General features: G+C 64.3%; 95 protein-coding genes and 1 pseudogene (1 of these 96 cut by a window edge). 40 read left to right on the top strand and 56 right to left on the bottom strand.

Going from position 1 to position 113,716, the window contains the following annotated elements; genetic code table 11:
• A protein-coding gene (locus GWQ44_RS16050) for a 3-deoxy-7-phosphoheptulonate synthase class II (protein ID WP_275927762.1) crosses the window boundary here: on the bottom strand, positions 1–257 show its start. The gene continues 1,090 nt to the left of window position 1, outside the view; only the first 257 of its 1,347 coding nucleotides appear in the window; the start codon lies at positions 255–257; its stop codon lies beyond the left edge, outside the window.
• A gap of 160 nt (positions 258–417) precedes the next feature.
• Between GWQ44_RS16050 and GWQ44_RS16045 the strand changes: the two genes are divergently transcribed.
• On the top strand, positions 418–1,173 hold the full coding sequence (locus tag GWQ44_RS16045; protein ID WP_047305530.1) for a spermidine synthase: 756 nt from the start codon (positions 418–420) through the stop codon (positions 1,171–1,173).
• A 51-nt stretch (positions 1,174–1,224) separates the two neighbouring features.
• On the opposite strand, the gene GWQ44_RS16040 is transcribed toward GWQ44_RS16045, so the two are convergent.
• Together GWQ44_RS16040 and GWQ44_RS16035 are read right to left on the bottom strand one after the other, a co-directional pair.
• The gene (locus tag GWQ44_RS16040; RefSeq protein WP_047305528.1) at positions 1,225–2,016 is read right to left on the bottom strand and encodes a crotonase/enoyl-CoA hydratase family protein; all 792 of its coding nucleotides are present in this window, start codon (positions 2,014–2,016) and stop codon (positions 1,225–1,227) included.
• A gap of 11 nt (positions 2,017–2,027) precedes the next feature.
• Positions 2,028–2,327, bottom strand: coding sequence for a hypothetical protein (locus GWQ44_RS16035; RefSeq protein ID WP_199010187.1), 300 nt, complete (start codon positions 2,325–2,327; stop codon positions 2,028–2,030).
• Positions 2,328–2,403: 76 nt separating this feature from the next.
• Between GWQ44_RS16035 and GWQ44_RS16030 the strand changes: the two are divergent.
• Positions 2,404–4,111 (top strand): annotated as a pseudogene (locus tag GWQ44_RS16030) (DEAD/DEAH box helicase).
• Positions 4,112–4,248: 137 nt separating this feature from the next.
• Here the strand turns inward: GWQ44_RS16030 and GWQ44_RS16025 are convergent.
• Positions 4,249–5,016, bottom strand: a complete 768-nt coding sequence (locus tag GWQ44_RS16025; RefSeq protein ID WP_047305527.1) for a class III extradiol ring-cleavage dioxygenase — start codon at positions 5,014–5,016, stop codon at positions 4,249–4,251.
• Positions 5,017–5,118: 102 nt separating this feature from the next.
• Between GWQ44_RS16025 and GWQ44_RS16020 the strand changes: the two genes are divergently transcribed.
• A complete protein-coding gene (locus GWQ44_RS16020; RefSeq protein WP_179600415.1) occupies positions 5,119–5,787 on the top strand; it encodes a thiopurine S-methyltransferase in 669 nt (222 codons plus the stop codon).
• Between the two features lie 63 nt (positions 5,788–5,850).
• Here GWQ44_RS16020 and htpX read toward each other — a convergent pair whose 3' ends face one another.
• A complete protein-coding gene (htpX, locus tag GWQ44_RS16015) occupies positions 5,851–6,738 on the bottom strand; it encodes a protease HtpX (RefSeq protein ID WP_016965069.1) in 888 nt (295 codons plus the stop codon).
• Positions 6,739–7,042: 304 nt separating this feature from the next.
• Positions 7,043–8,254, bottom strand: coding sequence for a pyridoxal phosphate-dependent aminotransferase (locus GWQ44_RS16010; protein ID WP_016965070.1), 1,212 nt, complete (start codon positions 8,252–8,254; stop codon positions 7,043–7,045).
• A gap of 224 nt (positions 8,255–8,478) precedes the next feature.
• On the opposite strand from GWQ44_RS16010, the gene msrB reads away from it, so the two are divergent.
• From msrB to GWQ44_RS15995, 3 genes are all read left to right on the top strand, one after another.
• Positions 8,479–8,871 carry a peptide-methionine (R)-S-oxide reductase MsrB gene (gene msrB / locus GWQ44_RS16005; RefSeq protein WP_047305526.1) on the top strand — a complete coding sequence of 131 codons (393 nt, stop codon included), beginning with the start codon at positions 8,479–8,481 and terminating at the stop codon, positions 8,869–8,871.
• A gap of 102 nt (positions 8,872–8,973) precedes the next feature.
• Positions 8,974–9,459, top strand: a complete 486-nt coding sequence (locus GWQ44_RS16000) for a glutathione peroxidase (RefSeq protein ID WP_016965072.1) — start codon at positions 8,974–8,976, stop codon at positions 9,457–9,459.
• Positions 9,456–9,920 (top strand): MarR family winged helix-turn-helix transcriptional regulator, encoded by a 465-nt coding sequence (locus GWQ44_RS15995; RefSeq protein ID WP_103739954.1) that lies wholly within the window; start codon positions 9,456–9,458, stop codon positions 9,918–9,920. Before GWQ44_RS16000 ends, GWQ44_RS15995 begins: the two co-directional genes overlap by 4 nt.
• On the opposite strand, the gene GWQ44_RS15990 is transcribed toward GWQ44_RS15995, so the two are convergent.
• The gene (locus GWQ44_RS15990; RefSeq protein ID WP_275927761.1) at positions 9,904–12,225 is read right to left on the bottom strand and encodes a response regulator; all 2,322 of its coding nucleotides are present in this window, start codon (positions 12,223–12,225) and stop codon (positions 9,904–9,906) included. The genes GWQ44_RS15995 and GWQ44_RS15990 overlap by 17 nt on opposite strands.
• Positions 12,226–12,389: 164 nt before the next feature.
• On the opposite strand from GWQ44_RS15990, the gene GWQ44_RS15985 reads away from it, so the two are divergent.
• Together GWQ44_RS15985 and GWQ44_RS15980 are read left to right on the top strand one after the other, a co-directional pair.
• Positions 12,390–13,280, top strand: a complete 891-nt coding sequence (locus GWQ44_RS15985; protein ID WP_016965075.1) for an ATP-binding protein — start codon at positions 12,390–12,392, stop codon at positions 13,278–13,280.
• Positions 13,277–13,759 (top strand): GAF domain-containing protein, encoded by a 483-nt coding sequence (locus GWQ44_RS15980; RefSeq protein WP_016965076.1) that lies wholly within the window; start codon positions 13,277–13,279, stop codon positions 13,757–13,759. Before GWQ44_RS15985 ends, GWQ44_RS15980 begins: the two co-directional genes overlap by 4 nt.
• Positions 13,760–13,765: 6 nt before the next feature.
• Here GWQ44_RS15980 and GWQ44_RS15975 read toward each other — a convergent pair whose 3' ends face one another.
• The 10 genes from GWQ44_RS15975 to GWQ44_RS15930 all read right to left on the bottom strand — a co-directional run bounded on the left by GWQ44_RS15975 (position 13,766) and on the right by GWQ44_RS15930 (position 31,020).
• On the bottom strand, positions 13,766–16,714 hold the full coding sequence (locus GWQ44_RS15975; protein WP_275927760.1) for an HD domain-containing phosphohydrolase: 2,949 nt from the start codon (positions 16,712–16,714) through the stop codon (positions 13,766–13,768).
• A 165-nt stretch (positions 16,715–16,879) separates the two neighbouring features.
• The gene (locus tag GWQ44_RS15970) at positions 16,880–18,610 is read right to left on the bottom strand and encodes a response regulator (protein WP_275927759.1); all 1,731 of its coding nucleotides are present in this window, start codon (positions 18,608–18,610) and stop codon (positions 16,880–16,882) included.
• A 43-nt stretch (positions 18,611–18,653) separates the two neighbouring features.
• The gene (locus GWQ44_RS15965; RefSeq protein WP_016965304.1) at positions 18,654–19,280 is read right to left on the bottom strand and encodes a response regulator transcription factor; all 627 of its coding nucleotides are present in this window, start codon (positions 19,278–19,280) and stop codon (positions 18,654–18,656) included.
• Positions 19,281–19,529: 249 nt separating this feature from the next.
• On the bottom strand, positions 19,530–24,488 hold the full coding sequence (locus tag GWQ44_RS15960) for a hemagglutinin repeat-containing protein (protein WP_275927758.1): 4,959 nt from the start codon (positions 24,486–24,488) through the stop codon (positions 19,530–19,532).
• A gap of 102 nt (positions 24,489–24,590) precedes the next feature.
• Positions 24,591–26,318, bottom strand: a complete 1,728-nt coding sequence (locus GWQ44_RS15955) for a ShlB/FhaC/HecB family hemolysin secretion/activation protein (RefSeq protein ID WP_275927757.1) — start codon at positions 26,316–26,318, stop codon at positions 24,591–24,593.
• A gap of 767 nt (positions 26,319–27,085) precedes the next feature.
• Positions 27,086–28,417, bottom strand: coding sequence for a deoxyguanosinetriphosphate triphosphohydrolase (locus tag GWQ44_RS15950; protein ID WP_016965306.1), 1,332 nt, complete (start codon positions 28,415–28,417; stop codon positions 27,086–27,088).
• 240 nt (positions 28,418–28,657) lie between these two features.
• Positions 28,658–29,821, bottom strand: coding sequence for an EAL domain-containing protein (locus GWQ44_RS15945; RefSeq protein WP_275927756.1), 1,164 nt, complete (start codon positions 29,819–29,821; stop codon positions 28,658–28,660).
• 155 nt (positions 29,822–29,976) lie between these two features.
• On the bottom strand, positions 29,977–30,318 hold the full coding sequence (locus GWQ44_RS15940) for a hypothetical protein (protein WP_103739962.1): 342 nt from the start codon (positions 30,316–30,318) through the stop codon (positions 29,977–29,979).
• Positions 30,315–30,704, bottom strand: coding sequence for a phage holin family protein (locus tag GWQ44_RS15935; protein ID WP_016965309.1), 390 nt, complete (start codon positions 30,702–30,704; stop codon positions 30,315–30,317). Before GWQ44_RS15935 ends, GWQ44_RS15940 begins: the two co-directional genes overlap by 4 nt.
• A 1-nt stretch (position 30,705) precedes the next feature.
• Positions 30,706–31,020 (bottom strand): YqjD family protein, encoded by a 315-nt coding sequence (locus GWQ44_RS15930; RefSeq protein ID WP_047305516.1) that lies wholly within the window; start codon positions 31,018–31,020, stop codon positions 30,706–30,708.
• Positions 31,021–31,353: 333 nt separating this feature from the next.
• On the opposite strand from GWQ44_RS15930, the gene GWQ44_RS15925 reads away from it, so the two are divergent.
• Complete coding sequence (locus tag GWQ44_RS15925) at positions 31,354–32,562, top strand: ammonium transporter (protein ID WP_047305529.1); 1,209 nt, start codon at positions 31,354–31,356, stop codon at positions 32,560–32,562.
• 50 nt (positions 32,563–32,612) lie between these two features.
• On the opposite strand, the gene GWQ44_RS15920 is transcribed toward GWQ44_RS15925, so the two are convergent.
• Positions 32,613–34,568, bottom strand: coding sequence for a monovalent cation:proton antiporter family protein (locus tag GWQ44_RS15920; protein WP_275927755.1), 1,956 nt, complete (start codon positions 34,566–34,568; stop codon positions 32,613–32,615).
• 289 nt (positions 34,569–34,857) lie between these two features.
• Here GWQ44_RS15920 and GWQ44_RS15915 point away from each other — a divergent pair, with 289 nt between their 5' ends.
• From GWQ44_RS15915 to GWQ44_RS15900, 4 genes are all read left to right on the top strand, one after another.
• Positions 34,858–35,094 (top strand): glutaredoxin family protein, encoded by a 237-nt coding sequence (locus tag GWQ44_RS15915; protein WP_016964707.1) that lies wholly within the window; start codon positions 34,858–34,860, stop codon positions 35,092–35,094.
• Positions 35,095–35,205: 111 nt separating this feature from the next.
• Positions 35,206–35,652 (top strand): S24 family peptidase, encoded by a 447-nt coding sequence (locus GWQ44_RS15910; protein WP_199010177.1) that lies wholly within the window; start codon positions 35,206–35,208, stop codon positions 35,650–35,652.
• Between the two features lie 40 nt (positions 35,653–35,692).
• Complete coding sequence (locus GWQ44_RS15905; protein WP_016964709.1) at positions 35,693–36,013, top strand: hypothetical protein; 321 nt, start codon at positions 35,693–35,695, stop codon at positions 36,011–36,013.
• Between the two features lie 79 nt (positions 36,014–36,092).
• On the top strand, positions 36,093–36,983 hold the full coding sequence (locus GWQ44_RS15900; RefSeq protein ID WP_016964710.1) for a pseudouridine synthase: 891 nt from the start codon (positions 36,093–36,095) through the stop codon (positions 36,981–36,983).
• A gap of 72 nt (positions 36,984–37,055) precedes the next feature.
• On the opposite strand, the gene GWQ44_RS15895 is transcribed toward GWQ44_RS15900, so the two are convergent.
• The gene (locus tag GWQ44_RS15895) at positions 37,056–37,277 is read right to left on the bottom strand and encodes a YgdI/YgdR family lipoprotein (protein WP_016964711.1); all 222 of its coding nucleotides are present in this window, start codon (positions 37,275–37,277) and stop codon (positions 37,056–37,058) included.
• Between the two features lie 277 nt (positions 37,278–37,554).
• Here GWQ44_RS15895 and moaB point away from each other — a divergent pair, with 277 nt between their 5' ends.
• Positions 37,555–38,094, top strand: coding sequence for a molybdenum cofactor biosynthesis protein B (gene moaB / locus GWQ44_RS15890; RefSeq protein WP_016964712.1), 540 nt, complete (start codon positions 37,555–37,557; stop codon positions 38,092–38,094).
• A gap of 22 nt (positions 38,095–38,116) precedes the next feature.
• Complete coding sequence (glp, locus tag GWQ44_RS15885; protein ID WP_275927867.1) at positions 38,117–39,304, top strand: gephyrin-like molybdotransferase Glp; 1,188 nt, start codon at positions 38,117–38,119, stop codon at positions 39,302–39,304.
• Positions 39,305–39,347: 43 nt separating this feature from the next.
• Here the strand turns inward: glp and GWQ44_RS15880 are convergent, their stop codons facing one another.
• Together GWQ44_RS15880 and GWQ44_RS15875 are read right to left on the bottom strand one after the other, a co-directional pair.
• Entirely contained in the window at positions 39,348–39,602 is a 255-nt protein-coding gene (locus tag GWQ44_RS15880) for a hypothetical protein (protein ID WP_016964714.1), read from the bottom strand.
• Positions 39,603–39,786: 184 nt separating this feature from the next.
• Positions 39,787–41,244: a mannose-1-phosphate guanylyltransferase/mannose-6-phosphate isomerase gene (locus GWQ44_RS15875; RefSeq protein WP_275927754.1), complete on the bottom strand. Its 1,458-nt coding sequence runs from the start codon at positions 41,242–41,244 to the stop codon at positions 39,787–39,789.
• Positions 41,245–41,580: 336 nt separating this feature from the next.
• Between GWQ44_RS15875 and yegS the strand changes: the two genes are divergently transcribed.
• A complete protein-coding gene (yegS, locus tag GWQ44_RS15870) occupies positions 41,581–42,498 on the top strand; it encodes a lipid kinase YegS (RefSeq protein WP_275927753.1) in 918 nt (305 codons plus the stop codon).
• On the opposite strand, the gene GWQ44_RS15865 is transcribed toward yegS, so the two are convergent.
• The 3 genes from GWQ44_RS15865 to GWQ44_RS15855 form a co-directional block, all read right to left on the bottom strand.
• Positions 42,482–43,141, bottom strand: a complete 660-nt coding sequence (locus GWQ44_RS15865; RefSeq protein ID WP_016964718.1) for a response regulator transcription factor — start codon at positions 43,139–43,141, stop codon at positions 42,482–42,484. The two genes, yegS and GWQ44_RS15865, sit on opposite strands and share 17 nt — an antisense overlap.
• A complete protein-coding gene (locus tag GWQ44_RS15860) occupies positions 43,138–44,031 on the bottom strand; it encodes a sensor histidine kinase (protein ID WP_199010189.1) in 894 nt (297 codons plus the stop codon). Before GWQ44_RS15860 ends, GWQ44_RS15865 begins: the two co-directional genes overlap by 4 nt.
• Before the next feature lie 536 nt (positions 44,032–44,567).
• Positions 44,568–45,005, bottom strand: a complete 438-nt coding sequence (locus GWQ44_RS15855) for a hypothetical protein (protein WP_275927752.1) — start codon at positions 45,003–45,005, stop codon at positions 44,568–44,570.
• A gap of 564 nt (positions 45,006–45,569) precedes the next feature.
• Here GWQ44_RS15855 and GWQ44_RS15850 point away from each other — a divergent pair.
• Positions 45,570–46,505 (top strand): chemotaxis protein CheV, encoded by a 936-nt coding sequence (locus GWQ44_RS15850; RefSeq protein WP_016964720.1) that lies wholly within the window; start codon positions 45,570–45,572, stop codon positions 46,503–46,505.
• Positions 46,506–46,599: 94 nt separating this feature from the next.
• The gene (locus GWQ44_RS15845; protein ID WP_016964721.1) at positions 46,600–47,403 is read left to right on the top strand and encodes an MOSC domain-containing protein; all 804 of its coding nucleotides are present in this window, start codon (positions 46,600–46,602) and stop codon (positions 47,401–47,403) included.
• Positions 47,404–47,485: 82 nt separating this feature from the next.
• Here the strand turns inward: GWQ44_RS15845 and GWQ44_RS15840 are convergent, their stop codons facing one another.
• From GWQ44_RS15840 to GWQ44_RS15805, 8 genes are all read right to left on the bottom strand, one after another.
• A complete protein-coding gene (locus tag GWQ44_RS15840; protein WP_011062476.1) occupies positions 47,486–47,770 on the bottom strand; it encodes a pyrimidine/purine nucleoside phosphorylase in 285 nt (94 codons plus the stop codon).
• Between the two features lie 74 nt (positions 47,771–47,844).
• Positions 47,845–48,384 (bottom strand): exonuclease domain-containing protein, encoded by a 540-nt coding sequence (locus tag GWQ44_RS15835; RefSeq protein WP_047305507.1) that lies wholly within the window; start codon positions 48,382–48,384, stop codon positions 47,845–47,847.
• 62 nt (positions 48,385–48,446) lie between these two features.
• Positions 48,447–50,432 (bottom strand): acetyl/propionyl/methylcrotonyl-CoA carboxylase subunit alpha, encoded by a 1,986-nt coding sequence (locus GWQ44_RS15830; RefSeq protein ID WP_275927751.1) that lies wholly within the window; start codon positions 50,430–50,432, stop codon positions 48,447–48,449.
• Positions 50,433–50,489: 57 nt separating this feature from the next.
• Entirely contained in the window at positions 50,490–51,287 is a 798-nt protein-coding gene (locus tag GWQ44_RS15825; RefSeq protein WP_275927750.1) for an enoyl-CoA hydratase-related protein, read from the bottom strand.
• Positions 51,284–52,441, bottom strand: coding sequence for a citronellyl-CoA dehydrogenase (atuD, locus tag GWQ44_RS15820; RefSeq protein WP_275927749.1), 1,158 nt, complete (start codon positions 52,439–52,441; stop codon positions 51,284–51,286). The genes GWQ44_RS15825 and atuD overlap by 4 nt, the downstream gene beginning before the upstream one ends.
• Positions 52,442–52,482: 41 nt before the next feature.
• The gene (atuC, locus tag GWQ44_RS15815) at positions 52,483–54,099 is read right to left on the bottom strand and encodes a geranyl-CoA carboxylase subunit beta (protein ID WP_275927748.1); all 1,617 of its coding nucleotides are present in this window, start codon (positions 54,097–54,099) and stop codon (positions 52,483–52,485) included.
• A gap of 3 nt (positions 54,100–54,102) precedes the next feature.
• The gene (locus tag GWQ44_RS15810; RefSeq protein ID WP_275927747.1) at positions 54,103–54,972 is read right to left on the bottom strand and encodes an SDR family oxidoreductase; all 870 of its coding nucleotides are present in this window, start codon (positions 54,970–54,972) and stop codon (positions 54,103–54,105) included.
• Between the two features lie 10 nt (positions 54,973–54,982).
• Positions 54,983–56,773 (bottom strand): acyclic terpene utilization AtuA family protein, encoded by a 1,791-nt coding sequence (locus tag GWQ44_RS15805; RefSeq protein ID WP_275927746.1) that lies wholly within the window; start codon positions 56,771–56,773, stop codon positions 54,983–54,985.
• Between the two features lie 178 nt (positions 56,774–56,951).
• Here GWQ44_RS15805 and GWQ44_RS15800 point away from each other — a divergent pair, with 178 nt between their 5' ends.
• The 3 genes from GWQ44_RS15800 to GWQ44_RS15790 all read left to right on the top strand — a co-directional run bounded on the left by GWQ44_RS15800 (position 56,952) and on the right by GWQ44_RS15790 (position 58,911).
• The gene (locus GWQ44_RS15800; RefSeq protein WP_275927745.1) at positions 56,952–57,587 is read left to right on the top strand and encodes a TetR/AcrR family transcriptional regulator; all 636 of its coding nucleotides are present in this window, start codon (positions 56,952–56,954) and stop codon (positions 57,585–57,587) included.
• Between the two features lie 84 nt (positions 57,588–57,671).
• The gene (locus tag GWQ44_RS15795) at positions 57,672–58,466 is read left to right on the top strand and encodes an ABC transporter substrate-binding protein (RefSeq protein ID WP_275927866.1); all 795 of its coding nucleotides are present in this window, start codon (positions 57,672–57,674) and stop codon (positions 58,464–58,466) included.
• Between the two features lie 97 nt (positions 58,467–58,563).
• The gene (locus GWQ44_RS15790; protein ID WP_103739975.1) at positions 58,564–58,911 is read left to right on the top strand and encodes a pyoverdine biosynthesis protein; all 348 of its coding nucleotides are present in this window, start codon (positions 58,564–58,566) and stop codon (positions 58,909–58,911) included.
• Positions 58,912–58,918: 7 nt separating this feature from the next.
• Here GWQ44_RS15790 and GWQ44_RS15785 read toward each other — a convergent pair whose 3' ends face one another.
• Entirely contained in the window at positions 58,919–59,467 is a 549-nt protein-coding gene (locus GWQ44_RS15785; RefSeq protein WP_016966439.1) for an RNA polymerase factor sigma-70, read from the bottom strand.
• A 374-nt stretch (positions 59,468–59,841) separates the two neighbouring features.
• On the opposite strand from GWQ44_RS15785, the gene GWQ44_RS15780 reads away from it, so the two are divergent.
• From GWQ44_RS15780 to GWQ44_RS15755, 6 genes are all read left to right on the top strand, one after another.
• Positions 59,842–72,858, top strand: a complete 13,017-nt coding sequence (locus GWQ44_RS15780; RefSeq protein ID WP_275927744.1) for a non-ribosomal peptide synthetase — start codon at positions 59,842–59,844, stop codon at positions 72,856–72,858.
• 233 nt (positions 72,859–73,091) lie between these two features.
• On the top strand, positions 73,092–73,430 hold the full coding sequence (locus GWQ44_RS15775; protein WP_047305496.1) for a GRAM domain-containing protein: 339 nt from the start codon (positions 73,092–73,094) through the stop codon (positions 73,428–73,430).
• A gap of 90 nt (positions 73,431–73,520) precedes the next feature.
• The gene (locus tag GWQ44_RS15770) at positions 73,521–74,558 is read left to right on the top strand and encodes a hypothetical protein (protein WP_275927743.1); all 1,038 of its coding nucleotides are present in this window, start codon (positions 73,521–73,523) and stop codon (positions 74,556–74,558) included.
• A 119-nt stretch (positions 74,559–74,677) separates the two neighbouring features.
• A complete protein-coding gene (locus GWQ44_RS15765; protein ID WP_275927742.1) occupies positions 74,678–75,727 on the top strand; it encodes a hypothetical protein in 1,050 nt (349 codons plus the stop codon).
• Positions 75,728–76,167: 440 nt separating this feature from the next.
• Positions 76,168–76,524, top strand: coding sequence for a DUF3077 domain-containing protein (locus GWQ44_RS15760; RefSeq protein WP_275927741.1), 357 nt, complete (start codon positions 76,168–76,170; stop codon positions 76,522–76,524).
• Between the two features lie 108 nt (positions 76,525–76,632).
• Positions 76,633–77,445, top strand: a complete 813-nt coding sequence (locus tag GWQ44_RS15755) for an alpha/beta fold hydrolase (RefSeq protein ID WP_275927740.1) — start codon at positions 76,633–76,635, stop codon at positions 77,443–77,445.
• Positions 77,446–77,561: 116 nt separating this feature from the next.
• Here GWQ44_RS15755 and GWQ44_RS15750 read toward each other — a convergent pair whose 3' ends face one another.
• The 4 genes from GWQ44_RS15750 to dsbD form a co-directional block, all read right to left on the bottom strand.
• Complete coding sequence (locus GWQ44_RS15750; RefSeq protein ID WP_275927739.1) at positions 77,562–80,915, bottom strand: AAA domain-containing protein; 3,354 nt, start codon at positions 80,913–80,915, stop codon at positions 77,562–77,564.
• A gap of 94 nt (positions 80,916–81,009) precedes the next feature.
• A complete protein-coding gene (dsbG, locus tag GWQ44_RS15745) occupies positions 81,010–81,777 on the bottom strand; it encodes a thiol:disulfide interchange protein DsbG (protein ID WP_275927738.1) in 768 nt (255 codons plus the stop codon).
• A complete protein-coding gene (locus GWQ44_RS15740; protein ID WP_016964932.1) occupies positions 81,753–82,616 on the bottom strand; it encodes a TlpA disulfide reductase family protein in 864 nt (287 codons plus the stop codon). Before GWQ44_RS15740 ends, dsbG begins: the two co-directional genes overlap by 25 nt.
• A complete protein-coding gene (gene dsbD / locus GWQ44_RS15735) occupies positions 82,616–84,355 on the bottom strand; it encodes a protein-disulfide reductase DsbD (RefSeq protein WP_275927737.1) in 1,740 nt (579 codons plus the stop codon). The genes GWQ44_RS15740 and dsbD overlap by 1 nt, the downstream gene beginning before the upstream one ends.
• A 154-nt stretch (positions 84,356–84,509) precedes the next feature.
• Between dsbD and GWQ44_RS15730 the strand changes: the two genes are divergently transcribed.
• The 4 genes from GWQ44_RS15730 (at position 84,510) to GWQ44_RS15715 (ending at position 88,467) form a co-directional block, all read left to right on the top strand.
• A complete protein-coding gene (locus GWQ44_RS15730) occupies positions 84,510–85,187 on the top strand; it encodes a response regulator (RefSeq protein ID WP_016965114.1) in 678 nt (225 codons plus the stop codon).
• A complete protein-coding gene (locus tag GWQ44_RS15725) occupies positions 85,188–86,513 on the top strand; it encodes an ATP-binding protein (protein WP_275927736.1) in 1,326 nt (441 codons plus the stop codon). It abuts the gene before it with no gap.
• Positions 86,514–86,747: 234 nt separating this feature from the next.
• Positions 86,748–88,160: an aspartate aminotransferase family protein gene (locus GWQ44_RS15720; protein ID WP_275927735.1), complete on the top strand. Its 1,413-nt coding sequence runs from the start codon at positions 86,748–86,750 to the stop codon at positions 88,158–88,160.
• An 82-nt stretch (positions 88,161–88,242) separates the two neighbouring features.
• Positions 88,243–88,467 carry an MbtH family protein gene (locus GWQ44_RS15715; protein WP_016965112.1) on the top strand — a complete coding sequence of 75 codons (225 nt, stop codon included), beginning with the start codon at positions 88,243–88,245 and terminating at the stop codon, positions 88,465–88,467.
• 430 nt (positions 88,468–88,897) lie between these two features.
• Here GWQ44_RS15715 and GWQ44_RS15710 read toward each other — a convergent pair whose 3' ends face one another.
• The 10 genes from GWQ44_RS15710 to GWQ44_RS15665 all read right to left on the bottom strand — a co-directional run bounded on the left by GWQ44_RS15710 (position 88,898) and on the right by GWQ44_RS15665 (position 96,938).
• Positions 88,898–89,725: a class I SAM-dependent methyltransferase gene (locus GWQ44_RS15710; protein ID WP_275927734.1), complete on the bottom strand. Its 828-nt coding sequence runs from the start codon at positions 89,723–89,725 to the stop codon at positions 88,898–88,900.
• A 213-nt stretch (positions 89,726–89,938) separates the two neighbouring features.
• Positions 89,939–90,922 (bottom strand): zinc ABC transporter substrate-binding protein, encoded by a 984-nt coding sequence (locus tag GWQ44_RS15705; protein ID WP_275927733.1) that lies wholly within the window; start codon positions 90,920–90,922, stop codon positions 89,939–89,941.
• Entirely contained in the window at positions 90,923–91,822 is a 900-nt protein-coding gene (locus GWQ44_RS15700) for a metal ABC transporter permease (RefSeq protein WP_011062450.1), read from the bottom strand.
• Positions 91,822–92,565 (bottom strand): metal ABC transporter ATP-binding protein, encoded by a 744-nt coding sequence (locus GWQ44_RS15695; RefSeq protein WP_275927732.1) that lies wholly within the window; start codon positions 92,563–92,565, stop codon positions 91,822–91,824. The genes GWQ44_RS15700 and GWQ44_RS15695 overlap by 1 nt, the downstream gene beginning before the upstream one ends.
• Positions 92,562–93,491, bottom strand: coding sequence for a metal ABC transporter substrate-binding protein (locus GWQ44_RS15690; protein WP_275927731.1), 930 nt, complete (start codon positions 93,489–93,491; stop codon positions 92,562–92,564). Before GWQ44_RS15690 ends, GWQ44_RS15695 begins: the two co-directional genes overlap by 4 nt.
• Positions 93,492–93,519: 28 nt before the next feature.
• Positions 93,520–94,092 (bottom strand): DUF6162 family protein, encoded by a 573-nt coding sequence (locus GWQ44_RS15685; RefSeq protein ID WP_275927730.1) that lies wholly within the window; start codon positions 94,090–94,092, stop codon positions 93,520–93,522.
• Positions 94,089–94,427: a hypothetical protein gene (locus tag GWQ44_RS15680; protein WP_275927729.1), complete on the bottom strand. Its 339-nt coding sequence runs from the start codon at positions 94,425–94,427 to the stop codon at positions 94,089–94,091. The genes GWQ44_RS15685 and GWQ44_RS15680 overlap by 4 nt, the downstream gene beginning before the upstream one ends.
• Positions 94,427–94,972: a thiamine pyrophosphate-binding protein gene (locus GWQ44_RS15675; protein WP_275927728.1), complete on the bottom strand. Its 546-nt coding sequence runs from the start codon at positions 94,970–94,972 to the stop codon at positions 94,427–94,429. The genes GWQ44_RS15680 and GWQ44_RS15675 overlap by 1 nt, the downstream gene beginning before the upstream one ends.
• Entirely contained in the window at positions 94,969–96,180 is a 1,212-nt protein-coding gene (locus tag GWQ44_RS15670; RefSeq protein WP_275927727.1) for a PepSY domain-containing protein, read from the bottom strand. The genes GWQ44_RS15675 and GWQ44_RS15670 overlap by 4 nt, the downstream gene beginning before the upstream one ends.
• Positions 96,181–96,470: 290 nt before the next feature.
• Positions 96,471–96,938: a VOC family protein gene (locus GWQ44_RS15665; protein WP_047305477.1), complete on the bottom strand. Its 468-nt coding sequence runs from the start codon at positions 96,936–96,938 to the stop codon at positions 96,471–96,473.
• 283 nt (positions 96,939–97,221) lie between these two features.
• On the opposite strand from GWQ44_RS15665, the gene GWQ44_RS15660 reads away from it, so the two are divergent.
• The 3 genes from GWQ44_RS15660 to GWQ44_RS15650 all read left to right on the top strand — a co-directional run bounded on the left by GWQ44_RS15660 (position 97,222) and on the right by GWQ44_RS15650 (position 99,970).
• A complete protein-coding gene (locus GWQ44_RS15660; RefSeq protein ID WP_275927726.1) occupies positions 97,222–98,445 on the top strand; it encodes an SfnB family sulfur acquisition oxidoreductase in 1,224 nt (407 codons plus the stop codon).
• Positions 98,446–98,449: 4 nt separating this feature from the next.
• Positions 98,450–99,115 carry a methionine ABC transporter permease gene (locus GWQ44_RS15655; protein ID WP_275927725.1) on the top strand — a complete coding sequence of 222 codons (666 nt, stop codon included), beginning with the start codon at positions 98,450–98,452 and terminating at the stop codon, positions 99,113–99,115.
• 84 nt (positions 99,116–99,199) lie between these two features.
• Positions 99,200–99,970 (top strand): MetQ/NlpA family ABC transporter substrate-binding protein, encoded by a 771-nt coding sequence (locus tag GWQ44_RS15650; RefSeq protein ID WP_275927724.1) that lies wholly within the window; start codon positions 99,200–99,202, stop codon positions 99,968–99,970.
• Between the two features lie 175 nt (positions 99,971–100,145).
• Here the strand turns inward: GWQ44_RS15650 and soxR are convergent, their stop codons facing one another.
• On the bottom strand, positions 100,146–100,607 hold the full coding sequence (gene soxR / locus GWQ44_RS15645) for a redox-sensitive transcriptional activator SoxR (protein ID WP_253128240.1): 462 nt from the start codon (positions 100,605–100,607) through the stop codon (positions 100,146–100,148).
• Positions 100,608–100,715: 108 nt separating this feature from the next.
• Here soxR and GWQ44_RS15640 point away from each other — a divergent pair, with 108 nt between their 5' ends.
• Entirely contained in the window at positions 100,716–101,081 is a 366-nt protein-coding gene (locus GWQ44_RS15640; RefSeq protein WP_047305473.1) for an antibiotic biosynthesis monooxygenase, read from the top strand.
• On the opposite strand, the gene GWQ44_RS15635 is transcribed toward GWQ44_RS15640, so the two are convergent.
• From GWQ44_RS15635 to msuE, 4 genes are all read right to left on the bottom strand, one after another.
• A complete protein-coding gene (locus tag GWQ44_RS15635; RefSeq protein WP_047305472.1) occupies positions 101,078–102,178 on the bottom strand; it encodes a sigma-54 dependent transcriptional regulator in 1,101 nt (366 codons plus the stop codon). The genes GWQ44_RS15640 and GWQ44_RS15635 overlap by 4 nt on opposite strands.
• A 23-nt stretch (positions 102,179–102,201) precedes the next feature.
• Positions 102,202–103,389 carry an acyl-CoA dehydrogenase family protein gene (locus GWQ44_RS15630; protein ID WP_275927723.1) on the bottom strand — a complete coding sequence of 396 codons (1,188 nt, stop codon included), beginning with the start codon at positions 103,387–103,389 and terminating at the stop codon, positions 102,202–102,204.
• 135 nt (positions 103,390–103,524) lie between these two features.
• Positions 103,525–104,664, bottom strand: a complete 1,140-nt coding sequence (gene ssuD / locus GWQ44_RS15625) for an FMNH2-dependent alkanesulfonate monooxygenase (RefSeq protein ID WP_275927722.1) — start codon at positions 104,662–104,664, stop codon at positions 103,525–103,527.
• 9 nt (positions 104,665–104,673) lie between these two features.
• A complete protein-coding gene (msuE, locus tag GWQ44_RS15620; protein ID WP_016963759.1) occupies positions 104,674–105,237 on the bottom strand; it encodes an FMN reductase in 564 nt (187 codons plus the stop codon).
• Between the two features lie 396 nt (positions 105,238–105,633).
• Between msuE and GWQ44_RS15615 the strand changes: the two genes are divergently transcribed.
• The 4 genes from GWQ44_RS15615 (at position 105,634) to GWQ44_RS15600 (ending at position 109,857) form a co-directional block, all read left to right on the top strand.
• The gene (locus tag GWQ44_RS15615) at positions 105,634–105,894 is read left to right on the top strand and encodes a hypothetical protein (protein WP_016963760.1); all 261 of its coding nucleotides are present in this window, start codon (positions 105,634–105,636) and stop codon (positions 105,892–105,894) included.
• A 103-nt stretch (positions 105,895–105,997) separates the two neighbouring features.
• Positions 105,998–106,612 (top strand): LysE family translocator, encoded by a 615-nt coding sequence (locus tag GWQ44_RS15610; protein WP_275927721.1) that lies wholly within the window; start codon positions 105,998–106,000, stop codon positions 106,610–106,612.
• Positions 106,613–106,823: 211 nt separating this feature from the next.
• Positions 106,824–107,993, top strand: a complete 1,170-nt coding sequence (locus tag GWQ44_RS15605) for an aminotransferase class V-fold PLP-dependent enzyme (protein ID WP_199010992.1) — start codon at positions 106,824–106,826, stop codon at positions 107,991–107,993.
• Between the two features lie 55 nt (positions 107,994–108,048).
• Positions 108,049–109,857, top strand: coding sequence for an aminopeptidase P family protein (locus GWQ44_RS15600; protein ID WP_275927720.1), 1,809 nt, complete (start codon positions 108,049–108,051; stop codon positions 109,855–109,857).
• A gap of 79 nt (positions 109,858–109,936) precedes the next feature.
• On the opposite strand, the gene GWQ44_RS15595 is transcribed toward GWQ44_RS15600, so the two are convergent.
• Together GWQ44_RS15595 and GWQ44_RS15590 are read right to left on the bottom strand one after the other, a co-directional pair.
• Positions 109,937–110,533, bottom strand: a complete 597-nt coding sequence (locus tag GWQ44_RS15595; protein WP_275927719.1) for a 2-hydroxychromene-2-carboxylate isomerase — start codon at positions 110,531–110,533, stop codon at positions 109,937–109,939.
• Between the two features lie 36 nt (positions 110,534–110,569).
• Positions 110,570–111,310 carry an SDR family oxidoreductase gene (locus GWQ44_RS15590; protein WP_016968563.1) on the bottom strand — a complete coding sequence of 247 codons (741 nt, stop codon included), beginning with the start codon at positions 111,308–111,310 and terminating at the stop codon, positions 110,570–110,572.
• A gap of 92 nt (positions 111,311–111,402) precedes the next feature.
• Here GWQ44_RS15590 and GWQ44_RS15585 point away from each other — a divergent pair, with 92 nt between their 5' ends.
• Positions 111,403–111,972 (top strand): TetR/AcrR family transcriptional regulator, encoded by a 570-nt coding sequence (locus GWQ44_RS15585; RefSeq protein WP_103740068.1) that lies wholly within the window; start codon positions 111,403–111,405, stop codon positions 111,970–111,972.
• A gap of 9 nt (positions 111,973–111,981) precedes the next feature.
• Here GWQ44_RS15585 and GWQ44_RS15580 read toward each other — a convergent pair whose 3' ends face one another.
• Together GWQ44_RS15580 and rhtA are read right to left on the bottom strand one after the other, a co-directional pair.
• Positions 111,982–112,263: a hypothetical protein gene (locus GWQ44_RS15580; protein ID WP_016968561.1), complete on the bottom strand. Its 282-nt coding sequence runs from the start codon at positions 112,261–112,263 to the stop codon at positions 111,982–111,984.
• 158 nt (positions 112,264–112,421) lie between these two features.
• On the bottom strand, positions 112,422–113,309 hold the full coding sequence (gene rhtA / locus GWQ44_RS15575) for a threonine/homoserine exporter RhtA (RefSeq protein ID WP_275927718.1): 888 nt from the start codon (positions 113,307–113,309) through the stop codon (positions 112,422–112,424).
• Positions 113,310–113,716: the final 407 nt, after the last annotated feature.

Below are 113,716 nucleotides of genomic sequence, written 5' to 3'. Positions count from 1 at the left end.
TTGAAGGTGTCGCGGATCTTCGCCCCGGAGAATTCGGCAAAGCTTTCGGCGCAATCGCCGCCCTGCAGCAGGAAGGCCCGACCCTGGGTGACTTCGGCGAACTGGCGGCGCAACTCCCGGGCTTCACCGGCAAACACCAGCGGTGGATAACTGGCCAGGGTCTGCTCGACCTGCAGCAGATGCGCGGCGTCGGGGTACTGGGGTTGTTGCTGGATCGGCAGGGCGCGCCAGCTGTCGGGGCTCCAGGGTTGGCTCATCGCGGACTCGAGTGCTTTACGGTGGGAGGGGCATGTTAGCAGCAAATTAGTGCGTGACCTGCTCCTCTCGCTTGGCCGACAATCGCGCCTTTCCCGCTCGCTGCCGAGCGGTTGGTTTCTCGCGCCGGCCTGATTGCGGGCCCCGCGACTAGGAGATGAAATGACTGAGGAGCGCGTCGAGCGTGTGCTCGCCGAGGTTCATGACCAGTTCGGCATGATTCGGGTATTGGAAGTGGCGGACTACCGCTTCCTCGAATTTGGCGACGCCATCGAGCAAAGCTGCGTGTTCACCGCCGACCCCAGCTGGCTGGAGTACGACTACACCCGAGCCATGCTGATCGGTGCCCTGTGTCATGAGGCGCCGGAGAGCGCGCTGTTTCTCGGCCTGGGCGCCGGGACCCTGACCCAGGCCTGCCTGAAGTTCCTGCCGCTGGAAGACGTCGAGGCCATCGAACTGCGTCCGGATGTGCCGCGCCTGGCCATCGAGTACCTGGGGCTGGACGACGATCCGCGTCTATATATAAGAATCGGCGATGCCCTGGAGCTGCTGGACAGCGCAGAATCCGCCGACCTGATCTTCGTCGACCTGTATACCGATGTTGGCCCCGGCGTCGGCCATCTGGCCTGGGGCTTTCTGGAAAACTGTCAGAAGCGCCTCAACCCCGGTGGCTGGCTGGTGATCAACCAATGGGCCACCGATGATGGCAAGCCCCTGGGTGCCGCTTTGTTGCGCGGGCTCTATCACCGGCATTACTGGGAACTGCCGGTGAAGGAGGGCAACGTGATTTTGATCGTGCCTGCCGATCTCGATCAGCAGCTCGACCTGCCAGCTCTGAACGCCCGGGCCGAAGCCCTGGCCCCGCGCCTGGGCTACTCCCTGCAACCGCTGATCAAGGCCATTCGCCCCGCCACGTAAGCCCTTGGCAGGAAACCGCTGGCCGGCGAAGACAATCGCCGGCCGGCCTGTTCAACAGCCCTTGAACACCCCGGGGCGTTTCTCGATCATCGCTCGCACCCCTTCCTTGGCGTCCTCGCTGTTCATCAGCTTGTGCACCAGCGGTGGCAGGCCTTGAGCGGCCAGGGTTTCGCCCTCAAGCCGGGCCTGACGCGCCGACATCAGCGTCGCCTGCACTCCCAGCGGTGCCTGCCGGGCGATGCGCTCGGCCAGCTCGACGGCCCGGGGCAGCAGGTCTTCACTGGCCATCACCTCCTGCACCAATCCCAGACGCAGGGCTTCGTGGGCATCGAACTCGTCACCGGTGAGCAACCAGCGCATGGCATTGCCCCAGCCGGCCAGTTGGTGCAGGCGCAGGGTCGCGCCGCCGAAGGGAAATATCCCGCGCTGTACTTCCATCTGGGCAAAGCGGGTATTGCTGGCGCACAGATTGATGTCCGCCGCCAACATCAGCTCGATGCCGATGGTCAGGCAGTAACCCTGCACGGCGACGATCACCGGCTTGCTCACCCGCGGTCCGGCGAATACGCCCCAAGGGTCGCAGCCGCCGGGTGGTGCCTGCCAGCCCTGGGCCAGGGTGGCACCGACATTGGCCAGGTCCAGCCCCGCGGTAAAGTGTTCGCCGTGGCCGAACACCACGGCGATCCGCGCTTGGCTGCTGGCTTCGAACTCGCCGTAGGCCAGGCTCAGCTGGTTGAGCAGCTCCAGGTCGAAGGCATTGCGCTTGGCGACCCGATCCAGGCCGATCAGGAAGAGATGACCGCGCAGTTCGCGGCTGACACGGCTGGCACTGGGCTGATTCATGGGCGCGATCCTCAAGGGGGGAAGAGGGAATGGGCGAGACGGCTTTCAAGCACCAGGGTGAATCGTTTTAGCGGCGGCGACCAACAGCGGCGGGCCCAAGCAAAATAGCGCGCCCTTCGAGTCTGCGCAAAGCCCGTGACCATCGGGCGTTCAGCGGATTTTTCCGATAAAAAAAACTCCCTTTTTTGAGTAATTCCGGTATAGTGCGCGCCGGCCTTTAGCCGGGCCACGTTTAGGTAATGCAATTCCCCGAAGTCAGCTTCGGCTGCTTGTCCGCTGCGCGGACTATCCTTGACGATCCATTCATCCAATCGTTTTCGCAAATCCCCGCCGACAAAGCTGCCAGGGTGACTCTTGAGTCTTACACGGCATGCGCAGCTTTGGAGCATGGGTCTTTGCGGATGCACTTAGAGGCAGACCCATGACCCAGGAAATCGGCGGCTTCGCCGCTCTTGAACTTCATCCCAATATTGTTGCTGCAGTAGTCGCTACCGGCTATGAAGAGCCTTCGGCTATTCAGCAGCAGTCGATCCCGATCATCCTTGCCGGGCACGATATGATTGGCCAGGCGCAAACCGGTACCGGTAAAACCGCTGCCTTTGCCCTGCCTATCCTGCACCGCATTGATCCGTCCAAGCGCGAGCCGCAAGCTCTGATCCTGGCCCCAACCCGTGAGTTGGCGCTACAAGTTGCAACCGCTTTCGAAACCTACGCCAAGCAAATGCCGGGCGTGACTGTTGTGGCCGTCTACGGCGGTGCGCCGATGGGCCCACAACTGAAAGCAATCCGGAATGGCGCACAGATCGTTGTCGCCACGCCGGGCCGTCTGTGCGACCACCTGCGTCGCGACGAAAAAGTGTTGGCCACCGTGAACCACCTGGTTCTCGACGAAGCCGACGAAATGCTCAAGCTAGGCTTCATGGATGACCTGGAAGTCATCTTCAAGGCCATGCCTGAGTCCCGCCAGACCGTACTGTTCTCGGCCACCCTGCCGCAGTCGATCCGGGCCATTGCCGAGCGTCACCTGAAAGACCCGAAACACGTCAAGATCCAGAGCAAGACCCAGACCGTCACCGCGATCGAGCAGGCGCACCTGCTGGTTCACGCTGACCAGAAGACCTCTGCCGTTCTGAGCCTGCTGGAAGTTGAAGATTTCGACGCCCTGATCATGTTCGTGCGCACCAAGCAAGCGACCCTGGATCTGGCCAGTGCCCTGGAAGCCAAAGGCTACAAAGCCGCTGCGCTGAACGGTGACATCGCCCAGAACCAGCGTGAGCGCGTGATCGACTCCCTCAAGGATGGCCGTCTGGACATCGTTGTGGCCACCGACGTCGCCGCTCGTGGTCTGGACGTTCCGCGCATCACCCACGTTTTCAACGTGGACATGCCATACGATCCGGAATCCTACGTGCACCGTATCGGCCGTACCGGCCGTGCCGGTCGCGAAGGCCGCGCGCTGCTGCTGGTGACTCCGCGTGAGCGCCGCATGCTGCAAGTGATCGAGCGTGTGACCGGGCAGAAGGTTGCCGAGGTTCGCCTGCCGGACGCCCAGGCTGTTCTCGATGCGCGCATCAAGAAGCTGACCAACAGCCTGTCGCCGCTGGTGGCTGACGCTGAAGCCACCCACGGTGAACTGCTGGATCGCCTGACTGCCGACATCGGTTGCAGCCCGCGCGCCCTGGCCGCGGCCCTGCTGCGCAAGGCCACCAACGGCCAAGCACTGAACCTGGCAGCCATCGAGAAAGAGCGTCCACTGGTGCCTAACAGCGCGCCACGTGGTGATCGTCCTGAGCGTTCCGGCGATCGTCCTGATCGTGGTGACCGTGAGCGTCGTGCGCCAATGCCTCTGGGCGAAGGCCGTGCTCGCTGCCGTACTGCGTTGGGTGCCCGTGACGGTATCGCTGCCAAGAACCTCTTGGGCGCGATCCTCAACGAAGGCGGCCTGGCCCGTGAAGCCATCGGTCGCATCCAGGTGCGTGACAGCTTCAGTCTGGTCGAGCTGCCAGAAGACGGTCTTGATCGTCTGCTGACCAAGCTCAAGGACACTCGCGTTGCCGGCAAGCAGCTGAAGCTGCGTCGCTACCGCGAAGATTGATCCGCCCTCGGGCTGATTGATCAGGCATAAAAAATCCCCGACTGGTTCGGGGATTTTTTTTACCTGGAGTTTGGGCTGGGACTGTTCGCCGGCAAGCCGGCTCCTGCAGGGTTTTGTAGCTGCCTGCCGGTCAGGCATCAGCCAAAGCGGTAGATGTCCATGCCCAGGGCGCCCAGGGTGAAGCCCTGGTGGGCCACGCTGAATTCGCCACCGGCGCCGCGGGCGAAGTACAGCGGCAGCAGGTGCTCATCGCTGGGATGGCTGCGCACGGCATTCGGTGCCTGCTGCCGGTAATCATGCAGGGCCGCTTCATCATTGGCCGCCAGCTTCTCGATCATCCAGTCACGAAAGGCCTTGGCCCAGGGCTCGACGCTTTCTGGACCTGCATGCCAGTCCAGCTCCCGCAGGTTGTGGGTGATGCTGCCGGAGCCGATCAGCAACACGCCCTGTTGCCGCAGGATCGCCAGGGCGTGGCCGATGCGAGTCTGCAACGCCGGGCCCAGGCGGCTGGGCAGCGAGAGCTGGACCACCGGGATATCCGCCTGCGGATACATCAGTGACAGCGGTACCCAGGCGCCATGGTCGAAGGGGCGCTGGCTGTCCAGTTGTGCCGACAGGCCATCGGCCTGGAGCAGTTGCACCACCTGGGCGGCCAGTTCCGGGCTGCCGGGGGCCGGGTATTGCACAGCGAACAGCGCTGCGGGAAAACCGCCGAAATCGTGCCAGGTTTCCGGGTGCGGGCTGGCGCTGACCCGCAGGTCCTGGCTTTCCCAGTGAGCCGAAACCACCAGGATCGCCTTGGGTCTTGGCAGTTCGGCGGCCAGGCGAGCCAGGGCAGGGCCACTGGCGCCGGGTTCCAGGGCCAGCATGGGAGAACCATGGGAGATGAACAGGCTGGGGAGCATGAGGAAGGTCCTGAAGGTTAAGATGCGCCATCTTCAATCAGATCATTGATCTAAATCTAATATAAGTTTTAGCGCTTTTTGATCGAATTTTAAGGACTTCTCATGCAAGCGGACTTTTGGCAAAAACGCTGGGAGCGGGATCAGATTGGCTTTCACCTGGCAGAGGTCAACCCTTACCTGCAGCAGTATTGGCCGGCCCTGGGCCTGGCGCCGCAAACCCGAGTGCTGGTGCCGTTGTGCGGCAAGAGCCTGGACCTGATCTGGCTCGCCGACCAAGGGTTCGAGGTGCTGGGCATTGAGCTTGCGGAAAAGGCGGTGGAGGATTTCTTTCGTGAGCATCAGCTGCAGCCGCAGATCAGCCAGCATGGGGAGTTCAAGGTCTACGCCAGCGGGCCCATTCAGCTCTGGTGCGGCGATTTCTTTGCCCTGACTGCCGAGGACGCGGCGGGTTGCACAGCCCTGTACGACCGTGCGGCCATGATCGCCTTGCCGCCGCCGATGCGGCAGCGCTACAGCGCCCACCTCAATGGCCTGTTGCCGGAGGGCAGCAAGGGGTTGCTGATAACCATGGACTACGCCCAGGAGCAACTGGACGGGCCGCCATTCGCGGTGCTCGACGATGAAGTTCGCCAGCGCCTGGGGGATGCCTGGCAACTGCAGGTGGAAACGGAGCGCGACATTCTGGGAGAGAGCTGGAAGTTTCTTCAGGGCGGTGTGACCCGGCTGGTGGAGCGGGTCTATCGCCTGAGCAAGCAGGGCGCGGCGGGATAGGTTTTTAGCGGCCAAGCAAAAGGGCGACTCGCGTCGCCCTTTTGGGTAGTGCCTTGCAGTGGATCAGCCGCGACGACGCAGGGCGTCGATACGCTCTTCCAGCGGCGGGTGGCTCATGAACATGCGAGCCAGACCCTGTTTGATGCCGCCATTGATGCCGAAGGCGTTCAGGGTGTCGGGCATATGCACCGGCAGGCCTTGTTCCGAACGCAGGCGCTGCAGGGCGCCGATCATGGCGTTGGTGCCGGCCAGGCGGGCACCGGCTTCGTCGGCACGGTATTCACGCTTGCGCGAGAACCACATGACGATGGCGCTGGCCAGGAAACCCAGGACCAGCTCGGCGAAGATGGTCGCCACGTAGTAGGCAATGCCCTGGCCTTCTTCGTTCTTGAAGATCACCTTGTCGACGAAGTTGCCGATGATCCGCGCGAAGAACATCACGAAGGTGTTCACCACGCCCTGGATCAGCGCCAGGGTCACCATGTCGCCGTTGGCAACGTGACCGATCTCGTGGGCCAGTACGGCTTTCACTTCATCGGGCGAGAAACGTTCCAGCAGGCCCTGGCTGACCGCCACCAGAGCGTCGTTCTTGTTCCAGCCGGTGGCGAAGGCGTTGGCCTCGTAGGCCGGGAAAATACCGACTTCGGGCATCTTGATCCCGGCTTCGCGGGACAGTTGCTCAACGGTTTGCAACAACCATTGCTCATGGCGGGTGCGCGGTTGAGTGATGATCTGTGTGCTGGTGCTCATCTTCGCCATCCACTTGGAGATGAACAGCGAGAACAGCGAACCGGCAAAACCAAAGACGGCACAGAAAATCAGCAGCTGATTGAGGTTGAGATCAACCCCATTGGCCGCCATGAACCCGTTGAAGCCGAAAAGGCTCAGGGTGATGCTGGCAATCAGCACGACCGCAAGGTTAGTGGCCAAAAACAGCAGGATTCGCATCATGGTTGTAGAAATCTCCTCAAGCTAAAGATGTAGCGTACTGCGGGGTATATAAGGTGCGGCAACGGCCTATTCAATACGGCTTCTATTTCAAACTGTGTCGTCTAGCCCCGGGGCTAGACGCATGCATTGGCGCTGCGCGGGCGATTGTCGGACGGGGCAAGCAACCGGCTGCGGTGCAGACTTTGTGACAATAGGCCAGGCGGAAAGTGCAAGCTTATAGAAGGGGCGTGGTGCAGGGCAGCGAAGATGTGTTGCTGAATTAATCGCAGTGCGACCGGGTAAGGATCGCACTGCGTGATTCGGATTATTGGCGGTAGGACTTGAGGAAACTTCCGATCCGACCAATGGCCTGTTCCAGGTCGTCGACCCGCGGCAGGGTGACCACGCGGAAGTGATCCGGCCAAGGCCAGTTGAACGCGGTGCCCTGGACCACCAGGAGTTTTTCCGAAAGCAGCAGGTCGAGAACGAACTTCTCGTCGTTATGGATCGGGCAGACTTTCGGGTCGATCCGTGGGAAGGCATACAGCGCGCCCATGGGTTTCACGCAGCTGACCCCGGGAATGTCGTTGAGCAGCTCCCAGGTGCGGTTGCGCTGCTCCAGCAGGCGGCCGGGCGGCAGCACCAGGTCGTTGATGCTCTGGTAGCCGCCCAGGGCCGTCTGGATCGCGTGCTGGCTGGGCACGTTGGCGCACAGGCGCATGTTGGCCAGCATGTCGATGCCTTCGATATAGCTCAGGGCATGCTGCTTGGGACCGGAAATGGCCACCCAGCCGGAACGGAAACCGGCCACGCGGTAGGACTTGGACAGACCGTTGAAGGTCAGGCACAGCAGGTCCGGTGCCAGGGAGGCGGTGCAGATGTGCACGGCGTCATCGTAGAGGATCTTGTCGTAGATCTCGTCCGAGAACACCACCAGGTTGTGCTGGCGGGCCAGTTCCAGCATGCCCAGCAGCACTTCCTTGGGGTACACGGCGCCGGTGGGGTTGTTCGGGTTGATGATCACCAGGGCCTTGGTGTTCGGGGTGATCTTGGCCTTGATGTCGGCCAGGTCCGGCCACCAGTTGGCCTGCTCGTCGCACAGGTAGTGCACCGGGTTGCCGCCGGCCAGGCTCACCGCGGCGGTCCACAGCGGATAGTCCGGGGCCGGTACCAGCACTTCGTCGCCGTTGTTGAGCAGGGCCTGCATGGCCATCACGATCAGTTCGGAAACACCGTTGCCCAGGTAGATGTCTTCAATGCCGATGCCTTCCACCTGCTTTTGCTGGTAGTACTGCATCACCGCCTTGCGCGCACTGAACAGGCCCTTGGAGTCGCTGTAGCCCTGGGCAGTGGGCAGGTTGCGGATCACGTCCTGGAGAATCTCGTCCGGCGCCTCGAAACCAAAGGGCGCCGGGTTGCCGATGTTCAGCTTGAGGATGCGATGGCCTTCCTCTTCCAGGCGTTTGGCGTGCTTGAGCACTGGGCCGCGAATGTCATAACAGACGTTGGCGAGCTTGTTCGATTTGCTGACCTGCATGGCGATGTGTTCCCGAAAATGAACGATCCAGGCGGAGGGTGAACTACCGTACTGGGAATCCTGCCGTGTCACACCGGCCTGTAGCCCGTACCGGTTGCGGCAAAATCCGTTTGAATGGGTGTAACGCGGCTGCCAGACTGGCGTCTGACGAGGCGCAATCATACGTGCCGCCCGATCCGTGGAAAAGACACAGATCGGGCTTTTTCCGTTGCAGAGGAAGGACCATGGAAAAGCTGGAAAAAACCCTGGAAGAATGGCGGGCGATGCTCGATCCGGAGCAGTACAACGTCTGCCGGCTCAAAGGCACCGAACGCCCGTTCTCGGGCAAGTACAACGCCACCAAAACCGATGGGGTCTATCACTGCATCTGCTGCAATGAGCCTTTGTTCGACTCCCGGGCCAAATTCGACTCCGGTTGTGGCTGGCCCAGTTTCTACGAGCCGATTGCCGACAGCGCCATGGTCGAGATCCGTGACATGAGCCACGGCATGATCCGCACCGAAGTGGTCTGTGCCAAATGCGATGCCCACCTGGGTCATGTCTTTCCGGACGGTCCGCCACCCACCGGCCTGCGTTACTGCATCAACTCGGTGTGCCTGGATCTGCTGCCGCGCTAGGCAGCAAGGCGACTCGTGCAGTCGCCTTTTCATCAATTAAATTGCACGCAATTTAATTGGGCGCTATTTTTATCGGCTCTTATCTTGAGTGGAATTGCTGCCATGACCGACTCGCTGCTGACTATTCCCTGCACCACCATCAAAGGCGAACACAAGACCCTGGCGGACTTCGCCGGCAAGGCCGTGCTGGTGGTCAATACCGCCAGCAAGTGTGGCTTCACCCCGCAGTACAAGGGGCTTGAGGAGCTGTGGCAGACCTACAAGGACCAGGGCCTGGTAGTGCTGGGTTTTCCCTGCAACCAGTTCGGCAAGCAGGAACCGGGCGACGAAGGGGCTATTTCCGAGTTCTGCGAGCTGAACTACGGCGTCAGCTTCCCGCTGTTCAAGAAGATCGATGTCAATGGCGCTGCGGCCCACCCGCTGTTCGTCCAGTTGAAGCAGCGCGCGCCCGGTGTCCTCGGTTCCCAGGGCATCAAGTGGAACTTCACCAAGTTCCTGATTGGTCGGGACGGCAAGCTGGTCAAGCGCTTCGCTCCGGCGACCAAGCCCCAGGACCTTAGCCGCGAGATCGAAGCCCTGCTCAAATGAACGATTTGCCCGTGGATTCTTCCCTCCAGCTCGACCGCCAGCTGTGCTTCAAGCTGTACGCCGCTTCGCGGGCGGTGGTGCGTGGCTACAAGCCGATGCTCGACCGCCTGGGCCTGACCTACCCGCAGTATCTGGTGATGCTGGTGCTGTGGGAGTGGCAGGCGACGCCGGTGCCGCAGCCGACCGTCAAAGCGCTGGGGGAGCGCCTGTTGCTGGACTCCGGAACCCTGACCCCGCTGCTCAAGCGTTTGCAGCAATTGCAATTGGTGCAGCGTCAACGTTCCGGGCGTGATGAGCGCGAAGTGCACCTGAGCCTGAGCGAAGCCGGACTGGCGCTGCGTGATCAGGTGCCGCCGCTCAAGGCGGCGCTGTTGTGCGACAGCGGCGTCAACCTCGACAACCTGGATCCCTTGCGCGACGGCCTCGATCACCTGTTGCGGCAGATCAGAGCCGTGTCGTAGTCGGCACCCACTGGTCCAGCAGGGCGATCAGTTCCTCGCGGCGAAACGGCTTGGCCAGGTAGTCGCTCATGCCCGCGGCCCGGCAGCGTTCACGCTCCTCGGGCATGGCGTTGGCGGTCAGGGCAATGATCGGCAGGTCCGGCCAGCGTCCGCTGCGACGGATCTGCCGGCTGGCCTCGTAACCGTCCATGACCGGCATGTTGCAATCCATCAGCACCAGATCGAAGCGGTTGTGCTCCAGCTGGTTGAGGGCTTCGGCACCGTGGGCGGCCACGGTCACCGCACAGCCGAGCTTGCTCAGCATGCCCTTGGCCACCAGCTGGTTCACCGGGTTGTCTTCCACCAGCAGAATCTCGGCCCGGCGGATCTGCGTCGGCATGTCCAACTGGGCGTCATTGAGGGTGATGGTTTCCGCCTGCAACGAGCGGCGCAGGGTCTGATACAAGGCATTGCGCGCCAGGGGGCGGGCCTGTTGCTGCAGTGGCGCCAGGGCGCTGGCCTCTTCGCTGGGCAGGAAGCTGCCATAGGCGGTCACCAGCAGGATCGGCGCGGTAATGGCCGGGCGCAGGCCAAACAGGCATTCCGGGCAATCGGTGATCAACAGATCGGGATTGACCCCGGCCAGGGAGGTTTCGATGTCGTAGCGCCGGTAGTCCAGGCCCCAGGTCGGCAGCAGCGAATCGAGCAATTCGGCCAGGCCGCTTCCGGCCTCGGTAATGCCCACGACCTTTCCGGACAAGGCCGGCGGGGGGGCTGAAGGGGTATGGCAAGGCAGCGGCAAGTCGGCGCAGAACTGACTGCCAAAACCGACCTCCGAACTGATGCTCAGGCGCCCGTTCATGGCCTCGCACAGGTTGTTGGTCAGCGCCAGCCCCAGGCCGGTGCCTCCGTACTGACGGGTAATGCCGGCGCCCGCCTGGGTATAGGGTTGGAAAATCTTCACCTGGGCTTCCTGGGCGATGCCGATGCCGGTGTCGCAGATCTCGATGCGCACCCCGTCACCCAGGGTGCTCAGGCGCACATCGACCCGGCCGAAGCGCGTGAACTTGAGGGCGTTGGACAGCAGGTTGCTGACGATCTGCCGCACCCGCATCGGATCTCCCAGCACCAGCGCTGGAAAGTCCGGAGCGATCAGGCAGGCCAGTTCCACGCCGGCCGCCGCGTTCTGCGACAACAGGTTGGCGGTGTCCTCCACCAGCACCCCGAGGTCGAAGGGAATGCGCTCCAGCTCCAGCTGCCCGGCGTCGAACTTGGACATGTCGAGAATATCGTTGAGCAGTTCCACCAGCACCTTGCCGGAGTCGTGGGCGATGGACAGCTGCTGGCGCTGTTCGGGGTTCAGAGGACTGTCCAGGGCCAGGGCGATCATCCCCAGCAAGCCATTGAGCGGGGTGCGGATCTCGTGGCTCATGTTGGCCAGGAACGCGGCGCGGGCCTGGGCCATGTCCAGGGCGGTGCGTCGGGCAAGTTCCAGTTCCTCGTTGGATTGGCTGAGCCGGGCGTTGCTCGCCTTGAGCTCGGTGGTGCGCGCCGAGACGATGTTTTCCAGCTGCCCCAGGTACTCGGTCAGGCGGTTCTCGGCAATGCGGCGCTGCTGGATTTCCGTGGCCATGATCTCGAACTGCTGGTTGGCGACCTTGACCAGCACCCCGACTTCATCGTTCTCATGTCCCGGGGGAAACTCCAGCGGCGCCTGTTGCGGGCTGCGCGGGTCGCGGCTGCTGAGCTCGCGGATCACCCCCACCAACGGCTTGGTCAGCATCACGTAGAACAAGGCCAGGAGAATCCCGGTGAGGATCAGGCTGCGGGCAAAACCGTTGATCAGGGTGACTTCGGCGCGGCGCAGGAAGCGACTGCCGAAGGCATAGGTGTCCACGTCCAGATGCAGGGTGCCCAGGGATTCGTCCGGCAGGTGGCTCAGGTACAGGCGGTCCTCGAACTGACGGTCGGCGCCGAACAGGAAGTCGCTCAGGGCCCGGTAGCCGCTCTGTTGCGGCGGGCGCTCGACGTTGGCCAGCAGGGTGTTGTTGTTGTCGATCAATTGCGCGCGAATGATCGCCGGTGAGCGCAACAGACCCAGGGTCAGCTCCTGAGCCAGTTCGGCGTCGATGTTGTAGGCAATGCGCGAGGCCGGGTTGTGACTGATTTCCAGCAATGACTGGATTTCGCGATTGATGGAGGCGTCTTCACTGGCATAATCGATGCCGATTTGCAGCAGACTGAGCGCGGTCCCCAGAATGAAACCCACCAGCACGGTGAGCCGGGCCTGTTTATAGGACAGGCGGTTGGTGAACTTGATATCCATGGGGGGCTGAACCACTTTCGTTTCCCTTCGCTGCGCAAGCATAGCTGATCATCTTTGGTTGCCGGTCGGTTCGGCAGCAGCTGACAAGGCGATAGACCCTTTGATCAGGACGGCGTTTGGTCTGTGTGCCGCATCATTACCTTGAACGTGCCTGAGGAAAAGCCGTGGATGCCCGATTGAATGCATTTCTTGAACGTGCCGACGCCGTGCTGGCCCGGATCGAACCGCTGTTGCCGACCCTGCGCCAGAGCATCGACTGGAACCAGTGCCTGGCCGCGCGCTGGCAGCGCGAAGGCCGCAGCGGCTTCCTGCTGCCGCTGGAGGTCAGCCTGGACATGCGCTTGAGCGATCTGATCGGGGTCGACAAGCAGCGCGAGCAACTGGCGCGCAACACCCGGCAGTTCCTCGATGGCCTGCCGGCCAACCATGCGCTGCTTTGGGGTTCGCGTGGCACCGGTAAATCCTCCCTGGTGCGCGCCTTGCTGGCCGAACATGCCAAGGGCGGCCTGCGCTTGATCGAGATCGAACGTGATCACCTGGCGGACCTGCCGCGGGTGGTGGAGCAACTGGTCAAGCTGCCCCAGCGTTTCGTGCTGTTCTGCGATGACCTGTCGTTCGAGGCCGGCGAGGGCGATTACCGAGTGCTCAAGAGCGTGCTCGACGGCTCCCTGGAACAGGCCCCGGAAAACGTGCTGTTGTACGCCACCTCGAACCGTCGGCACCTGGTGCCGGAAAAAGAAAGCGACAACGAGAACTGGAAGCGCGTCGATGGCGAGCTGCACCCCAGCGAAGCGGTGGAAGACAAGATCGCCCTGTCGGACCGCTTCGGCCTGTGGCTGTCGTTCTATCCCTTCACTCAGGAACACTTTCTCAATGTGGTGGAACACTGGATCGGCGAGCTGGCGCGCAAGGCCGGCTTGAGCTGGCAGCGCACCGAGGAGCTGGACATTCTGGCGGTACGCTGGGCCACCGGGCGGGGCAACCGCAACGGCCGGTGTGCCTATCAATTTGCCCGCTATTGGGTGGGCTTGCAGTTGTTGGAGCAAAAAGCATGATCGATTTGCAAAGTGCCGGCCAAGGTCTGGACGGCTATGGGCTGCTGTGTGCCCAGTTGGAGTCGCTGCTGGCCGATGAGCGCGACTTCATCGCCAATGCGGCGCAGTTCTCGGCGTTCCTGTTCAGCCAGCTCGACGACCTGAACTGGGCCGGCTTCTACCTCAACCGCAACCAGGAACTGGTGCTGGGCCCGTTCCAGGGTCAGATCGCCTGCGTGCGGATTCCCTTCGGTCGTGGCGTCTGCGGCACGGCCGCGGCCACCCTGCAGACTCAGCGGGTCGAGGATGTGCATGCCTTTGCCGGACACATCGCCTGTGACAGCGCGTCCAACAGCGAGCTGGTGGTGCCCCTGGTCAAGGACGGCCGGCTGATCGGCGTGCTCGACCTGGACAGCCCGAAGCTGGCCCGCTTCAGCCCGGCGGACCAGGCCGGTATCGAACAACTGGCGGCGATCTTCCTGCGCCTGAGTGACTGCTGACCGCCATCAGGCGGTCAACCCTGCCTTTTTCAACAGCGCTTCCCGATCCACGGCATCGATCTGCTCCGGCACCAGGAAGCGCTCGGCGTAGCGCTGATAGATCTGCTGCTGGAGAAACAGCTCGAACAATTCGGGATCGATGTGGGCGTCGCGGCACATCATGGCCATGATGTTCAGCGCTTCGCTGAGGGTCTTGCCCTTCTTGTAGGGGCGGTCCGCGGCGGTCAGGGCTTCGAAGATATCGGCAATGGCCATCATCCGCGCCGGCAGGCTCATCTGTTCGCGCTTGAGCTGCTTGGGGTAGCCGCTGCCGTCCATTTTCTCGTGATGGCCGCCGGCGATCTCCGCCACGTTCTGCAGGTGGCTGGGGAAGGGCAGGTGGTTGAGCATGATGATGGTCTGCACGATGTGGTGATTGATCACATAGCGCTCCTCGGCGGTCAGCGTGCCCCGGGGCACGCTCAGGTTGTACAGCTCGCCCCGGTTGTACTTGTGGGCCGGCACCTGGAGCTTGAACCCCCAGGGATTGTCCGCGGTCATGACCTCCACGGCGCTGCGCTCCAGCAGGTGTTCGGGCTTGTCCGCCAGCAGCCGTTCCTGCACCGGCAGGCTGGGCGCCGGGGTGCGCTCCTGGCGCTTCAGCTCTTCCCAGGAAACCCCCAGGCGATCATCCAGGGTCCGGCTCCAGGTGCGCTGGGCGATATCCCGCAGGCGCTGCTGGTCGGCGTCGGCCATGAACTCGGCCCCCAGGTTGCAGCGCGCGACGAAGGCGAAGTCGTCGTCCAGGGCGCGCAGGCGCTCGTCGCGCTCGGCGGCCCGGGCGCTGGCTTCGGCCCCTTCGGCCACGGCCCGCCAGTAATCGATCCAGGCATCGCGCTTGAGCACTTCGAAGCGGGTGCGGATTTCATGGATCCGATCGTTCAGGGTTTCCAGCTTGGTGGCCTTGTCCACCACGTATTCCGGGGTCGTGACCTTGCCGCAATCGTGCAGCCAGGCCGCAATATGCAGGGCTTCCCACTCGTCGTCGGTGGGCTGGTAGGCGGCGAACCGCGGGTCGTCGCTGGCGGCCGCAGCCTCGGCCAGCATCAGGGTCAGGGCCGGCACTCGCTGGCAGTGGCCGCCGGTGTATGGGCTCTTGGCGTCGATGGCCCCGGCCAGTAGTTGAATGAAGGCGTCCAGCAACTGCTTCTGCTTGTTCTGCAGGCGCTGGCTCTCGATGCACAGCGCGGCGGTGGCGGACACCGCCTGGATAAAGGCGATCCGATCCGGACTGAGTCTGTCCAGGTCCGCCTCGGCACCGCTGTCTTCCAGAAACAGCAGGAGCATGCCCACCATTTCGTGATGGCGATTGCGCAAGCGCAGGCCCAGCAAGTGGGCGCTGGGACTGTCCAGGGCCAGCAGCACGCTTTGCAGGCTGCCGGCCTGTTCAAAGCCCAGGGTGGTGACCACGGTGTCAGTGTCGGTGAGTTGGCGCAGCCAGTCCGGAAGCCTGTGGTCGGTCAGGTCCTTGGTGGCGATATTGAATCGCGGTAGATCCTGATGTTCGCCGTCGATGATCAGGCCATGGGGCTCCAGGCGCGCGCCCTTGCTTTCAGAGAGGTAGATCAGGCCGGCCTTGGCCTGGGCCAGCTTGACGGTTTCCGACAGCACTCGTTGCAGCAGCGGGTCGAAGCGGGTTTCCGCCGACAGGCTGGCATTGATCTCGAAAAAACTCGCCAGGGTGTCTTTCATCCTGGCCATGGACACGCTCAGTTGATCCACTTCCAGCACCGGTGAACGGCGTGACATCGGCGCCTTGAAGTCGAAACTGCGGATGGCATCGGCTTCTTGCACCAGGGCGCGCAGTGGCCGCACCAGTACGCGGGAGATCAGCCAGCCCAAGGGCAGGCACAGCAGCAGAATGGTCAGGGTGATCAGTGCGCCTTGCCAGCGCAGGCGGTAGGCATCGGCCAGCAGTTCATCCTCGGGCACCAGCAAGGCCAGTTGCAGACCGCCCGGTCCGCCCTCGGCGATCCGGTTGCTGGCGACGATCCAGCTGCGCCCCTGGGACTGCAAGTGGCCGTTCTGCGCCTGGCCTCGCAGCAGCGCGCCGAACACCGGGTTCAGGGCATTGGCCTTGATCAAGCGTGCGCTGTGTTTCTCCAGGACCAGTCTGTCGCTGTCGGGATAGGCCACGACGTTGCCCTTGTCGTCGAGCAGGGCTATCTCGGTGCCGCGGGTGACCCGGTGCTTGGCCAGGGTCGAGGACAGTTGTTCCAGGGTCAGGTCGGCGCCCATCACTGCCAGATCGCCGCTGCTCAGGGCCAGGGTGGTGCCGACGTTGTTGGTGGAATAGAAGACGTAGGGTTCGGTGGTGATCTGCTCGGTTTCGCTGCGGGCGTTGGAAAACCAATCGCGGTTGCGAGGGTCGTAGCCGTCCTGCGGGTGCTCCAGGCGGCCGATCATGGACAGCTGCGAATCGAAGAACAGTGATTGCGAGTGCGTCTGCCCGATGCTGGCATTGCGCTCGATGCTCCAGACCTCGTAGGCACTGTTTGGCGGCGCCTGGCGCTGATTGCGGATCGTGTCGTCGCGCAGGGGCCGCACCATGAAGAAATCGCCATTGGCATACCCCAGGTACAACGAGGCCAGGTTCGGGTTGTCCTGCAGCGACTGGCTGAAGGGCCTGAGCAGAGCCAGGCGCTGTTCAAGGTTGCCGCTCTGGGTCGCCGGGGCCCCGGCCAGCAGGCGCAGCAGATGGCGGATGGGCTCGTAAGTGGACTTCAGGTCGCCTTGCACATCCTGTTCGATGCGCTGGAAGAGCTTTTCGCTGCTTTGCAGGATGATGCGGGTGGTCTGCCGGTAGTTGTAGATCCCCAGGATGACTCCGGTGAGCAGCATCAGCAGGGTGAACATCACACTGATGTGTATATGAAGAGGAAAGCGACGTAGGGCAGGCTTTGGCGTGCTCGGCATTGCAATTCTCTCCAGAAGCTCATGAGGCTGAGGGTCAAGGCCCAAGCATAGTTAAGGCCGGCTGTTCCTGCCTTGGCCTGGCGGCTGCAGGTGACGGGTTTGGTCTGCTGTGACGGGTGGCGAGGCAATACTGGCCTTTTGCTATTTTCCTGGCAAGCGCAGGCTTCACGGCGGATTCGTCACCTGTGGGGCGGTGGTTTTCTGCTCCCCGGATTGCGCCTTCAGAGGCTGAGGTGCCGGGTTATCCAGGTGAAGGTGCAAGGACTGGGCGAAGTGCACCAGGTCCCGGTCCAGGCGGCGCACGGCAGCGTTTATCGCCTCCCGTGCAACAGGTTGCAGGCACGCCTGCTCCAGGGCCTCGCACCCGGCCTGCAACGACTCGGCCCTGACCATCAGCGCCGAGCCCTTGATCTTGTGGGCCAGGGCCACCAACGCCCGGGGATCACTGGCCGGGAGCCGTGCGAGTTGGCGCCGGTCTTCCTGGCAGCAGCGCAGCAGCTCGTTGAGCATGCGCCGGGCGAACAGCGGCTTGCCACGGGTCAGGGTCCGCAAGGTGCGGATGCTGAAACTGTCGGCCCGCGGCCGGGGCTTGAGGCTTGCCAGCCGGCGGCTCAAGCGTTCCAGGCTCAGGGGCTTGGCCAGACAGTCATGCATGCCGGCGTCCAGGCCGCGCTGGAGCGCTTGCGGGTCGTTGTCGGCGCTGCAGCCGATCAGGGTAATCGCCGGCCTCTGCTCGCGGGTTTCGTGTTGGCGTATGGCCTCGGCCAGCTGGTAGCCGTCCATCGATGGCATGTTGCAGTCGAGAATCAGCAGGTCGAAGTCGCCCTGGCGCCACAACTCGAAGGCCTGGCGCCCGTCTTCGGCGCAGGTGACCCGGTGTCCGAGGTACTCCAGCTGGCCCTGCAACAGGGTCAGGCTGGCGCGGTGATCGTCCGCCAGCAGCACATCCAGCGGCACCGTGGAGGCGGGGAGCGGCTCTGCGGCGTCCGCATCAGGCTGGGCGGGCCGTGCGCCACGGCCGCTCAGGGGCAGCCTGACCCGCGCTTCGCAGCCCGGGCCGCTGCGCCCGTGCAGGCTCAGGCTGCCGCCCATCTGCCGGCACAACTGATGGCTGATGGGCAGGCCAAGTCCGGCGCCGTTTCGCGGCGACTGGCTGTCGGGGTTGATCTGGGCAAAGGGCTGCAACAGCCCCTGGCGTTGCGGCTCGGGAATGCCGATGCCGCTGTCTTGCACCTGCAACAGCAGCTCGTACCGGTCCTGGGTTGTGGTGGGCTGCAACGTCGCCCTGACCAGGATCTCGCCCTGCTGAGTGAACTTGATCGCGTTGCTCAACAGATTGCCCAGCACTTGCTTGAAGCGCAGAGCATCGATCAGCACCTGGGGCTCCGGGCTGGGGGCGTTGAACTCCAGCTCCAGCGCCAGGCGCTTTTGCCGGGCCTGGGCGTGGAACACAGCGATCTGCCCCTCGACGCAATCGCGCAGGTCGACCCAGGTCGGGTTCAGGCGCAGGTGGCCGGATTCGATCCGGCTGATGTCCAGCAGGTCATCCAGCAGTTCCTTGAGGTCCCCCGCCGCGCCCAGTGCCAGCTCCAGCGGCGCGTGCTGGGGCGAACGGCTGCCGGTGCGGCGCAGCACCAGCTCCAGCAAGCCGATCAAGGCGTTCAACGGGGTGCGCAGTTCGTGGCCAAGGTGCCCGAGGAAGCGGTTCTTGTTGCGATCGGCCTCTTCGGCGTGCTGCTTGTCGGCCTCCAGGGCCTCCGCCGAACGGGCCAGCGCCTGCAATTGCCGGCGTTGCTGGCGCAGTTGCCGATAGAGCCGGGCCTGGTTGAGCAAGGCAGCCAGCAACACAAACATCAGGGACATGACGCCAACGGGCTGGAGCAGGGTGTTGATCATCGCCGGGCCGCTCGCTGCGACCGTGGTAGCGGGAACCGGGGCTTCATATCAGTTCATTGCGCTTGGCCATGTCCACCAGTTCATTCATCGAGGTGGTGGCCAGTTTCTGCATGATGCGCTTCTTGTAAGTGCTGACGGTCTTGTGGCTGAGAAACATGCCCGTGGCAATTTCCTTATTGGTCTGGCCCATGGCGAAAAGTTGCAGAACCATCAACTCCCGATCATTCAAAGAGTTGAATTGGGCCAACTCCAAAGTTGCGCCCAGGGCGGGCCGGTCAAGGTGCAGGGCCTGGCTGGGAAAGTAGTTGTAGCCGTTGCAAATGGCCTTGATGGCACTGAGCAGTTCACTCAGGTCTTCGCGCTTGCACACATAGCCACTGGCGCCGGCGCGCATGCAGCGACTGGCAAACAGCGCCGCGGACTGGGCCGTCAGCACCAGGATGCGCAGGGGTTGATGCAGGTTGCTCAGGCGCTCCAGCAGCTCCAGGCCATCGAGCTTTGGGATGCAGATGTCGAGGATCACCAGGCTGGGTTCGCATTCGCGGACCATTTGCAGGGCATCCACGCCGTTATCGGTTTCACCAATGATCTGATACCCCTCGTGCTCCAGCAGAATACGCACCGCCATGCGAATCACGGGATGATCGTCAATGATAAGTACTGAGCCCATGTTGGCCTCCTGCCGATAAAGGAAAGTCCGAACAGTAGCCCAGCGGCGAGAGCGGAAATAGTTGCGAAAGTGTTGAAAAACCCAATCTAAGACAGGTCTTACAACGAATAAGGGGAGGTATTACAGCCGATTGGCAGTCACGTGAAGTTAAGGCGGGATCTATGGGGCGCAGGATGCCCCTGAAGACGCGACCAAGGCCCCGCCACAAGTCTATGCAGGCCGCCCCCGGCGAGGAGGGCGGCCCGGGCCTCATGGTGTTTGCTGATCGATGCCGGCTTGCAACAGCTGGCTGTCGGTGTGGCCGCCGATCCGCAGCGGCCCGAGGTTGAACGCCTGGTCCTTCTGGGTGGCGTCATCCTGTTTGCGGGTCAATTCGGCCACGCTGCCCGTGGCAACGTTGACCGGTGACTTGGACAGGTTGGCGCCGACGTCCACGCGCAACTCCGAGCCGGCCAGGTCGGTTTTGCTGACCTTGGAACCCCCCAGTTCGACGCGACCCTCGCTGGCCCCGATGCGCGCCCCGGTGAGCCGGGTTTCGCCGCTGACCTTCAGGTTGACGCCTTGCTGGGTGCTGATCCCCGAGGCCTGTTCCACGCGGTTCTTGCTCTCGTGGCTGACGTTCAGGTTCAAGGTCGGGGTATAGGAGGTCTGCCCGCTCTTGTCGCCAAACAGCACGCCTTCAGCGGTATTGGCCACTTTGCTGCCGGCGGTGTTCTTCTCGCTGACCGAATAGCTGTCGCTGGTTTTTGGCCAGAAGCGCTCTTTCAGGCTGGAGAGACGATTGCCCACGGCGTCGGCCTTGTCGGCCAGGTAGTGCTTGGCCTTGTCCACGCCGTTGCCAATGGCGCCGCGTGGTTCAGGGTTGACCTCGTAGCTGCCGCTGCGGCTGAGTTTCTCCCCCAGGCGTTCCTTGGCGTCACTGGCCTTGGCGACCACGCTGTCCTTGGCCGAGCTGACCTTTTCCACCCCTTTGTCGACGGCGTTTTCCAGCTTCTCGCGGTGTTTGTCGAAACCTTTCTCGGCCTTGGCCTTCAGGTCGTCCTTGAGCGGACCGGCCGGCTTGGCCAGCTTGTCCACCAGCCCTGGCTGGTTCTTCGCCACTTCCAGCTTGGCGTCGATGTTGACCTGGGTGTTACGCAGCCGGTCCTGACGGCTTTCGATGTTGAGGTCGCCACCTATGGCCCCGTCGAGCCGTTGCGCGTCGATGTTGGCGCCGGCCAGATGCACGTTGCCGGCACTGTTGAGGGTCACCTGATCGGCCTTGATCAGGCTGTTGTGCTGAGTCGTGTTCTGGCGCTGATCGACGTCGATCTTGACCCGGGCATTGATCCCACGATCGACTTTCGGCGTGTCGTGCTCACTGGCGTCGGCCAGGGTGGTCTTGCCCATGCTGCCACCGGCGCCCAGGGTCAGGCCCCAGTTGTTGTGGGCCTGGGTGGATTGCGCCGACTCCTGGTAGATGCCGCCCTGGGCCGCATCCAGCACCACCTTGGCGGCGTCGATGCGCGTGCCCTGCAGGTGAATGGCGCTGTCGCCCTCGGCTGCGCTGCCCAGTCGCACCAGGCCCTGGCTGTAGAGCTGGGCGCCGCGCTGGCTCTGGTCGTTTTCATTGACCCGGCCGATGTTGAAGTTGGCGCTGAGGTTGACGCTCTTGCCGCTGCTTTGCTCGCTGCTGGTCTTGCTGCCACCGGCCGTGAGGCCGCCACCCAGGTTGCTGCCCTGGCTGTGGTGGGTGTCCACCGCGGCTTGCAGGTCGAGCTTGCCGCCGGCGTCCAGCGTGATATCGCCGGTGGGACGCGCGGCGTTGCCGATCTGCGTGCCTTGCAACGTCAGGTCGCCGGCGCTCTTGAGGTTGACCGGCCCCTGGCCCTGAATGCTGGCAACCCGCGCCTGGCTGTCCTGCTGCTCGAGGCTCTTGTGATCCAGTTGCAAGCCGGCGCCGACATTCAGGTTGGTGCCGCTGCTACCCGGAGTGGTGCCCAGGCTCAGCGAGGCATCGCCACGCAGGCTGGAGTTGCTGCTGCTCTGGCGGTCATTGGCTTGATTGAGTGCCAGCTGGCCGTCGGTCTTGATGTTGACGCCGCCCAGGCCGCCATTGAACTGGCTGCCTTCGAAGCTGGCATCGCCACCGACCTTGATGTCCACGCCCTGGCTGCCGGCGTAGCTGCCGACCTGGGCCTTCTCGGTGCTGCTGGTGACGTTGCTGCTGCCACCGGCACCACTGCCACGGATGTTCAGGTCTTCACCGGTGTTGGTGTAGACCCGCACGCCAACCTTGGCGTCCACCGCCTGTTCGCTGCTGCTGTGGGTATCGCTGGCGGCACTGGCCAGCAGGCTTCCGGCGTTGATCTGCACGGCGCCGTCGGTGGCGCGGTACTGGGTGCCCTGGTCCTTGAGTTGGCCGTCGGCCTTGACCGCGACCTGGGCGCCGCTCAGCTGGCTGACCACGGCGCTGCTGGTGCTTTCGCTGCGTTGGCGGTTCTGGTGGCTGACGTCCACATCGAGCCCGACATTGGGCTGTTCCAGGGCATCGAGTACCCCGGGCTGGTGGAACTTGCGCTGGGCCACGCCCTGGATGGCTTTTTCGATGGGCCGGGTAACGCCCTTGTATTCGACGTTGGCGCCCACATCCACCGCCCAGTTGTTTTCCTTGTGGCTGCTGTTTTCGCTGTTGTGTGCGGCCTGGTTGTCGATCTCGGCGGCATTGACCTGCAATGCACCGCCGGCCTTGACCTGGGCGCCTTCGGTGCTCAGGCGGTTGCCGGCGTTGATGGTCAGGTTGCCGCTGGCCGCGATGTTGCTGGTCTGGGCAGTGCTCTTGCTGCTGCTGTCCTGGCTGCTGGTGTGGGCCACTTCCAGGCCATTGCCGGCGCGGTCCAGGCCGCCGGTGTAGTAGAAGCCGCCACCGGTGGTGGTGCTGTCGCTGTGCTTCTGGGTTTGGTTGTCCGCAGCCAGCAACTGCACATTCTTGCCGCTCAGGCTGGCATCGCCGGCCGTGGCCGCAAGGTCGCTGCCTTGCACCTTGAGGTCCTCGCCGGCAGTGACCACCAGGGTGCCGCCAGTGAGGCTGGAGGCCTGTTGCCGGGTGCTGTCGCTGCTGTCGTTGCGCTGCTCATCCTGGTAACGCACCCCGGCCCGGTACTGGCTGGTGCCCGGGGCGTTTTCCTTGGCGTAGGCGTCGAAACCGCGCTTCTGGGTGCTGCTGCTGTCGTGCTGGGTGTCTGCGGCGGCCGCGACCTTGATCGTGCCCTTGGCGCTGGCGTCCAGTGCTCCCGCAGCGGCGACCTGGGAACCGCTGATGGTCAGGTCCTCGGCACTTTGCAACTTGAGGTTGCTGTCCGAGCGCACCTGACTGCTGACGGTGGTGCTGTCCTTGTGCTGCTGACGGCTCTCATCCTTGGTGATGCCGAAGAACTTGCTGTCCTTGCTGTGGCTGTTGCGGTGGGAGGTGTCCTGCACGCCGTCGATGGTCAATGAACCCTTGTCGCTGATAACGCTGGCCTGGGTGCCGCCCCGGGCCTGGCTGCCGCTGATGCGCACGCTGTCGGCGCGCACGATCAGCTTGCCGTCGGCGTTGACCTTGCTGCCCTGGTTCTCGGTCTTGCCCTGGTCGCCGTCGGCGTTCTTGCCGAAGAAGCCACCGCCCACCAGGTCGCCGGAGTAATGCTGGTTGCTCTGGCTCTGCTGGCGGCTGGCGCTGGTGATGTCGACGTCCTTGGCGGCGAGCAGGATGTCGCCCTGGCTGTGCAGCTCGGTGCCCTCAAGGCGCAGGTTCTGCTGGCTGTCGAGTTGCAGTTGCTGGCCGCTCTTGAGCTGGCTGGTGACGCTGCGCTGCTGGCTGCTGCTGTTGTCCCAGTTTTCCTTCCACAGGTGCTTGCGGTGCTGGCCCTGGTCGCGCTGGGTTTGGGTTTCGGTGGCGGCGGTCAGTTGCAGGTCGCCGCCGCTGCGGGCGCTGAGGTTATGACCGGCTTCGACGCTGCTGCCCTGGATCCGGGTATCGGCGCCGGATTTCAGCTCGGCGTCATGCTGGGCCAGCACCTTGTTCCCGTGCTGGCGTGTTTCGCTATCGGTCTGGGTGGCGTCGTAGGTTTCCCAGGTGATGCCGATGGTGCTCTTGTCCCACTGCTGGCGTTTTTCCTGGAGCTTGCGGCTTTCGATGCTGCTCAGGGTCAGGTTGCGCCCGGCATCGAGCTTGACGTTGCGGCCGCTGACGTCGGTGGCGGCCAGGGTCAGGTCCTTGGCGCCGTGCAGCTCGATGTCGCCCTGGCTGCGCACCCCGGCGCGGATCGCATCGAGGCTGTTGTCCACGGCCTGGCCGCGGATGTCCAGATCACCGGCGGAGCTGAGCTTGACCCCGTCGCGGCCGTCCACCTGGACTGCGCCGACGCGCACCCCGGCACCTTCAGCGGTGCTGACGATATTGATCCGTCCGGCCTGCATGGCGCCGAACAGGCTGGCGTCGATGCGCTGCTCCTGGGTGCGGCTCGCAGGGTCGACGTTGCGCACCTGGCCGCTGGGGTAGTCCAGCTGGTTGCGGCCAACGGTGACATTCAGCTGATCGCGGGCGCTGAGGGCGCCCTGGCTGTCGATGCGCGGGGCGATCAGGTTGATCGAACCCTCGGCGTTGCGCAGGCCGCCGCCGTGGATATCCAGCTGGCCCCGGGCATTCTGGGTGTTGAGCCCCTGCAGCTTGCCGTCCTGCAGTTCCGGGCGACCCACCACCAGGCTGGCGTTGGGGGTGTTGATGAAACTGCCGCCATTGACCGAGATGCCGTTGGGGTTGGCCAGCACGAAGTCGGCGGCGCGGCCGAAGATTTCCTGGGCGCCATTGAGTTGCGAGGCGTTGCGGCTGATCACCTCGTTGAGGATCACGCTGGCCGCCTGGCCGTGCAGTTGCGCGTTGGCCGCCAGTTGCCCGGCCAGCTGCGACTGCCCGGCCTGCAGGGCGTTGTTCAGCACCACGCCCTGTTGCCCGACGTTGTAGTCCAGGAACTGGTTGTGGGACAGGCCGCCGGCATTGGGCGCGACGATGTTGACGATGGGCACGCCGCCCTGGTTTTGCAGTTGCGGGGTGCCGCCGGGGCCTTCGACCACGGTGATCCCGCCGGCCAGGGCCAGGGGCAGATGGGACGCCAGCAGCAGGCCGGCGATGGTCCAGCGCAATTTGCCCTGGGGTGAAAGGTTGAATCTATGAGTGTTGTCAGGCATGAGAACCTCGTGCTGAGTAGGTGAGCCGGGCGTTGCCTTCTAGAGGGGCGACGGCGCGTTGTGCTCAGGTTCATCGGGTATTTCAGGCTAATCGGCGGTTGATCAAATCTGCAGGCTGAACCTGGCCAGCCAGACTTCCGGCTCCGTTCGGAACCCCTCTGGCGTGGTGAGGCTGCGTTGGTAGTCCAGGTCGACCTGGAGGTTTTTCCAGGCCAGGTTGAGGCCCAGGCTGGCGCCACTCAGGTGCTTGCTTTGGGCCCCGTGCTCGGCCTTGATCCAGCCGTTGTCCAGGCCCAGACGCGGGGTGATCTTGAGCGGCAGGTCGCTGTTGAGCGGCAGGCGCAGGGTGTTGCGCCACACCGCGCCGATGGCGCCGGAGGCACTGTTGAGGCGGTAGCCGCGTACCGCCGAATCGTCAGTGCCCAGCAGTTGTTCGATGGCCGGCAGCGGGTCCGGGCTGTACTGCGCCGAGAGCTGGCTCTGCCACTGCCAGCGCTGGTTGCCCAGCTGGCCGTTGCGCCACTGGCTGAGGCCGGCGCGGTACTTGCGAAACTGCGCCTGGGGCAGGTTGCGCTGCACCTGCTGCGAGTCGCGGTCGGCGCCGAACCAGGTCAGGCCCTGGGCGTAATTGACATCCAGGTTCCACACTGCGCTGTTGAGCCAGAACAGATTGAGCCCGGCTTCGGCCACGGTCAGGGTCGGGCTCTGGATCTGCAGGTGGGCCTTTTGCAGGTAGCTGTCGACGTCCTTGTAGGCCAGTTGCAGGTTGGCGCTGAGCTGGTGGCTCTGGTCGCGCCACAGCACCCGGTCGGCGCGGCCGCTGAGCATGTCGGTGCGACCGCTGTTGTACAGGGTGGTGCGGGCCAGCTTCAGCGGCGCGCGGTATTCGGCGTGGCTGGCGAACAGGCTGTAGGTCCAGTAGCCGTAGGGCACCGAGTAGAACAGGCTGCTGCTGCGGCTGTAGCGCGGGCCGTGGTTGAGGGTGTCGCTGTAGTTCAGGTTCAGCGCGTCGTTGATCTGCAACGGGCTGTCCAGATTGAGGTTGATCGACTGCCGGTCACGCCCGGTGCCGGCGCTGCCGAGGTTATCCACACCCAGGCCGAGGCCCCAGCGCGCGGCGCTGCTGCGTGAACGCAGGATGATCCGCGAGGCGCCGGGCTGGCTGCCGGGGGCGATGTCAGCGGTCAGGTCCAGGGAGCGCAGGCGGTTCAGTTGATCCAGGCCCTGTTCCAGGTCCCGCAGGTACAGGGGCTTGCCGAGCATGCCGGGGAAGGCTCCGCCCAGGGACACCGGCAGGCTCTGGTCGGCCAGTTCGATGGCTTCGACATAGCCTTCCTCCACCAGGATATCCAGGCTGTGCCCGGCGGCTGGGGTGCTGGCCAGGTAGGGGCGGCTGGCGATATAGCCGGCCTCGACATAGAGGCGAGTGATGGCCGCCAGCAACTGGTTGATCTGGTTGACCCCCATGCACGGCGCGACATACGGCTTGATGTAGTCATTGAGCCGGGCCTTGTCGAACAGGCTGACGCCGCCGATGCGGGTGCCGCTCAGGGGCCAGCAGCGCGCGTCGCTGGCGGGCTGCTGGGGCAGGTCGGGGCTAGCCGGGGTGCTGCTGAAGCTGCCGCGCTGCATCTGCCGCTGGCGCTGTTCCAGTTGCAGCTGTTGCAGGTCGCGTTGCTGTTGCTGCTGCAGGCGCAGGGCTTCCTGGCCCGGTTGTACGTCGGCCAGGGCCTGGGCCGGGGTCAGGCAGGTCAGGCCGAACCACAATCCCAGGCACCCGTTGCCCATAAGGGCGAAAAGGGAGCGGTCAGTGCGTGATGAATAGGGCACTTGGCATCCTTACTGTAAAAAGACCAAGTGACGAACAACAGAAAAGCCGATCGTTGAGGCTCAACTAGTGACGTCGCTTTAAGTTCTGCACGGTGAATATGAGGTGCCGTCGATTGCTATATCGGTGGCCTATGTTCAAGTGCTCGCGAGTGACAATTCCTGAGTGAGAGCCGGGTGCTTCAATCTAGATTCAGGTATGACAAAAGGGTTGAGTGAGTTGCAGTGAAAACGTTACAGCGCAGTGTGAAATTAATTGATCCGGGGGCGGTCAGCGGGGAATTAGCTTGTTGAAATCGAGACTATCCGAAACTAAAAACTCGATTTGTACGTAAATTGTAAATGCATAGAAGGCTAACAAAATTTTCCTGTTGGCCTTGATTGGCAAGGGGTCCAGAGATTTTGTGAGAATCTGCAAAGGTAGGATGTTTGGTTGAATCAGGAACAGGTGTTCGATTTTGTGAATGCTGCGCAATATCTAAGACCTGAACACTGAGTGTTTACGGCTAGTTGCTCTTTCTACCTGAGTAGTTGCTCTAATCCTGTTATTGGTTAATTGCAGTCATGTTGCTCGGGGAATACCTTAGAGTCGGACTTTTGAATCCGAAGCCCGTACTGCCGAGTATTTTCTCCCCTGCTATTGGCGTATGTCCGGAGTGTGTCGGCCGCTGTTGCTGCGGCCGGGCTAGGGGAATCCCTTAGTTGCGGATTGGATGTTGCCGGTCATATCAAGTGCCTGGCGCGGGCGCCAGGCACTTGCGAGGCGAGGGTCATTGCGGGCTTGAACGCCCGGTCATTTCCCGGGCCATTTCACTGGCGTAGCTGTCGGTCATGCCGGCGATGAAATCGATCATGCGCAGGAAGGAGGTGTGCAGCGGCCAGTTCGGGTCCGGCGCGTTGTTGCCCAGCAGATCGAGGATCCGCCGGTTCTTGAACGACGGGGTCTTGCCGCCATGCTGTTCCAGTGCCGCGCCGCAGAACGAGTTCAGCAGGATCTCCAGGGTGGTGTAGGCGCCGATCTCGTGCAGGGTCTTGCGCTTGTCCTGGAAGATCTTGCGCCGCGCCACGTCCTTGGCATTGAGCACGCAACGCTTGGCCGGGCCATGCATGTGCTCCACCAGATCGCCGTGCAGGGTGCCGGCCAGCAGGGCGTCCTGCTGTTCGACAAAGGCCCGGGCGGCGGCGTTGGTCAGGTGCTCGATGGCCTTGCCCCGCAGGATCGCCAGGCGCCGCCGGCGCGAATCCCCCGGGCCCAGCTGGCGATAGGTTTCCGGCAGGTCGTCGCCCACCAGCCCCAACAGCAGGGACTCGACTTCGGCGTACTCCAAGAGGTCCATCTCCAGGCCGTCTTCCAGGTCGATCAGGGCGTAGCAGATGTCGTCCGCGGCTTCCATCAGGTACACCAGCGGATGCCGGGCCCAGCGCTGGTCTTCCAGTTGCGGCAGGCCCAGCTTGTGAGCGATCTGTTCCAGCAGCGGCAGTTCGCTCTGGTAACAGCCGAACTTGTGCTTTTTGTAGCCCAGGGAGTCTGCGTGGCGCGCGGTCCAGGGGTACTTGAGGTAGGTGCCGAGGGTGGCGTAGGTGAGCCGGGTGCCGCCGTCGAACTGGTGATATTCCAGCTGGGTCAGGACCCGGAAACCCTGGGCATTGCCTTCGAAATTGAGGAAGTCCTGGCGTTCGGCCTCGCTCATCGCGTCCAGCCAGCCACGCCCGGCGGCCTGCTGGAACCAGTGGCGGATGGCGTCTTCGCCGGAATGGCCGAAGGGCGGGTTGCCGATGTCGTGGGCCAGGCAGGCCGACTGCACGATCATCCCCAGGTCGCTGGGATCGCACCAGTCGGGCAGGGCGTCGCGTAGCGTCTCGCCAACGCGCATGCCCAGGGAGCGACCGACGCAACTGACTTCCAGGGAGTGGGTCAGGCGGGTGTGGATATGGTCGTTGCTGGACACCGGGTGCACCTGGGTCTTGCGCCCCAGGCGGCGGAAGGCGCCGGAGAAGATGATGCGGTCGTGGTCTTTATGGAAAGGGCTACGGCCGAGTTCTTCCGGGCTGTGCACTGGCTTTCCGAGGCGTTCGCGGTTGAGCAGGGTCTGCCAATCCAAGGCGGGGTCTCTCCGAAAAAAAAACTGAAGGGCAGAGCTTCCGGGTTCCCGAGCGTGGCCGCAAGAGGCGCATGGCCTGCGCTCATGTATCAACCTGGCCGACGCTTTCGCTGGCAAGCCAGCTCCTACACGAAAATGGTCTGGCCTGTGCCCCCAGCTGTAGGAGCCGGCTTGCCGGCGAAAGGGCCCGCAGCCCGTGCACCCATCGTGTCGCTGCGCTTGCCGGCAAGCGGGAGGGGGCTACAGGCCGGCGGCGTCGATGTCGATCAGCAGCAGGCGCTGGCCGTTGTCGAAAAATTGCCCGGCGGTCAGGCAGTACTGGTTGCTGGTGGCGTCGCGGTAGGTGCTGGACAGGGTCAGGCGCCGTTCCTCCCAGCCTTCGGCCAGCAGGTGATAGAAGTACGGGCGCCACGACCAGTTGTGGCCGACGTAGCTGCTGTCGGCCTGCCAATGGTCATGCCGCCATTCCAGGTTCGGGGTCAGTTGGGTGCCGTGGCGGTCGCACTGGTAGAAGCGCAGCAGCCAGGGAAAGGCCTTGACCTCGGGCAACTGGCTGATGGGCGCCCGGGCCTGGGCCCAGGCCTGCAGCAGGTGCATCAGCTCCGCCAGTTGCTGGCGCATGTGCATCAGGCGGTTGCGTTCGGCCAGTTTGTGCCGCACATAGCGCTCGCGCAGGCGGGCGAAGGGCTGGACGAAGGCATCGCTGGCGAACAGTCGCTCTTCGGCCCGGGCAAACAAAAAGCCCTGGACATAGCGCGAACCGCACTCCAGGGCGAAATCCAGCTCGGCCTCGGTTTCCACCCCTTCGGCGATGATCCAGCAGCCGGTTTTTTCCGCCATCAGGGCCAGGGCCTTGACCACGTCGCTGCTGGGGCCGCCGCGGGCCGCGGCCTGGAACAGGCGCATGTCGAGCTTGAGGATGTCCGGTTGCAGGGCCAGCACCCGGTCGAGCTGGGAGTAGCCGGCGCCAAAATCGTCGATGGCGATCCGCGCTCCGGCCTGGCGGTAGCGCGCCACCACTTCGCTCAGGCGCTGGCTGTTGCCCCCCAGCTCGGTGATTTCGAAGACGATGCGCCGCGGGTCGACACCGTTGTGCTGGATCTGCCTGAGGCTCGGCAGGGCCTGTCCGGGGCGCAGTCGGCTGATCCAGCGCGGGGAAATATTCAGGCTCAGGAACCAGTCCGCCGGGGCCTCGTGCAGGCGCCGCAGGGCGTCATCGCGGAGCTGGCGATCAAGGCGCCGCAAGGCACTGGAAGGAGTACGCGGATCGGCGAACAGCGGTCCCACCGACGTCAGCTGGCCATTGCTCTGGCGCAGGCGGCCCAGGGCTTCGACCCCGGCGATCCGCCCCGTGGCGGTATCGATGAACGGCTGGAAGCAGGCAAGCGGTTGCCCGTCGATCACAGGACCTCCTTATTGGATTCTTGTGGGTAGGGAGTCGTGGCTGCCGGGTGGGCAGGTAGCAATCGGCCCCTGGGTAAAGGGGCCGATCGGGGTTGCATAGCAAGAATGCAGCCAGATGTGGAACCGCCAGTGTCAGGTCGGTTGCGCGGGGGCGGTCAGGGTTTGCGCGAGGTGCCTTGCATCGCCAGCCGGATCAGCGGCAACAGGCTGGTGCCCAGGCGCACCAGGCGCGTGAGGCTGCCGGTGCCGCCGCTCTTGGCGCCCTTGCCGGTGAGGAACCCCAGCAGGGTCACCACCGCCACGCCCCAGAGTGGTGCGTGCTTGATGCCAAAGCCTTCCTGCCAGCTTTGTCCCAGGCCACGCACCCGCTGCAGCGGTTGCAGCAGTTGCTGGGACTCGTGGCGGATTTCCTGGCGATGCATTTCCATGCGCAGGCGGATCAGTACCTTGCGCATCTCCCGGCGTGAAGTGTTCTGCGGAATGTCGGGCAGGTTCATGGCAGCAGGCGCTCCCGATCGTTGGCCAGCTCTTCGAGCGTGGCGTGGAAGGGCGAGGATTCATCGAAGATCGCCGCTTTCAGGCGCAGGCCGCAGAACAGCGCCGCCAGGGCGTAGAACACGCACAGGCCGATGATCCCGGCCAAGCGGTAGCTGTCCCACAAGAGGATCAGCACCAGCGCCGACAGCCCCACCAGCAACAGCAGGGCAAACACCAGGGCCAGCCCGGCGAACAGCAGCAGGCTGACGGTGCGTGCCTTCTGCTCCTGCAATTCGATGCCGAACAGTTCTACGTGGCTGTGCAGCAGGCCCAGGACCGCGGCGCCCAGACGCCGGGAGGACGCGCTTGGACCGCTGCCGGACGAAGTGGATTCGCCGATAGCCATATCAGCGCCGCGTCGCCAGCAGGCCGATCAGAAAGCCCACGCCGGCAGCGATCCCGACCGACTGCCAAGGGTTGCTCTGCACGTAGTCCTCGGCGGCGGTGACGGCGGCCTGGCCGCGCTGGCGCAGGGATTCCTCGGTCAGTTGCAGGGTTTCCCGGGCCTTGAGCAGGCTTTCGTGGATCTGTTCGCGCAGTTCATCGGCCTGGTCGCCGGCCAGGGTCGCGGTGTGTTCCAACAGACGCTCCGTGTCGCTGACCAGTGCCTGAAAATCCGCCATCAGTACTTCTTGAGCCGTCTTCGCCGTTTTGCGGGCCATGGTTGTTTCTCCGTTGTTTGCGTGTGTGAGCTATGAGTGTGAGCCCTGAGTGAAGGTTCACTGTAATTGCCTGGTACAGCTTTTGCTTTGTCCTGGTGCGCAAGCCGTCAGGCTTGCGCCGAAAACGAGCGAGGGTGGCGCGCTAGCCCGCGTAAACCCTGGCCGAAAAAATCCCAACCTCAAGGTCAATCTACTTTCCGTGGTCTTGCGTCCGCTCCCTGGCGCGCCAAAACGGTTCACTGGCAGCGCGGATCGCGCGCCCGGGAGCCAACATGGTGCAAGGGCGGCGGCAGGGCCCGGGAGATGATGGCCGATTTCGGATCTGCCTACTCCATGGAAAATCTGCAAAGCGCTGTGGACACCCTGGTCCACGGTTCCAACACCCTGTTCATCCTGATCGGGGCGGTCATGGTCCTGGCCATGCACGCCGGTTTTGCCTTCCTTGAAGTGGGCACCGTGCGGCAGAAAAACCAGGTCAATGCGTTGTCGAAAATCCTCAGCGACTTCGCCGTCTCGACCCTGGCCTATTTCTTTATAGGCTATTGGATCTCCTACGGCGTGAGCTTCCTGCAACCGGCGGCGGTGATCAGCGCCGATCACGGCTATGGCCTGGTGAAGTTCTTCTTCCTGCTGACTTTCGCCGCGGCGATCCCGGCGATTATCTCCGGCGGCATCGCCGAGCGCGCGCGTTTTGTGCCGCAATTGTGCGCCACGGTGCTGATCGTGGCCTTCGTCTATCCGTTTTTCGAGGGGCTGGTGTGGAACGGCAACTTCGGCGTGCAAGCCTGGTTGCAGCAGCGCTTTGGCGCCGGGTTCCATGATTTCGCCGGGTCGGTGGTGGTGCATGCCATGGGCGGCTGGCTGGCGCTGGCGGCGGTGCTGTTGCTGGGAGCGCGCAACGGGCGTTATCGCGATGGCAAGCTGGTGGCCTTCGCGCCGTCGAGCATTCCGTTCCTGGCCCTGGGCTCGTGGATCCTGATTGTCGGCTGGTTCGGCTTCAACGTGATGAGCGCCCAGACCCTGCAAGGGGTCAGCGGGCTGGTGGCGGTGAACTCGCTGATGGCCATGGTCGGCGGCACCGTGGCGGCATTGATCGTCGGGCGCAATGACCCGGGCTTCCTGCACAACGGGCCATTGGCCGGGCTGGTGGCGATCTGCGCCGGTTCGGACCTGATGCATCCGGTGGGCGCCTTGGTCACCGGGGCGATGGCCGGGGCCTTGTTCGTCTGGTGCTTTATCGCCGCCCAGAGCCGCTGGAAGATCGACGACGTGCTCGGGGTCTGGCCGTTGCATGGCCTGTGCGGAGCCTGGGGCGGGATTGCCTGCGGGATCTTCGGTCAGAGCGCCTTGGGCGGCTTGGGCGGGGTCAGCCTGGCCAGTCAGTTGTTCGGCACCGGTCTCGGGGTGCTGGTGGCGCTGCTGGGTGGCTTTGCCGTGTATGGCCTGATCAAGGCCGTTTGCGGGCTGCGCCTGACCCAGGAGCAGGAGTACTACGGCGCCGACCTGTCGCTGCACAAGATCGGGGCGGTGAGCCAGGACTGAGATGCGACTGGCCCTGGCCGCCAACGGCTCAGGGCCAGCACAGGGCCGCTTCAACCGCCCTGCAGGCGGGCTTCGCAGGCCTCGATCGCGGCCTGGGAGCCGGACACCAGCACCCGGTCGCCGGCCTGCAGGCGCGGTGCCGGGTTCAGCGGCAGGTCGCTGCCGTTGCGTTGCACGCCTTGCACATCCACCCCCAGGGCCTCCAGGCCGAGCTCTTGCAGCAGCCGGTTGCAGGCGTGGGCGTCGGCGTCGAGGTTCACCGCATGCATTTGCACCGCCGGTGGTTCGTGATTGTCCTGGGTGTTGCTTTGCGCGCCATGGTAGAAGCCGTGCAGCAGGCGATAGCGGCTGTGGCGCACGTCGTCCACGCTGCGTTGTACCCGCTGTTCCGGCAGGCCGAGCATGATCAGCGCATGGGAGGCCAGCATCAGGCTCGACTCCAGCAGTTCGGGCACCACTTCGTTGGCACCGGCGGCCTTGAGTTCGGCCAGCTGGCTGTCGTCCCGGGTCCGCACCAGGATCGGCACGTTGCGATCCAGGCGCCGCGCGGCCTTGAGCACCGTCAGGGCAATGTCGGTCTTGTCCACGGCAATCACCAGCAGGCGGGCCCGCTCCAGGCCCACGGCGGCCAGCAGATCGCCACGGCGGCAATCGCCGTAATGCACGCAGCTCTCTGCCGCCGAGGCCTCCTGGACCCGCACCGGATCATCGTCCAGGGCGATGAATCGCAGTTGCTCATGACGCAGGAAGCGGCCGATGGACTGGCCGACCCGGCCATAGCCGCAGATCACCACATGGCCCTGCAGCTCGGCGTTCTGCGCGCTGATTTCCTCCAATTGGGCGGTTTGGTTGGGTTTGCGGTGCAGGCGCGCGGTGATAAGCGGCGCGGCGCGCAGCAACAGGGGGGTCAGCAGCATGGAGCTGAAGGTGGCGGCCAGCAGCAGGCCGCTCAGGTGCGACGGGATCATCTGGGTCAGTTGCATCTGCGCCATCAGGGCGAAGCAGAACTCGCCGCCCTGGGCCAGGGCCAGACCGCTGCGCCAGGCCGTCTCGCCGTCGCTGCCGCGCAGCTTGAGCAGGATCGCCACCACGCTGCCCTTGATCAGCAGCAGGGCCAGGGTCAGGCCGAGGATCAGCAGGCTGTGATCGATGAACAGTTGCAGGTCGATGAGCATGCCGATGCTGACGAAGAACAGTCCGAGCAGGATGTCGCGGAACGGGCGGATATCGGCTTCGATCTGGTGCCGGTAATGGCTTTCTCCCAGGAGCATGCCGGCGAGGAAGGCGCCCAGTGCCGGCGACAGGCCGAGCAGGTGGGTGAGCCAGGCGGTCAGCAGCACGATCACCAGGGCCAGCAGCACGAACAGTTCGGCGGAGTGGGAGGCGGCAACTTCATGGAACAGTCGCGGCAGCAGCCAGCGGCTGGCCAGCAGCAGGCCGAAGAACAGCACCAGGGTCTTGCCCAGGGTCGCCGGCAGGGCCCAGTACCAGGCGTGCTCGCTGTTGCCGGCGAAGACCGGGACCAGGGTCAGCAACAGCACCGCCACCACGTCCTGGAACAGCAGCACGCCGATGGCGTTCTGCCCGTGGCTGCTGAAGATCTCGCCGAGGCTGGTCAGCTCCTTGCTGACAATCGCGGTGGAGGACAGGGCCAGCCCGGTGCCGAGCATCAGCGCCGAGGTCAGCGGCATGCCGAACAGGGCCAGCAGCACCCCCAGGATCAGCCCGGTGCACAACACTTGCAGGCTGCCCAGGCCAAACACCACATGGCGCAGGGCGAGCATCTTCGACAGGGAGAACTCCAGGCCCAGGGAGAACAGCAGGAACACCACGCCCATTTCCGCCAGGTCCGGCAATTCTTCACTGTCGTTGACCCAGTCCAGGGCGGTGGGCCCGACCATCAGTCCAACGGACAGGTAGCCCAGGACCGGCGGCAGGCTCAGGCGCCGGAACAGCGCGATGACCACCAGTGACGAGGCGAGAATGATCAGCAGATTGGCAAACAACGGGCATCTCCGGACAAGGGGGCGGGCAGGCAAAGCCTAGAGGCAAAAAAGCCGCGAGGATCGCTCGGGCGGCAAGAAAGCACCCTGACGCACGTCATTTTTCGTTGAGAATGTCTCATATTCGCGAGCCACGGAAACGGTCTTTCCGAGGGCTGTCCGCCAGGCGGAGCCTTCTCCGAGCAGAGCCGTGGAGGGGCACGGGGCCTGGGCATGCCTGGACAGGGGCAGGTCGACGGCTTGCGCGCTCGCGCCTAAAATAAGCGCCTGTTCTTCTCACGGTTGCCCTGTCATGCCCCCTGAATGCCAATTGTTCGGCACCCTTGGTTGCCATTTGTGCGAACTGGCCGAGGCCGAGTTGATGCCGCTGGTGGAGCACGGCCTGATGGTCGAGCTGGTGGATATCGCCGAGAGTCAGGAGCTGTTCGAAACCTACGGCCTGCGTATCCCGGTGTTGCGCCGTGTGGACAATGGCGCCGAACTGGGCTGGCCCTTCGATGCCGAGCAGGTGGTGGCGTTCCTGCGCTGACCCCGGGGTTGCCAGGGCGCGACTTCCGCCTGTCGCCCGTCCCCGGAATTCATTGGCGAGATCCTTCGATTCGTTTACTGTATGCATATACAGCTATCGAGGAGTCTCGCCATGTCTCTCACGTTCCTGACCGGTACCGAACGCTCACAGCCGTTGCCAGCCCGTTTCCTGGAGCAGGGTGACGCTGACTGTGCCGCCCCGGCCAGTGAGCCCATTGGCAGCGGTTTTTCCCTTGACCGGACCCTGGGTCTGGGGGCTCCGCAGATCCATGGCCTGCTGGTGGATGACGACAACCTGCTGGGTTTCGGCCTCTACCCCGGAGACCGGCTGATCGTCGATCGCTCGGCCACGCCAGTGGTGGATCAGTACCTTGTGGTAAGGCCCCGGGGCGCCGCTGAGTACTCACTGCGCCTGCTGGCGCCCGATCCCCGTGGCGGCCTGTTGCTCAAGGCGGCGCGGCCTTCCATTCCCTCCCTGGCGCTGGATGACCCGGACTCGATCGAGATCTGGGGCGTGGTGCTGTGGGTGGTCAGTTATGTGGGGCGCAAGCAGCCCTGATGGATGTGGCGCACGCTTCAAATCGTTAAAGGAATACATGATGGTCAATGTCGAACAACTGAAAAACAGCGTGAACAGCATGTCTGCCGATGTGGTCCGCGAGGCGGTGCTCGAGTTGCGCCTGGACGGGCTGGTCACCGAAGGCAAGACGCCCTTCAACAAACTGCATTTCAATACCTGCTTTGCCGAGATCGAGGCCCTGTTCCAGCGGGCCGGTTACCACCGGCAACTGGATGTGGTGGGTTACCAGGGGCTGCTGTACGCCCTCTATGATCCGGGCCGCTGGGAGGCGGTGGATGTGTTGCGCTGGCTCAAGGAGTTCACCGAGGCCGCCGCCCAGGCCCAGCATTCGTGCGCTTGAGGGCGGGCAAACTGATCCTAGGTTTCCCGGGGGCTGCTGTTGGATAATGCCGCCTCGCAACGAACCCTCGAGTCCTGTCATGTCCTGCGCGAGTTTTTCTGCTGCACAGCATCAAGCCAGCACCTTGTACCTGCCCCCCGGCTCCTGGCCGACGGTGCTGGATTGCCTGTGTGATCACTTCAAGGCCATCAGCCGCGAGCAATGGCTGGATCGGATCGCCCGGGGGCGAGTGCTGGACGGGCAGGGCCAGCCCATCCGTGTGGATCTGGCCTATCGCGAAGGCCTGCGGATTCATTATTTTCGCGAGGTGCCGGACGAGAAGGTGATCCCGGTGCAGGAAACCATCCTCTATGCCGACGAGCATCTGGTGGTGGCGGACAAACCGCATTTCCTCCCGGTCACACCGGCGGGCGAGTATGTCGAGCAGACTTTGCTGCGTCGTCTGATCCGGCGCCTGGACAACCCGCACCTGGTGCCCTTGCACCGTATCGATCGGCACACCGCCGGGCTGGTGCTGTTTTCCGCCGATCCCGGCAGTCGTTCTGCCTATCAGGCGCTGTTCCCCACCCGGCAGATCGAGAAACGCTACGAAGCCATCGCCGGGGCCTTGCCGCACCTGAGCTTTCCCCTGGTGCACAAGAGCCGTCTGGTGGACGGCGAGCCCTTCTTCCGCATGCAGGAGGGCGCGGGCGCCAGCAACACCGAAACCGCTATTGAGGTCAGGGAAAAGCACGGCGATCTATGGCGTTACGCGCTGTACCCGGTGACCGGCAAGAAGCATCAGTTGCGCGTGCACATGAGCGCACTGGGGGCGGCGATCTGCAACGACCCCTTCTACCCCGAGGTGCTCAAGGATGCCGAGGACGATCATGCCCGGCCGCTCAAACTCTTGGCCCAGGGGCTGCGTTTCATCGATCCGTTGACCGGGCAGGAGCGAGAGTTCGAAAGCCGCATCCGCCTGCAGTGGTGAAAACCGTTTCGCAGAAACAATAAAACCCGCACTTGGCGGGTTTTATTGCATGCAGATCGGTAACCGTCGGGCTTACAGCTCCTTGACGGTGCGGACCTGATCCTTGTTGATACGGGTGCGCTTGCCGTCCAGCTGTTCGAACTCGTAGAAACCCGAGTCCTTGTCGTATTTGGGGGTGTCGACGGCTTGGATTTCGCGACCGTCATTCAAGGTGATCACTGATGGCGACGCGCAACCGGCGAGCGTTGCCAGGCCCAGTGCGAGCATGAAAGTGGCGAGGGTCCGATGAGTCATTGTGTGTCTCCGAAATGAGTACTTTAAAGTGCTGGTCTTCAGACGTGTGGCACGTCTGCAAGTTCCTTGGCCAGGTGCATTCTGCCACGTTGCCAGACAGATCGTAGGCGTTCAGCGAGTTATCTTGACTGGTGTCAGGTGCGAGCGCCGTCAGGCGGATGCCCGGTCCTGGCGGCCTGTACAGGCCGGGCCCGGGCGATTGCCGGCCGCCAGGGGCAGCGGATCGGGGCGCTGTGATATAACACCGGGCTGTTTCTCTTACCTCAGGATCGAGCCTATGAAAGCCAAGGCTGATGTACCTTTTGTTCCCCTGAATATTGCGGTGTTGACCGTCAGTGACACCCGCACCCTGGAAACCGACACCTCGGGACAGGTCTTCGTCGAGCGTCTGGGCGCCGCGGGCCATCGTCTGGCCGCGCGGGTGTTGCTCAAGGACGATCTGTACAAGATCCGCGCCCAGGTCGCCACCTGGATCGCCGACGAACAGGTGCAGGTGGTGCTGATCACCGGTGGCACCGGCTTTACCGGTCGCGACAGCACCCCGGAAGCGGTGGCCTGCCTGCTGGACAAGCAGGTCGACGGTTTCGGTGAACTGTTCCGGCAGATCTCGGTGGCCGATATCGGCACCTCCACCGTGCAGTCCCGCGCACTGGCCGGGCTGGCCAATGGCACCCTGGTGTGCTGCCTGCCGGGCTCCACCAATGCGGTGCGCACCGGTTGGGATGGAATCCTCGCCGAGCAGCTGGATTCGCGTCACCGGCCATGCAATTTCGTTCCCCATCTGAAACAGGCAGCGGCTTGTGAATCCCGTGGGTAAGCCGGGCAAGCTCGGCGCCTTGATGCCGGTTGAGGAGGCGCTGGAACGTCTGCTGGCCATGGCCGCGGCGGCGCCGATTGTCGAGCGTGAGCAATTGCCCCTGGCGGCCACTCAGGGCCGGGTGCTGGCCGAGGCGGTGATCTCCAGCCTGGACCTGCCGCCCTGGCCCAACAGCGCCATGGATGGCTACGCCTTACGCCTGGAGGACTGGAAGGGCGAGCCCTTGCCGGTCAGCCAGCGGATCTTCGCCGGACAGTCCCCCGAGCCGTTGCAACCGGGAACCTGCGCGCGGATTTTTACCGGCGCGCCAGTACCGGCCGGCGCGGATTGCGTTGAGATGCAGGAAAATGCCCAGGTTCAGGACGATCTGCGGGTGCTGTTCAGCCAACCTTTGAAGATCGGCCAGAACATCCGTCCCCAGGGGCAGGAAACCACGGTGGGCGAGCAGGTGCTGGCGGCCGGGACACGCTTGGGGCCGATCGAGCAGGGGCTGGCGGCTTCCCTGGGATGCGCCGAACTGGCTGTGGTGCGGCGGGTTCGAGTGGCGGTGCTGTCCACCGGTGACGAGTTGGTGGAGCCGGGCCAGGCCCTGGGCCCCGGGCAGATCTACAACAGCAACCGGGTACTGCTGTGCAGCTGGTTGCAACGCCTGGGCTGCGAAGTGCTGGACGCGGGCATCCTGCCCGATGATCTGCCCGCGACCCGCGAGCGCCTGGCGGAGTTGGGCGAGGTCGATCTGATCCTCTCCACCGGCGGGGTGTCGGTGGGGGAGGCGGACTTTCTCGGGATGGCCCTGCGGGAAGCCGGCGAACTGACGCTGTGGAAACTGGCGATCAAACCCGGCAAGCCCCTGACCGTCGGCCATTTTCGCGGTGTGCCGGTGATCGGCCTGCCGGGCAACCCGGCTTCCACCCTGGTGACCTTCGCCCTGCTGGCGCGGCCTTACCTGCTCCGGCGCCAGGGCGTGCAGCAGGTGCAGCCATTGCGCTTCCAGGTGCCTGCCGGTTTTGTCTGGCCCCAGCCGGGCAATCGTCGCGAGTACCTGCGTGGCCGCCTGGAGAACGGGCGAGCGATCATCTATCGCAACCAGAGCTCGGGGGTGTTGCGCAGCGCGGCTTGGGCGGAAGGTCTGGTGGAAGTGCTGGAAGGCCGGACCCTGGAAGAGGGCGACTGGGTCAGCTTCATTCCCTTGAGCGAGGTGCTGGATTGATCGAGCGCGGGCCCGGTTCGGTGCCGGGCCCGCGCCTCGCGGTTCAGCGCAGCAGGAGCAACAGCAGCAGGCCGAAACGACTGTGCAAACCCCAGCTCACCAGCCCCGCCAGTATCGAGGCCGCCAGCGTCAGCCAGCCCACGCGCTTGAGTATCGACAGCAGCCTGGAGTGAGGCGCGTGCACTTCGTAGGAGAGCGGCAGATCGAACTCCGGTGACGGGTGCCCCGTCAGCCAGGAGCTGTCCTTGATGTGGGTGAAGGGTGCATGCCCACGTGGATAAAACCCCTTGTCGTTCATGACGATTCACTTCCTTGTATGAGGCGTCAGCGCCTGGCATGCACAGTCACTGATTGGCTCGACAGGGTCAATTCAGGCAATTCTCATTCTGCAGTCAGAAAATTTACTTTAGGTCCTGCACCTTTTTTCAGGGGCTCCGGGCTGCCTCTTCCTGCTGGGCCAGACTCATGGAATCGACGCTGTTCTAGCGAGTGTCGGGGGCGATCGGGGCCCGGCCATACAGGTCGTTGAAGCGCACGATGTCGTCTTCGCCCAGGTATTCGCCGCTCTGCACTTCAATCATGACCAGGTCGATGACCCCGGGATTGCATAACCGGTGCGGGCGCCCGGGTTTGATAAAGGTCGACTCATTGGTGTCGAGCAGGAGTTCGTCTTCTCCATTGGTCACCTGGGCCATGCCGCTGACCACGATCCAGTGCTCGCTGCGGTGGTGATGCATCTGCAGGGACAGCGAGGCGCCGGGCTTGACCTCGATGCGCTTGATCTTGAAGCGTGGCCCTTCCTCGAGCACGGTGTAGGCGCCCCAGGGACGGTTCACGGTGCGGTGCAGCCGGTAGGCATCGTGACCCTGGCGCTTGAGCTGCTGGGCGATCAGTTTGACGTCCTGGCTGCGCTTGCCATCGGCGATCAGCAGGGCGTCCGGGGTGTCGACGATGATCAGGTTGTCCAGGCCGATTGCACCCACCAGACGCTGGCGCGAATCGATGTAGCAATTGCTGACCTCGTGCAGCACGGTTTCGCCGGTGCACTGGTTGCCCTGTTCGTCCGCCGGGATCAGCTCGCGTACCGCCTGCCAGGAGCCGATGTCGCTCCAGCCCAGCTGGCAGGGCACCACGGCGACTTTCTTCGAGCGTTCCATCACCGCGTAGTCGATGGAGATGTCCGGCGCTCGGGCGAAGCTGTCGCTCTCCAGCTCCACTTGCAACTCGTGCGGGCCTTCCTTGCGGTAGCTGCGCTCCAGGCAGTGCTCGACGGCGTTGAGTACCTGCGGTGCGAACTCTCGCAGTTCCTGAAGCATCACGTCGGCGCGCATGCAGAACATTCCGCCATTCCACATGTGCAGGCCGCCATCGACATAGCCCTGGGCGGCGGCGGCATCGGGTTTCTCGACAAAGCGCCTGACCTGGAAGCTGTGGTCGTTCAGGGCCTGACCTTTCTCGATATAGCCGAAGCCGGTTTCCGCGTGGCTGGGCATCAGGCCGAAGGTTACCAGCCAGCCTTGTGCGGCCAGTGGCCGGGCTTGGTCCACCGCGGCGGCGAACGCCGCGACATCCTTGATCAGGTGGTCGGCGGGCAGTACCAGCAGTTGTGCGTCAGCGCCATAGTGCTGGCTGACGTGCAGCGCCGCAGCAGCGATGGCCGGGGCGGTGTTGCGACCCACGGGCTCGAGGATGAAGTCCAGCTCGACCCGGCTTTGGTTCAGTGGGCGGTAATCGTCCAGGGTGCGGAAGAACACCTCGCGGTTGGTCACCGTCAGCAGCCGCTCCACGCCCTTGAGGGCCTTAGCGCGGGCGAAGGTCTTCTGCAGCAGGCTGTCGCCGTCGGGTAGACGCATGAAGGGTTTGGGCACGGTCTCGCGGGATACCGGCCACAGGCGGGCGCCGGCGCCACCAGCAATGATGCAGGGAATGAGCGTGCTCATTAAGCAGGTCTCGCGGAACATGATCAGGGGCGCAATGGTGCATCACCGGCTGCGTGGATCAAAGCGGATTGATCAGTTTTCGCTGTGGCGCGGGTCGAATTCGATATGGAGTGCGATTGTTCCAGGCTGTCGGTTGAGGCCGGTCGGCCATGGGGTTGCGCCAGGCCAGCGGAAGGCGGCTGGAGCCGGTCAAGGTGCGGCACCTGGCTTATCCTGATGAAGGGCGGGCAGCCCGGACAGATCTGTGGCCGGTAAAAATGATCCGACGGGACAGACTTTTTTTGCCTTACCCGGGGTCAACATCCTTCAAGGATTCAATAACCGGAGTCATGGCTGATGAGTGAGCGCAAGGCACTGTTGATACTGCACGGCAAACAGGCCCTCAACGATGAGGTCCGCGCTGCGGTCGAGGCCAAGCGGGCCGAAGGCTGGGACTTGTCGGTGCGGCTGACCTGGGAGGCGGGGGATGCCCGGCGCCTGGTGGATGAAGGGCTGGCCGCCGGCCACACGCGGCTGATTGCCGGCGGCGGTGATGGCACTTTGCGCGACATCGCCGAGGCCCTGGCCAACGCCCAGAACCCGGCCAGCCTGGTGCTGCTGCCACTGGGCACGGCCAATGACTTTGCCCGGGCCGCCGGGGTGCCGCTGGAGCCGGCCGCCGCCCTGGAACTGCTGGAGGTTGCTCCCCGGGCCGTCGATCTGGGGGAGGTGGGCGGGCAGATTTTTCTCAATATGGCCACCGGCGGCTTCGGCAGTCAGGTGACCGCCAACACTTCGGAAGACCTGAAGAAAGTCCTCGGCGGTGCTGCTTATCTGTTTACCGGGCTGTCGCGTTTTGCCGAGCTGAGCGCGGCCTATGGCGAGTTGCAGGGGCCGGATTTCCACTGGCGCGGCGAACTCCTGGCCCTGGGCATCGGCAATGGCCGGCAGGCAGGAGGCGGGCATGAACTGTGTCCGGGCGCCCTGGCTGATGACGGTTTGCTGGATATCAGCATTCTGCCGGCCCCCCAGGAACTGGTGGGGACCTTGAAGAACCTGCTGGCTGGCGGCCTGGGGATCGACAACATGTTTGTTCGTGCGCGTCTGCCTTGGGTCGAGATCAAGGCTTCACGGGGGCTGGACATCAACCTCGATGGCGAGCCGCTGCAGGGCGACACCTTGCGCTTTCACGCGCGTCCGGCGGCCTTGCAGGTGCACTTGCCGGTGGACTCGCCGTTGCTCGGCGGTCGGCCTTCGGTCAGTCGTCGAGGCTGATGATGTGTTCGCGCACGGCGAACAGCACCAGGCCGGCGACATCGAAGATCTGCAGGCGTTTCATGATCTGCGAGCGGTGGGTTTCCACGGTCTTGATGCTCAGGCCCAGGCCCAGGGCTATCTCCCGGGTGGACTTGCCGCGCACGATCAGCCGCAGGATTTCCAGTTGGCGAGCGGTCAGGTTGTGGTTGTCCACCGGCTGCGGCGTGTGTTTCTGGGCCCGGGTCAGGGCCTGGGTGATCACTGTGTGGGCGATTGCCGGGCTCAGGTAGCGCTCGTTGTTGCGCAGGGCCTCCAGAGCATGCTCCAGCTCGGTGGCGGTGGTGTCCTTGAGCAGGTAGCCGTGGGCGCCGGACTCCAGGGCCTGCATGATCAGGGCCGGGTCGGTGTGCATCGACAGGATCAGGACCTTGCTTTGCGGGTGCAGCGCCTTGAGCCGGCGCAAGGCGTCGAGGCCGCCGATGCGCTTCATCGACAGGTCCAGCAGGATGATGTCCGGGCGCAGCTCCTCGACCATTTCCAGCAGGTGCGCACCGTCGTCGGCCTCGCCGATCACCGCGTATCCGGGAATGTCCATGACCAGGGCGCGCACGCCTGCCCTGATGAGCGAGTGGTCATCCACCAAGAGTAAATTACAGGTCAATGGGAAACCTTATTCGTGCTGGCCCGCTCCAGAGTGCGGGGGGCCCAGGGAAAGAGTGCTTCGATCTGGGTGCCTTGGCCGGCTTCGCTGGTGACTTTCAGCAGGCCGCCCAACTGGCTGATTCGTTCTTGCATCCCGGCCATGCCGCGTTGCCCCTGGGCTCCTGGATCGCTGGCCGGGGCGAACCCCTGGCCGTCGTCGCTGATGAACAGCGAGAGGCCTTCGGGCAAGCGCTGCAGGCGCACCAGCAGATTCCTGGCCCGGGCGTGACGCAGCATGTTGGTCACGGCTTCCTGGGTGATGCGAAACGCCGCCACCGCCATTTCCTCGGGAATTCCCGCCAGGTGCTGGCGGCATTCCAGGCTCCAGTGCACCGAGGTGTTTTCCAGGGTCTTGAGCAGGTGGGCGCGCAGGCTGGCTTCCAGGCCTAGGCTGGTCAGTTGCCGGGGGTTGAGAATGGCGGACACGTCGCGGACTTTGGCCAGGGTTTCTTCCAGGGTGGTGGCGAGCACGGCGCAGGGGGGCTGCAAATCTTCCGGCAGGCGGCGCTTGAGCCAGTCGGTCTGCAACTTGGCCGCGGTCAGCAGTTGGCCGATGTCGTCGTGCAGTTCCCGGCTCAGGCGGTGGCGCTCATTCTCCTTGACCTTGAGCAGGCGCTCGGCGAGCTCCTGAGGCTGGAACCGGATAGACTTTCGCGAATAGCCGTATTGCATCCAGATGCAGGCCAGCGCCGCAACATTGACCACCAGCAGGGTCATGGGCACGGGCCTGTCCAGACTGTAGATCAGCACATTGCCCAGGCTTGAGCAGGAGCACAGCAACAGGCTGAACCAGCGCAGGTGATCACGGGAGGGAGGCCAAGAGAAGAATGACTTGAGGCTGGCGTACATAGCGGATGGAGCCAATGAATGTTCGCTGCGAAGTGCCCGGTCAGGTATGGATGACAAGGCTTGTTTGAGAAACAGTATTATTTGAATTTCCGGCTTCGATCAATGCAGTGTGTTGGTATTGCATAAGCCGCGTAGTGACGGTCGACATTGGAATCAAAGTGCCATTATCTGGGTCCGTTTATGCGCCGCATAATACCACCGAACATACCGTTGGTCGCGTTTATACTCGCAGGTATATATGTCTTGAAAGTCAGGAATAGCGGGCCCAGGCACGCTTGTGCCATTTGCTCTGCGGGCCTTTGAGAGTCAATCGCTAATAGAACTTGTCGTTGAATTTGCGTGGGCAAATATGGGCTGGAACAATAAGTCCGGACCCTGCACTAGTTGGTTTTTTTGGCAATGGTGCTGTCGTTCTTGAGTATGAAATATTCAATAACGACCCATTACTTGTCCTTGGGCCCTATGCTGTATCGATGTTCTGTGTTGGCGATCGTTGATAGCGGCTTTATCGGCCATCGGTCGGTGCAAGTGCGATTTCAATGGCTGCAGGACGGGTAGGTGCAGGTGCAGTTCTGTGTCACTTGTTGGGTCAGTTCGCCAATCAGCATGAGCTGTTCGCTGTCATCCAGATTGAGTTGGCCATTGTGCGGATCGATCAGCTCCAGTTGCCAGGCCATCAAGGTCAGGCAGCTCCTCAAGGCATCGAGGATCGGGTCGTTGAGGTCCACTGGGTGCGCGGTGCGTTTGAGCACGCCGTGGATATGCAAGGCGAATTCAGACAGCGGGCTGATGGCGTGGCGCGCTGCGACCTGGGCCAGGGACTGCAGGCTGGCGAGCAGGCAGTTGATCGCCTCTTCGTCGTTTCTGATCAGGTGCAGATGGCTCAGGCAATCTTCCGATTTGGCCAGCAGGGCCTGGGCTTCGAGCAGGAACTCAGGCAGGGGGGGGGCGCATTCGTGGCTGTCCTTTAGCATGCTTATCTCCATGACTTCGTGTCCGATGAGGGGATAGGGCTCTGGCTGAAGGGGGTTAAGGTATGGTGCGCTTTTTCAAATTGTATATAGGATAAATCTGATTTTATTTCCCGGGTTGCAGCCGCACGCGAGAGACGATTTTCATCGTTTCCGAACGCTGCCCAAATACCGGCCACAGCCATGCGGCGCATGGGCGCTGGGGCGTGATGGGCAAGGGGGTTTAGGCTTGAAAGGGTGCTGGGCCACCTTTCTGCGGTCACAAACAAAAGCCTGACTCCGTTCATGCAATGAGAATGGCGTCACATTAATGGCTATTGGATATCGCGAATATCAGGATGGTCCTGATTGTTACTAGGGGAAACCCTTAGGTGCGGGAACTTCACGCCGCGAATAAGGTCGCGCCGTCGGAGACTGGTGTCGCTGAATTGACGGCCTCAGTAAAGCATGATGTTAATGTGACATCAATGGCTTTCATATGGCAATTTGCATGTGGGTCAAGATACGGCGCAGGCCGCCGATATCTGTCTTTAAGTGAATTCATCAGAACAAGCCCAGGAGTCATTAATGGCCGGCATTCTCGACACGGTAGATCAACGCACACAGCTGGTGGGCGAGAATCGCCTGGAAATCCTCATGTTCCGCCTGGCCGGTCGGCAGCTGTTCGCCATCAACGTTTTCAAGGTCCAGGAAGTCCTGCAACTGCCCAAGCTGACCCTGATGCCCCAGCGTCATCCGTTTGTCTGCGGTGTGGTCAACCTGCGGGGCCAGACCCTGCCGGTGATCGACCTGTCCCAGGCCATCGGCATGCGCCCGCTGGTTCCGGGGCCCAACAGCACCATCATCGTCACCGAGTACAACCGCTCGGTGCAGGCGTTCCTGGTGGGCGGGGTGGACCGCATCGTCAACATGAACTGGGAAGCCATCATGCCGCCGCCCACCAGCGCCGGGCGCCAGCATTACCTGACCGCCATCAGCAAGGTCGACGAGCAACTGGTGGAGATCATCGACGTCGAGAAAGTCCTGGCGGAAATCGTCCCCTACAACGCCAAGGTTTCCCGGGACAAGCTCGAAGATCCGGTGCTGGAGCGTGCTCGCGGTCGTGAAGTGCTGCTGGTGGACGACTCCAACGTGGCCCTCTCCCAGCTGCGCGATACCCTCGGCCAGCTCGGGGTGAAGATGCATATCGCCAGTGACGGCCTCAAGGCGCTGAACATGCTCAAGGCCTGGGCCGATACCGGGGTCGACATGACCGACAAGCTGCTGATGGTGTTCACCGATGCGGAAATGCCGGAAATGGACGGTTACCGCCTGACCACCGAAATTCGCAACGACCCGCGTCTGCGTGGGCTGTATGTGGTACTGCACACCTCCTTGTCCGGCAGTTTCAACGAATCCATGGTCAAGAAGGTCGGTTGCGACAACTTCCTTTCCAAGTTCCAGCCGGACAAGCTGGTGGACGTGGTCCGTCAGCGCCTGATGCTGGATGAAGTCAGCGCCTGAACCCGGGCTCGCGCCGACAGCGCTCACCCTGTGCCTTTGTTTGCTCCGAGCGCTGGTATAGGGTGAGCCTTTTTGCTCACACAGGGAGCTGGACATGCGTCTGAGCGCGCTTTACCGATACCCGTTGAAATCCGCCCGGGGCGAAACCCTGCAACAGATCGGCCTGGACAAGCTCGGGCTGGAAGGGGATCGCCGCTGGATGCTGGTGGACGAAGCCAGTGGGCGTTTCCTCACCCAGCGTGCGGTGGCGCGCATGAGCCAACTCTCGGCCTTGTACAACGACCAGGGCGGCCTGACCCTCAGCGCCGCCGGCTTGGCCAGCCTTGAAGTGCCCCTGCCGGACGCCGCGGCGGCACTGCGTGGCGTGACCATCTGGCAGGACAGCCTGCGGGTGCCCGATGCCGGGGATGAGGCGGCGGCCTGGGTCAGCGAGTTCGTCGGCAAGCCTACCCGCCTGGTGCAGGTGCCACCGGAGCGGGCGCGGAGCACCGCCGCCGGCTACGGCAAGGACGATGATCAAGTGGCATTTGCCGATGGCTTCCCCTTGCTGCTGATTGGCCAAGCGTCCCTCGACGATCTGTCCAGCCGGGTCGGGCGGCCGCTGGAGATGCTGCGTTTTCGCCCCAATCTGGTGATCGAGGGCAGCGCTGCCTTTGCCGAGGACCAGTGGCGGCGCATCCGCATTGGCGACCTCGAGTTTCGCGTGGTCAAGCCGTGCTCGCGCTGCATCCTGACCACCATCGACCCCCAGACCGGCGAACGCAGCGCCGACCGCGAACCCCTGGCGACCTTGCAGAAGTACCGGGCCCAGGCCGACGGGGCGATGTTCGGGCAGAACCTGGTCAACGATGGCTCGGGTCATCTGCAGGTGGGGATGCCGGTAACGGTGCTCGAATAACCTTTGACCGGCGCCAAGAAAAATGCCCGTCTCTTGAGGAGACGGGCATTTTTTTATCGCTGATAAAGCCGCAGTGGGTCGATCAGCCGCGGTATTCGCACAGATAAGCGGTGTCCACCGCGACTTTCAGCTGGAACTTGCTGTTGGCCGGGACGTTGAACTGGCTGCCGGCAGGGAAGGTTTCCCAATCGGCACTGTCGGGCAGGCGCACGGTCAGGGCGCCGGACACCACGTGCATGATTTCCCGCTGTGCGGTGCCGAATTCGTATTCGCCCGGGGCCATGACGCCAATGGTGGCTGGGCCTTCGGCCGTGCCGAAGGCAATCGACTTGACGGTGCCGTCGAAGTACTCGTTGACTTTAAACATGGGCGATTCCTCAAGAAAGGGTCAAAAAGGCTGGCCAGTATGCACAAGGCCTCAAAGGCCGTCACCTGCCGCCATCAAGGAAGAATCAGGGGCAACAGGCGCGCGGTATTTCGCGCATCTTCCAGGGCCCGATGCTGTTGGCCGTTGAACTGCATGCCGGCCAGTTGCAGGGCGGCATTCAGGCCCAGAGGGCGTTCCAGGCGCCGGGCCTTGGCAAAGCGCTGCTTGAGGTTCATGTGCGGCACTTCATTCAGCAGGCTGTGCAACTGCTGGTTGTGCCATTCCAGCTGCAACTGCTTGCGGTCGTAATCGCCCCAGCTGGCCCAGCCCTCCAGGCGCGGCCGATGCTGGCCCAGCCAGCGCTCGAACAGGTTCCAGACCTCGCTCAGGGGCGCGGCGCTGTCGATGTTGGCCTGGGTGATATGGGTCAGCTCGCGACAGAACGGCGTCAGCCTAGGGCGTCGCAAGGGGCGGACGAAACGCTGGAAGTGGTCTTGTTCCCGGCCTTGGCGGTTGACCAGGGTGGCGCCGATTTCGATGATTTCCATCTCGCTCACCGGCCAGCCCCCTTCATCCGTCGTGGCTTCCAGATCTATTACCAGCCAGTGGGGCATCGCGAATTCCAGCCTTCAACATCCTGATGAGGCTTGAGCGTAGCCAAAGCTGCAGCATCCGCCTAGTGCTCCATTTCCGGGTCGCAGCCAAGCGATTGCACCTCCAGCAGGATTTGCCTGTTCTTGACCTGATCCCCAAGGTTGACCTGCAGCCGGGTGATCACCCCATCGATCCCGGCCTTGAGCGGGTGTTCCATTTTCATCGCCTCCAGCACCAGCAGCAGTTGGCCCTGGCTGACGCGCATGCCTTCGCTGACCTGCACATCGACGATGGCCCCGTCCATGGGCGCCTTGAGGGTGCCGCTGTGGGCGTTCGACTGGTTCTGTACCGGCGCGTGGCTCAGGTCCTGCAGGTGCAGGCTGCCACTGGCGCTGCCCAGCCACAGCTCACCGTCCTGCAGACAGTAGGCGTAGTGGCGCCGGATGCCATTGACCTCCAGGCTGGCCCGGCGGCCATCGGCGGCGCAGATTTTCACCTCGTGCAGCCGATCCGCCTGCCGCACCTGCAACCGGCCGGTTGCCGAAGCGCCCAGTTGCAGCGACCACTGCCGCTCACCCAGGCCCAGGCGATAGTGCAGCGGCACGCCGGCCTGATTGCGCCAGGCGCGAAGGGCCGCGCCGTGCTGGCTGGCGCTGTGCTGATAGAGCAGTGCCGCGGCGATCGCCAGTTCCTCGTCGCCGGGCACCTGAGGTTGCAGGCTCGGATCCTCGGCAAAATGTTCAGCGATAAAGGCAGTGCTGAACCGGCCGCTGGCAAATACCGGGTGCCGCAGCAGAGCGGCCAGCAGCCGGCGATTGCTCTCAAGCCCCAGCAGTACGCAGTCTTCGACCCCGCGCAGGAGCTTGCGCCGGGCTTCCTCGCGGGTGGCGCCGTGGGCGATCAGCTTGCCCAGCATCGGGTCGTAGAACGGGCTGATCCACTGGCCTTCCTGCAAACCATGGTCGGTACGCAGCCCTGGCGCCGGCTCCCAGCGCAGGATCTGGCCGGTCTGCGGCAGAAAGTTCTGCGCCGGGTCTTCGGCGTACAGCCGTACCTCGATGGCGTGCCCCTTGAGCTGCACCTGCTCCTGGCTCAATGGCAGCGGCTCGCCGGCGGCCACTTGCAGTTGCAGGGCCACCAGATCCAGGCCGGTCACCAGTTCGGTCACCGGATGCTCGACCTGCAAGCGGGTGTTCATTTCCAGAAAGTAGAACTGGCCGCGGGCATCCAGCAGAAACTCCACGGTGCCGGCCCCGACATAATTCACCGCGCGTCCGGCCTGGAGCGCCGCCTCGCCCATGGCCCGGCGCAGTTCCTCGGTCATCACCGGGCAGGGCGCTTCCTCGATGACCTTCTGATGGCGGCGCTGGATCGAGCAGTCCCGCTCTCCCAGGTAGATCAGCTGACCGTGGTGGTCGCCGAACACTTGCATTTCCACGTGCCGGGGTTCGATCAGCGCCTGTTCCAGAATCAGCTCGTCGCTGCCGAAGGCGTGCAGGGCTTCCGAGCGCGCGGTACGGATCTGTTCCAGCAGGTCTTCATGCCGCTGCACCAGGCGCATGCCGCGCCCGCCACCGCCGGCGCTGGCCTTGATCATCAGCGGATAACCGATGCGCTGGGCTTCACGCTGCAGGGTCGGATCATCCTGGTCTTCGCCCTGATAGCCCTGGATGCAGGGCACACCGGCTTCGAGCATGGCGATTTTTGAGCGGCGCTTGCTGCCCATCAATTCAATGGCGGCGGCGCTGGGGCCGATGAAGGTGATGCCGGCGGCGGCGCAGGCGGCGGCGAATTCGTGGTTCTCCGAGAGGAAGCCATAGCCCGGGTGGATGGCATCGGCGCCGCTGCGACGGGCAGCGTCGAGGATCGCCTCGCCGTTGAGGTAGGACTGCTGCACCGGGGACGGGCCGATGTGCAGGGCTTCGTCGGCCATGTGCACATGCAGGGCCTCGGCGTCGGCGTCGCTGTACACGGCCACGGTGCGATAGCCCAGGGCCTGGGCGGTGCGCTGGATGCGGCAGGCGATTTCGCCGCGATTGGCGATCAGGATCTTGTTGAAGGTGGGCATACAGGCTCCCGGGAGTCGGTGGGGGGCGTTGGCCGGCGAGCCGGCTTCTACACGGTGTCAGCTGGCCCAGGCCGGTTGGCGCTTCTGCACGAATGCCAGGGTGCCCTCGACGCCTTCTTCGCCCATGACCGCATTGGCGAAGTCGCTGGCGGCCTGATCCAGCAACGGGCCCCGGGGCTGTTCGACACTGGCCAGCAGCAGGGCCTTGGTCGCCGCATTGGCCCCGGGAGCGCAGCGCAGTACCTGGGCCAGTTGCTGCTCCAGGCGCTCCTGCAGGGCCTGGGCATCGGGCTCGACAAAGTGCACCAGCCCCAGGCGCAGGGCCTCGGCACCGTCGAAGCGGGCGGCGGTCAGGGTCAGGCGCCGGGCCTGGGTCAGGCCGATGCGCTGCACCACGAACGGGGCGATTTGCGCCGGCAGCAGACCGAGGCTGGTTTCCGGCATGCCGAACTGCGCCGATTGCTCGGCAATGGCGATGTCGCTGACACAGGCCAGGCCGAAGCCGCCGCCCAGCACCGCCCCTTGCAGCAGGCAGATCAGCACCTGGGGCACCCGTTGCGCTTCTTCCAGCAGGGCGCCGAAGGCCCGGTTCAAGTCGCGGTAGGCGCTGCTGCCGTGGGCGCGGGCGCCGGCCATGTCCTTGAGGTCGCCGCCGGCGCAGAAGTGGCCGCCAACGCCACGCAGGACCAGGGCGCGGATGTTCCTGCGGTCACGGACCGCGGCCATCACCGTGCGCAGTTCCGCAACCATCTGCAGGCTCATGGCATTGCGGCTCTCGGGGCGGTTGAGGCGGATGGACAGCACGCCGTTGTGCAGCTCCAGCAGCAGGGTCTGGCAGGTCGGCAGCGGGCTCATTTCTTTTTCCCCGGCAGGATGCCCATGAGTTTGCAGATGATCCCCAGCATGATCTCGTCGGCGCCGCCGCCAATGGACACCAGGCGCACATCGCGATAGGCCCGGGCCACCGGGTTGTCCCACATAAAGCCCATGCCGCCCCAGTACTGCAGGCAGCTGTCGCTGATCTCGCGGCCCAGGCGCCCGGCCTTGAGCTTGGCCATGGAGGCCAGGCGGGTCACGTCCTGGCCGCGCACGTACTGCTCGGTGGCCTGGTAGACCAGGGCCCGCAGGCACTCGATCTCGGTGGACAGTTCGGCCAGGCGGAAGTGGATCACCTGGTTGTCGATCAACGGGCTGCCGAAGGTCTTGCGCTCCTTGCAGTATTCGATGGTGCTGTCGACGCAGTACTCCAGGCCCTTGAGCATGTTCGCCGCGCCGAACAGCCGTTCCTCCTGGAACTGCAGCATCTGCATCATGAAGCCCGCGCCTTCATGGCCGATGCGGTTGCGCTGGGGCACCCGCACATTGTCGAAGAACACCTGGGCGGTTTCCGAGCTGCGCATGCCAAGCTTGTCCAGGTGCGAACTGAGGCTGATGCCCGGGGTGTTCATCGGCACCATGATCAGCGACTTGTTGATGTGCGGCTTGTCGTCCGAGGTATTGGCCAACAGGCAGATGAAGTCGGCGCTGGGGGAGTTGGTGATCCACATCTTGCTGCCGTTGATCACGTAGTCGTCGCCGTCCTTGCGCGCATGGGTCTTGAGCCCGGCGACATCGGAGCCGGCGCCGACCTCGGAGACGCCGATGCAGCCCACCTGCTCGCCGCTGATGGCCGGGCGCAGGAATTGCTCGCGCAGCTCATCGGAGCCGAAGCGTGCCAGGGCTGGGGTGCACATGTCGGTCTGCACGCCGATGGACATGGGAATGCCGCCGCAATGAATGGTGCCGAACTCCTCGGCGGCGACGATCGAGTAGCTGTAGTCCAGGCCCATGCCGCCGAATTTTTCCGGTTTGGAGATGCCCAGCAGCCCCAGCTCGCCGGCCTTGCGGAAAATCTCGTGGATGGGAAAGCGCCCGGCCTTCTCCCATTCCTCGACATGGGGGTTGATCTCGCGGTCGACAAAATGGCGCACCGTGCGCCGCAGTTCTTCGTGTTCCTGGGTGAAGATCATGGGGTTCTCCTTCAAGTGGGGTCAGACCGCGAAAGGCTCTTTTAAAACCGCGCCACGCCGAAACTGTTGGGCTGCAAGGTGCGGGCGTCGGCCTCATGGCAGATATCCAGCAGGTAGCCCAGCAGGGTGCGGGTATCCCGGGGGTCGATCAGCCCGTCGTCCCACAGGTTGGCGCTGCCGTACAAGGCCGTGGACTGGCTGTCGAGTTTCTGCGCGGTGACCTGCTCCAGCATGTCGAGCATCTTCGGGTCGGCTTCCTGGCCGTTCTTCGCATGCTTGGCCTCGGTGACGATGCGCAGCACCTTGCCGGCCTGGGCGCCGCCCATCACCGCGGTGCGGCTGGTGGGCCAGGCGAAGATGAAGCGCGGATCCAGGCCGCGACCGCACATTGCGTAGTTACCGGCGCCGTAGGAGCCGCCGACGACGATGGTCAGCTTCGGCACCCGGGCATTGGCCACCGCCTGGATCATCTTCGCCCCGTGCTTGATCACCCCTTGCTGCTCGGATTCGGTGCCCACCATGAACCCGGTGGTGTTGTGGAAGAACAGCAACGGCGTGCGGCTCTGGTCGCACAGCTGGATGAACTGCGCGGCCTTGCTCGCACCCTGGGGCGTGATCGGGCCGTTGTTGCCGATAAAGCCGCAGGCCCGGCCCTGGATCTGCAAATGGCCGCACAGGGTCTGGGCGTCGAACTCGCCCTTGAACTCCAGAAACTGCGAACCGTCCGCCAGGCGCGCGACGATTTCCCGGGCGTCGTAGGGCTTTTTCGGGTCAAAGGGAATCAGCCCCAGCAACTCGTCGATGGGGTACAGCGGTTCGTTCCAGGTCCGCGCCGGCTGCACCGGCAATTGGGCATTCCACGGCAGCAGGCTGACGATCTCGCGGACGATGCGGATGCCGTCGGCATCGTTCTGCGCCAGGTACTCGGCGGTGCCGGCGACCTGGGCGTGCATCTCGGCGCCCCCCAGTTGTTCGTCGGTGGCCACTTCACCGGTGGCGGCCTTGAGCAGCGGCGGCCCGGCGAGAAACAGCTTGGCCTTGCCGCGCACCACCACCACGTAATCCGAGAGCCCGGGCTGATAGGCGCCACCGGCGGTGGCCGAGCCGTGGACCACGGTGATCTGCGGCAGGCCCATGGCCGACATCCGTGCCTGATTGGCGAAACTGCGCGCGCCCTCGACGAAGATTTCCGCGGCGTAGTTGAGGTTGGCGCCACCGCTTTCCGCCAGGGTCACCACCGGCAGCTTGTTCTCCATGGCGATCTGTTGCAGGCGCAGGGACTTCTTCAGGCCGCTGGGGGAGATGGTCCCGCCCTTGATCGCGCTGTTGTTGGCCACCACCAGCATGCGCACCCCGCACACATAACCGATGCCGGCGATCAGCCCGCCGCCGGCCTGGCTGCCGTCCTTGTCGTCGTGCAGCTTGTAGCCGGCCAGGCTGGCCAGTTCGAGAAAGGGCGCGCCGGGGTCCAGCAGCAGGTTGAGGCGCTCCCGGGGCAGCAACTGGCCGCGCTGGTCGAACTTGGCCTTGGCCTCGGCCGCCTTGTTCAACAGGTCTTGCTGCAATTGCTGCACCTGTTGCAGGCCCGCCAGCATCGCGTCGCGGTTCTCGGCGAACGACGGGCTGTGGGGATCGAGCTGGGACTGGATCACCGGCATGACTTATTCCTCGCCCTTGAGCACATCGGGCAGGTAGGCCCGGTGAAAACCGTTGTACGACTCACTGTTGCGCGCCTTGCTCAACGGCCAGGCCCGGCTGCCGAGGCTGGCTGCGCCATCGATGCGCAGGGTGCTGCCGCTGATAAAGGCCGCGCCGGGGCTGAGCAGAAAGACAATGGCTGCGCTGACTTCCGATTCCGTGCCAATGCGCTTGAGCGGCACGTGCTCGCGCAGGGTGGGGATCACCGCCTTGAACGCGCCTTCATACGTGTCCATGCCGCTGGAGGCGATCCAGCCCGGCGCCACGGCGTTGACCCGAACCCCGGCATGGCCCCATTCGTAGGCGGCAGTCTTGGTGAAGTTGTCCATCCCCGAGCGGGCCGCGCCGGAGTGGCCCATGCCGGGCATGCCGCCCCACATGTCGGCGAGCATGTTGACGATGCTCCCGCCGTGGCGACTCATGGACTGGTTGAACACTTCCCGGGCCATGAGGAAACCGCCCACCAGGTTGGTGCGCAGCACGGTTTCGAAGCCTTTCTGGTTGATCGAGGCCAGCGGCGCCGGGTACTGGCCGCCGGCATTGTTCACCAGGCCGTGGATCGGCCCAAAGTCCTCGATCAACTGCGCCACCAGGGCCTTGACCGCGTCCTCGTCGCGAATGTCGCAGGCCTGCCAGTGGGCCAGGCCGCCGTCTTCGGCAATCTCGCCTGCGACCTTCTGCAGTTTTTCCGCCTTGCGCCCCACCAGCAGCACCCGGGCGCCGAGGGCCGCCAGTTCGTGGGCGGTGCAGCGGCCGATGCCACTGCCGCCGCCGGTGACGATGACGGTCTGGCCGGCAAACAATCGGTCTTTGAAAATCGAGTCGTACACCACGGCCACTCCTTTAATTGACGGCGTCGGCGATGCGCTGCGGCACCGGGATCTGGATCTCCAGCAATTGCTGGGCGAAGGCCTTGCCTTGCGGGTCGATGCGCAGGCTGGCGACACCGCCGCCGCCCAGGGCGTTTTCCAGCAGGAAGTTGAGGCTGTGAGTGCCCGGCAGGTACCAGCGCTGCACGCGGCCGTGAACCGGGTCCAGCACGTGGCCCATCCAGTCCGCCAGCACCTCCGGAGTCAGGGCTTCGGCGATCCACGGCAAGTAGTCGGGATGACGCGCCAGCACGCCGATGTTGCTGTGGTTGCCCTTGTCGCCGGAGCGCGCCACCGCCAGCTTGATCAGGGGCACGCTGGCATCGGGGCGGCCTTGGGGCTTGGGCAGTGAATGCGCGGCGGGCAGGGCGCTGGCGTCCAGGCGGTCGACTTCGGGCAGGGCGCAGGGATGACGCTGGCCGGCGAGGTCGATTTCCAGGTGGCAGGCGTCCTTGTCCAGCAGGAACGAGAACAGGCGGATGACCGGATAGACCGTGGGCCGCCCGCCGACAATTCCGGTCAGGCCGGGGGCCATGCCGGTGGCGGCCTGGGCGATTTCCCGGGAGAACAGCACCAGCGCCGCCTTGTGCGGATGGCGCACCGCCAGCTTGATCACCACTTCGCGGCTGTCCTGGCGGCGGCCGTGGGGACCGTAGGTGGCTTCGCTGCCCAGCAGCTCGATATTGACTTCGCTGTAGTCCGGCCAGCCACGCTGGGCGAACATCTCGCGGGTCTTGTCGATGATCGCCCGGCTGACCCGGTGCGCCTTGGCCACCGCATCGATCCCGGCCATCAGGCAACTGGCGGTGCAGCGGAAGCCGTCGGGGTAGGTGGCGCTGACCTTGTACTGATGGCTGGGGGGCAGGCCCTTGGCGCCCTGGACCCTGACCTCGTTCGGCGCCTGCTGGTGCAGTTGCACCTCGGAGAAATCGCACACCACATCCGGAAGCAGGTAAGCCTGTGGATTGCCGATTTCGTACAACAGTTGTTCGCCAACCGTCAGCGGGCTGATCAGCCCGCCGCTGCCTGGCGCCTTGCTGACCACGAACTGGCCGTCGGCGTCGACTTCGACGATGGGAAAGCCGATGTGCTCGTAGTCCGGCACCTCGTGCCAATCGGTGAAGTTGCCGCCGGTGCACTGGGCGCCGCATTCGATGATGTGCCCGGCCAGGGCGGCCTGGGCCAGGCGGTCGTAGTCCTGCCAGGACCACTTGAACTCGTGGACCAGGGCGGCGCTGACCACCGCGCTGTCGACGCCGCGCCCGGTGATCACGATATCCGCCCCCAGGCCCAGGGCTTCGACGATGCCCGGGGCGCCAAGGTAGGCATTGATGGAGACGCACATCGGCGGCAGGGGCGCGCCGCTGAACATTTCCTCGATGCCGGCGCCGGCCAGTTGCTTGAACTGTGGTTGCAGGTCGTCCCCCAGCAGTACGGCGATCTTCAGCGGCACCCCGGCCTGCTCGCAGGCGGCGCGCAGGGCACTCGCACAGGCTTGGGGATTGACCCCGCCGGCATTGCTGATGACGCGGATCTTCTGTGCATGGATCGAGCCCAGCAAGGGCGTGAGCACCTCGACGAAGTCCGTGGCGTAACCGGCGTTCGGGTCCTTCATGCGTGCCCCGGCCATGATCGACAGCGTGATCTCGGCCAGGTAGTCGAACACCAGGTAATCCAGGCGTCCGCCTTGCACCAGTTGCGCGGCGGCACTGCTGGTGTCGCCCCAGAAGGCGCTGGCGCAGCCGATTCGTACGGTCTTGGTCATGGCAGGGCTCTCGGAAAAAGAACTGCGAGGAGGCTACCAAGCAAGCGCTTGGTTTGTAAATGGGCCGATGGATTCTTCTGCCCAAGCGCTTGCTTGGTGATCCCGGGGGGCTTAAATTGCGCGCGCTACAGCCGGTTTCAGGCTGGGCTCTTGATGAAGTGACGCTAGGAGAACACCGGTGGACGAGCAAAAAGCCTTGCAGGTGGTACGCGAGCTGATTGCCAGCGGGCAAGTGACCGATCCCGACAGTGCCCGGGGCAAACTGTTGCAGACCGCCGCCCATCTGTTTCGCAACAAGGGCTACGAACGCACCACGGTGCGCGACCTGGCCAGCGCGGTGGGCATCCAGTCCGGCAGCATCTTTCACCACTTCAAGAGCAAGGACGACATCCTGCGGGCGGTGATGCAGGAAACCATCCACTACAACACCGCCCTGATGCGCGCCGAGCTGGCCGAGGCCGGCAGCGTGCGTGAGCGGGTGCTGGCGCTGATCCGCTGCGAACTGCAATCGATCATGGGCGGCAGCGGCGAAGCCATGGCGGTGCTGGTGTACGAATGGCGTTCGCTGTCCGCACAAGGTCAGGCCGAGGTGCTGGCCCTGCGCGACATCTATGAACAGATCTGGCTCCAGGTGCTGGGGGAGGCCAAGGCCGCCGGGTTTATCAAGGGCGATGTGTTCATCACCCGGCGCTTTCTCACCGGCGCCTTGTCCTGGACCACCACCTGGTTTCGGGCCCAGGGCAGCATGACCCTGGAGCAGTTGGCCGAGGAGGCTCTGCTGCTGGTGCTCAAGGATCATTCGCACGCCGATTGAATCTGCAGTGCAACATTGTCGACGAGCCTTAAAGCGCCTAGCTTTAGAGCATTCTTTTTCTATTGTCCGAGGTGGGTTGCCTTGATCTCCTTGTCGTTGCGATCAGCCTTGCGAATGCTTTTGCTGGCGCTGGTAACCCTTTGGGTCTGTCCGGTCTTCTCGGCGCAGCTGGTACGGGTCGCGGCGGCGCATTTTCCGCCCTACACCATCCGTCCTGAAACCGGTGCCGACACCGGCTTGCTGCCGCAGTTGGTGGAGGCCCTGAACCAGTCCCAGAACAAGTACCAGTTCGTCTTGGTGCCGACCTCGATTCCCCGGCGTTTTCGCGATTTCGAACAAGGCCGGGTCGACCTGGCGATCTTCGAGAACCCGGCCTGGGGCTGGAAGGACATTGACCACACCAGTGTCGACATGGGCCTGGAGGATGCGGAGATCTTCGTCGCCCAGCGCCAGCCTGGCCGCGGCCAGGAATATTTCGCCGACCTCAAGGGCAAGCGCCTGGCACTGTTCAGCGGCTATCACTACGCCTTTGCCCAGTTCAACGCCGACCCCAAGTACCTGGCCGACACCTACAACGCCACGCTCACCTATTCCCACGACAGCAACCTGCTGATGGTCCTGCGGGGCAGGGCGGACATTGCCCTGGTGACCCGCTCCTACCTCAGCGACTTTCTGGTCCGCAATGCCGAGAACAATGACCAGTTGCTGGTGTCCCAGCGCATCGATCAGGTCTACCACCACTACAGCCTGATCCGGCCCCAGGCGCCGATCAGCGCCGAAGACTTTGCCGGGCTGCTGCAAACACTGCGGGCCAACGGCCAGTTGCGCAAAATCTTCGATCCCTACCGCATCGTCGTGATGCCCGTGCCCCACGCCTGAACCCCGGGGGCTGCCCGGGCTCCCTCAAGGGCGCGCCTAAATTTCTCCCGCCGGTCCACGTCACTTGCTTGAATGCCCTTTGACGCTGAGGCCTGCCATGTCCCTTGTAAGTCCGCTGAGTGTCCAGGCCCTGTCGGCGGCTGCGCTGTCGGGCATCGATGAGGTCGGCGCCCGGTGCCGGTTGTTCCCGGCATGGCCGGGCCGGGGCCAGGAGTCCATGGCACTGGGCCCCCAGGCCGAACGGCAGGATCAACTGGCGTTCTGGCTGTCGGCCCAGGTGCACGCGCTGTACCTGGACCCGCCGGGCACGCCGCCACCGGCGTTCGCCCACGTCGATGCCTGTGCCGGGCAAAACCGTTGTCGGTACTGCCGGCAGGACTTCGATCTTGTGCACAAACGTGCCGCGTTGCTGGTGCTGGGGCGCAGTGGCCTGCTGGAAGGATGAGCGGCGCTCAGCGCCTGGCGAAGGTGTCGGGGCGATTGCCCGAGACTTTGCGGCAATGCACCAGGGCATCGCGAATCATGAAGTTGACCAGGGTCGGCGAAACCCCCAGTTCCTTGGCGATGTCCTTTTGCGGCACGCCGTGCAGGCGATACATCTCGAAGGCATAGCGGGTGCGACTGGGCAGCTCGGTCAGGGCATCGGCAATGTGTTCCAGGGTGGAAAAGTTCATGTGCGAGGTTTCGGGCGAAGCGCCATGAATCACCACATTCAAGCCTTCTTCTTCAGTGCCTGAATACTTCAGCTCCAGTGCCTGCTTGCGGTAATGGTCGATGGCCAGATTGCGCACGATCTGGAACAGATAGCTGAGCTGGGCCTTGAACGAGGAGGTGATTTGCGGGGCCGACTGCAGGCGGAAAAAGGCGTCCTGGACCACGTCTTCAGCCCGGGACCGGCAGCCGGTAATCCGGGCTGCGATCTTCACTAGGATCAGACGGTTGTCGACAAAAGCCTGGAGTAACGGTGAATCGCACCTGCTTGTGGATACTGGTTCCGTCATGGAAATCACCTTGTTGCAAAGAGGTAAGTGGGACGCCAGAAAAATCTGACCCGTCCTACACATCGAGCGACAAATTAGGCTGAATGATAATGATTGTCAATTGAGAAAAAGAACTAATGCTCTCTAGCGGTGCAGATTGAGAACAGCGGCTCATTCAGGGGGCGGAGCGGGTCTTGCCAGGGCCCATGGGGACTAATTATTTGCCGAGGTCATCCGTTCCCATGGGAGAAAGATTCCGGGCAGCAAGCCCGGGCGCGGCGCCTTGCGGATGCCTATGACCTGTTGCCAACCCGTTGATTTTTAAGTGGGTTGCCAGGGGCATGGCTGGGCAGGGCCCGCCCTCCATCGCAAGCACACTCCTGGCAGGAAACCCCATGACGGACGCGTTCGAACTCCCCAGCACCCTGGCCCAAGCCCTTCAACGCCGGGCAGTCCTGGCCCCTGATCAAGTGGCGTTGCGGTTTCTCGCCCAAGAGCAGGAGCAGAGCGTGGTCCTCAGTTACCGGGACCTGGATCTTCGTGCGCGGACCATTGCCGCGGCCCTGCAAGCCAATGCCGAATTCGGTGATCGCGCGGTGCTGCTGTTCCCCAGTGGCCCGGACTACGTCGCGGCGTTCTTCGGTTGCCTGTACGCCGGGGTGATCGCAGTGCCGGCCTACCCGCCAGAGTCCACACGGCGTCATCACCAGGAGCGGCTGCTGTCGATCCTGGCCGACGCCGAGCCACGGCTGTTGCTGACCAGCGCCGGGCTGCGCGATGCGCTGTTGCAGATGGACGAACTCAAGGCCGCGGGCGCGCCGCAACTGCTCTGTGTGGACACCCTGGACGCCGGGCTGGCCGAAGACTGGCAGGCGGTTGAGCTTAAGGACCACGACATAGCCTTCCTGCAATACACCTCCGGCTCCACCGCGCTGCCCAAGGGCGTGCAGGTCAGCCACGGCAACCTGGTGGCCAACGAACTGCTGATCCGCCGTGGTTTCGGCATCGACCTCAACCCGGACGACGTGATCGTCAGCTGGCTGCCGCTGTACCACGACATGGGCCTGATCGGCGGCCTGCTGCAACCGATCTTCAGTGGCGTGCCCTGCGTGCTGATGTCGCCGGCCTATTTCCTGGCCCGGCCGGTGCGCTGGCTGGAAGCGATCAGCGAATACGGCGGCACCATCAGCGGCGGTCCGGATTTCGCCTACCGCCTGTGCAGCGAGCGGGTCAGCGAATCGGCCCTGGAGCACCTCGACCTCAGCCGCTGGCGCGTGGCCTATTCCGGTTCCGAGCCAATCCGCCTCGACACCCTGGAAGGCTTTGCCGAGAAGTTCAGCGCCTGCGGTTTCAGCGAGCAGCATTTCCTCGCGTCCTACGGTCTGGCTGAAGCCACCCTGTTCGTCGCCGGTGGCGTGCGCGGCCAGGGCATCCCGGCCCTGCGCCTGGACGACCAGGCCCTGGCGCAGAACCGCGCCGAGCCGGGGCCGGGCAGCGCCATGATGAGTTGCGGTTTCAGCCAGCCTGAGCACGCGGTGCTGGTGATGGACCCACAGCAGCTCGGCGAATTGCCTGACAACCGCATCGGCGAAGTCTGGGCCGCCGGGCCGAGCATTGCCCACGGCTACTGGCGCAATCCCGAGGCCACGGCCAAGACCTTTGTCCAGCACGCCGGCCGCACCTGGCTGCGCACCGGCGACCTGGGTTTCCTGCGTGACGGCGAACTGTTCATCACCGGGCGCCTGAAGGACCTGCTGATCGTGCGCGGGCACAACCTGTATCCCCAGGACATTGAAAAAACCATCGAGCGCGAAGTGGAAGTGGTGCGCAAGGGCCGGGTGGCGGCGTTCGCGGTCAGCGACCAGGGCCAGGAAGGCATTGGCATCGCCGCAGAAATCAGCCGCAGCGTGCAGAAGATCCTGCCCCCCGAAGCGCTGATCAAGGCCATCCGCCAGGCCGTGGCCGAAGCCTGCCAGGAAGCCCCCAGCGTGGTGGTGCTGCTCAACCCCGGGGCCCTGCCGAAAACCTCCAGCGGCAAGTTGCAGCGTTCCGCCTGCCGCACACGGTTGGCCGATGGCAGCCTGGATCATTACGCGCTGTTCCCGCAGGCCGGTAGCGCAACAGCGGACGCCGTAGCAAGCACGGGTGACGCGCTGCAAACCCTGATCGGGCGGATCTGGCAGGAACAACTGCAATGCGCGGCAGTGGCCGCCGACGATCACTTCTTCCTCCTGGGGGGCAACTCGATTGCCGCCACCCAGGTCACGGCCCGCCTGCGCGAGGAACTGGGCCTGGAGCTGAGCCTGCGGTTGTTGTTCGAAGCGCCGACCCTGGGCGCCTTCAGCGCTGCCGTGGCGTGCCTGCAACAGGACGGCGGCGTGGCCCAGGGCAGCATCCAGGCCCTGTCGCGCCAGCAGCCGCTGCCCCAATCCCTGGCGCAGAACCGCCTGTGGATCACCTGGCAACTGGACCCGCAGAGCAGCGCCTACAACATTCCCGGCGGCCTGCGCCTGCGCGGTGAGCTGGACGAAGACGCCCTGCGCAGCAGCTTCCAGCACCTGCTGCAACGCCACGAAGCGCTGCGCACGCGGTTCTTCGAGCGCGATGGCCAGGCCCTGCAACAGGTAGATGCCGCCGGCGAATTCAACCTGCAGGTGATCGATATCAGCGACCTGCCTGTGGCCGAGCGCGAAGCCCGGGCGCGGCAGATCCGCGAAGACGAAGCGCGCACCCAGTTCGACCTGGAAAGGGGCCCGCTGTACTGGGCGACCCTGATCCGCCTGGACGATGAAGAGCACCAGTTGCTGCTGACCCTGCACCACATCATTGCCGACGGTTGGTCGCTGAATGTGCTGATCGACGAGTTCTCCCGGCTCTACGCCGCCGCGGTCCAGGGCCAGCGCCTGGAGCTGGCGCCCCTGGCCCTGCAATACGCCGACTACGGCAGCTGGCAGCGCCAGTGGCTGGCCCAGGGCGAAGGCCAGCGCCAGCTGGACTACTGGAAGCAGCAACTGGCCGACGAGGCCCCGGTGCTCAACCTGGCCACCGATCACCCGCGTTCGGCCCAGATCCGCCACAGCGCCGCGCGCCACAGCCAGCGCCTCGGCGTGAACCTCAGCGAGGCCGTGCGCCAGACCGCCCAGGCCTGGCAGGTCACGCCGTTCATGCTGTTGCTGGCCACCTTCCAGACCCTGCTGCACCGCTACAGCGGGCAGAGCGAGATCCGCATCGGCGTGCCCAACGCCAACCGCCCGCGCCTGGAAACCCAGGGCCTGCTGGGCTTCTTCATCAACACCCAGGTACTGCGCGGCCAGCTGGATGGGCGCCAGACCTTCGCCGAACTGCTGCAACAGACCCGTCGCAGCGTCCTTGAGGCCCAGGCTCACCAGGACCTGCCTTTCGAACAGTTGCTCGAAGCCTTCCCCGACGCCCGCGAGCAAGGCCTGTTCCAGGTCATGTTCAACCACCAGCAGCGCGACCTCAGCGCCTTGCGCCGTCTGCCCGGTCTGCTGGCCGAAGAGCTGCCGTGGCACAGTCGCGAGGCCAAGTTCGACCTGCAACTGCACAGCGAGGAAGACCGCAACGGCCGCCTGAGCCTGGCCTTCGACTACGCCGACGAGCTGTTCGACGCGGCGACCATCGAGCGTCTGGCCGAGCACTTCATCAGCCTGCTGGAGCATGCCTGCCAGCAGCCGGACAGCGCCCTGGGCGACTTGCCGTTGCTCGGCAAGGCGGAAGCGGCGCAACTGCAACAATGGAGCGTGGCGCCTTGCGCGAGCGCCGAACGCTGGTTGCCGGAACGCCTGCATGAACAACTGCAGCAGACCCCGGAGCGCACCGTGCTGCTCTGGGACGGCGGGCAACTGAGCTTTGCCGAACTCCACGCCCAGGCCAACCGCCTGGCCCATTACCTGCGGGACAAGGGCGTCGGCCCGGACGTGTGCGTGGCCATCGCCGCCGAGCGTTCGCCGCAACTGCTGATCGGCCTGTTGGCGATCATCAAGGCCGGCGGCGCCTACGTGCCCCTGGACCCGGATTACCCCGCCGAGCGCCTGGCCTACATGCTCGAAGACAGCGGCGTGCAACTGCTGCTGACCCAGACCCATCTGCTGGGCCAGATGCCCCAGGCCCCAGGTATCAGCACCATCGCCCTGGACAGCCTCAAGCTCGACAGCTGGCCGAGCCACGCGCCGGGCCTGCACCTGGATGGCGAGCACCTGGCCTATGTGATCTACACCTCCGGTTCCACCGGCCAGCCCAAGGGCGTCGGCAACACTCATCGTGCCTTGATGGAGCGCCTGCAATGGATGCAGGACAGCTATCAATTGCAGGCCGACGATGTGTTGATGCAGAAGGCCCCCATCAGCTTCGACGTGTCGGTGTGGGAGTGCTTCTGGCCGCTGATCACTGGTTGCCGCCTGCTGATCGCTGCCCCTGGCGAGCACCGCGATCCCCATCGCATCGCCCAGCTGGTACGGGAATATGGCGTGACCACGCTGCACTTCGTGCCGCCGCTGTTGCAGTTGTTTGTCGATGAGCCGCTGAGCGCCGAATGCCACAGCCTGCGCCGGGTGTTCTCCGGTGGCGAAGCCTTGCCCGCCGAACTGCGCAACCGGCTGTTGCAGCTGTTGCCGAACGCGCAACTGCACAACCGCTACGGCCCTACCGAAACCGCGATCAACGTCACCCATTGGCAGTGTTCGGTGGAGGACGGCGAGCGCTCGCCCATTGGCCGGCCGTTGGGCAATGTGCTGTGCCGGGTGCTGGATGCCGAACTCAACCTGCTGCCGGTCGGGGTGCCCGGCGAGCTGTGCATCAGTGGGCAGGGCCTGGCCCGGGGTTACCTGGGACGCCCGGCGCTGACCGCCGAACGCTTTGTGGTCGACCCCCTGAGTGAGGAGGGCGCGCGCCTGTACCGCACCGGCGATCGGGTGCGCTGGTGCGCCGACGGCGTGCTGGAATACCTCGGCCGCCTCGACCAGCAGGTCAAGCTGCGGGGCTTTCGGGTCGAGCCGCAGGAAATCGAAGCGCGGCTGCTGGCCCAGGACGGCGTGGCCCAGGCCGCGGTGCTGGTGCGCGACACCGTCGCCGGCCCGCAGTTGATCGGCTACTACACCGCCCAGGCCAGCGACGAAGATGAAACCGAGCAACGCGCTCGGCTGACAAGCGCCCTGGCCGCCGAACTGCCGGAGTACATGGTGCCGGCGCAACTGCTGCGCCTGGAGGCCATGCCCCTGAGCCCCAGTGGCAAGCTGGATCGCCGGGCCCTGCCGGAGCCGCAATGGCAGGTGCGCGAACACGTCGAACCGAGCACCGATCTGGAGCGGCAGATCGCGCAGATCTGGCGCGAAGTGCTGGGCCAGCCACGGATCGGCCTCAAGGATGATTTCTTCGCCCTGGGCGGGCATTCGCTGTTGGCCACCCAGATCATTTCCCGCACCCGCCAGGCCTGCGACGTCGAGCTGCCACTGCGGGCGCTGTTCGAAGCCAGCGAGCTGGGGGACTTTGCCGAACAGGTGCTGCTGATCCAGCAGTCCGGCGCGCGCAACCAGCAGCCGCCGATTGCCCGGGTCGACCGCAGCCAGCCGGTGCCGCTGTCCTATTCCCAGCAGCGCATGTGGTTCCTCTGGCAGATGGAGCCCGACAGTCCGGCCTACAACGTCGGCGGCATGGCGCGGCTGTCCGGGGTGCTAGACGTGGGGCGCTTCGAGGCCGCGTTGCAAGCGTTGATCCTGCGCCACGAAACCCTGCGCACCACTTTCCCCAGCGTCAATGGCGTGGCCCATCAGCAGGTGCAGGCCGACACCGGCCTGCGCATGGCCTGGAAGGACTTCTCGGCCCTGGCTCCGGATGCCCGGCAACAACGCCTGCAACAACTGGCGGACAGCGAAGCGCACCAGCCCTTCGACCTGGAGACCGGCCCCTTGCTGCGTGCCTGCCTGGTCAAGGCCGGCGAGCAGGAACACTACTTCGTCCTGACCCTGCACCACATCGTCACCGAAGGCTGGGCCATGGACATCTTCGCCCGCGAGCTGGGCGCGCTGTACGAAGCCTTCCTCGACGACCGCGAGTCCCCGCTGGAACCCTTGCCGGTGCAGTACCTGGACTACAGCGTGTGGCAGCGCCAGTGGCTGGAGTCCGGCGAGCGTCAGCGCCAGCTGGACTACTGGACCGGGCAACTGGGCCGCGAACACCCATTGCTGGAGCTGCCCAGCGACCGGCCGCGTCCCGCAGTGCAAAGCCACCAGGGCGAGCTGTACCGCTTCGATTTGAGCGACGAACTGGCGGCCCGGGTGCGCGCCTTCAATGCCGAGCACGGCCTGACCCTGTTCATGACCATGACCGCCGCACTGTCGGTGCTGCTGTACCGCTACAGCGGCCAGAGCGACCTGCGCATCGGCGCGCCGGTGGCCAACCGCATCCGCCCGGAAAGCGAAGGGCTGATCGGCGCCTTCCTCAATACCCAGGTGCTGCGTTGCCAGCTCGACGGGCAGATGAGCGTCGGCCAGTTGCTGGAGCAGGTGCGCCACACCGTGATCGAGGGCCAGTCGCACCAGGACCTGCCCTTCGACCAACTGGTGGAAGCCTTGCAACCGCCGCGCAGCACCGCCTACAACCCGCTGTTCCAGGTGATGTGCAACGTCCAGCGCTGGGAATTCCAGCAAAGCCGGCAACTGGCGGGCATGACCGTGGACTACCTGGTCAACGATGCCCGGGCCACCAAGTTCGACCTCAACCTGGAAGTCACCGACCTGGATCAACGCCTGGGCTGCTGCCTGACCTACAGCACCGACCTGTTCGATGAGCCGCGGATTGCGCGCATGGCCGCCCATTGGCGCAACCTGCTGCAGGCCCTGATTGACGATCCGCAACGGCGCCTGTGCGAACTGCCGCTGCTGCACGCCGAGGAACAGCAACAACTGCTGGACAGCCTGAGCGTTGAGCCCGGCGAGCAGCGCCTGGACCAGTGCATCCACCACCTGTTCAGCGAACAGGCCCTGGCCCGTCGCGACGCCCCGGCCCTGACCTTCGCCGGGCAGACCCTGAGCTACAGCGAACTGGACAGCCGCGCCAACCGTCTGGCCTGGATGCTGCGCGAGCGTGGCGTGGGCCCGCAAGTGCGGGTCGGCCTGGCCCTGGAGCGCTCCCTGGAGATGGTCGTCGGCCTGCTGGCGATCCTCAAGGCCGGTGGCGCCTACGTGCCCCTGGACCCGGAATACCCCCTGGATCGCCTGCACTACATGATCGAAGACAGCGGCATTGGTTTGCTGCTGAGCGATGCGCGGATGTTCGCCGCCCTGGGTGAGTTGCCGGCGAGTGTCGGTCGTTGGTGCCTGGAGGAGGACGGCGCGTTGCTGGCCGACTACCCGGCCAGCGAATTGCCCTTTATCAGCCTGCCCCAGCATCAGGCGTACCTGATCTACACCTCCGGTTCCACCGGCCAACCCAAGGGCGTGGTGGTGTCCCACGGGGAAATCGCCATGCACTGCCAGGCGGTGATCCGCCGCTTCGGCATGCGCGCGGACGACTGCGAGCTGCACTTCTATTCGATCAACTTCGACGCCGCCACCGAGCGCCTGCTGGTGCCGCTGCTCAGCGGCGCCCAGGTGGTACTGCGGGCCCAGGGCCAGTGGGACGCCGAGGAAATCTGCCAACTGATCCGTCAGCACCGCATCAGCATCCTCGGCTTCACCCCGAGCTACGGCAGCCAGTTGGCCCAGCATCTGGCCACCCAGCAGCAGACCCTGCCAGTGCGCATGTGCATCACCGGCGGCGAGGCCCTGACCGGCGAACACCTGCAACGCATTCGCGCGGCCTTCCAGCCGAGCCTGTTCTTCAACGCCTACGGCCCCACCGAAACCGTGGTCATGCCCCTGGCCAGCCTGGCGCCGCAGCAGTTGGCCGAAGGCGTGGCCAGCGTGCCCATCGGCCGCATTGTCGGGGCGCGGGTGGCTTACATTCTCGATGCCGATCTGGCGCTGGTGCCGCCCGGCGCGACCGGTGAGCTGTATGTCGGCGGTGCCGGCCTGGCCCAGGGTTATCACCGTCGCCCGGGGATGAGCGCCGAGCGTTTCGTGGCCGACCCGTTCGCCGGCGATGGCGGGCGCCTGTATCGCACCGGCGATCTGGTGCGCCAGTGCGCCGATGGCCAGTTGGAGTACATCGGCCGGGTCGACCATCAGGTGAAGATTCGCGGTTTCCGCATCGAGCTGGGAGAGATCGAAACCCGTCTGCTGGATCATCCGGCCGTGCGTGAAGCGGTGGTGCTGGCCCTGGACACCCCGGCCGGCAAACAGCTGGCCGCTTATCTGGTGACCGAGGTGGCCGGGCACAACGAGGCGCAGCAGGCCAACCTGCGTGAAGCCCTCAAGCAGCAGCTGAAAACCCAGTTGCCGGACTATATGGTGCCGACCCATCTGATCCTGCTGGAGAGCATGCCGCTGACCGCCAACGGCAAGCTCGACCGTCGCGCCCTGCCATTGCCGGACCCGGAGCTCAACCGCCAGCAGTACGTGGCGCCGAGCAATGATCTGGAGCAGACCCTGGCCAGGGTCTGGGGCGAAGTGCTGAACGTGCGGCAAGTGGGCCTCAACGACAACTTCTTCGAACTGGGGGGCGACTCGATCCTGTCGATCCAGGTGGTCAGCCGTGCCCGCCAGCTGGGGATTCACTTCACCCCGCGGGACCTGTTCCAGCATCAGACCGTGCACACCCTGGCGCGGGTCGCGAGCCGCAGCCAGCGTGTCAGCGCCGAGCAGGGCCCGCTCAGTGGCGAAGCGCCGCTGACGCCGATCCAGCACTGGTTCTTCGACAGCCGTATTCCCCAGCCGCAGCACTGGAACCAGGCGCTGCTGCTGGAGCCGCTGGGCGTGCTCGATGCACAACTGCTGGAGCAAGCGCTGCTGGCGGTGCTGGAGCAGCACGACGCCCTGCGCCTGCGTTTCTCTCAAGCGGACGGTCAGTGGCGCGCCGAGTACCTGCCGCTGTCCGACGCGCCGGTGCTGTGGCAAGTGCGGGTGCCGTCCATGGCCACCTGCGAGGCGCTGTTCGCCGATGCCCAGCGCAGCCTCGACCTGGAACACGGGCCGCTGCTGCGGGCGGTGTTGGTGGACGGGCCGGAAGGCGAGCAGCGCTTGCTGCTGGCGATCCACCATTTGGTGGTGGATGGCGTGTCCTGGCGCGTGCTGCTGGAGGATTTGCAGAACGCCTATCGTCAGCTGCAAGCCGGACAGAGCCTGAACCTGCCGGCCAAGACCAGCGCCCTGCGGGACTGGTCGAGCCGCCTGCAAGCCTATGCCGGCAGCGAATCCCTGCGTGAAGAACTGAACTGGTGGCAGCAGCAACTGGCCGGCCCGGCCGCGCAATTGCCGGGCTTGAATGCCGCCGGCCGCCAGCAGCATCAGCAGGCCCAAAGCCACAGCGTGACCCTGGATGCCGAGCGCACCCGGCAACTGCTGCAACAGGCCCCGGCGGCCTACCGCACCCAGGTCAACGACCTGCTGCTGACCGCCCTGGCCCGGGTGCTGTGCCGCTGGAGCGGGCAGCCTTCGGCCCTGGTGCAACTGGAAGGCCACGGCCGCGAGGCGCTGTTCGACGAGATCGACCTGACCCGTAGCGTCGGCTGGTTCACCAGCGCCTATCCGCTGCGCCTGACCCCGTTGCAAGTGGAAGAAGCGGCCGGGCAGGGCGCCTCGATCAAGGCCATCAAGGAACAACTGCGAGCGGTGCCGCACAAGGGCCTGGGTTATGGCGTGCTGCGCTACCTGGCCGATGACGCCTGCCGCGAGGCTTTGGCGGCGCTGCCGCTGGCGCCGGTGACCTTCAACTACCTGGGCCAGTTCGACCAGAGCTTCGGCGCCGATGCCTTGTTGCGTCCGCTGGATGAGTCCGTTGGTCCGACCCATGCACCGGAAGCACCGTTGCCCAACGAGCTGAGCATCGACAGCCAGGTCTATGGTGGCGAGCTGGTGCTGCGCTGGACTTACAGCGGCGAACGTTTCGCCGCCGAGCTGATCGGCGAACTGGCGGACGCCTACCTGGGCGAGCTGCACAGCCTGATCGCTCATTGCCTGAAGGACGATGCCGGTGGCCTGACGCCGTCGGACTTCCCCCTGGCGCGCCTGACCCAGGCCCAGCTCGATGGCCTGCCGGTGCCGGCTGTGCAGATCGAAGACGTCTACCCGCTGACCCCGATGCAGGAGGGCATGCTGCTGCACACCCTGCTGGAGCCGGGCACCGGCCTGTATTACATGCAGGACCGCTACCGCATCAACAGCGAGCTGGACCCGGAGCGTTTCGCCCAGGCCTGGCAGGCGGTGGTGGCGCGCCACGAGGCCTTGCGCGCGTCTTTTTGCTGGAATGTCGGCGAAGACATGCTGCAGGTTATCCACAAGCCGGGCCGCACCCCGATCGAGTTTCTCGACTGGAGCGCGGTGCCCGAAGCCGAGCAGGAACCCAAGCTGCAAGCCCTGCACAAACAGGAGCGCGAGGCCGGTTTCGATCTGCTCAATCAGGCGCCGTTCCACCTACGGCTGATCCGCGTCGGCGCGGCCCGTTACTGGTTCATGATGAGCAACCACCACATCCTCATTGATGCCTGGTGCCGCTCGCTGCTGATGAACGACTTCTTCGAGATCTACACCGCCCTCGGCGAAGGCCGTGAGGCACAGCTGGCGGTGCCACCGCGTTACCGCGACTACATCGGCTGGCTGCAACACCAGAGCCTGTCCGAGGCGCGGCAGTGGTGGCGGCAGAACCTTGAGGGCTTTGAACGCACCACGCCGATCCCCAGCGACCGGCCATTGCTGCGTGAACACGCCGGTGACAGCGGCGGCATGATCGTCGGCGACTGTTACACCCGCCTCGATGCCCGGGACGGCGCGCAACTGCGCGAGCTGGCGCAGCAGCATCAGCTGACCGTCAACACCTTCGCCCAGGCGGCCTGGGCCCTGGTGCTGCGGCGCATGAGCGGCGATCGCGACGTGCTGTTCGGCGTCACCGTGGCCGGGCGTCCGGTGGAGATGCCGGAGATGCAACGCACCGTCGGTCTGTTCATCAACAGCATCGCCTTGCGGGTCAAGCTGCCCGAGGAGGGCCAGCGTTGCAGCGTGCGCCAGTGGCTCGGCGACTTGCTCGACAGCAACATGCAACTGCGCGAATACGAGTATCTGCCGCTGGTGGCGATTCAGGAGTGCAGCGAACTGCCCAAGGGCCAGCCGCTGTTCGACAGCCTGTTCGTGTTCGAGAACGCCCCGGTGGAAGTCTCGGTGCTGGACCGCGCCCAGAGCCTGAACGCCAGTTCGGATTCCGGCCGTACCCACACCAACTTCCCGATCACCGCGGTGTGCTACCCGGGGGATGACCTGGGCCTGCACCTGTCCTACGACCAACGCTACTTCGAGCAGGCGACCATCGAGCGCCTGCTCGGCGAGTTCAAGCGCCTGCTGCTGGCGCTGATGCAGGGCTTGCATGGCGACATGGCCGAACTGCCGCTGCTGGGTGAAGAGGAGCAGGACTTCCTGCTGGCCGGCTGCAACCAGAGCCAGCATGAGTACCCGCTGCAGCGCAGCTACGTGGAGCTGTTTGAAGCCCAGGTGGCGGCCCATCCGCAACGCATCGCCGCCAGTTGCCTGGACCAGCGCTACAGCTACGCCGAGTTGAACCGCTACAGCAACCGCCTGGGCCATGCCTTGATCGCCAACGGCGTGGGCTTTGACCAACCGGTGGCGCTGCTGGCCGAGCGCGGCCTGGAACTCTTGGGCATGATCATCGGCAGCTTCAAGGCCGGGGCCGGCTACCTGCCCCTGGACCCGGGCCTGCCGAGCCAGCGCCTGGGGCGCATCATCGAGCTCAGCCGCACGCCGATCCTGGTCTGCACCGCGGCCTGCCGCGAACAGGCCCAGGCCCTGCTGGACGAGTTCGCCTGTGCCGGACGGCCACGGCTGCTGGTCTGGGAAGAGCTGCAAGCCGCTGGGCATACCGAGCACAATCCGGGCCGCTACAGCGCGCCGGACAACCTCGCCTACGTGATCTACACCTCCGGCTCCACCGGCCTGCCCAAGGGCGTGATGGTGGAGCAGCGCGGCATGCTCAACAACCAGCTGAGCAAGGTACCGTACCTGCACCTGAGCGAAGCCGACGTGATCGCCCAGACCGCGTCCCAGAGCTTCGACATTTCGGTCTGGCAGTTCCTTGCCGCACCGCTGTTCGGCGCCCGGGTCGACATCGTGCCCAACACCATCGCCCACGATCCCCAGGGCCTGTTGGCTCACGTCCAGGAGCAGGGCATCACCGTGCTGGAGAGCGTGCCGTCGCTGATCCAGGGCATGCTCGCCCAGGACGCCATTGCCCTGGATGGCCTGCGCTGGATGCTGCCCACCGGCGAGGCCATGCCACCGGAGTTGGCGCACCAATGGCTGCTGCGTTATCCACAGATCGGTTTGGTCAACGCCTACGGTCCGGCGGAGTGTTCTGATGACGTGGCCTTCTTCCGGGTGGACCTGGCTTCGACCCGGGGCGCCTACCTGCCCATCGGTACGCCCACCGACAACAACCAGCTGTACCTGATGGACGAAGCCCTGGAACTGGTGCCCCTGGGCGCCGTCGGCGAGTTGTGCGTGGCTGGTACCGGTGTCGGCCGTGGCTACGTCAGCGACCCAGTGCGTACCGCGCTGGCCTTCGTGCCCCATCCGTTCGGTGGGGCGGGCGAACGCCTGTACCGCACTGGCGACCTGGCACGCCGGCGCAGCGACGGCGTATTGGAATACGTTGGCCGGATCGACCATCAGGTGAAGATCCGCGGCTACCGCATCGAGCTGGGCGAGATCGAAGCGCGCCTGCATGAACAGCCGGAACTGCGCGATGCCGCCGTGGGCGTGCAGGAAGGGGTCAACGGCAAGCATCTGGTGGGCTACCTGGTGGCCAGTGACTCAAGCCTGAGCCCGAGCGAATGCCTGGAGCGGATCAAACCGCGTCTGCGCGCCGAGCTGCCGGAATACATGGTGCCGCTGCACTGGCTGTGGCTGCAGCGCCTGCCCCTCAACGCCAACGGCAAGCTCGATCGCAAGGCCCTGCCGGCCCTGGAGATCGGCCAGTTGCAAAGCCAGGACTATCAAGCGCCGGGCAATGAACTGGAGCAAACCCTGGCCGATATCTGGGCCGAGGTGCTCAAGGTCGAGCGGGTGGGCGTGCGCGACAACTTCTTCGAGTTGGGCGGGCATTCCCTGCTGGCGACCCAGATCGCCTCGCGGGTGCAGAAAACCCTGCAACGCAACGTACCGCTGCGGGCCATGTTCGAATGCAGCACGGTGCAGGAACTGGCCGCCTACATCGACGGCCTGGGGGCCAATGCAATCAGCGAGGAGAAAGTGGATCGGCTGAGCGACCTGATGGCCGAACTGGAGGGCCTGTAGAACAGTTGTGGCGAGGGAGCTTGCTCCCGCTGGGTGGCGCAGCCACCCCAAAGGCTGCGCCTCGTTCCTCCAGAAAGATCGCGTATTCAGGCTTTACGGCCGCTGCATAACCGAGCGGTCTCTACAGGAAGCCTATTCAGGGGGGAAATAGAAAGGCAGTATTCAGCTAAGGGTTTTTGTTTGCCCTTATCGATTGGACTGAGCATGAAGAAAAAATAACAAGGATGCACCGAATGAAAGCAGAGTTGCGAGGCGGCGAAAAAATCATCAAAGAAGGGGCGGCAAACCTTCAAAGAAATATTGAGACGGTGGGCGGAAGGCTTTTTCTGACGAACCAGCGTCTGCTATTTGTCGCGCATAAAATTAACTTCCAAAGCGCTCCTGACGAGGTTGAAATCTCAAACATCCAGTCATTGCAACCGGCATGGACTAGATTTTTAGGTCTTATCCCCATTTTCCCCAACTCTTTATCTGTTTTTACAAAGCAGGGTATAGAGTCTCGATTTGTACTATTTGGCCGTGACGCATGGGCTGCTGCCATTGCTGCAACCATGAACGGGGCCAATGGCTAAATAACCTTCAGTTTGAAATAGTTCGCCGCGCATTGCCCGACAGCAGCCCTGTCGGGCTTTGTCGTTTCAGACAGTTCAAGGACCGGAACCATGGCAGAACCGCTTTATTGGCACGACATCGAAGATACGTTGGGCAACTGGAGTGGCCTGGGTGTCGAAGTGCAGCCAAATGCCACGGACAAACCGCCGCTGTACCTGCGCAGCGGCGCCAATGCCCGGATCAGGTTGATGCACCACGACACGCCATTGTTCTGGGCCACCCTGGCCCGCGACCACGGCGGCGTCTGGCTGGTGCGCAACCCGCTGGCCGATGGTGCCGAATGCCGGTTGCTGGCACCCATCGACTCATCCACGGTCGAACAGCACGCGGCGCTGGCGCCCGAGCGGCGGATCAAGGCCTGGAGCCGCTATTTCGTCAGCCGCCTGAGTGAAAGTGCCCGGCACTTTCTCACCCCCGGTTACTGGCTGGCCCAGGGCCTGCTGCCGGAGCCTGACAGCACCGCGCGTGGCCTGGATAATTGGCGCTTCAGCTCGCGGGACGATGCCCTGACCCACCTGCCCAACTGGCGGCTGTACGGCGAGGATTTTCTCGACAACCTGCAACCCCAGCCCTTGGAATGGATCGACTGGTGGCACGGCGGCGGCAAGCTTATCGGCCTGCACCGGGTCGACCCCGAGGCCGGGCGCTTGAAGTGGTGGCGCAAAAAGGCTCGCGAAGGCAGCCTGCCGCCGGTGCTGCTGTGGTACGTCGGCGGGCTGGCGTCCTATGTGGTGATCGACGGCCATTACCGTTTGCAGGCGGCCCTGGCGGAAAATCTCGCGCCGGCGTTCATCGTCCTCAGCGCCACCCGGGTGCGCGACTTCGCGCCCAGCCCCGAGCACCAGCAGCGGGTCATGGACTCGTTGCGCAAGCGCGGCGACGCGGTGCCGCGCAACCAGGCCCTGAGCACCGATAACCTCAACCGGGTGTTGATCCAGGCCTTCGATGACCGGCCGCAGTACCGCAGCGCCACCCAGGCCTGGGCCAGCCATGAGCCGGAGGCGCAGTGGTGCGACGAAGTGCGTCAGTGCCTGAGCGGGCAGGGGCTTGAGCAAGAGCTGGAAGCGGTAATCGCTCGGCGTGGGTAGGGCGCTGGCCGCCTTCGCTGGCAAGCCAGCTCCTACAGGCGAAAGCGTCCTCCAGACATCTGTTATATTCGCGCCCGCCTGCCGCAGGGCCGGTCATTGATCAAGGATTAGGGACAATCGTGGAACAGATTTTCTGGCGTGACATCGAGGATTTGGCCGGCCAGTGGAACGGCCTCGGCGTAGACGTCAAACGCCCGGCCAGCGGCAAGCCCAACCTGTGCCTGCTCAGTGGCAACAACTGCCGTATGCAGATGGTGCTCGGCGACCAGACCCTGCTCTGGGGCACCATGTCCCGCTGCCTGTATGGCGTGTGGCTGGTGCGCAATCACCTGCCGGAGCAACTGCCGCAGACCCTGGTGGGCCCCATCGACTCGCCCTTGGTCGAGCAACAGGCACGCCTCGACCCGGCCCTGCGCCTCAAGGCCTGGAGCCGCTTCTTCGTCGAGCAACTGATGCAGCACCAGCCGGACTTCTTTTACCCCGGCTACTGGCTGGTGCGGGCCCTGCGCCCGGCATCGCAGAAACCGATGCGGCCGCTGCTGGAGGGCACCGAAGCCTGGTACTTCAAGGGCGGTGAAGATGCCCTGAGCCATATGCCGCAGTGGGCGATCTATGGTCGCAACATCCTCGACAACCAACAGGCCGGTACGGCGCGCTGGGTCGGGTTGGGGGAGTACGGTGGCGCAGTAGTCGGCCTGCATGCCGTGGACCCGCATTCCGGGCGCTTGAAGTGGTGGCGCAAAAAGGCCCGCGAAGGCAGCTTGCCGCCGATCCTGCTGTGGTACGTCACCGGTCTGAGCTGCTATCTGATTCTCGATGGCCATTACCGCCTGCAGGCGGCCATCGATGAAAACCTGCCGCCGGAGTTTCTGGTGCTCAGCTCGCCGCGGCTCTACCGCTATCGCCCCAACCCGCAAGAGCAGCAGAAGGTGCTGGGGGCGCTGCAAGTGCAAATCCAGCGCAAAAAACTGGACACCGGGCGCTTCAACCAGTTGCTGATCAGCACCTTCGACGACCGGCCGTATCACGGCTTCGGCAGCCAGTCCTGGGCAGGGATTGCCTCGGAGCAGGCGTGGATCGACCAGGTCAGCGGCATTCTCAAGGAGCGCGGTGACCTGAGCGACCTGGAGGAAATCCTCGAACGCGATGCGCCGGAAGAATATCGCTGAGGCCCAGCCCTAAGGCGTACACGCCCTCTGTAGGAGCTGGCTTGCCAGCGAAGAGGCCCGCAAGCCATGCGCCAACCTGACGGACGCCTTCGCCGGCAAGCCGGTTGAAAGGTCGCTGGAATGGCGTTTAGTCGCTTTCTTTTGTAAGGCAAATCCGAGAAACTGCGGGCCGCTTGAATGCGCCTGGTGGGCGGGCTAGGGTTCCGGAGCCATCGCCCAATCGATGGCTCGGATGTGCAAGTCCGACTGTTACCAGACGCATAATCGCTCAGTCATGCCTGAGCGATTTCATGTTCGCCGTGTTATGGCGGCCGTGCGCGGGAGATCTGCGGATCTGCCGGGGTTCTGGTAACTCGGTCTTGCACACCCGCGTATGGCTGCCACCTTATTCGTGTGCAAGCGAACGGTGTCGGCTCCTTGTCATTACCAGGAGTTTGACCATGAAAAAGCTCGTCCCCGATCCCCCCACTTCCTACCGCGATCCCGCCCTTAAAGCTGCCAACGCCACCCTGCGCGTGGCCCTGGCCCAGCAACCGCTAGACCCCGCGCTGTTCCAGCTCACGACCCAAGCCAAACCCGTTTCCCCCGACTCGCTGTTCAGCGTGCGCGAAGGCGTCAGCGCCGAAGAGGCCTTGGTGCATGTGTCGCTGTTGCTCAAATGCGCCGAAGAGGTGTGCGATGAAATCACCCAGCAGGGCAGCGGCCTGGAGCGCGGGCTGATCTGGTCCATGGTGCATTCGGTGGAGATGGCCCGCGCGGTGGTGGAGGCCTTGCTCGACGGCCAGCGCGGGCCTTGAATCCGGGCATTTCCTGATACGTTTTTGTCGCCCCGGTCCGATTGACTGAGCCTGGTTCACGGCACAGTCTGTCGGACCTTTTTCGTCATCCCCTGCAGGAGCTAGCCGATGCCTTTCGCAACCCTCGATGGACAACCGTTGCACTACCTTGACCAGGGCCAGGGGCCGGTGGTGTTCCTGGCCGGCAGTTATTTATGGGACACCAGCATGTGGGCGCCGCAGATCGAGGCGTTGTCGGCGCAGTACCGGGTGATCGCCGTGGACCTGTGGGGCCATGGCCAGTCCGGCCCGCTGCCTGAAGGTACGGCGTCGCTGGACGATATGGCGCGGCAGATGCTGGCCTTGCTCGACCATTTGCACATCGAGCGGGTGACGTTGGTGGGCTTGTCGGTGGGCGGCATGTGGGGCGCGCGGCTGGCCCTGGCGGCGCCGCAGCGCATCGACGGTCTGGTGCTGATGGACACTTACCTGGGCGCCGAGCCTGAGCCGACCCGGCAGTATTACTTTTCCCTGTTCCAGCAGATCGAGGACAGCGGCCTGATCGCCGAGCCGCTGCTGGATATCGTGGTGCCGATCTTCTTCCGTCCGGGTATCGATCGGCAGTCGGCGCTGTTCCAGGATTTTCGCGCCAGCCTCGTGGCGCTGCCGGCCGAGCGCCTGCGCCAGAGCGTGATTCCCATGGGGCGCATCACCTTCAGCCGGGCGGATCTGTTGGATCAGCTGCAGCGCCTGGATGGGCACAACACCTTGCTGCTGTGTGGCGATCAGGATCAGCCGCGGCCGCCGGCGGAAACTGTCGAGATGGCCGAGCGCATCGGCTGCCCTTATCAGTTGGTGCCCGAGGCCGGGCATATCTCCAGTCGTGAGAATCCGGCGTTCGTGACCCGGGCCTTGCTGGCGTTTTTACAGCGCCACGATTGAAGCCTGATTCTTCCGAGCTGGCTTGCCGGCCAAAAGGCCCGCAAGCCATGCGCCAAGCTGACGGAGGCCGTCGCCAGCGAACACTCTGAAAGGTCGCTGGAGTGGAGTGACGGTATTCAGCTTGAAATCTGTTCTTCCAGAGGATTCAGTTGCGCCAGAAATGCAGCCGCGCCCATTCTTTTCAAGGGGTATTTGCCACGGCTCACGGCTTCGAAATACCGCAGCGACCCCCAGAGTTTAAAGTCCCCCACCAGATAGACCCGACGTTTGGCCCGGGTGAGTGCAACATTCAGCAGATTGGGTTTGGATGCAGCCCACTGCGCAGCTCCTGCATGATCAAGGTCGGCCCCCAGCAGCATGAAGACGGTGTCTTGTTCTTTACCCTGGAAGGTATGCACGGTGCCGATGGAGGATTTCAACCATTGCTTCAATTCCCCCGAGGGCAATTTCGGACGATGGTTGGGGCTGGCCCAAGCAGCTGCGCGTATGGCTTTTTGCAGGGCCAGGCGCACCGCCTTGAACGGTGAAATCACGTACAGCTGCGGCAGTTCTCCGTCGCGCAAGTAGAGTTGCCCGAGAAGGTCGACCATGAACTCGATCTGTTTAGGCACGACTTGTTTGTGTTCGACATGGCCAGGGATGTCGACCCAGCAACTGGAGCTGTAGACCGGGGCGCCCTGTTCGGCATGGGCACTGGGCAGACCAAAGACCATCTTGTTGCCGTAGGCGATCTGATTCGACAGGCTGAACATGGGTTCGATGCAGCGTCTGTGGACCCTCAACGGGCTGCCGATCCACAGTTCTTCGTCGGTATCGTTCCTGAAAACGCTTCCATAGCGATTGTTCTGGTCCGCCAGGCTCTGCACCGACACGCGATTGGGGGCGAAGGCTTGGTTGGCGGTGTGTACTGACAGCTGGCCGAGTGCCTTGACCAGGCGTTGCGGCAGGGTGAAGACCGGTTCGATTTGCAGAGGGTCGCCCACGATCATGGCTCGTTTAGCCCGCCACAATGCGCCGACGGCTGCCTGAGGCACGGCTTGTCCCGCTTCGTCGATGTACAGCCAGCCCAGCGAGCCGGCGCCCATCCCGCGGAACTGGTTGGCAAAGGAGGCAAAAGTACTTGAAACCACCGGTATCACCATGAACAGACTTTGCCAGAGCAGCTGTGTGAGTCGTTCATCCTCGGGCGTCTTGTTGCTCAGCAATAGGCTGATGGCGGTGAGGTTGGCGCTAAAGCCCTTGCCGTTCGAGCCCGAGGGGGCAACCTCGGCAAGCCAGGCTTCATGCAGGGTCAAGGCCGCGGCGAATAATGTCGAACGCAAGTGATTGAGTGCGGCATCGTGCCAAAGCCCGTTTATCTGGAAGTCGCGGTCTTCCAGTTCACTCAGATGACCTGGCAAGTTCGGACGCCCCAGGCGGACGGCGAAATCATCCAGGGATTGGCACTTGCCCTGCCACTGTGTTCTACGCGTGTCCAATTCGCTCTCACAGAACAGCAATGAGGTTTGCGCCTCTTCAAGTTTCGGGATCAGGCTGTTGTCGAGCAGGCTTTTCGCGCTGTTGATCTCTGCGTGCGCCTGACGCTGCAACCGGGCATTTTCCTGTTGTTCATCTCGATGTGTCCTAGCCGCTGGCGTGTTGAACAAGCGCTTCCACCATGCCGGGCGACCGCGATCTATCAGGCGTTCCAGTTCCTGAAGGCTGGCCAGATGTTGCTTGGACGCCTGGAGTTTCTGCTGGTGTTGGTCCAGCGCCTGCTGGGCGGATGCCTTGAGCTGTTCGGCCTGATGGAAGGCCTGTTGTTGAAGGCCCAGGAAGCTGTGCTCGTCGGTAGCCGACATCTCACTCAGCAGGCTGGCGTAACGGGCCCGTTCCTCCAGCGCTTTGCTGACAGCCTCATCGGCTTTTTTGAATGCCGCGCGGGCCTCCTTGAAGCTGGGCCCTTTGTATTCATCCACCCATTGACGAATCGTCAGTGGTTTATGGGGGACGGTGGAATCCACCGGGTTGAAGAACATGCGCTCCTGCAAGGCTTTTCGGTTGCCACTGTTGCCCAGTGCGGCGCAGATCAGTCCCCAGGGTTTGTCCTCATCGGACAGTTCGCCGATGCTGCCATCACTGCTCTGTGCGGCAACTTTATGGGCAACCGGTTGCAGGTACTGAACGTTGCTCCAGCCTTTTCCCAGCGACTTGCGTTTGGGCAAGTCTCGGGAAATGTTTTCTACGGCGGCATTGTTAGAGGAGGCCACCACCATTTCATAGCCGGTCAACTCGGGTTTGAGCGCGCGAAGGGTGTAGGTATTTGCCATGCCCTTGAAGGTGACCTGAGGCTTTTTTCCGCCAACGAATGCATCCGCTGCGTCGCTGTATCCCGCCAGGACCCGGGCCCGACGCACAATGTTCTCTGCGAACATGTCACGCAATAAAGTCGTTTTACCGGTTCCCGGCGGGCCGTTGACGGTGAACACACCGCTGTCTTGCAACGTGCCAAGTGCGCTGTTGATCGCGAACTGTTGCATCAGGCTCATGGCATGGCCCGGTTCATCCGGCCAGTGCCCAGGGTTGATGCATTGCGGTTGCAAGGCCTGATAGAGAGCCTTGCGTCCATTCTCGGTATACAGGTCAATTCGTTTGCTTGGATCGGCTTCAGCCAGGTACTGCAACAGAGCAGGGGGCTGTTCTCCACGCTGCAAGCTGGCGATCGCACGCTCGATATCTTTTATGAAAAAGCTGTTGAGTATGTCGATCTCGGTATCGGCTTCTTCTTCGTCTTCGACTTTCGCGACCTGTGCTGCTGAAGGTTGGGTGAGCGGCTTTTCGACCTTGGGCTGAGTCAGCACCTGAAGCAGCGCAAGAGGGGCGCGGCCGTCCTGGTCCGGGGTAAAACGGGCCCAGTTGCACAGCAGTTGATGCAGATACATGACCTCGTCGGCCGTCAAGGCCGGGTCATCATTTTGCTGGCGCTGTCCATGGAAGTTGTGCAGCAGTTTTGCCAACTGCTCCTTGGCTTCCTCGAAGGCTTGGTGGCCCAGGGCATCAAGCCCCTTGGTGATTGTTTGCCCCAACGCCCAAGGCGCGGTGGACAGTGAGAGGGCATCGAGTTGAGGAACCGCTTGAGCATTGAGCTTGATCTTGGCGAAGCAGGTCAGCCCTTCAAGCTCCACCCGTTCCTGTTCTTCGTAGAACGTGTTTTCGTCGATTGCGCAGGCGGCCAGGTGCGGTTCGCAAAGGGTGGCAATGACGGAGGCGTCAAAAACCCCGATATAGAGATTGAAGCCTGTGATTTTTAGGTCATCGGGTATGGAAAAAGTGCGCCAATGGCTGTGCTGGAGATCTTCCCGCGAGAGCCATCGGGTCTCCCATTTTTTAAAGTCCTCGACATATTTCTCAAGGGCATAGGGTAAAAAGAATTCCACCTTATGCCAGTAGTCGAGAATCTCTAGAAGCCTGGCTTGTCCTTGAGCTGTCAAAGCGTCACATCCCTGTCAGTGTAAAAAAGACCGTAGTGTAACGCTGTCGATAAGGCTAAAGGCCATTGCTGGTTCAGGGATGGGGGCATCTCGCTTATTTCGGACCGAGAATCTGCGTCAGCTTGCCCGGCGCCGGGGCGCCTTGCTGCTGTTGCAGCTCGCCCTTGTCGTCGAGGTAGAAGATCGCCGGGGTCGCCGACAGTTCCAGTTCTTCCATCAGTTTCATGTTGGCGTCGAGCTTGGCTTGCACGGCTTTCGGGATGCTATCCAGGGCCCTGAGGTTGCTGCCCTTGCCGGCCTTTTCATGTTCTTCCAGGGCCTGTTGCGGGTCCTTGGCGGCCAGCAGGGCGGCGGATTTGCCCGGGCTGTCTTCGCGGATGATGCCCACCATGATATGCCGCAGTTGCACCTTGCCGGCGTTCACCCAGGGCCGCGCCTGTTGCCAGAACATGTTGCAGTAGGGGCAGTTGGGGTCGCTGAACAGGTAGACGATGCGTGGCGCATCGGCCTTGCCGTCGGCGATCCAGTTGCTCTTGTCCAGGTTGTTCCAGACTTCCTTGGCCATCGGTGCGTAGACCAGTTTCTGCAGCGGCTCGACGCTGAGGTCCTTGCCGTCGGCGTCGTACAGGTTGCCCAGCAGCACGTGCTTGCCGTCCGGGGTCAGGTACAGGGCCATGCCTCGGTTCTGGTACTGCGCGGCGTAGCCCTTGAGGCCATCCGGGGCATCGAAGCTGCCGAGGATCTTGGCGCCTTTTTCTTCGATCTTGCGGATCGGCGCGGGCAGTTCTTCGGCCTGCAGCAGCGGCGCGTTGAGCAGGGCTGCGCCCAAGGACAGGCTCAGCAGGTGGCGGATGAAGGGCATGGCAGTTTCCTTGCAGGGGCGACCGGGGTCGGATGGGCGTCGTCGAAGTTTTCCAGGGCGCGGGCCAGGCTGGCTTCCGAGAGTTCACCCAGGTGACTGCTCAGCAGACGGCCGTCGGCGCTGTAGAACAGTGTAGTGGGCAGGGCCATGGAGCCCACGGCCTGGCCCAGTCGGCCGCCGCTGTCGAACAGCACGTTGTCCAGGTTCAGTTCCTGGGTGGCGAGGAAGGTGGCCACGCTTTGCATGCTTTCGCCCTGGTTGACGAACAGGAAGGTCAGGTCCGGACGTTGCTGCTGGGCGCGTTCCAGGACCGGCATTTCTCGCCGGCACGGCGGGCACCAGGTGGCCCAGAGGTTGATCACCAGGGGCCCGCCCTGGTAGTCGGTGAGCTGCACGGTGTCGCCGGTGGCATTGCGCAGGGGCATCTCCGGCAGGCGGGTGCCCTGGTCGTAGAGCGTCAGGGACAGGCTGGCCAGCAGCCAGAAGGCCAGGCCGCTGGCGATACCGGCGCCCAGGGGGCGGCGCAGCGGCGGGCGTTTCCAGCCCCAGGCCAGGGCCGCCAGAAGCATGATGATGACCCCCGGCCAGGCCAGGAAACCGCCGTCGCGCAGGTCGATGATCAGCCACAGGTTGTGCTGGTAGTGCTTCCAGTAAGCGATGACGAAGCAGATCCGCGCCGCGAGCATGCCCAGCAGGAACAGCATGAACAGCACCGATTCCGGGTTGTCGCCGCCGCGCTTGGCCACCCGCCAGCCCACCAAAGTGGCCAGGGCCAGGGCACTGATCAGCAGCAGGTGGTTGAGGGCGATGGCGAAGGTGCCGATGGTAAAGGTCAGCATCAACGGGCTTCCCGGGTCTGGGTCCAGCGTTGCAGGAAGGCCGTGGCATCCACTTCACCCGTGATGCGCTGGCCACGGCGTTCGCTGCCGTCCGGGCCGATCCACAGGAAGCTGGGTGGGCCGGGCACTTTGTAGCGGCTGAGCAGTTCGCGGCCGTCGGCGTTGTCATGGGTGACGTCCAGGCGCAGCAGGCGCACGTCTTTCAGGGCGTCCTGGACCTGGGGCTGGCTGAACACGGTTTTCTCCATGATCTTGCAGGACACGCACCAGTCGGCGTAGTAGTCCAGCAGCACCCACTGGCCCTGGGCCTGGGCGCTGTCCAGGGCCTGTTGCAGCTCGACGGGCGACTTGACGGTGGTGAAGGCATCGTGGGCCGTGGCGCTGCTGGCCACGCTGCCACCGCTGTAGACCTTCAGCGGTCGCCACAGGTCATCGCTGCCACCAGCAGCGCCCACCAGCAGCACGCTGCCCCACAGGCCAAACAGCACGGCGGCAGCGCCGAACAGGTGCAGCAGGCGCCCGGCGATGGCCCGGTGCTGCCAGGCGCAATAGGCCAGTACCAGGGCCAGGGCGCCCCACAGACCGATCCACAGGCTGCTGCTGAGCACCGGGCGCAGCATGTAGATGGCGGTGCCCAGGAACAGGAAACCGAACACGCCCTTGAGCAGGTTCATCCACGGCCCCGGCTTGGGCAGGAAGCGGTTGCCCACGGTCACCAGCAACAGCAGCGGCAGGCCGATGCCCAGGCCCAGGGCGAACAGCGCCAAGCCGCCAAACAGGGCGTTGCCGGTTTGGGCGATGTACAGCAGGCCACCGGCCAGGGGCGCGGTCATGCACGGGCCCACCAGCAGCGCCGACAGCGCACCGAGCACGCCACAGCCGATCAGGCTGCCGCCCTGGCGCTGGCGGCTGGCGCCTTCCAGGTGGTCGCGCAGAAACGCAGGCATCTGCAATTCAAAGAAGCCGAACATCGGCAGCGCCAGCAGTACGAACAACGCGGCGAAGCTGCCCAGCACCCAGGGTTGTTGCAGCCAGGCCTGCAGGTTGCTGCCCAGCAGGGCGGCGATCACCCCCATGCCGGCATACACCAGGGCCATGCACAGCACGTAGCTGGAGGCCAGGGCCAGGCCCCGGCGCGGGCTGGCGCCGCTGCCGACAACGATCCCCGCGAGGATCGGCAGCATCGGCAGTGAACAAGGGGCGAAGGCCAGCAGCAGGCCGAAACCGAAGAACGCCAGCAGGCTCAGGCCCCAGGATTTCTGCTGCAGGTCATTGGCCAGGCGTTGGTCCTGGGCGGCGCTGTTGGCCGCTCCCGCAGCGACGCTCGGCGCGCCGCCGAGGTCGACTTCCAAGGTTTGCGGCGGGTAGCACAGGCCGGCGTCGGCGCAGCCCTGCCAGCCCAGCTTGACCTTGCCGCTGGCGGCGGGCGGCAGCTTCACTTCCAGGCCCTGGCGATACACCGTCTGCTCGCCGAAGAATTCGTCGCTGTGGTGTTCGCCGTCCGGTAGCGCCGGCTGATGCTCCTGTGCCAGGCCCTCGAACTTCAGGCGTTTCTGGTACAGGTAGTAGCCGTCGGCAATCTGCCAGAACAGCTGGGTTTCCCCGGAAGGCAGGCGCTCGGAGGTGAAGGTGAAGGCCTTGTCCACCGGCAGGAAGTCGGGCTTGACCTCGAACGGATTGTTGCTGGCGTGAGCCAGGGTGGTGAACAGCATAAACAGCAAGATGAGCAATCGACGCATGGTCAAGCCTTAAACCGGTGCAAGTGGGAAGCACAATGGCGGGTCCTGATTAACCGATGATTAACCATACTTGGGTTGTCGCGTGGCAGTGGCGGGCATAATGTCCGCTTAATCCGCCGCCTGCCTAATCAACGCCTTTGTTACAGGACCGACCATGCACGTACTTGTCTGTGAAGATGATGAGCTGATTGCCAGCGGAATAGTCGCCGGCCTCACGGCCCAGGGCCTGACGGTCGAGCATGTGGCCTCTGCCTCGGCGGCGCGGGCGATGCTCGGCGTGGCCGATTTCGACGTGATGGTACTGGACTTGGGCCTGCCGGATGAAGATGGTTTGAAGTTGCTCAAGCAACAGCGCCAGCAGGGCCTGGAGATTCCGGTGCTGATCCTCACCGCCCGCGACTCGGTGACCGATCGGGTCGACGGCCTGCAGGCCGGGGCCGACGATTACCTGCTCAAGCCCTTCGACCTGCGGGAACTGGCGGCGCGCCTGCACACCCTGTTGCGCCGGGTGGCGGGGCGCAGCGTCAACCTGATCGAGCACGGGCGCCTGACCTACGACCCCAGCACCCGGGAAACCCGCCTGGGCGGCGAGCCGGTGGACCTGTCCCGGCGCGAGCAGGCGCTGCTCCAGGCGCTGCTGCACAACCGCGGCCGGGTGCTGTCCAGCGAACAGCTCAAGGACAGCGTCTACGGGTTCAACGATGAGCTGGAAAGCAACGCCCTCAACGTGCACATCCACCACCTGCGACGCAAACTGGGCAACGGCATCGTCGAGACGGTGCGCGGCCTGGGTTATCGCCTGGGGCCGGCCGATGGCCAGGAGAAGTCCTAAGTGAGGAGCCTGCGCCTGCGCCTGAGCGTGACCCTGGGCGCTGCCTTCATTCTGATCTGGACCCTGGCTGCGGCCTGGATGCTCAGCGATCTGCGCAATCAGATGATGTTTTCCCTGGATCAGCGGCTGGTGGCTTCGGCGCGCATGGTGGCCGGTCTGCTGGAGCAGATGCCGGCGCTGCCCTCCGACACCCATGCCCACCCGATTGCCAGCGCGGCCTTGACCATCCCCGGGGGCATGGCCTGTCAGGTCAGTTCCCTGCGCGGGCAGGTCCTGGCCCGCAGCCACAGCACCCCGGAACACACCCTGGAAGCCGAGAAGCTGGGCTTTCACGACCAGATGATCGACGGCGCGCCGTGGCGCACCTTCACCCTGGTGCGCGGTGATCTGCGCATCACCACCGCCGACCGCCAGGTGGAGCGCGAGGCCCTGAACATGTCGGTGCTGCTGGCCGCCTCGGTGCCGGTGGGGGTGGCCTTGCTGGGTTGCCTGTGGCTGTTGTGGCTGGGCATCGGCCAGAGCCTGGCGCCGCTGAACCGGATTCGCGACGCGCTGATGCGCCGCAGCGCCGACTCCCTGGAGCCGTTGCAGATCCAGCCCATGCCCAGCGAATTGCGACCGCTGGTAGACACCCAGAACCAGCTGTTCCAGCGCATCGCCAAGACCATCGAACGCGAACGCCGCCTGACCGGCGACGCCGCCCATGAACTGCGCAGCCCGCTGACCGCGATCAAGACTCACCTGCAAGTGGCGCGCATGACCGACGGCGCGGCCCGGGATCAGTCCCTGGCCCGGGCCGAGGAGGGCGCCGACCGCCTGCACCGGACCCTGGAGCAACTGCTGTTGCTGGCCCGGGTCGAGGGCAGCCTGTCGTTCGATGACGGCGTGCACTGCAACGCCGAGCAAGTGGTTCGCCTGGCAATCCAGGATGCCGCCGTGGGCGCCCGGCAGCGGGTCAAGGTGCACCTGGGAGAGCACGCCGCCGAGGCCCCGGTGGCCATGCCCTCGACCCTGGCGATTGCCGCCTTGCGCAACCTGCTGGACAACGCCCTGCGCCACACCCCGCAAGACTGCCCGGTGGAGTTGAACCTGGAGCTGGTGGCCGGTCGCCTGCGTTTCCAGGTGCGTGACCATGGCCCGGGGATTGCCCAGGAAGACCTGCAGCACCTGACCCAGCGTTTCTGGCGCAACAGCCAGAGCACCGGGTGCGGTCTGGGTCTGGCGATAGTCCAGGCCATCGTCCAGCGTTGTGGTTGCGAGCTGCGTTTCGACAGCCTTCCTGATGGCCTGCGGGTCGAACTGACCCTGCCTGCCCACCGCGCCTGACCCATCACCGTCCTCTGTAGGAGCTGGCTTGCCAGCGAATAGGCCCGAAAGATCGCCTTCGCCAGCAAGCTGGCTCCTACGGGGCGGTATGTGCAATTTCCTCGCCCTGGGGTGTAAATCCCGACCTCGCTGGTGCGTTTCCAGAACAGGAAAACCTGCCCGTGCGCACCCTGCTTCGGCTGCGCGTTCGGCCGGTAGCCGTTTTGCTCAAATTGCAGCGCGAGGGTTCGAGACATGTCAGCCGTTACCAGCCTTATGGATGATCAGCCGGTGGCCCTTGCCGCCATCCCGGCCGAGACGCTTTACCAGTTCGACGAGTCGCCCCTGCTGGCCCGCCAGAGCCGTCAGGAATCCAATGCCCGCAGCTATCCGCGGCGCATTCCCCTGGCCTTGAAGCGGGCCAGCGGCATCCACGTCGAGGACGTCGAAGGCCGGCGTTTCATCGATTGCCTGGCCGGTGCCGGGACCCTGGCCCTGGGCCACAACCACCCGGTGGTGATCGCCGCGATCCAGCAGGTGCTGGCCGATGAACTGCCGCTGTTGACCCTGGACCTGACCACCCCGGTCAAGGACCAGTTTGTCCAGGACCTGTTCGGCCTGTTGCCCGAGGCCCTGGCCGCCGAGGCGAAAATCCAGTTCTGCGGGCCCACCGGCACTGACGCCGTGGAGGCCGCGCTGAAGCTGGTGCGCACCGCCACCGGGCGCAGCACCGTGCTGTCGTTCCAGGGCGGTTACCACGGCATGAGCCAGGGCGCGCTGAGCCTGATGGGCAGCCTGGGGCCCAAGCGGGCCTTGGCCGGCTTGCTTAACAGCGGCGTGCAGTTCCTGCCCTTTCCCTATGACTACCGCTGCCCGTTCGGGCTGGGGGGCGCCGAGGGGGTCAAGGTCAACCTGCATTACCTGGAAAACCTGCTGACTGACCCGGAAGCGGGCGTGGCCCTGCCGGCGGCGGTGATCGTCGAGGCGGTGCAGGGCGAGGGCGGGGTGATCCCCGCGGACCTGGACTGGCTGCGGGGGGTGCGGCGCATCACCGAGCGGGCCGGGGTGGCGCTGATCGTCGATGAAATCCAGAGCGGCTTCGGTCGCACCGGCAAGATGTTCGCCTTCGAGCACGCCGGGATCATTCCCGATGTGGTGGTGATGTCCAAGGCCATCGGCGGCAGCCTGCCGCTGGCGGTAATGGTCTATCGCGACTGGCTCGACACCTGGCAGCCGGGGGCACACGCCGGGACCTTCCGTGGCAATCAGATGGCCATGGCCACCGGTTCCGCGGTGATGCGCTACCTCAAGCAGCAGCGGCTGCCCGAACACGCGGCGGCCATGGGCCAGCGCTTGCGCGAGCACTTGCTGATCCTGCAGCGCGACTACCCGCAACTGGGGGACGTCCGTGGCCGTGGCCTGATGCTTGGTGTCGAGCTGGTGGACCCGGCCGGCGCCCCGGATGCCCAGGGCCATCCGCCGCAACATTTGCGTCTGGCGCCCCTGGTACAGCGTGAATGCCTCAAGCGCGGCCTGATTCTCGAACTGGGCGGGCGCCATGGCAGCGTGGTGCGCTTCCTGCCGCCGCTGATCATCAGCGCGGCGCAGATCGACCAGGTGGCGGACATCTTCAGCAAGGCGGTGGCCGCCGCGGTGGCCAGCCTCTAATTTTTCGCAGCCTCGATTCGTTCCTTCTACACAACCGTCGCGCCTGGGGCGCGGCGTTCCTAATTAGCGATGGAGACAAGCAATGACTTCAGTATTCGACCGTGAGGACATCCTGTTCCAGGTGGTGGTCAACCACGAAGAGCAGTACTCGATCTGGCCCGACTACAAGGCCGTGCCCCAAGGCTGGCGTACCGTGGGCAAGAGCGGCTTCAAGAAGGAGTGCCTGGCCTATATCGAAGAAGTCTGGACCGACATGCGCCCCCTGAGCCTGCGCCAGAAAATGGACCAGCAGGCCGTGGCCGGCTGATCTGCAACCTGTAGCCGCTGCCGAGCCTGCGAGGCTGCGCAAAGGGCCGCAGGACCTTCAGCGATCCCAAGAGCAGCGTCTCCTGCGGAGTCGTTCGCAGCCTGCGGCAGCGGCTACAAAGATCCCGGATCAAGATCGTTCTGTAGCCGCTGCTGAGCCATGGCGAAGCTGCGCAAAGGGCCGCAGGACCTTCAGCGATCCCAAGGGCAGCGTCTCCTGCGGAGTCGTTCGCAGCCTGCGGCAGCGGCTACAAAGATCCCGGATCAAGATCGTTCTGTAGCCGCTGCTGAGCCACGGCGAAGCTGCGCAAAGGGCCACAGGACCTTCAGCGATCTCAAGGGCAGCGTCTCCTGCGGAGCCGTTCGCAGCCTGCGGCAGCGGCTACAGAGGCGCTGCCTTCTTGAACTTGGCGGTTTTTCATGCCGGGCGATCAGCCCCCGCGCTTGACGGCCTGCAGGGTGTAGCTCAGCGGCAGGCGCCATGGCGCTTCCTTGAGTCGCCATTCGCCGCGTTCATCCACCACCATCTGCCCGGGCAGGGCCTCCCAGGGAATGCTCTGGTGCTCCACCAGCCCGGTGATCTGCAAGCCCTGGCCCAGCAAGGCGCTGATGATTTCCCCCAGGCCGTGGTTCCACTCGTGGGTCACCGTGGCCTTGAGGCTGCTGTCGGTTTGCACGTAGGTGGCGTCATCGTCCCAGACCAGCGGCTCGCTGCGTTCGAAGTAGGGGTATTCGACCCGCAACGAGTCGCTGTGATCTTCATTGAGGGCCCAGAGCATCGGATGCCCCTCGCGGATAAACAGCCGGCCACCGGGCTTGAGCAGGGCGCCAACGGTCTGTGCCCAGCGCTCGATGCTCGGCAGCCAGCACAGCGCGCCGATGCCGGTGTAGACCAGATCGAAGCTGCCCTGGGGCAGTACCTCGGCGGCCAGGAACACGTCCGACTCGTGGTAGTCGATTGGCGTGTTGCAGCGTTGGGCCAGGGATCGGGCTTCAGCCAGGGACGCTGAGGAAAAGTCCACGCCGCTCATCTGTGCGCCGAGGCGCGCCAGGGACAGGGTATCGGTGCCGATATGGCATTGCAGATGCACGCCGCGCAGGCCCAGGATGTCGCCCAAGAGAGAACGGTCGAACTGCACGACTTCGGAGAGAAACTGCGGGTCGTCGACGAAGCGCTGCACCGCGTAATCCGCCGAGGCGGCGTGCAGGGGCGCGCGTTCGTCCCAATTGGTCTTGTTGAGTGTCAGGTATTCGCTCATGGAGTGGCCTTCCTGTTCGGGCATTGTTGCGACGCGCAGACTAGCACCGGGAAATGAGCACAATCTTGAGGGAATATGTAAGCGACCCCGGCCCCCTAACCCCCCTCTGTAGCCGCTGCTGAGCCATGGCGAAGCTGCGCCAAGGTCCGCAGGACCTTCAGCGATCTCAAGAGCGGCGTCTCCTGCGGAGCCGTGCGCAGCCTGCGGCAGCGGCTACAGGGCCAGGGCCTGGGTGACTTTCTGCAGGTTGCCTTCCAGTTCGTTGAGCGGGTCGGCGCTGTCGGTTTCAAGGACCAGCAACTGGCTGCCGCCGGCGCTGATGGCGGCTTTCAGGGCCTCGGACGGCTGGCGGTGGTGCAGGACCAGGGCCACGTCGTTGTCCTTGAGCTGGGCTTGCAGCTGCTGCAGCGCCTCGGGTGTCCACTCGTTGTCGGCGCGGGCGTCGACTCCCACCAGTTCCAGGTTCAGGCCGCTGACCAGATAGCCGAAGTGCTCGGAGAGGCTCAGCACGCTGAGGTTGTCGGCCTCGGCCAGGCGCGCTTCGCTGTCGGCGCTGAGTTTCAGCAGGCGCTGTTTGAGCCCCGCCAGGTTGCTTTCGATCTGTGGCTTGGCTTCGGGGGCCAGCCGTGCGAGGTCGGCCGCGAGTACGTCGGCCATGCGCCCCAGGTTGTTGCTGGACAGCCAGGGCTGGGCGTTGAGCCCGTCGCTCTTGCCCGGTTGCAGGGCCACCCCGGGCAGGGCGCCGTCCACTGGGCGGGCGGCATCGATCTCGACGATGCGGATGTTGCTGCGCCGGGCATTGGGGTACAGCGGGTCGTCCGGCCAGATCGAGCGCAGGCCGATCACCGCGTCGGCATTCAGCGCCAGCTTGCTCAGGGCCGGGGCGCCGCGCCCGGTGAAATAGGCAGTCTGCCGCGAGCCGGGAAGGTTGGCCGGGGCCGCCCGCTCCAGCTTGATGTCTGTGCCTTGCAGCAGCAGTTGCCCGAGGCCGAAGGTCACCGGCAGCGAGGCCAGCACCGTCAGCGGTTTTTGCGCGGTGGCGCTGTGCAGCGCGGTGTTGCCCATGCCGTGGCTGGCTACTACGCGCATCGGCTCGAAGTGGTCACGCTCGGCCAGGGCCGGGGTGCTGATCAGGCCACCGAGGGCCAGGGCCAGGCTCAGCTGACGCAATGACAAGTGACGCAATGAACTGTGCATTTATCCGATATTCCCTTTCAGGCTGGGGACAGTGCCGCGGGCGATGGCGGCCAGGGCGAAGGCCACGCCGGCCACCAGGATGATGGCCGCGCCGGAGGGCACCGGCAGGTCGAAGACGATGGGCAGCAGGATGCCGCACAGGGTGCTGACGGTGGCGATGCTCACCGAGATCCAGAAAAAGCCCTTGAGAGACTGGCTGAGCAGGCGGGCGGCAGCGGCCGGAATCACCAGCAGCGCGCCCACCAGGATGGCGCCGATAACCTTGACCGCGGCCACGGTGATCAGGGTCACCAGGATCACGAACAGGTAGTCCAGGGTCTTCACCGCCACTCCGCGCACGGCCGCCAGTTGCGGGTTGAAGCTGGCCAGCATGATGCGGTTGTACAGCGGCAGGCTCAGGCCCAGCACCAGGGCGCCGACGATCAGCAGCACCAAAAGGTCGTTGCCGTTGACCGTGAGCACCGAGCCGAACAGCACGTTTTCCAGGATGTGCACGTTGATCTTGCCGGCCAGGATCAGCAGCAGGCTGGCGCCCAGGGCCAGGGACACCGAGAGGAACACCCCGATCAGGGTGTCCGGAGCCAGCCCGGTGCGGTTGCGCAGGTAGTTGAGGAGGATGCCGAACAGCAGGCAATAGCCGAACAGGCTGCCGTAGGGGCCGGTGTAGGGCTCGCCCAGGAGAATGCCGATGGCCACCCCGGTCAGCGCCGCGTGGCCCACGGCTTCGGAGAAGAAGGCGAAGCGCTTGACCACCACCAGGGTGCCCAGGCCACCGAGCACCGGGCCGATCAGCAGCCCGGCCAGCAGCGCATTGACCACGAACCCATAGGCCAGGGCTTCGGGCAGGTAGCCGGCCGAGGCCCAGCCCTGGACCATCAGGCGAAAAGCTTCATAGGTCATCAGGCAGCGCTCCCGGCGGCTCGTGGATGGGTGGAGAACAGGCTGAGCAGGCGCTCCGGGGTCAGGGTCTGTTGCGCCGGGCCGTCGAACAGCACCCGGCGGTTGAGGCCGGTGACCCGGTCCGCCAGGCGGCCCACGGCTTCCAGGTCGTGCTCGATCCACAAGAGGGTGATGCCGCTCTGGCGCCAGTCCTGGAGCAGGCGTTCGAAGACCTGGATCCCGGCCTCGTCCAGGGCCGACATCGGTTCGTCCAGTACCAGCAGTTGCGGGGCCGGGATCAGGCCCTGGGCCAGCAGCACCCGCTGGCGTTCACCGCCGGACAGGGCGCCCATGCGCCGCTTGCGCTTGTCCTGCATGCCGACCCGTTCCAGGGCCTCGCCTATGGCCTGGGCGTAATGCCGACTCAGGCCAAGGAAGGCCGGGCGGCGCTGGCACATGGCGGCCATGAAATCGTCCACGGTCATCGGCAGGCCGCGGTCGAACTCCAGGGCCTGGGGCACGTAGCCGATGGTGCCGGCCGCGCCGGGCCATTGCAGGCGCAATTGGCCCTGGTGCGGCATCTGCCCCAGCAGGGTCTTGATCAGCGAACTCTTGCCGCCGCCGTTGGGGCCCACCAGGGCGTGCACGCTGCCGGGCTGCACCTGGAAGGTCACGCGGTCGAGGATGGTGGTGCGGCCCAGGCTCAAGCTGACCTGATCGAACTCGATGGCCGGGCCGCGCAGCAGGGTTTCGATGGCGGTCATGCCCCGGCCTCCTGGATGGCCCGGACCACGGTGTCGAGGTTGCCTTTCATTTCCTTCTCGTATTTGTCGGCGCTGTAGTCGCCGTAGGAAATGTGCGACAGCGGGTAGAGCTTGACCCCGGATTCGCGCTGGATGGTCTCGACGTAAGTGGAGGGGAAGTCCATCTCCGAGAAGATCACCTTGACGTCCAGCTCGCGCAGTTGGTCGATGGTCTTTTTCAGCTGGCTGGGGCTGGGCTCGATGCCGTGGGCCGGCTCCACCACCGCGGTGACTTGCAGGCCGAACTCGCGCAGCAGGTAGTCGTAGGCCGCGTGCACCGTGGCCACCCGCAGGTCGGCGTTGGGCGCCTGGGTCAGCTTGGCCAGGGCGTCGGCGCGCAACTGGCGCAGGCGCTTGCCGTAGGCCCGGGCGTTCTGGGTGTAGGTCTTGGCGTTGGCCGGGTCCAGCTTGCCCAGCTCGCGGGCGATGTTGTTGACCTGGGCGATGGAGGCGCTGATGGAGAGGAAGGTGTGCGGGTTGACCACTTTGCCGGCGCCGCGGGCGGCGACTCCGGTGGCGGCCAGCAGCGGCACGTTCTCGTTGGCTTCGATCAGCGGAATGTCCGGGCGCTCGCTGGCGGCGATCATGCGGTCGGCGAAGTCATCGTGGCCCACGCCGTTGAGCACGATCACGTCCAGGCTGCCGATGCGCTTGATGTCTTCGGCGCGAGGCTCGTAGGCGTGGGGGTTGAAACCGGCGGGAATCAGCGGCACCACCTCGGCCTTGTCGCCGACGATGTTCGCCACGTAGCTGTAATAAGGGTGCAGGGTGATGCCGATGCGCAGGCGTTTGGCCGGGTCGGCGCTGACCAGCGGGCTGAGCGTCAGGGCCAGCAGGCCGATCAGCAGCCCCCGCAGAAAGGGACGGCGTTGCGATGAAATGGGCATGGGCAAGCGTTCTTCTCTCGGAATGGGTTCAGTGGCGATGCTGGCGGGTCACTCCGGCATCGAATTGCGCGACCACCTGTTGCCAGCCGGCGGCGGCCAGCCTGGCGTCGCTGAGATCGACCGGCACGGCGACGGACGGGTTGCGGTTGAGCCAGATGTCCACCTTGGCCGGGTCCTCGGGGTCCAGGCGCATCAGGAAGGAGCCGGCCACTTGCGGGGCCTGGCTCAGGCCCAGGTAGGCCTGGTCCTGCAATTGCCAGGCATGGCCGCCACGGCTGACCGAGCTGGCGTCCTGGGCGAAGGGGGCGAAGCCTTCCGTGGCCAGTTCCTCGGGCGTCGGCAGGCTCTGGTTTTCGGCGCGCAGCAGGTGGATTTCGTCGAGGGTCACCCGCAGGTCGGCATAGATCCCTTGCTCGCCGGCGCTGAGGTCGCGGCGGGCGTCCAGCTGGTGGCTGGCGATGCTCTGGGTCTCGGTGGTTTCACCGCGCCACAGCACCACCGTGGCGGCCACGCTCAGAATCAGCGCGCACAGCAACAGCACATAGAGGGTTTCGTGGCCGGCGCCGGCGGGGCGCACGACCTGGGTGGTGGCAGGCGTCATGGGGCCTCGATATCCGCTTGGTCGATCTCGACCACGTGGCCGGGACCCGCATCGAACAGTACGTAGAACTCGCTGGAGGGCTTCTTGAAGGTCAGGGTCGAATCGCTGCCGAGCTTGCCCGGCACCAGGATGGTTTCGTCGTAGCCGATCACGTCCAGGGTCACCCCCGGCGCGCCGCTGCCATCGGAAAAACCGCCGGTGCAGCGGATCTGCTCGGCGTCGATGGCCTTGCACTCGCACATCGGGTTGTGGGCCAGGGCGCTGTGGCTGAAGGCGGTGCCCAGCAGCAACAGGGCAGCGGCGCCGAGGCGCCGGGGGAGTACTGCGCGGATCATCATTTGCCTCCTTGTTTTTCGAGCCAGGCCACGGTGGCGGGGGACGCCTGGCTCAGGGGAATGGATGCCTGGTGCATGCTGCCGTCCCAGCCTTCCAGGGTGATCCACAGCTCGGCATCGGCCTTGGTCTTTTGCGGAATCGGCAGGCTGGCCCCCATGCGGTACGGGCTGCCGAAGAAGATCACCCCGGCGGCCCGCAGGCTGCGGGGTTTGCCGATGCGCAGGTAGGTGGCCTTGACCGGTTCGATGCAGGCATCGCAGAGGGCGGCGTTGAAGTCTTTCAGGTAGCCGGCGGCACCTTGCAGTTGCGGTGCCTGATCGCGCATTTCGGCCAGGCGCAGGCTCCAGGGACCGACCTGAATCTCGCCGATCTCTCGTTCTCCCAAGCCGCTGTCGCCGCGAAACAGCGAGGCATCGGCGAGGTACTTGGGCATGAAGCCCAGGGGAATCAGCAACAGCAGGATGTTCAGGTGGAAGCGCCACTGGTGCCAGAGCCGGCCCAGTGTCGAGGTGGAATCAGGGGTTGCCGGGGTCGCTTTGCTCACGGTTGGGCCTCCGAGGTTTCGACACTCATGGCGGGGATGGGCTTGGCGATGGGGCGCGGGCGGGCGGCCTTTTCCTCGCGTTTGAGGGCGTTGGCGGTGGCCAGGGCGGTGCGTTTGGTCCAGATCAGCAGGCCGCTGAGGACCATCATGCTCAGCACCAGGCCGAAGAAGAACCAGATCAGCTTGACCCAGATACCGCCAAAATCACCGGTGTGCAGCGGGCGCATGGATTCGGTGACGAACTCCAGGGCGTTGCGGTCCCCCAGCAGGTGCGCGGTATCCAGGGTGCCGGTGTAGGGATTGATGTTGGCGGTCTGGTACATCAGCGGATACCAGCCGCGGCCGCCGACATACAGATGGCTGTAGGCATTGCTGGGCAAGCTGACGAAGCTGATGTCGAATCCGGGAATTCGGGAGGTGGCGGTGCTGATGGCCTGGTCCAGGCCGATCATGGGCGGTGGGCTGCCATCGGCGGAGGTCGGTACGTGCTCGCGGGCGATGACCGGCACTATGGGTTCGCTGGAAATGCTGATCTGGTTGTCCCCCAGGATCGCCCGGATCAGGAACCAGATGCCGGTGATGGAAATCACCGCGATGAACCAGATCGACCAGATGCCGCTCAGGCGGTGCAGGTCGCCCCAGAAGATCCGCGCGCCATGGCGGATGCGCAAGGTGGGCTTGAAAAAGCCCTTCCAGAACTTCTTGTAGACCACCAGGCCGGTGATCAGCGAAGCGAGCATCGGCAGGCCGAGCAGCGACACCAGATACCAGCCCCAGCTGTAGCCATTGGTGAAGGGCACCAGCCACCAGCCGTGCAGGGCGCGGGTGAAGGCCTTGAAATCGAAGGCTGGGCTGACCCCCTGGATCACGCCGGTATAGGGGTTGACGTAGACCGTCACGCTGCGGCCATCGGGGTAGCTGACATCGACACTCAGGGCGAAATGGCTTTCGTCCGGGGTCACGATGGTTTCGATGCGGGTGCTGGGTTCGGCCTGCTTGATGGCCGCCACCACCTGGTCGTAGCTCAAGGGCCGGGCGTCATCGGAGGGTTTGCTGGCGCGCACGTCCGGATTGGCCAGCCACACGATCTCCTGGCTGACCACTGCCAGGGTGCCGGTGACACAGACGATCAGCACGAAGAACCAGATGGGCAGGGCCAGCCAGCTGTGCACCAGAAACCAGATTTTTGAACGGGACTTCTTCGACATGGAGTGGGCGTCTTGATTCGAGGAATGGAGCGGCACTGGAACCCTGGGCCGGACCCGGCGCGAAGGTGCCGGGCATAGCCTTGGCCAACGCGGCCTGCTGCATTCAATTAAGACGAATGAGAATCGTAAATCCTGAAAGGCGATATGAAAGTAAATGTTACGAAGCGGCGAAAACCTCGTGAAAGCCGCGGTTTAAGCGGTCTGGCCAATGCCCCTGTAGGAGCGGGCTTGCCCGCGAACTGAACCGCGAGGGCGCCTTCGCCGGCAAGCCGGCTCCTACAGGGGCGGGGTCAGCCGGGTTGTTGCTGGAACATTTCCCGCGCCCGTCGAGCGATTTCCTCGGCGCTCAGCGTTTCCTTGCGGCTGGCCAGGAACCACACATGGCCGAACGGGTCGCGCAGGCTGCCGCTGCGGTCGCCGTAGAACTGGTCCTGCACCGCCGACACTGCGGTGGCGCCGGCGGCAATCGCCCGGGCGAAGCTGCTGTCGACATCCTCCACATACAGATGCAGCCCGACCGAGGTCTTGTGGGTGTCGGGGCTGTCCATCGGGGTTTGTTCGCAGGGGCTGCCGAGCATGATGGCCGAGCCGCCGATGCGCAGTTCGGCGTGGCCGACGCGGCCGTCGGGCATCTCCAGGCGCATGCTTTCCACCGCGCCGAAGGCCTGCTTGTAGAACTCGATGGCCTCGGCGGCGTGCTTGATGCCCAGGTAGGGAGTGACGCCGTTGAAGCCTTCGGGAATGGGGTTGACGCTCATCTGGGGTTCTCCTTGATGTTGTTTTGGGCAAACCGCTCCGTCGCAGGACCCGGCAGGTTTCACTCTATACCCGGGCACCCTCGGCACCGGCGTGGGCCGACGAGGTGTCGGCCAGGCAACAGCGACGCACTGTTGGCCCAACAACAGCTCTCCAGCAATTTGTCCGCTGGCCCTTTGGGTAATCTCCCGCAGCGGCCGCTAAACCCTTGAAATCAAAGGCCTGATCTTTCGGCACAGAAGCTGCAATGGCTGCCTGTAACCTTTATCCGCCCGAGAGCGCTGTATGTCTTCTTTGCCTGAATCCGCCTTTTATCCCCTGCACACCCCCGCCGCCCAGGTGATCCGCGATGGCGCCGAGGCGCTGGCCGTGGCCCGGCACGTGGCGGCGGTCCTGGGGGAGCAGGACGCCGAACGCGACCGCAGCCGCCAGGTGCCGGTGGAACTGCTGGACCTGTATTCCAACAGTGGCCTGTGGGGCATCAGCGTGCCGCGGGAGTACGGCGGTGCCCAGGTGTCCTACGCGGTACTGGCCGAGGTGATCGCGATCATTTCCGCCGCCGATCCGTCCCTGGGGCAGATCCCGCAGAACCACTACTGCCTGCTGGAAGACATTCGCCTGCAGGGCACCCCGGAGCAGCAGGCGCACTTTTTCGCCCTGGCTCTGCAAGGCCATCGCTTTGCCAATGCGCTGTCGGAAACCGGCGGCAAGAACGTGCAGGACATCCAGGCTACGGTACGGCGCAGCGGTGACGCTTACGTGATCAATGGCCGCAAGGGCTATTGCACCGGCTCGCTGTATGCCCATTGGCTGGCGGTGCTGGCCCTGGATGAACAGGGCCGTGGCCAACTGGCCTTCGTGCCCCGGGACAGCGAGGGACTGGTGGTGCTCGACGACTGGGACAGCATCGGCCAGCGCACCACCTCCAGCGGCACGGTGCTGGCGCAGGACCTCAAGGTGCCGGCCTTCAATCTCTTCCCCACTTACCGTTCCTACGAAAGCCCGACCCTGGCCGGGCCCTTCGCCCAACTGACCACGGCCGCCATCGACGCCGGGATTGCCCGGGCGGCGCTGCGCGACACCGTCGCCTTCGTCACCGAGCACGCCCGGCCATGGATCGATGCCGGGGTGGACAAGGCCGGCGACGATCCGCTGACCATTATTCAGGTGGGCGCCTTGGACATTCGTCTGCACGCCGCCGAAGCCTTGCTGGAGCGCGCCGGCCTGGCCCTGGACGCGGCGCGTCCGGCCCCCGATGCGGACAATGTCGCCCTGGCTTCCGTGGCGGTGGCCCGGGCCAAGGTGCTGACCACCGAGATCGCCATCGAGGCCAGCAACAAGCTGTTCGAACTGGGTGGCACCCGCTCGACCCTCAAGCGCCACAACTTCGACCGCCACTGGCGCAATGCCCGGGTCCACACCCTGCACGACCCGGTGCGCTGGAAGTACCACCTGGTGGGCAACTGGCTGCTCAACGGCATCAAGCCACCGCGTCACGACTGGTCCTGACGCCATGGCCAAATGGTTCAAGCACATCTACTGGGCCGACATCGCCCAGGCCTGTCTCGACACCCTGAGCATGCTCGGCGCGGCCCTGGGGTTCACCGTGCTGCTGGGGCTGCCCCTGGGGGTGCTGCTGTTTCTCACCGGCAAGCGCCAGCTGCACGAAACCCTGGGCCTGTATCGGCTGCTGTCGGTGATCGTCAACGTGCTGCGCTCCTTGCCCTTCATCATCCTGCTGATCGTGCTGATTCCCCTGACCACCCTGCTGGTGGGCACCTCCCTCGGCGTGCCGGGGACCATCCCGCCGCTGGTGGTGGGCTGCACGCCGTTCTTTGCCCGGCTGGTGGAAACCGCCCTGCGGGAGGTGGATCGCGGAGTGGTGGAGGCGACCCAGGCCATGGGCGGCAGCACCTGGCAGATCATCCGCCACACCTTGCTGCCCGAAGCCCGGGGCGGCCTGCTGGCGGCGGTCACGGTGACCGCCATCGTGCTGGTGGACTACACCGCCATGGCCGGGGTGATCGGTGGCGGCGGCCTCGGCGATCTGGCGATCCGCTACGGCTACCAGCGCTTCCAGACCGACGTGATGCTGGTCACCGTGATCCTGCTGCTGGTGCTGGTGCAGGCCCTGCAGATGACCGGCGACCGCCTGGTGGCGCACTACAGCCGACGTTGAATCAAACCCTTGAATAACACCCAAAACACACGGCCCACGTGCGCCTCACGACGGCTGTCAGTCATCTGCCTTAGGAGCAACCCCATGAAAAAGACCCTGGCCGTATTGGCCGCTGTGCTGTCCTTGAGCGTGCATGCCAACGAGAAACTGCTGGTGGGGGCCACCCCGGTGCCCCACGCCGAGATCCTCGAATTCGTCAAACCCGAGTTGGCCAAGGAGGGGGTGGACCTGGACATCAAGGTCTTCACCGACTTTATCCAGCCCAACCAGCAACTGGCGCTGAAGAACCTCGATGCCAACTACTACCAGTACCGGCCGTTCCTCGACGACTTCAACAAGACCCGGCACACCGACCTGGTGCCGGTGGTGGGGGTGCACATCGAGCCCTTCGGCGCCTATTCCACCCGGATCAAGAACCTTGCCGAACTCAAGGATGGCGCCACGGTGTCGATTCCCAACGACCCGGTGAACACCGGCCGCGCCCTGGTGCTGCTGCACGAAGCCGGGTTGATCAAGCTCAAGGACCCGAGCAACACCCTGGCCACCCAGCGCGACATCCTCGACAACCCCAAGCACCTGAAGATCCGTGAACTGGAAGGCGCCTTGCTGGCCCGTTCGGTGAGCCAGGTGGACCTGGCGTTCGTGTTCGCCAACTACGCCCTGGAAGCCGGGATCGACACCAACAGCGCCTTGATCGTGGAAAAGGGCAAGGACCTGTACATCGAATTTCTGGTGGCGCGCCCGGACAACCTCAACGACCCGCGGATCCAGAAACTGGCCAAGGCCCTGAACTCCGACGCCGTGCGCCAATTCATCCTGACCCGCTACAAAGGCCAGATCGCCCCCGGCTTCTGACCATCGCCCCATCCCCGGCCGTAGGAGCTGGCTTGCCAGCGAAGAGGCCCGTGAGATCGCTTTCGCCGGCAAGCCGGCTCCTACGGGGGATACGGATAGGTAGGAGCTGGCTTGCCAGCGAAGGGGCCCGTGAGATCGCATTCGCCGGCAAGCCGGCTCCTGCGAGGCAAGCCGGTTACGGGGCGTCGGGCGTCAGCAGGCGGGCGCCCGGGCCGGCGGCGCCCAGCACGTCTCCCTGGTTGCGCAGCGGGCAACCTTCCATGGACAGGCAGCCGCAACCGATGCACTGGTTCAGCCGCTCGCGCAGCAGGCTCAGTTGGCGGATGCGTTCGTCCAGTTCGCGGCTCCATTGCTCCGACAGGCGCTGCCAGTCGGCGGCGCTGGGGGCGCGGTCGGCGGGCAGGCTGGCCAGGGCCTGCCCGATCTCGGCCAGGGGAATGCCCAGGCGCTGGGCCACCTTGATCAAGGACACGCGACGCAGCACCGAGCGCGGATAGCGCCGCTGGTTGCCGGCGTTGCGGTTGCTCTTGATCAGGCCTTTGCTTTCGTAGAAGTGCAGTGCGGTCACGGCCACGCCGCTGCGGGCCGACAGCTGGCCCACGGTCAGTTCTTTGTGCAGTGCATCGGGTTCGATCATTGGCGGGTACCGGGAGGAAAAATGAGCTTGACCTTGACTTAACTAGAGGTTTTACCCTGCGGCGCATTCCATCGCAAGATGCTGTCTGACCGCCGTAGGGAGTCGTTCATGAGCGCTTTTGAGAGAAACCGCAGCTTCACCCAGTTGATCGAGTTCGAGATCGAACCGCACCAGCAGCAGGCCCTGGTGTCGGCCCTGTCCGCGCAGACCGAGCGCCTGGCCCAGGGCTATGGCGGCTTTCTCAGCGCCAGCGTGCAGGTCAGCGACGACGGGCGGCGAGTGCTCAATTACCTGCAGTGGCAGTCGCGGGAGGCGGGTGAGGCGGCTTTTCGAAGTTTCGAGAGCGGCGAGCAGGATTTCTGGCAGTTGATCCTGGCCCATCAGGCCAGGACCGTGACCTTCGGTTCGTTCCAGGTGCTGAGCAGCATTGCCCGCAGTCAGGACAATGCCTTGCATTGCACGCTGTCGGGCTAGATCGACAGTTGCAGGGTGCGCTCGTTGGGCGCGGCGGCCGGACGGCGTTTGTTGACCGCCAGTTCGCCGATCTTGATCAGTCGGGTGCGGGTGACGTTGCGGCTCAGGCCCAGCAGGTTGGCGGTGTGCACCTGGTTGTAGTGGCTGAAACGATAGGCCGCGCGCAGCAGGGCGTCCTCGACTTTTTCATGCAGGGCGCCGGCCTGTTCCTCGAAGAGCTTGTGGAAGGCCCGCTCCAGCAGGGCTTCGGTGGAGTCGTCGTGACTCGGCTGGCTGTCGTCGGCGCGTTCGATGCGCATGTGGGACAGGCGCAGGTCGCCCTGTTCGATCACGCCGTTGCGGCAGATCAGCAGGGTGTGGTGGATGACGTTTTCCAGTTCGCGGATGTTGCCCGGCCAGCTGTAGCTCTTGAGTTTGTGTTCGGCCTCCGGGCTGATGCGGATGCTGCCGTAGCCCAGGCGCTGGCTGTAGGCCTCGATGAAGTGCCGGGTCAGGGGCAGGATGTCGCCGGGACGCTCGCGCAGCGGGCTCAGTTCCAGGCTGACCACGTCCAGGCGGTAATACAGGTCCTCGCGAAAGTGCCCGGCGTTGATGGCTTTTTCCAGCTGGACGTTGGTGGCGGCCAGCACCCGCACGTCGATGGGGATGCTTTTGCGCGAGCCCAGGCGCACCACTTCCCGTTCTTGCAGCACCCGCAGCAGCTTGACCTGGATGGCCATGGGCAAATCGCCGATCTCGTCGAGGAACAAGGTGCCGCCGTCGGCTTCCTCGAACCAGCCGGCCTTGGCGCTGAGGGCGCCGGTGAAGGCGCCTTTTTCATGGCCGAACAGTTCGGCCTCCACCAGGGATTCGGAGAAGGCGCCGCAGTTCACCGCCACGAACGGCCGGTTGCGCCGGGCGCTGAGGTTGTGGATATGGCGTGCCACCAGCTCTTTGCCGGTTCCGGTTTCACCGATGATCAGTACGCTGGCTTCGCTCGGTGCCACCTGTTGCAGGTGTGCCAGCAGGGCCTGGGATTTCGGGTCCTCGAACACCTGGGCGGTGGCGCGGATCGAGGTCGCCAGGGCGGGCGAGGGGGGTAGGGTCAGCAACTGCATCGGCATTCTCCGGAAATCGGGCACTAGGAGTAGAAGGTCGGGGTCGGCAGGGACTGGTTCAGTGCCCAGTCGCCCAGCTCGTGAAGCTTGTAGTCCAGCGGGTCATGCAGGGTCTGGGTGCGCAGGTTGCGCCAGTGGCGGTCCAGGCGCAGGGAGGCATGGGTCGAGCGCGCGCCGGTGACTTCGAACAAGCGGCTGCACAGCTCCAGGCCCTGGCGGCTGGCGGCGACCTTGGCGGTGGCGATCGCCGTGGCCAGGTGCCCGCGCTCCTCGGCGCTGAGGTTCGGGCCCTTGGCCCAGGCCTGGTCCAGCAGCCCGGCGGCCCGTTCCACCAGCAGGCGGATGCCTTCCAGGGCGACCCAGAACTCGCCGTAGTGGCTGAGGATGTAGGGGTCCTGGCGCACGTCCTGGGCGCTGGACTTATGCCAGACGCGGGTTTCGTTCAGGGTGTACTGCCGGGCTTCCGCGAAGGCGCCTTCGGCAATGCCGAGGAACATGTGGGTGAAGGTCAGTTGGGCGATCAGCGGGCGCAGGCAGGCGAAGGGGGTGCTCAAGGGACCTGGGTCCAGCAGCAGTTCCGATTCCTCGACCCGCACCCGTTCGAAAGTGGCGCTGCCGCTGTCGGTCTGGCGCTGGCCCATGTTGTTCCAGTCGTTGTGCAGGGTGATGCCGCTGCGACCGCTGGGGATGGCGGCGATCAGCAATTTGCCGCCGTTGCTTTCATCCACCGCCGAGGCGATGAGCATCTCCGAATCGCTGGCCCCGGAGCAGAAGCTTTTCTTGCCGGAGAACTCGCGCCAGCCGCCGAGGTTCTTGACCAAAGTGCGGGTGTCCAGCGGATTGAGGGCGTTGCCCCAGAACCAGTTCTTGCGCGCGGTCTGCTCGAACCAGGGCTGCCATTGCTCGGGCTTGGCGAACAGGCGCACGGTGGCCAGCATCAGGTGATGGAAGCCGAAGACGTGGGCGATGGAACTGTCGACCTTGGCGAATTCGCGGACGATGTTCAGGGTTTCGCTCCAGGGCGCGCCCAGGCCGCCGAACTGGCGGGGAATGCTCAGGGCCAACAGGCCGCTCTGGCGCAGGGCGTCGCGTTCGGCCTTGGGGGTGCCGCCGCGCTCGTCGCGCTCGGCGGCGGTCAGGGCAAACTCGGCGGCCAGTTGGCGGGCGGTCTGCAAGGGGGACAACAGGGCGCTTTGCGGTTTGGCAGTCACGCGGTGTTCCTCGTGGGTGGCCGTTTGCGGCGGCCGGGAAAAGGTGCTGCGAGCTGCAGGAGCTGGCTTGCCAGCGAAGAGGGCTTGAAGATCGCCTTCGCCGGCAAGCCGGCTCCTACAACGGCTTTGGGGATTTCAGCGGCGGTTGGGCAACACGTCATTGGCGATCATTTCGCCGAACGGCCCGGTGAGGTTGGTGACGCCGCGGCCGGCCAGGCTGGCATAGGGTTCCGGCAGCAGCGGGAACACCAGCTCGGCGAAGCGATAGGCCTCTTCCAGGTGCGGGTAGCCGGAGAAGATGAAGCTCTCGATCCCCAGGTCCGCATACTCCTTGATCCGTTCGGCCACTTGCTGCGGGTTGCCCACCAGGGCGGTGCCGGCGCCACCGCGCACCAGGCCGACCCCGGCCCAGAGGTTGGGCGCGATCTGCAGTTGATCGCGGCGACCGCCGTGCAGCGCGGCCATGCGCCGCTGGCCTTCGGAGTCGAAGCGCGCGAAGGATTGCTGGGCGGCGGCGATGGTGTCGTCACTGATGTGTTCGATCAGCTTGTCCGCGGCTTTCCAGGCTTCGTCCTCGGTTTCGCGCACGATCACGTGCAGGCGGATGCCGAACTTCAGCGTGCGGCCCTTGCGCGCCGCCCGTTCACGCACGTCGGCGAGCTTCTGCGCCACGGCTGCCGGCGGTTCGCCCCAGGTCAGGTAGACGTCCACCTGATCGGCGGCCAGTTCGTGGGCGGCCTCGGAGGAGCCACCGAAGTACAGCGGCGGGTAGGGTTTCTGCACCGGTGGGTAGAGCGCCTTGGCGTTCTGTACGTGCAGGTGCTTGCCTTCGAAGTCCACGGCTTCGCCCTGCAGCACCCGGCGCCAGATCTGCAGGAATTCGTCGGTGACTTCGTAGCGTTCGCTGTGGCTGAGGAAGCTGCCGTCGCCACGGTTTTCGTCCGGGTCGCCGCCGGTCACCACGTTGATCAGCAGGCGCCCGTTGGACAGCCGGTCCAAGGTCGCGGCCATGCGCGCCGAGACAGTGGGGGAAATGATCCCCGGACGGATCGCCACCAGGTAGCGCAGGCGTTCGGTCAGGGGCACCAGGGCCGAGGCGATGACCCAGGAGTCCTCGCAGGAGCGCCCGGTGGGAATCAGTACGCCGTGGTAACCCAGGCTGTCGGCGGCCTGGGCCACTTGCTTGAGGTAGTTGAGGGTGACCGGGCGCGCGCCCTGGGCGGTGCCGAGAAAGTGGCCGTCACCGTGGGTCGGAAGAAACCAGAACACATCCATGACAGTTCCTTAGGCAATTTTCAGCAGGTTGTTCGGTTGCGCGCCAAACAGCGGCGCGGCCCGTTCGGCGGCCAGCTGGATGCGGGCTTTGAGCAGGTCGCTGGTGATCTGGTAGTTGCTGAAGTCGGCTTCGGTGGCGTACACGCCGATCGGCAGGGTCAGGGCCTGGAAGAAACTGAACAGCGGACGCAACTGGTGATCCAGCACCAGGGCGTGGCGTTCGCTGCCTCCGGTGGCGGCCAGCAGCACCGGGGTGTTGATCAGGGCGTTGAGGTCGATTAGGTCGAACAGATGCTTGAGCAGGCCCGGATAGGAGCCGCGGTAGACCGGGGCGGCAACGATCAGCAGGTCGGCGTTTTCGATGGCCTGCAGCTCGGCTTCGACCTCGGCGGGCAGTTCCTGGCGCGACAGGGCGCCGCCCAGCGGACGGGCGATGTCGCCCAGTTCGATCAGGTGGCTGTTGATGGGCAGGTGCTTGGACAGCTCGCTCAACAGGGCCTGGGTCAGCACCAGGGTCCGGGACGGGCGCCAGGTTCCACCGGAGAGGGCAACGACGTTCAGGGGACGGGACATGATCGGTTCCTTTTTAAACAGTGGCTCAACGAGCGATGACAGGTGTACCTGCACGGGAGCAAGAGCTGTACCAACCGGCCGGAGCCCGGTAATCCGGGGGGCTGGCGGGATGTGCCGAGCTGGCTGTTGTTGTTCGGACACTGTTTTGTTGATCGGCTGTTGCCTGGCCAACAGTTGCTCCGGCAACAGTTGGGCAACGGGATGGAGCTGTTATAAAGGCTTGTTGTTATTCCTCAAAAGAGCTTGTTTCCATATTTATAGGTCTTTATGGAATATGAAAGGGCTGTCCGAGCCCCTGGAAAAGTCGATAGCGACTATCGAGCGGGATGATTTTTGCCACTGAGGGTGCGCGAGTAGCCTGTGTGCATTGTTCGCAACCCGCTTCAGGTGCACGTCATGAAGGCTTATTCCGTTGTTCTGCTGCTGTTGATTTCCAGTGTGCTGGCCGGCTGTGCCAGCGCGGGCGCGCCGGAGTTGCGCCCCTACACGGCCGAGGAAAGCCGCGAGCTGGCGCTGGAAGCCCTGAACCGGCGTGGTCTGTCGTTCGATGAGTACCAGCAGGAAAGAGCCCGGCTGCTGGCGCGACCTGCGGTGTTCGATGGCCAGGGCGAGATGAGCGCCCAGCGCAATATCAGTCGTCACCAACCGGCCAGTTGATGACAACTGTACGGGTAAAAGTTTTCATCAACTGTCCGTGAGTTGCGGTCCGCTGCTGGGTTAGGGTCGAGGCCTGACCGACCTTGCCCAGGACCTTGCACCCATGACCCTTTCCCCCGACCTGCTGTGGGCATTCGCGCTGTTTGCCCTGGTCACGTCCATCACCCCCGGCCCCAACAACACCATGTTGCTGGCCTCGGGGGTGAACTTCGGCTTCAACCGTTCCATTCCCCATATCCTCGGCATCAGCTGTGGTTTCTTCGTGCTGGTGCTGGCGGTCGGCTTGGGCCTGGGCGCGGTGTTCGAGGCTTACCCGCTGCTGTACAGCGTGCTGCGTTACGTGGGCGCGGCTTATCTGTTGTACCTGGCGTGGAAGATTGCCCGTTCCGGGCCGCTGTCCGACGAGCAACAGCACCACGGCCGGCCTCTGGGCTATTGGGGCGCGGCGGCGTTCCAGTGGGTCAATCCCAAGGCTTGGGTCATGGCGGTGGGAGCCATCAGCACCTACACCCCGTTGCAGGGCTATTTCACCAATGTGCTGGTGATTGCGGCGGTGTTCGCCCTGATCAACGCGCCGACGGTGAGTCTCTGGGCGGCGTGCGGCAGCCTGTTGCGCAATGTGTTGCGCAACCCGCGCTGGCTGCGCCTGTTCAATCTGGCCATGGCCGGCCTGCTGGTGATTTCCCTGGCGCCGCTGGTGCTGGAAAACATCAGTTGAGCGGCGCTTCAACGGGTTGCCCAGAGCCTGTTAAGCTGCGCCCCAGGAGCGTTCCTACGCACTTTTAGACGAAGTTGTGCTTCTTTAACTGCATCCGATCGGCTATTGCTCAGCGCCTGCTGTTGACGCGCCGTCCCTGTACGGCGCGTTTGTGCATGCTGCTCTTTGCGCCTATGCCGATCCCGGAACCAGCTCTGCGGGTCTTTCTGTCATGAACAAACGTCCTCTTTATTTCGACTATGCCGCTACCACGCCGGTGGATGAGCGGGTCATTCAAGTGATGCTGGAGTGCCTGGGGTTCAACGCCAACTTTGGCAACCCGGCCTCCAGTTCCCATGCTTTTGGCCAGGCGGCGCGCCGCAGCGTCGAGCACGCCCGGCAGCAAGTGGCGCAGTTGGTGGGCGCGCAGCCCGAGCAGATCGTCTGGACCTCCGGCGCCACCGAATCCAACAACCTGGCGCTCAAGGGCGTGATGCAGGCCCGGGGCCTGGAGGGTGGGCACATCATCACCAGCCAGATCGAGCACAAGGCCGTGCTGGACACCGCTCGACAGTTGCAGGAAAGCGGCGTGGCGGTGACCTATCTGCTGCCGGATGCACAGGGGTTGATCACGGCCCAGGCGGTGAGCGAAGCCTTGAGGGATGACACCGTTGTGGTGTCGCTGATGCTGGTCAACAACGAATTGGGCACCCTCAACGACATCCCGGCGATTGGCCAGGTGGTGCGTGAGCATGGTGCCCTGTTGCATGTGGACGCGGCTCAGGGCGCGGGCAAGGTGGCCATTGATCTTGAGCGCTGGCCGGTGGACCTGATGTCGTTTTCGGCGCACAAGGTGTACGGCCCCAAGGGTATCGGCGCGTTGTATGTCGGACCGCGGGCGCAGCGCCGCTTGCAGGCGCAGATCCATGGTGGCGGGCACGAGGGCGGTTTGCGTTCCGGCACCCTGGCCACGCACCAGATCGCCGCCATGGGGGCGGCCTTTGCGCTGGCCGCTGAGTTGTTCGACGAGGAAACCGCCACCATCGTCCGCTTGCGCCAACGCCTGCTGGAGCAACTGGCGGGGGTGGCCGGCCTGCGCTTGAATGGCAGTGCCACCCAGCGCATTCCCCATACCCTGAGCCTGACGTTCAGCGAGGGAGGCTTTGACGCCGCGGCGTTGAGTGCGTCCCTGGCGTTTTCCGCGACCTCGGCCTGCAACTCGGCCAGCAATGCGCCTTCCCATGTGCTGCTGGCCCTGGGGCATGACCCGGTGCAGGCCGGGCGCACCATCCGCTTGAGTCTCGGGCGTTTCACGACCGAAGAGGATGTGGATCGCGCGGCACAGTTGATCAAGGCGTCATGCGCCACTGCTCCGGCATTCTGGGCCGGAGCCCAGTCTTGAGGGTCGAGCGATCTCGACCTTCCATAACAATGATTAAGCCGGTTAAGGAGTCACAATGAGTACCCAGCCTACGCCCCACGGAGTGGTCCCCCAGCGCCTGGCGCATGTGCGTCAGTTGATGAGCCGCGAGGGCATTCATGCCTTGCTGGTGCCTTCGGCCGATCCGCATCTGTCGGAGTACCTGCCGGGTTACTGGCAGGGGCGCCAGTGGCTGTCGGGCTTCCACGGCTCGGTGGGCACCCTGATCGTGACCGCGGAGTTCGCCGGGCTCTGGGCCGACAGCCGTTACTGGGAACAGGCGAGCAAGGAACTCAAGGGCAGCGGCATTGATCTGGTGAAGTTGCAGCCGGGCCAGCCCGGCCCCCTGGACTGGCTGGCGGAACAGACCCCGTCGGGCGCGGTGGTGGCGGTGGACGGCGCGGTCATGGCGCTGGCTTCGGCCCGTACCCTGGGCAGCCGGTTGCAGGAGCGCGGGGCCAGCCTGCGCACCGATATCGATCTGCTGCAGCAGGCGTGGAGCGATCGCCCCGGCCTGCCGGATCAACCGGTCTACCCGCACCTGCCGCCCCAGGCCACGCAGAGCCGGGTGGAGAAGCTGGCCAAGCTGCGCGAAACCCTGAAGGAGCGCGGCGCGGACTGGCATTTCATCGCCACCCTCGATGACATCGCCTGGCTGTTCAACCTGCGCGGGGCGGATGTTTCGTTCAACCCGGTGTTTGTCTCTTTCGCCCTGATCAGCCAGCAGCAGGCCACTTTGTTCGTGGCCTTGAGCAAGGTCGACGAGCCGCTGCGCTCGGTGCTGGAGGCCGACGGCGTCAGCCTGCGGGATTACGCGGAGGTGGCGGCGGCCTTGGCCGATGTGCCGGAAGGCGCGACGTTGCAGATCGACCCGGCGCGGGTGACCACCGGTTTGCTGAACAACTTGCGTTCCGGGGTGAAGCTGGTGGAAGGGCTCAACCCCACCACTCTGGCCAAGTCGCGCAAGAGCCCGGCGGATGCCGAGCATATTCGTCGGGCCATGGAGCAGGACGGCGCGGCGCTGTGTGAGTTCTTTGCCTGGCTGGAGAATGCCCTGGGGCGCGAGCGAGTCACCGAGCTGACCATTGATGAACAGCTGACCGCCGCCCGTGAACGGCGTCCGGGCTATGTGTCGCTGAGCTTCAATACCATCGCCGCCTTCAATGCCAACGGGGCGATGCCTCACTACCACGCCACCCCTGAAGAGCATGCGCTGATCGAGGGTGATGGCTTGCTGCTGATCGACTCTGGCGGTCAGTACCTGGGAGGCACCACCGACATTACCCGCATGGTGCCGATCGGCACCCCGAGCGCCGAGCAGAAGCGCGATTGCACCCGGGTGCTCAAGGGCATGATCGCCTTGTCGCGGGCGCAGTTCCCACGGGGCATTCTGTCGCCGTTGCTGGATGCCATCGCCCGGGCGCCGATCTGGGCCGAGGGCGTGGATTACGGACACGGCACCGGGCATGGCGTGGGCTACTTCCTCAACGTGCATGAAGGGCCGCAGGTGATCGCCTATCAGGCTGCGCCAGCGCCGCAAACGGCGATGCAGCCGGGGATGATCACTTCCATCGAGCCGGGGACTTATCGTCCCGGGCGTTGGGGGGTACGGATCGAGAACCTGGTGTTGAACCGCGAGGTTGGTACTACCGAGTTTGGTGAGTTCCTCGGCTTTGAAACCCTGACCCTGTGCCCGATCGACAGCCGTTGCCTGGAGCCCGGATTGCTCACCCAGGAGGAGCGGGACTGGTTCAACGGTTATCACGCTGAAGTGCGCGAGCGTCTCGCCCCGTTGCTGCAAGGCACCGCGCTGGAGTGGCTGAACCTTCGCACCGCGCCGATCTGAAGCATTGAAGGACGGCCTCAGCCATGCAATGTGGTTGAGGCCGCGGTCCCGGTCCGTGGCGGCTGGCTGGCGCGGCTGTTCAGCCTCCGCTCAAGGCCTCGCGGACAAAGTCCAGGCGGTCCTGGCCGAAGAACAACTGGTCCCCGACGAACATGCTGGGGGCGCCGAAGACACCCCGTTGCAATGCCTGGTCGGTCTGCTCCTTGAGCCGGGCCTTGACCTGTTCTTCGTTGCTCAGGTCGAGGATCCGCTGTGGGTCGAAGCCGCCTTGCTCCAGGACCTGGGTGACGGTGGTGGCGTCGTTCAGGTTGCGTTTGTCGACCCAGAGGGCGCGGAACAGGCAGTCGATGAATTCGACGAAGCGATCCGGCATGTGCAGCTGCACACCGGTCACGGCGCGCATCAATAGCAGGGTGTTGATGGGGAAGTGCGGGTTGAAGTTGAGTTCAACCTGATAGCGCCGGGCAAAACGCGCCAGGTCCTGGAGCATGTAGCGGCCCTTGGCGGGAACGCTGATGGGGGAAGCGTTGCCGGTGCTCTTGAAGACCCCGCCCAGCAGCATGGGGTGGTACTCCAGTTGACTGCCGGTCTGGGCGCAGATCTTCGGCAGCTGGGTGTAGGCCAGGTAGCTGGTCGGACTGCCCAGGTCGAAGAAGAACTCCACTTTTTGGCTCATGTCGTGAACTCTCTGATTGTTGTAGGGGGCAGTGGCTTACCAGCGCTCGTTCCAGGGGCGCAGGTCCAGCTCGAAGGTCCAGGCATCCCTGGGCTGGCTGTGCAGGTACCAGTAGTTTTCGGCGATATGTTCGGGATTGAGGATGCCGTCCTGATCCTTGAGGGCATATTTCTCGGGAAAGCTGGTGCGGATGAAGTCGGTGTCGATGGCGCCGTCGACGATGATATGGCCGACGTGGATATTCAGCGGCCCCAGTTCCCGGGCCATGCTCTGGGCCAGGGCGCGGATGCCGTGCTTGGCCCCGGCGAAGGCGGCAAAACCGGCGGCGCCGCGCACCCCTGCGGTGGCGCCGGTGAACAGGATGGTGCCGCGTTGGCGCGTCACCATGCGCTTGGCCACTTCGCGGGCATTGAGGAAGCCGGAGAAACAGGCCATCTCCCAGATCTTGAAGTACTTGCGGGCGGTTTCCTCAAGGATGCTGCAGGGCACGTTGGCGCCGATATTGAAGATGAAGGCCTCGATGGGGCCGATCTGGGTTTCGATCTGTTCGATCAGCGCTACCACGTCCTCTTCTTTGCGGGCGTCGCAGGCAAAGCCGTGGGCCTGGCCGCCGGTTTGCCGGATGGCGTCCACCAGGGGCTGCAATTTGTCCGCGCTGCGTCGGGTGACGCAGGCGGTGAAGCCTTGTGCGGCAAAACGCTTGGCGATGGCGCTGCCGGTAGCATCGCCGGCGCCGACCACCAGTACCACTTTGTTGTTGTTCAGGGTTGTAGTCATGGGAGGTTCGCTCTTTAGTAAACGATCGTTAACTAAACGGACGTTATGCTACGATCCTGCGGTCGTCAAGCCAGCAGGAGAGTGCTTCAGCCATGCGTTATTCAGCCAGTCATAAGCAGGAAACCCGCGAGCGCCTGTTGCAGAGCAGTGCGGCTCAGGCCAAGAACGAGGGGTTTTCCACCGTCGGCGTGGATGCGTTGATGAAGGCCATTGGCCTCAGTGGCGGGGCTTTTTACACTCACTTCGCATCCAAGGACGAGCTGTTCGGTTCCATTGTCGAGCGCGAGTTGAGCCAGAGCCTGGAGCGTCTGGGCGGAGAGAGCCGGCAGAATCGGGAAAAGCTGCGGCGTTGCCTGAAGCAGTACTTGAGCGTGGCGCATGTGCAGCAGCCGGGAGCCGGGTGTGCGTTGCCGGCCTTGGGCGCGGAGATTGCCCGGGGCAGTGTGCAAGTGCGGCAGGAGGCGCAAGACTGGATCTGTCGTCTGCAGCGGGCGTGGGCGCAGACCCTGGGCAGCGAGAGCCTGGCCTGGTCGATTCTGTCGCAGTGTGTTGGCGCGCTGGTGGTGGCGCGAATGCTGGTGAACCCGGATATCCAGCAGCAGGTGCTGGCGTCGAGCCATGAGCAGATCATTGGGCAGCTGGAGCGGCTGCCCGAAGAGTGAGCGCTACCGCTACTTGCAGATGACGATCATGCTGCGACTGGTATAACCGGCTGGGTTCAGGCCGAAAGGGTAGTCTCCCGGGTCTTCGACGGTGTCACCGGACTTGGCGATCACCTTGTAGCCTTTGGGGCCGCAGGATTGGGTCGCCTTGGTGTAGCACTTGTCCCAGGAAGAAGACAAACCGGAGCAGTTGATGTGGAGCCCTTTCTTGCCTCGTTTGACTTCGGTTTTCGCGGTCGCAGCGCAGCCTGCAATGGCAAGTACGGCCAACAGTATCAAAAATCGTTTCATCCCCGTCCTTATCGCTAGCCTCGGATCTGATGTCCGAGTGTGACTGCATTACCTGTGGTCTTTTGCGTTTGCGATATCCCTGTCTGACAACTCCATGGCTGACGTTGAGTAGCCGGCTAAACATGGCCTAATTGCGCGCCAATTACCAGAGTTGAATCTTAATCAGCTGCAACTATGGGCTTGGATTCCCGGCGCATGGTCATGGTTGCTCCGACAGATGCCAGGATGATGCAGGCGATCGCCATCCACTGCGCCAGGGACAGGTATTCGTGCAGAAACAGCAGGCCGGACAGTGCGCCGAAGACCGGCTCTATGCTCATCAGGGTGCCAAAGGTACGGGCTGGCATTCGGGTTAGGGCGACCATTTCCAGGCTGTAAGGCAGGGCGGTGGACAAGACCGCGACGCCCAGGGCGATAGGAATCAGGGATGGAGTGAGTAACGCCGCGCCGGCATGGACGATACCTATGGGCGCGACGAAGAGTGCGGCGATCATGACACCCAGGGCGGCGGTCTGGATGCCGTTCTCGGCACCGGCCTTTTGCCCGAACAGGATATACAGCGCCCAGCAGACACCGGCGCCCAAGGCGTAGCCTGCGCCCGCCAGGTCGATGGCGGTTTCGGTGGCGCCTGTGGGTATCAGCAATAGCAGGCCGATGATCGCCAGGGCGATCCACAGAAAATCGATCGCCTTGCGTGAGGCATAGATGGCCACCGCCAGTGGGCCGGTGAATTCCAGAGCGACGGCGATTCCCAGGGGGACGCTTCTGAGGGACATATAGAAGAGGAAGTTCATGCCGCCCAGGGCCATTCCGTAGACAACCACGGTGCGTAGAGTCTTGGCAGTGAACTTGGCGCGCCAGGGGCGCAACAGAAGCAGCATGATGACGCTGGCGAAGACTAGGCGAAGGGTAGTGGTGCCCTGGGCCCCGACAATGGGGAACATGCTCTTGGCCAATGAGGCGCCCGATTGAATCGAGGCCATGGCGATAAGTAGCAGCCCCACGGGAAACAGAGTCGAGGCAAGGCTGCGCGGTTGGTCGTTCATGCAGGGGATCATCCAGAGTGTGGGGGAGGGCGCTGGACGCATGATGCTTAAGTCATGCGGAATGAGCAATATAGTGCGCAAAGTCTTTTTGCGTCTCTATATAAGAAGCTGCAGGCGTGGGGGCGGGCTGGAATCATAGAAAATTCAAATTAAAGGTTGACGGCAGATTCTACAGGCCTATAATTCGCCCCACTTCCGGCGCAGTCGAAACGGAAAACTCCTTGAGATTCAACGAGTTACCAAGTTTTCGGCAGCGGTTACGCTTAAGTTCATCGAAGCTAGAAGCAGTTGATAAGGCAGTGTGTGGTCGCCTTGTTAACGATTCGATCGTCTCGGTCGAAAGCGGTTGAAAAGAGGTGTTGACAGCAGCGTGTAACGCTGTAGAATTCGCCTCCCGCTAACGAGAG

It is taken from the genome of Pseudomonas sp. 3MA1 (assembly GCF_029237275.1).
Taxonomy (GTDB): domain Bacteria; phylum Pseudomonadota; class Gammaproteobacteria; order Pseudomonadales; family Pseudomonadaceae; genus Aquipseudomonas; species Aquipseudomonas fluorescens_AP.
Note: the sequence above shows the minus strand (reverse complement) of the source record. Positions and strands in the feature narration are given on the sequence as shown.

What these genes read in the sequence shown, in the direction of transcription:
- GWQ44_RS16045 (WP_047305530.1), top strand. Translation starts at nt 418, where the DNA reads ATGACTGAGGAGCGCGTCGAGCGTGTGCTCGCCGAGGTTCATGACCAG.
- GWQ44_RS16040 (WP_047305528.1), bottom strand. Translation starts at nt 2,016, where the DNA reads ATGAATCAGCCCAGTGCCAGCCGTGTCAGCCGCGAACTGCGCGGTCAT.
- GWQ44_RS16025 (WP_047305527.1), bottom strand. Translation starts at nt 5,016, where the DNA reads ATGCTCCCCAGCCTGTTCATCTCCCATGGTTCTCCCATGCTGGCCCTG.
- GWQ44_RS16020 (WP_179600415.1), top strand. Translation starts at nt 5,119, where the DNA reads ATGCAAGCGGACTTTTGGCAAAAACGCTGGGAGCGGGATCAGATTGGC.
- htpX (WP_016965069.1), bottom strand. Translation starts at nt 6,738, where the DNA reads ATGATGCGAATCCTGCTGTTTTTGGCCACTAACCTTGCGGTCGTGCTG.
- GWQ44_RS16010 (WP_016965070.1), bottom strand. Translation starts at nt 8,254, where the DNA reads ATGCAGGTCAGCAAATCGAACAAGCTCGCCAACGTCTGTTATGACATT.
- msrB (WP_047305526.1), top strand. Translation starts at nt 8,479, where the DNA reads ATGGAAAAGCTGGAAAAAACCCTGGAAGAATGGCGGGCGATGCTCGAT.
- GWQ44_RS16000 (WP_016965072.1), top strand. Translation starts at nt 8,974, where the DNA reads ATGACCGACTCGCTGCTGACTATTCCCTGCACCACCATCAAAGGCGAA.
- GWQ44_RS15995 (WP_103739954.1), top strand. Translation starts at nt 9,456, where the DNA reads ATGAACGATTTGCCCGTGGATTCTTCCCTCCAGCTCGACCGCCAGCTG.
- GWQ44_RS15990 (WP_275927761.1), bottom strand. Translation starts at nt 12,225, where the DNA reads ATGGATATCAAGTTCACCAACCGCCTGTCCTATAAACAGGCCCGGCTC.
- GWQ44_RS15980 (WP_016965076.1), top strand. Translation starts at nt 13,277, where the DNA reads ATGATCGATTTGCAAAGTGCCGGCCAAGGTCTGGACGGCTATGGGCTG.
- GWQ44_RS15975 (WP_275927760.1), bottom strand. Translation starts at nt 16,714, where the DNA reads ATGCCGAGCACGCCAAAGCCTGCCCTACGTCGCTTTCCTCTTCATATA.
- GWQ44_RS15970 (WP_275927759.1), bottom strand. Translation starts at nt 18,610, where the DNA reads ATGATCAACACCCTGCTCCAGCCCGTTGGCGTCATGTCCCTGATGTTT.
- GWQ44_RS15965 (WP_016965304.1), bottom strand. Translation starts at nt 19,280, where the DNA reads ATGGGCTCAGTACTTATCATTGACGATCATCCCGTGATTCGCATGGCG.
- GWQ44_RS15960 (WP_275927758.1), bottom strand. Translation starts at nt 24,488, where the DNA reads ATGCCTGACAACACTCATAGATTCAACCTTTCACCCCAGGGCAAATTG.
- GWQ44_RS15940 (WP_103739962.1), bottom strand. Translation starts at nt 30,318, where the DNA reads ATGAACCTGCCCGACATTCCGCAGAACACTTCACGCCGGGAGATGCGC.
- GWQ44_RS15935 (WP_016965309.1), bottom strand. Translation starts at nt 30,704, where the DNA reads ATGGCTATCGGCGAATCCACTTCGTCCGGCAGCGGTCCAAGCGCGTCC.
- GWQ44_RS15930 (WP_047305516.1), bottom strand. Translation starts at nt 31,020, where the DNA reads ATGGCCCGCAAAACGGCGAAGACGGCTCAAGAAGTACTGATGGCGGAT.
- GWQ44_RS15925 (WP_047305529.1), top strand. Translation starts at nt 31,354, where the DNA reads ATGGAAAATCTGCAAAGCGCTGTGGACACCCTGGTCCACGGTTCCAAC.
- GWQ44_RS15915 (WP_016964707.1), top strand. Translation starts at nt 34,858, where the DNA reads ATGCCCCCTGAATGCCAATTGTTCGGCACCCTTGGTTGCCATTTGTGC.
- GWQ44_RS15910 (WP_199010177.1), top strand. Translation starts at nt 35,206, where the DNA reads ATGTCTCTCACGTTCCTGACCGGTACCGAACGCTCACAGCCGTTGCCA.
- GWQ44_RS15905 (WP_016964709.1), top strand. Translation starts at nt 35,693, where the DNA reads ATGGTCAATGTCGAACAACTGAAAAACAGCGTGAACAGCATGTCTGCC.
- GWQ44_RS15900 (WP_016964710.1), top strand. Translation starts at nt 36,093, where the DNA reads ATGTCCTGCGCGAGTTTTTCTGCTGCACAGCATCAAGCCAGCACCTTG.
- GWQ44_RS15895 (WP_016964711.1), bottom strand. Translation starts at nt 37,277, where the DNA reads ATGACTCATCGGACCCTCGCCACTTTCATGCTCGCACTGGGCCTGGCA.
- moaB (WP_016964712.1), top strand. Translation starts at nt 37,555, where the DNA reads ATGAAAGCCAAGGCTGATGTACCTTTTGTTCCCCTGAATATTGCGGTG.
- glp (WP_275927867.1), top strand. Translation starts at nt 38,117, where the DNA reads ATGCCGGTTGAGGAGGCGCTGGAACGTCTGCTGGCCATGGCCGCGGCG.
- GWQ44_RS15880 (WP_016964714.1), bottom strand. Translation starts at nt 39,602, where the DNA reads ATGAACGACAAGGGGTTTTATCCACGTGGGCATGCACCCTTCACCCAC.
- GWQ44_RS15875 (WP_275927754.1), bottom strand. Translation starts at nt 41,244, where the DNA reads ATGAGCACGCTCATTCCCTGCATCATTGCTGGTGGCGCCGGCGCCCGC.
- yegS (WP_275927753.1), top strand. Translation starts at nt 41,581, where the DNA reads ATGAGTGAGCGCAAGGCACTGTTGATACTGCACGGCAAACAGGCCCTC.
- GWQ44_RS15860 (WP_199010189.1), bottom strand. Translation starts at nt 44,031, where the DNA reads ATGTACGCCAGCCTCAAGTCATTCTTCTCTTGGCCTCCCTCCCGTGAT.
- GWQ44_RS15855 (WP_275927752.1), bottom strand. Translation starts at nt 45,005, where the DNA reads ATGCTAAAGGACAGCCACGAATGCGCCCCCCCCCTGCCTGAGTTCCTG.
- GWQ44_RS15850 (WP_016964720.1), top strand. Translation starts at nt 45,570, where the DNA reads ATGGCCGGCATTCTCGACACGGTAGATCAACGCACACAGCTGGTGGGC.
- GWQ44_RS15845 (WP_016964721.1), top strand. Translation starts at nt 46,600, where the DNA reads ATGCGTCTGAGCGCGCTTTACCGATACCCGTTGAAATCCGCCCGGGGC.
- GWQ44_RS15840 (WP_011062476.1), bottom strand. Translation starts at nt 47,770, where the DNA reads ATGTTTAAAGTCAACGAGTACTTCGACGGCACCGTCAAGTCGATTGCC.
- GWQ44_RS15835 (WP_047305507.1), bottom strand. Translation starts at nt 48,384, where the DNA reads ATGCCCCACTGGCTGGTAATAGATCTGGAAGCCACGACGGATGAAGGG.
- GWQ44_RS15830 (WP_275927751.1), bottom strand. Translation starts at nt 50,432, where the DNA reads ATGCCCACCTTCAACAAGATCCTGATCGCCAATCGCGGCGAAATCGCC.
- GWQ44_RS15825 (WP_275927750.1), bottom strand. Translation starts at nt 51,287, where the DNA reads ATGAGCCCGCTGCCGACCTGCCAGACCCTGCTGCTGGAGCTGCACAAC.
- atuD (WP_275927749.1), bottom strand. Translation starts at nt 52,441, where the DNA reads ATGATCTTCACCCAGGAACACGAAGAACTGCGGCGCACGGTGCGCCAT.
- atuC (WP_275927748.1), bottom strand. Translation starts at nt 54,099, where the DNA reads ATGCCGGTGATCCAGTCCCAGCTCGATCCCCACAGCCCGTCGTTCGCC.
- GWQ44_RS15805 (WP_275927746.1), bottom strand. Translation starts at nt 56,773, where the DNA reads ATGACCAAGACCGTACGAATCGGCTGCGCCAGCGCCTTCTGGGGCGAC.
- GWQ44_RS15790 (WP_103739975.1), top strand. Translation starts at nt 58,564, where the DNA reads ATGTCCCTTGTAAGTCCGCTGAGTGTCCAGGCCCTGTCGGCGGCTGCG.
- GWQ44_RS15785 (WP_016966439.1), bottom strand. Translation starts at nt 59,467, where the DNA reads ATGACGGAACCAGTATCCACAAGCAGGTGCGATTCACCGTTACTCCAG.
- GWQ44_RS15780 (WP_275927744.1), top strand. Translation starts at nt 59,842, where the DNA reads ATGACGGACGCGTTCGAACTCCCCAGCACCCTGGCCCAAGCCCTTCAA.
- GWQ44_RS15775 (WP_047305496.1), top strand. Translation starts at nt 73,092, where the DNA reads ATGAAAGCAGAGTTGCGAGGCGGCGAAAAAATCATCAAAGAAGGGGCG.
- GWQ44_RS15770 (WP_275927743.1), top strand. Translation starts at nt 73,521, where the DNA reads ATGGCAGAACCGCTTTATTGGCACGACATCGAAGATACGTTGGGCAAC.
- GWQ44_RS15760 (WP_275927741.1), top strand. Translation starts at nt 76,168, where the DNA reads ATGAAAAAGCTCGTCCCCGATCCCCCCACTTCCTACCGCGATCCCGCC.
- GWQ44_RS15755 (WP_275927740.1), top strand. Translation starts at nt 76,633, where the DNA reads ATGCCTTTCGCAACCCTCGATGGACAACCGTTGCACTACCTTGACCAG.
- dsbG (WP_275927738.1), bottom strand. Translation starts at nt 81,777, where the DNA reads ATGCCCTTCATCCGCCACCTGCTGAGCCTGTCCTTGGGCGCAGCCCTG.
- GWQ44_RS15740 (WP_016964932.1), bottom strand. Translation starts at nt 82,616, where the DNA reads ATGCTGACCTTTACCATCGGCACCTTCGCCATCGCCCTCAACCACCTG.
- dsbD (WP_275927737.1), bottom strand. Translation starts at nt 84,355, where the DNA reads ATGCGTCGATTGCTCATCTTGCTGTTTATGCTGTTCACCACCCTGGCT.
- GWQ44_RS15730 (WP_016965114.1), top strand. Translation starts at nt 84,510, where the DNA reads ATGCACGTACTTGTCTGTGAAGATGATGAGCTGATTGCCAGCGGAATA.
- GWQ44_RS15720 (WP_275927735.1), top strand. Translation starts at nt 86,748, where the DNA reads ATGTCAGCCGTTACCAGCCTTATGGATGATCAGCCGGTGGCCCTTGCC.
- GWQ44_RS15715 (WP_016965112.1), top strand. Translation starts at nt 88,243, where the DNA reads ATGACTTCAGTATTCGACCGTGAGGACATCCTGTTCCAGGTGGTGGTC.
- GWQ44_RS15710 (WP_275927734.1), bottom strand. Translation starts at nt 89,725, where the DNA reads ATGAGCGAATACCTGACACTCAACAAGACCAATTGGGACGAACGCGCG.
- GWQ44_RS15705 (WP_275927733.1), bottom strand. Translation starts at nt 90,922, where the DNA reads ATGCACAGTTCATTGCGTCACTTGTCATTGCGTCAGCTGAGCCTGGCC.
- GWQ44_RS15700 (WP_011062450.1), bottom strand. Translation starts at nt 91,822, where the DNA reads ATGACCTATGAAGCTTTTCGCCTGATGGTCCAGGGCTGGGCCTCGGCC.
- GWQ44_RS15695 (WP_275927732.1), bottom strand. Translation starts at nt 92,565, where the DNA reads ATGACCGCCATCGAAACCCTGCTGCGCGGCCCGGCCATCGAGTTCGAT.
- GWQ44_RS15690 (WP_275927731.1), bottom strand. Translation starts at nt 93,491, where the DNA reads ATGCCCATTTCATCGCAACGCCGTCCCTTTCTGCGGGGGCTGCTGATC.
- GWQ44_RS15685 (WP_275927730.1), bottom strand. Translation starts at nt 94,092, where the DNA reads ATGACGCCTGCCACCACCCAGGTCGTGCGCCCCGCCGGCGCCGGCCAC.
- GWQ44_RS15680 (WP_275927729.1), bottom strand. Translation starts at nt 94,427, where the DNA reads ATGATCCGCGCAGTACTCCCCCGGCGCCTCGGCGCCGCTGCCCTGTTG.
- GWQ44_RS15670 (WP_275927727.1), bottom strand. Translation starts at nt 96,180, where the DNA reads ATGTCGAAGAAGTCCCGTTCAAAAATCTGGTTTCTGGTGCACAGCTGG.
- GWQ44_RS15665 (WP_047305477.1), bottom strand. Translation starts at nt 96,938, where the DNA reads ATGAGCGTCAACCCCATTCCCGAAGGCTTCAACGGCGTCACTCCCTAC.
- GWQ44_RS15660 (WP_275927726.1), top strand. Translation starts at nt 97,222, where the DNA reads ATGTCTTCTTTGCCTGAATCCGCCTTTTATCCCCTGCACACCCCCGCC.
- GWQ44_RS15655 (WP_275927725.1), top strand. Translation starts at nt 98,450, where the DNA reads ATGGCCAAATGGTTCAAGCACATCTACTGGGCCGACATCGCCCAGGCC.
- GWQ44_RS15650 (WP_275927724.1), top strand. Translation starts at nt 99,200, where the DNA reads ATGAAAAAGACCCTGGCCGTATTGGCCGCTGTGCTGTCCTTGAGCGTG.
- soxR (WP_253128240.1), bottom strand. Translation starts at nt 100,607, where the DNA reads ATGATCGAACCCGATGCACTGCACAAAGAACTGACCGTGGGCCAGCTG.
- GWQ44_RS15640 (WP_047305473.1), top strand. Translation starts at nt 100,716, where the DNA reads ATGAGCGCTTTTGAGAGAAACCGCAGCTTCACCCAGTTGATCGAGTTC.
- GWQ44_RS15635 (WP_047305472.1), bottom strand. Translation starts at nt 102,178, where the DNA reads ATGCAGTTGCTGACCCTACCCCCCTCGCCCGCCCTGGCGACCTCGATC.
- ssuD (WP_275927722.1), bottom strand. Translation starts at nt 104,664, where the DNA reads ATGGATGTGTTCTGGTTTCTTCCGACCCACGGTGACGGCCACTTTCTC.
- msuE (WP_016963759.1), bottom strand. Translation starts at nt 105,237, where the DNA reads ATGTCCCGTCCCCTGAACGTCGTTGCCCTCTCCGGTGGAACCTGGCGC.
- GWQ44_RS15615 (WP_016963760.1), top strand. Translation starts at nt 105,634, where the DNA reads ATGAAGGCTTATTCCGTTGTTCTGCTGCTGTTGATTTCCAGTGTGCTG.
- GWQ44_RS15610 (WP_275927721.1), top strand. Translation starts at nt 105,998, where the DNA reads ATGACCCTTTCCCCCGACCTGCTGTGGGCATTCGCGCTGTTTGCCCTG.
- GWQ44_RS15605 (WP_199010992.1), top strand. Translation starts at nt 106,824, where the DNA reads ATGAACAAACGTCCTCTTTATTTCGACTATGCCGCTACCACGCCGGTG.
- GWQ44_RS15600 (WP_275927720.1), top strand. Translation starts at nt 108,049, where the DNA reads ATGAGTACCCAGCCTACGCCCCACGGAGTGGTCCCCCAGCGCCTGGCG.
- GWQ44_RS15595 (WP_275927719.1), bottom strand. Translation starts at nt 110,533, where the DNA reads ATGAGCCAAAAAGTGGAGTTCTTCTTCGACCTGGGCAGTCCGACCAGC.
- GWQ44_RS15590 (WP_016968563.1), bottom strand. Translation starts at nt 111,310, where the DNA reads ATGACTACAACCCTGAACAACAACAAAGTGGTACTGGTGGTCGGCGCC.
- GWQ44_RS15585 (WP_103740068.1), top strand. Translation starts at nt 111,403, where the DNA reads ATGCGTTATTCAGCCAGTCATAAGCAGGAAACCCGCGAGCGCCTGTTG.
- GWQ44_RS15580 (WP_016968561.1), bottom strand. Translation starts at nt 112,263, where the DNA reads ATGAAACGATTTTTGATACTGTTGGCCGTACTTGCCATTGCAGGCTGC.
- rhtA (WP_275927718.1), bottom strand. Translation starts at nt 113,309, where the DNA reads ATGAACGACCAACCGCGCAGCCTTGCCTCGACTCTGTTTCCCGTGGGG.